Genomic DNA, 114,114 nt, shown 5'->3' with positions numbered 1-114,114 from the left:
CAGCTTGTGCAGGGCCGGGAACTCCGGCTCGCCCACATAGCGCTTGATGATGCGGCCCTGCTTGTCGATCACGAAGGTGGTGGGCGTCATGGCCACGTTGCCGTAGGCCTTGGCCGCGTCGCCCTTCACGTCCAATGCCACCTTGAACGGCAGCTGGCGCGTTTCGGCGAAGTTCAGCACGTAGTTGGGCGGATCTTCCTTCATCGCCACCGCCACGAACTCCAGGCCCTGCGCCTTGTACTTGTTGTACGTGTCCACCATCTGCGGCATTTCCTTCACGCAGGTGGCGCAGGACGTGGCCCAGAAGTTCACCATCACCACCTTGCCCTGCAGGCTGGCGGGCGTGATCTGCTCGCCCTTGATGCCCAGGAAGGTGACGTCCGGCGCGCTGCTGTGCTGGCTGAGCGAGAAATACGCGGTCACGCCCAGGCCCGCGATGACGGCGGCGGCCAGGGCGGGTTTGATCCAGGCGGTGGAGGAGGACATGATCAGTTCGCTGCAGGTTTAGGCTGGTACTGTTTCCATTCGTCTTCGCTAATATACTCGAAAACCTTGACCACCTTGTACACGCCGCTCACGCCGCGCGCCACGTCGGCGGCGATGGTGCCTTCGCGCTGCGTGACGCGGCCCATCAGGTAGACGTTGCCGCGCTCGGTCACCACCTTGAAGGAGTTGGCCGAGATGTCTTTCATGTCCACCAGGCTGGCTTTCACCTTGGTGGTGATCAGCGCGTCGTTCGAGCGCGAGGTGTAGCTGGCCGGGCCGGCGATTTCCAGTTCATTGGTCACCGACAGCACGCCTTCGACGGCGCGCACTTCGCGCTCCAGGTTGTCCTTCATGGCCTGGTCGCGCACTTCGCCGGTCAGCAGCACGCGGCGGTTGAAGCTGGCCACGTTCACATGGCCGGCGTCGCCCACCAGGTTGGGCAGCTTGGTTTCGACCTTGAAGGCGATGGCCTTGTCTTCGGTTTGCGCGCCGAAGGTGCGGCGGTCGGACGCGGCCAGCGTGCCGCCCACGGCGCCGCCCACCACCAGCGGAACGCAGGCGGACAGCGAGGACAGCAGAACAGCGCCAAATACTACGCGGCGTACCACGGTGCCGGCTTTACTCATTCACATCTCCTCCGAATAGTGCGACGTCGATGCCGTCGCACAAAGCATGTATGGTCACCAGATGCACTTCCTGGATGCGGGCGGTGCGCTCGGCCGGCACGCAGATATGCACGTCGGCGTCGGTCAGCATTTTGCCGATGGCGCCGCCGCCCTTGCCGGTCAGCGCGATCACGCGCATCTCGCGCTCCAGCGCCGCCTCGATGGCCGCCATCACATTGGCCGAGTTGCCCGAGGTGGAAATGGCCAGCAGGATATCGCCCGCCTGGCCGAAGGCCTGCACCTGCTTCGAGAAGATCTCGCGGTAGCTGTAGTCGTTCGCCACGGCGGTCAGGATGGAGGTGTCGGTCGCCAGCGAAATGGCCGGCAGCGGGAAGCGTTCGCGCTCGAAGCGTCCCACCAGCTCGGCGGCGAAGTGCTGCGCGTCGGCAGCCGAGCCGCCGTTGCCGCACGCCAGGATCTTGTTACCGTTGGACAAAGCCGAAAACATCAGTTCGATCGCCTGGCCTATCGGCTGCGCCAGTACGGTGGCGGACTGGATCTTGATTTCGGCACTTTCGTGGAAATGGGAGAGGATGCGTTGAGTATTCATGGTGTGGGATTATAGTGCAGTCGCCCGCCGGGCCGGACAAGCGCTGTTAAATATGCTTACATTTCAGGCATGGGCTTCCAGAACGTTCTTAAGCCAGCTCAATTTGCCTGCATCGATCGCCACCAGGTCGAAACGGCATGGCGGAAGGGGTTTCAGGCGCAGCAGGTAGAACTGGGCGGCGTGGATCAGGCGGCGCTGCTTGGCCGGTGTGACGCTGGCCAGCGCCCCGCCGAAGCCGCCGCCGCCGCGCTGGCGCACTTCGACAAACACCAGCGCCGCCCCGTCCCGCATGATCAGGTCGATTTCGCCGCCCTTGCAGCGGAAATTGCGCTCGACCAGCCGCAGGCCATGCCGCTGCAGATGCGCCAGCGCCTCGTCCTCGCCCGCGTTGCCCTGCATCTGCCGCGTGGTGAGGGGCATGGCGGCGCCTAGGGCTGGGCGGCGGCGGCCGGCAGGGGCACGCCGTTTTTGTAGACAGCAGGCAACATGCGGCGCTCGAACGCAGCCGGGCCGTTGCCGAAATGTACTTTCAACTGCCCGGTCACGCCGTCCAGCTGGAAATCGGCCTGCTGCTTGCGCTGGGCGTTGCGGGCGATTTCATGCGCCACGCGGAAGGCGTCGATGCCGAGCGCGTACAGGCGCTCCATGTCCGCGTCCTTGCCCAGCGGCTGTGGGTAAACCATCACGGCCGGATGGTCGCGCTGGATCTGCCAGGGCAGGTCCAGCAGGCGCACGCCGTCCAGCTCGGGGCCGGGCAGCTGCCTGGCCTTGCCGGGATTGAGCGAGGAGGTGCCGTAGACGGGAATGTCGCCCAGCGGCGGCGCTTGCAGGGCCACGCGCAGCTGGCGCGCCTGGTCAGTGTCCAGCGCGGCAAACACGACGGCCGAGGGTTCGGCCTGCAGCCGCGCGCGCAATTGCACCAGCTCGGCGTCGTTCAGGTAGCCGTTCAGCACGGTCAAGTCGGCCGTCTTGGCGGCGCGGCCCAGGCGCTGCCATTGGGCTGCGAAGGCGCTGGCGCTGCGGCGCTGGTACTGGGCGGGGTTGGACAGCACGTAGGCAATGGCGCCCGGCTGTTCGCGCGCGGCCCAGCTGGCGGCCTGGCGCGCCTCGTCCTCGATGGACAGGCCGATCACCATCATCTGCGCCGGCAGCGTGGTCTCGCCGCGTCCGTCCGGGTGGTTGAGGGCGATGGTGGGCTTCAGCACCAGCGGGCTGGCGGCCACGGCGGTGACAGCGGAACGGGCCAGCGGGCCCACCACCATGTCCTGCTGCTCCAGCGTGGCGGCGTAGACGGCCAGCACGTCCTGCGTGGCGTCGCCGGTTTCAATCACGGTGACGGCGATGCCGGCGCGGTCGCGCTCCCAGGCCGCCATGAAGCCGTCGCGCACCGCCTCGGCGGCCACCCGCAGCGGCTCGGAGCGCAGCGGCAGCATCAGGCCGATGCGGTAGCCGGGCGCGCCATCGGCGCCGGCAGCGGCTTGTGCGCCATTGTCCGGCAGGGCGGCGGGCGTGCCGTTCTCCGTGCCCGGCATGGGCACGGCAAAGGTTTCCACGGCCGGCGGCGGCGGTTCGGGCGGGCGTTCCGGCGCCGGCCGCGCCGCGGGCGGCGCAGCTTGCTGCGGCGGGCTTGTAATTGACGTCACAGGCGCGCACAATTTGCCGGGCGCGTCGCAAGGCGTGCTGCAAGCGCTGGTCAGACTGGCTGCCAGGCACAACAGCAGCAATTTCACTCTTATAGGCAGCATTCAACCTCCATGACAGTACAAGCAACCAGCATCGCCACCCTGCCCGTCCTGGGCGAGACAGCCAACCAGACCTATCCTATCGCAACATTGTATGTAGTGGCGACCCCGATCGGTAATGTCACTGATATAAGTCTGCGCGCATTGCACGTTTTGAGCCTGGTGGACGCCGTGGCTTGCGAAGACACCCGCAACACCGCCCAGCTGATGACCCGTTTCGGCCTGCACAAGCCCCTGATCGCCGCCCACCAGCACAACGAGCGCGAGGCGGCCGAGACGCTGATCGCGCGGCTGCAGGCGGGCGAGCGCATCGCCCTGGTATCGGACGCGGGCACGCCCGCCGTGTCCGACCCCGGCGCGCGCATCGTGGACGCGGTGCGCGCGGCCGGCCTGCGCGTGGTGCCGCTGCCGGGCGCCTCGGCGGCCGTGGCCGCCATTTCCGCCAGCGGCCTGCTGAACGACCAGTTCCACTTCATCGGCTTCCTGCCGTCCAAGGCCAAGCAGCGCGACACCATGCTGCAGCAGCTGCGCAACGTCACCGCCACCATGGTGTTCTACGAAGCGCCGCACCGCATCGTTGAATGCGCCGCAGCGCTGGCGGCGGCGTTCGAGCCCACGCGCCAGGTGGTGTTCGCGCGCGAGCTGACCAAGCTGTTCGAGGAAATCCACCGCTGCCCGCTGTCCGAGGCCGTGGCCTGGCTGAACGCGGACGCGCACCGCGAAAAAGGCGAATACGTGGTGCTGGTGGAAGGCGTGGCCGAAGCCGAGGACGCGCAGGACGCCGAAGCCGAACGCATCCTCGCCCTGCTGGTGGCCGAGCTGCCGTTGAAGCAGGCCGCCGCGCTCACCGCGCAAATCACCGGCCGCAAGAAAAACGCGCTGTACGAGCGCGCCCTGCTGATGAAGGCCGACGCTGGCGCATAGACGCTGGATTGATGTTGATTTGGCAATTGATTTGCGGCCGCTTTCGCAGCATACTGGGCTGTTTGATGCTTAATGTTGTCCATTAGGCCATGCAAGTAACCCATCGCTGTTCTTACAAGGGGCTCTTATGATCTCGTCGGAAGAATTGAGCAAGTTGACTGCCAAGGCTGCAAAAAAAGAGGCTTTTCAAATGGGGAAGGCCAACACGTCGTGGGAGGATTTTGAGACGTGGATGAAGGACAAGTGGGGGCAGCCGCATGCGGCCAAGCTGCAGGCGCTGTACTACGATGCGATCGCAAATACCCAGATACTGGCAGACTATAACGCGGTGTGTCAGCGGTTTCTGAACCTTAATCTGGGAAATTTTCAGAGTTGCAAATTGGGATTGAGCGAGCAGCGTAAAGTGCGTCTTTGTAGTTTGGTCGATGCACTGGACATTGCGCTGCCCGGCAAAGTCGACTTCCAGCCGACCATACTCATCAAGCTGCAGCCCAACTCCGAAGAGGCTGGCGGCAAGAACCGAAAAGAGCTGTTCAAGTCGCAGATCAAAGCCAGCGTTGCCCTGCTCAAGGCGGCTACCGCTTTGCTGAACTATCTATGCGATCTGTCGGATTTGGCGCGGCAAAATATGCGATCCGAGGAGGGAATGGATTTCCGCTTTCTGTTGACCACTGAGTTTTACAAGACGGCCAGCGGCCTGCCGGGAGGCATTTGCCACGTCCAGGTCCATAAGGCTTTGTCCGCCAAGTCCACGCAATTCTTCGTGCGCATGGGATGAAGGCGCCGGCAGGCAGGCGCTACCACTTGCAACCGTGGTCCTTTTTGTCCATGGCCAGCAGTAGCGGCGCCAGCAGGCCGCCCGGGATGCCGTCCTTGCAGTCGGCGCGCGCCGCCCGCGACATCTTGCGCGCCAGCGGCGTCTCACTGGCCAGCGGCTTCTCCGGGATCTGCCCCACCGCCGTGCCCGCCCTGGCCGGATCGCGCTCGTTCGCCACCTTGCGCGCCGAGCGCCGCGCCGCATCCATATCGAATTTTGGCGCCGCCTCGGCCTGCGCCGGCTCCGCGAACGGATCGGCCCGCGCCGCCGGTGCTTCCGACGCGGGCGCAGGCGCCACCCAGGTCATGCCCGGCGCTTCGGCCGCCGGCGCGGCCTCAGGGCTGGTTGCTGGCGCTGGTTTGCGCGCGGTGCGTTCCTTGCGGGTGTCCCTTTTTGGCGGCGGCGGTTCGGCTTGCACCGTCAGCGCTGCGCGCGGCGGCGGCAGTGGCTGCAGCATGGGCGGCGCGACAGGCGCCGGGCGCAGCCAGACCGTGATGGTTTCCCGCGGCGGCAGCACGGGCGCCGGCGGCGTCCAGCCGAAACGGGACTGATACAGCAGCATCACGTGCAGCACGATGGAAATCGACACGCCGACGGCAATGCCGCCCGGCGAGCCATACCGCTCCGCTGCGTAGGAAGTGTGCAGGCGCATGATGTTTTGCTTAATTCGTATGCAGCCAGTGTCCCATATTGAAGAAAAACCTGCATTTCTAAAGTTTTTTCGTCCCTGCCCTTGACCGAAGAAAACCCAGCTTGTATTATCTTGCTTCTTCGGAGTGTAGCGCAGCCCGGTAGCGCACCTGGTTTGGGACCAGGGGGTCCAAGGTTCGAATCCTTGTACTCCGACCAAAATTTAAAAACCCGCTTGATGGCAACATCAAGCGGGTTTTTTCTATTGGCAAACCAATTTAAAAACCTGGGGTCGGACCCATCGGGTCCGACCCCAAGGCTGTCAGCCTGCGCGCTTCGCCGCGATGGCGTTGCCGGCCCGGCTGGAGCCCTTGCGGCCCAGTATCTGCGAAATGTACGCCCCCGCGTCCACTACGATGTCGAGATCGATGCCGGTATGGATGCCCAGCCCGTTCATCATGTACAGCACATCCTCCGTCGCCACGTTGCCGGTGGCGCCCTTGGCGTAGGGGCAGCCGCCTAGACCCGATACCGACGAGTGGAAGATCGAGATGCCCAGCTCCAGGCTGGCGTAGATGTTGGCCAGCGCTTGGCCGTAGGTGTCGTGGAAATGGCCGGACAAGCCGTCGAGCCGGAACGCGCTGATCGCCGTTTGCATCACCGCCTGCGTCTTGCGCGGCGTGGCTACGCCGATGGTGTCGGCGATGTCGATCTCGTCGCAGCCCAGGTCGCGCATGCGGCCCACCACGTCGGCCACGGCGTCCAGCGGCACTTCGCCCTGGTAGGGGCAGCCGAAGGAGCAGCTGATGGAGCCGCGCAGGCGCAGGCCGTTGTCCTTGGCCGCCTTGGCCACGTCCACAAAGCGCGCGATGGACTCGGCGATGGAGCAGTTGATGTTCTTTTGCGAGAACGCCTCCGAGGCCGAGCCGAAGATCACCACCTCGTCCGTCCTGGCCGCCAGCGCCGCCTCAAAGCCCTGCATATTCGGCGTGAGCGCGGAGTAGATGGTGCCCGGCCTGCGCGCAATGGCTGCCATCACCTCTTTGCTGGTGGCCATCTGCGGCACCCACTTGGGCGACACGAAGGACGCCGCTTCGATATTGGCGAAGCCGGCGCTGGCCAGGCGGTTCACCAGTTCCGTCTTCACCTCGGCGGAGATGGTTTCCTTCTCGTTCTGCAGGCCGTCGCGCGGACCGACTTCAACGATTTTGACTTGTTTGGGCAGTGCGTTCATTTCGGTATCCTTGGGTCAGTATCCATGTTCTCGGTTGATGACATCGGCCACCGGCTCGCCGCGTTCCATCTGGCGGATTTTGCCGGCGATCTGCTGCACGCTTTCGCGCCGCAGCGTGAGTGCCGAGATATGCGGCGTGATGGTGATGCGCGGCTCCTGCCAGAACGGATGCTGCACCGGCAGCGGCTCGTTGCGGAACACGTCCAGCGTGGCGGCAGCGATGTGGCCGGACTTGACCAGCGTGAGCAAGTCCGGTTCGGCCACGTGCGCGCCGCGCGCCACGTTGATCAGGTAGGCGCCTTGCGGCAGCTTGCTCATATTGCTGCGGTTGAGAATATTGCTGGTGTCCGGCGTGAGCGGCAGCAGGCATACGGCCACGCGCGCGCCGCGCAGGAAGGTGTCCAGCCCCTCCTCGCCGTGGAAGCACTGCACGCCTTCCATGGTCTTGGCGCTGCGGCTCCAGGCGCGCAGCGGGAAGCCGAATTCCTTCAGCGCCTCCAGCACGCGCGTGCCCAGCACGCCCATGCCCAGCACGCCGACCGCGAAATCCTCACGGTTGTACTGCGGCAGCGGTGACCACTGCCCGGCGCGCGCCTGCGCCTCGTATTCGTCGAAACGGCGGTAGTAGCGCAGCACCGCGTGCGTGACGTATTCGGCCATCTGCACGCCCATGCCCGCGTCGCCGAGGCGCACGATGGGCACGTTGCGCGGCAGCGCCGCGTCGAACTTCAGTATGCCGTCCGCGCCGGCGCCGGTCAGGAACACGGCCTTCACTTCAGCCAGGTCGCGCAGCATGGCCTCCGGCGGCGCCCAGGTGATGGCGTAGTCGCAGGGCGGCGCGGTTTGCTCCGCCTGCCACACCACCACTTCCGCCTCCGGCAGGTGCCGCGCGAAGTCCTTGATCCAGGGATCCGTCTGGCCGTCCGCCCTGTGCAGCAGGATACGCATGCCGGGCCTCCTCAGGCGGCCTTGAAGGCCAGCAGCGGCGCGCCGTCCGTCACCTGGTCGCCCACTGCGTACAGCACTTCTTCCACCACGCCGTCGTGCGGCGCGGAGATGGTGTGCTCCATCTTCATCGCTTCCATGATGACCAGCGCGTCGCCCTTCTTCACGGCCTGGCCTTTTTCGGCCAGCACCGCCACCACCTTGCCCGGCATGGGCGCGGTCAGGCGGCCGCCTTCGGCTTCGGTTTCGCCGGCGTGCGCCATCGGGTCATTGTAGGTCAGCGCGTAGTGCGCGCCGCCGGTGAAGACGTGGACGGTATCGCCGTCGCGGCGCACGCTGCCGTGCCAGGCGGTGTCGCCCAGCTTGATGCTGAAGTCCGCGCCCTGCTGCGACATCAGGCTAAGGCGTTCGGGCTGCGCATCCGGGCAGGACGGCAGGTTGAACAGCCAGTCCGCGTCGCGATAGGTGACCTGCACGTTATAAGCCTTGGCCGGCAGCGCTGCCGCGTAGTCGTCCGTGAAGGACAGGCTGCGCGTGTAGGCGGTGTTCATGCGCCAGCCCAGCGCCGATCCCCACGGGTCGCCTGCGTTGGCGCCGGACTGCGCGGCAGATGCCTGCTTCTCCGCTTCGATCAGCGCCACAGCGGCCAGCGCCAGCGCGCCTTGCGCCGCGGGCTGCGCGGCCGGGAACAGTGTGTCGTGGTGGCGCTCGATCAGGCCGGTGTCCAGGTCCGCCGTGGCGAAGGCTTCGCCTTCCACCAGGCGTTTCAGGAAGGCGATGTTGGCCGCAAGGCCGACGATCTGGTACTGCGCCAGCGCCTGCGACATGCGGGCCAGCGCCTGCTTGCGGTCCGCGCCCCAGACGATCAGTTTGGCGATCATGGGGTCGTAGAACGGCGAGATGGCGTCGCCTTCACGCACGCCGGAGTCGATGCGCACGCCGGACGGATGGCCCGGAATGCCGCCCAGTTCGAAATTGACCGCGTCCGGCGTCGCCAGGTGGCGCAAGGTGCCGATCGACGGCAGGAAGCCCTTCTCCGGATTCTCCGCGTAGATGCGCGCTTCGATGGCGTGGCCGTGGATGCGCAGCTCATCCTGTTTCTTCGGCAGCGGCTCGCCGGCGGCAACGCGCAGCTGCCATTCCACCAGGTCGGTGCCGGTGATCATTTCGGTGACCGGATGCTCCACCTGCAGGCGGGTGTTCATCTCCATGAAGTAGAACGAGCCGTCCTGGTTGGCGATGAACTCCACCGTGCCGGCGCCCACGTAGCCCACCGCTTTGGCAGCGGCCACTGCCGCCTCGCCCATCGCGGCGCGGCGTTCGGCGCTCATGTTGGGCGCAGGCGCTTCTTCCAGGACTTTCTGGTGGCGGCGCTGCACCGAGCAGTCGCGCTCGAACAGGTAGATGCAGTTGCCCAGCGTGTCCGCGAACACCTGGATTTCGATATGGCGCGGGCGCTGCAGGTATTTCTCCGCCAGCACCTTGTCGTCGCCGAAGGAGCTGATGGCTTCGCGCTTGCACGAGGCCAGCGCGTCCTTGAATGCATCCGAATTTTCAACCACGCGCATGCCTTTGCCGCCGCCGCCGGCGGAAGCTTTCAGCAGCACGGGGTAGCCGATACGGTCGGCTTCCCGGTTCAGGAAATCGGCGTCCTGATTGTCGCCGTGGTAGCCGGGCACCAGGGGCACGGCGGCCTTCTCCATCAGCGACTTGGCGGCGGACTTGGAGCCCATCGCGCGCATCGCCGAAGCCGGCGGGCCAATGAACACCAGGCCCGCTTCGGCGCACGCGTCCGCGAACTCGGCGTTCTCGGACAGGAAGCCGTAGCCGGGGTGGATGGCTTGCGCGCCGGTGGCTTTCGCCACGGCGATGATCTTGTCGCCGCGCAGATAGCTTTCCTTGGCGGCGGCAGGGCCGATCAGCACCGCTTCGTCGCACACGGCGACGTGCTTGGCGTTGGCGTCCGCTTCCGAATATACGGCAACGGTCTTGATGCCCAGGCGGCGCGCGGTAGCGGCGACGCGGCAGGCAATTTCACCACGGTTGGCAATCAGGATTTTCTTGAACATGTGGTCTCTCTCTATCAGCTCGTGGCCTTAGATTTTTTTCTTGGCGGCGCTCGGCGGGTCAGCAGGCGCAGCTTTCCTTCTGCACTGACTCCAGCGTGTTGGCACGGGTGGTCAGGCCCAGCTTGGCCAGCAGCGCGCGGTCGTCGTTCGCTTCCGGGTTGTCGGTGGTGAGCAGCTTGTCGCCATAGAAGATGGAATTGGCGCCGGCCAGGAAGCACATGGCTTGCACCGCTTCGCCCATCTGGCGGCGGCCTGCGGACAGGCGCACGCGCGCTTTCGGCATGGTGATGCGGGCCACGGCGATGGTGCGCACGAATTCGAACGGGTCCAGCGGGTCCATGCCGTGCAGCGGCGTGCCTTCCACCTGCACCAGGTGGTTCACCGGCACCGATTCCGGATACGGATTCAGGTTGGCCAGCTGCGCGATCAGCCCCGCGCGCTGCAAACGCGTTTCGCCCATGCCCACGATGCCGCCGCAGCAAACCTTCAGGCCCGCGTTGCGCACGTGGCCCAGCGTGTCCAGGCGGTCCTGGTATTCGCGGGTGGAGATCACGTTGTTGTAGAACTCGGGCGCGGTGTCCAGGTTGTGGTTGTAATAGTCCAGGCCTGCGGCCTTCAGGCGCTCGGCCTGCTGCTCTTCCAGCATGCCCAGCGTGGCGCAGGTCTCCAGGCCCAGGGCCTTCACTTCGCGCACCATTTCTTCAACCTTGTCCATGTCGCGGTCCTTCGGGCTGCGCCATGCTGCGCCCATGCAGAAACGGGTGGCGCCGTTTTCCTTGGCCTGGCGCGCAGCTTCCAGCACGGTGTCGATGCCGAGGATCTTCTTGGCTTCCACGCCGGTGTCGTAGCGCGCGGCCTGCGGGCAGTAGCCGCAGTCTTCCTCGCAGCCGCCGGTCTTGATCGACAGCAGCGTGGCCAGTTCCACGTCGCCCGCCGGGAAGTTGGCGCGGTGGGTTTCCTGGGCGCGGAACATCAGTTCATTGAACGGCAGCTCGAACAGCGCCATCACGTCGTCCAGCGGCCAGGTCGCCGCTTCCGGCAGCTTGATGGCAGGGGTTGGGCGGTGCAGTTCTACGGTCTTTGGTTCTTGCAGGGACATCATGTTTCCTTCACGTTCAGGTATTGTTGCGGCGGGCCGGCCAGTTCGGCAGGCCCGTAAAGTCCAGATGCGCGGCTGCCGCTGCGGCAGTCGGCTGCGCCAGGCGCGGCACGCGGCCCAGCAGCGGTGCGGGTATGCGCTGCGCCAGTGCCGCCACGTTGTCGTCGGCGAAATTCATTTCGGTTTGCAGCTCGTTGGCCACCCAGCCCACCAGCTTCAGGCCGCGCGCGGCGATGGCCTCGGCGGTGAGCAGCGCGTGGCTGATGCAGCCCAGGCGCAGGCCCACCACCAGGATCACCGGCAGGTTGAGCTGCTGCGCCAGGTCGGCGGTGTCGAAGCTGTCGTTCAGCGGCACGCGGAAGCCGCCCACGCCTTCCACCACCACGGCGTCCGTGGCGGCGGCGATTTCCAGGTAGGCGGCCAGGATGGGCACCGCGTCTATGGTCACGCCTTCCATGGCGGCGGCGATGTGCGGCGCGGCCGGTTCCTTCAGCATGTAGGGCGTGGTCAGCGACTGCAGCATGGTGACGTTGCCGGCGGCGGTGAGCTGGTCGGCGTCGTCGTTATGCAGCACGCCGTTGCGCATCTCCGCGCCGGCGGCCACCGGCTTCATGCCGCAGGCGCGCACGCCCTGCTTCACCAGCGCGTGCAGCAGGGCTGACGAGGTGAGCGTCTTGCCGATTTCGGTATCCGTGCCGGTGACGAAGCAGGAGAAGCGTGGCGGCAGGCCCGCGCCGGCGGGCGCCGCCGAGGTGCCGCTTTCCGGCGCGGCAGCGGTATCCGCCGCAGGCGTTGCCAGGCCGACGGCAACGTCGGTATCCGGCGCGGCCACGGCCACGCCAGGCGCGTCGGCGGTGGGCGCGATGCCCGATTTTTCAGCGCTCATGGCTGGTCCTTTCGAGTGCGTTCAGTGCTGCGATGAGCTGGTCCACTTCGGCGGCGGTGTGGCCTGCTGCCAGCGTCACGCGCAGGCGCGACGTGCCTTGCGGGACCGTGGGCGGACGGATGCCGCCTACCCACAGGCCTTGCGCATACAGGGCTGCTGCGGCGCGCATGGTTTCCGGGTTCTCGCCGATGATAATGGGCTGCACCGCCGTATCGGACGGCATGTGCTGCCAGCGCTCCAGCTTCAGGCCGGTGCGCAGCTGTTTCACCAGGCTTTGCACGTTGGCGCGGCGCGCGCGGCCTTCTTCGCCGGCGATGATGTCCACGCTGGTCAGCAGTGCGTGCGCCAGCGCCGGCGGTGCGGCGGTGGTGAAGATGTAGGGACGGGCGGTCTGGATCAGGGTTTCGATCACGACTTCATGCGCGGCGACGAAGGCGCCGCCCACGCCGGCGGCCTTGCCCAGCGTGCCCATGTAGACCAGGTAGGGCGAGCGCAAATTGAAGTGCTCCAGCGCGCCGCGTCCGTTCTCGCCCAGCGTGCCGAAGCCGTGCGCGTCGTCCACCACCAGCCAGGCGCCGTGCTGTTCGCACAGCGCCAGCAGTTCCGGCAGCGGGGCCAGGTCGCCGTCCATGCTGAACACGGAGTCGGTGACGACGATCTTGTTGGCGGCGGTGCTGGCGGCCAGCAGGCCTGCCAGCGCTTCCACGTCCGCGTGGCCGTAGACCTTGATCGTGGTGCGCGACAGGCGCGCGCCGTCGATCAGCGAGGCGTGGTTCAGCGATTCGGAGAAGAACTCGGTGTCCTTGTCGCCCGCCGCCAGGCCGGTCAGCACGGCCAGGTTGGCCATATAGCCGGTGCAGAAGTACAGCGCGCGCGCCGACGCGATATGCGTGCCGACGAATTCGGCCAGGCGCTCTTCCAGCTGCGCGTGGGCGCGGCTATGGCCGCTGATCAGGTGCGAGGCGCCGCTGCCTGCGCCGTACAGCGCTACCCCTTCCTGCAGCGCCGCCATCACGCGCGGATGGCTGGCCAGGCTCAGGTAGTCGTTGCTGCTGAAGCACAGCACTTCGCGGCCGTCCACGGTCAGGCGCGGGCCGGTGGGCGAGTCCACCGTGCGGCGCTTGCGTATCAGGCTGCGTTCTTCGAGCACGTCGAGCCGGGACTGGAGTTTGGTCAGCAGCTCCATCATGCCCCCGCTCCGGCCAGCGTGGCTTCGAACACGGACAGCGTGCGCGCAGCCAGGCCGTCGATTTCCTCGTCGTCGAGGATATAGGGCGGCATCAGGTAAATCGTCGGGCCGATGGGGCGCAGCAGCAGTTCCTGGCGCGTGGCTTCGGCGAAGTAGCGGCGCGAGAACGTCGGTCCCGCGTCGATGGCGTCGAAGGCCCAGATCATCCCTTGCTGGCGGGCGTTCTTGATGCGCTCGTGGTTGGCCAGCGGCGCCAGCGCCTTGGTCAGGCGTTCGGCGCGGACCTTGTTCGCGGCCAGCACATTGTCCTGCTCGAAGATGTCCAGCGTGGCCAGGGCCGCGCGGCAAGCCAGCGGATTGCCGGTGTAGGAGTGCGAGTGCAGGAAGCCGCGCGTGACGTCGGCGCTGTAGAAGGCCTGGTAGATCTCGTCGCGCGACAGCACCAGCGACAAGGGCAGGTAGCCGCCGCTGATGCCTTTGGACAGGCACAGGAAGTCAGGCCATACGCCCGCCTGCTCGCAGGCGAAGAAGGTGCCGGTGCGGCCGCAGCCGACGGCGATTTCGTCCAGGATGAGGTGCACGGAATGCCGGTCGCACAGCGCGCGCACCAGTTGCAGGTAGAGCGGGTCGTGCATCGCCATGCCGGTGGCGCACTGCACCAGCGGCTCGATGATGATGGCGGCGATCTTGTCCCCGCGCTCGTTGAACAGGCGCTCCACGTCGGCGGCGGCGCGGCGTGCCGCATTTTCCGCGCGCTCCTGTGCCGTTTCGCCTTCGGCAGCCTGGCGCGCATCCGGCGACATCACCGTTTGCGTGGCGCGCAGCAGCGGGCCGTAGGCGTCCTTGAACAGCGCCACATCGGTCACGGCCAAAGCCCCTATGGTCTCGCCGTGGTAGCTGCCCTTGAGGCAAACGAATTCCTGCTTGTCCTGCTGGCCCTTGTTGCGCCAGGAGTGGAAGCTCATCTTCAAAGCGATTTCGACGGCGGATGCGCCGTCCGATGCGTAGAACGCGTGGCCCAGGTTGTGGCCCGTCAGCGCGGCCAGGCGCTCGGACAGTTCGATCACCGGCTCGTGCGTGAAGCCGGCCAGCATGGCGTGCTCCAGCGAGTCCAACTGGTCTTTCAGCGCGGCGTTGATGCGCGGGTTGGCGTGGCCGAACAGGTTCACCCACCAGGAGCTGATCGCGTCCAGGTAGCGGCGGCCTTCATGGTCGTACAGCCACGCGCCGCGGCCGTACTTCACCGGGATCAGCGGTACAGTCTCGTGGTGCTGCATCTGGGTGCACGGGTGCCATACACTGCGCAGGCTGCGTGCTACCCAATCACTTGTTTGAGTCGATTCCAAACATACTCCATTAGTTTAGCCATCCGGGCTTGCGCTTCTCCAGGAAGGACGCAACGCCTTCACGGCCCTGCTCCGACGCGCGGATATGCGCGATGCGCAGCGCCGTGTCGGCCAGCAGCGCGTCGGTGACCGGCTGTCCGGCCACGTCGCGCACCAGCGTCTTGGCTTCCTTCACTGCGTTCGGGCTATTTCCCAGCAGCGCCTTGACGATCTCCGCGACTTTCGCGTCGAGACCGTCCGCCGGTACCACCTCGTGGGCGAAACCGATGCGGTAGGCTTCCGCCGCGCCAAAGCGCTCGGCGGTCAGGAAGTAGCGGCGCGAAGCCTGCTCGCCCATGGCTTTGATTACATAAGGTGAAATGGTGGCCGGGATCAGTCCCAGCTTCACTTCGCTCAGGCAGAAATTGGCCACATTGGCCACCACCACCACGTCGCACGCGGCCACCAGGCCCATGCCGCCGGCGTAGCAGTCGCCGTGCACCCTGGCCACCACGGGCTTGGGGCACAGATAGATGGTGCGCAGCATTTGCGCCAGCTGCATGGCGTCTGCATTGTTCTCGGCGTGCGTATAGCCCGCCATTGCCTTCATCCAGTTCAAATCGCCGCCCGCGCAGAAGGCTGCGCCGTTCGCGGCCAGCACCACCGCGCGCACCAGTTCATTGCGGCCCAGCTCGTCGAAAGCCAGCGTCAGCTCGTTGATGCTCTTCTCGTTGAACGCGTTGCGCACGTCCGGGCGGTTCAGCGTAACGGTCGCCAGTGTACCCGCGATTGCCACTTCCAGGGTTTCGTATGCCATATATGCCCCCTTACATGCGGAATACGCCGAACTTCGTGTCCGGGATTTCCGCATTGAGCGCGGCGGACAGGCCCAGGCCCAGCACCATGCGGGTGTCGGCCGGATCGATCACGCCGTCGTCCCACAGGCGCGCGGTGGCGTAGTAGGGGTGGCCCTGGTGCTCGTACTGGTCCTTGATCGGCTGCTTGAAGGCCGCCTCCTCGTCGGCGCTCCACTGGCCGCCTTTCGATTCGATGCCGTCGCGCTTGACGGTGGCCAGCACGGATGCGGCCTGGTCCCCGCCCATCACCGAAATGCGCGCGTTCGGCCACATCCACATGAAGCGCGGCGAGTAGGCGCGGCCGCACATGCCGTAGTTGCCTGCGCCGAAGCTGCCGCCGATGATGACGGTGAACTTCGGTACGGCGGCGGTGGCGACTGCCGTCACCATCTTGGCGCCGTTGCGGGCGATGCCTTCGTTTTCGTATTTGCGGCCCACCATGAAGCCGGTGATATTTTGCAGGAACACCAGCGGGATCTTGCGCTGCGCGCACAGCTCGATGAAGTGCGCGCCCTTCAGCGCGGACTCGGAGAACAGGATGCCGTTGTTGGCGATAATGCCCACCTTCATGCCGTAGATATGGGCGAAGCCGCACACCAGCGTGGCGCCGTAGCGCGCCTTGAATTCGTCGAAGTCGCTGCCGTCCACAATGCGCGCGATCACCTCGCGGATGTCGAAAGGCTTGCGGGTATCGACCGGGATGACGCCGTACAGTTCCTGCGTCGGGTACTTCGGCTCCACGGACTCGCGCAAGGCCATCTGCTGCGGCTTGGTGCGGTTCAGATTCGAGACGATGGTGCGCGCCAGCGACAGCGCGTGCAAATCGTTCTGCGCCAGATGGTCGGCCACGCCGGATAAGCGCGTGTGCACGTCGCCGCCGCCCAGGTCTTCCGCCGTCACCACTTCGCCGGTGGCCGCCTTCACCAGCGGCGGGCCGCCCAGGAAGATGGTGCCCTGTTCCTTGACGATGATGGACTCGTCGCTCATGGCCGGCACGTAGGCGCCGCCGGCGGTGCAGGAACCCATCACCACCGCGATCTGCGGGATGCCCTTGGCCGACATATTGGCCTGGTTGTAGAAGATGCGGCCGAAATGGTCGCGGTCCGGGAACACGTCGTCCTGGTTGGGCAGGTTGGCGCCGCCGGAATCCACCAGGTAGATGCAGGGCAGGTTGTTCTGGTCTGCGATCTCCTGCGCGCGCAGGTGCTTCTTCACCGTGACCGGGTAGTAGGTGCCGCCCTTGACGGTGGCGTCGTTGCAGACGATGACGCATTCCTGGCCCGCCACGCGGCCGATGCCGGTGATGATGCCGGCCGCCGGCGCGGCGTCCACGCCCTTGGCGTCCTGGTACATGCCGTAGGCGGCCATTTGCGAGAATTCGAGGAAGGGCGTGCCCGGATCGAGCAGCATCTGCACGCGGTCGCGCGGCAGCAGCTTGCCGCGCGCAACGTGCTTGGCGCTGGCCGCCTCGCCGCCGCCCTGGGCAATCTTCGCCACCTTGTCGCGCAGGTCGTCGACCAGGGCTTGCATGGCCGACGCGTTGGACTTGAAGTCCTCGCTGCGCGGATTGAGTTTGCTTTCGATGTGCGGCATTCGGATTCCTCTTGTTCTGGTCGCGCTGTCTCCGGCGCGTGCTGTCTATTCGGGGAAAGTACCGTCTACGTAAAACCAGCGCAGGCCCTCGGGGGAGGGCTCGCGCAGAAAGCGGCTGACTTCGTGCAGGCGCTGGCCGCGCCCATTGACGCGGAAGCGTGCCACAAATTCAACAAAGTCTTCGTTCTCTGCTTTACGTTGACGTAAACGTAAAGCAGATTTTACCTCAAGTCCCAGCCATTGCAATTTTTCATCGCTGCGGATGATGGCTTCCTGCGGGCGGGTGCTGGGGTGCCAGGTGGCTTGCAGATAAGGTTCGATGCCGAGGCTGTAGGCGCTGTAGCGCGAGCGCATCAGCGCCTCGGCCGTCTGCGGCAGCGCCGCGCCGTCTATATATGGGCCGCAGCAGGCGGCAAGCGATGGCCCGCCGCATGGGCAGGCCGCTGGGGATTTGGACTTGGACATCCCGCAATTATCCGCCATAACGCGCGCCAAGGTACGTCTCGCGCCCATTCCCGCCCACACCTTACGTGGGGTCAGGGAACTGACCCCGGGGATGGAGATCAGGCAGCGAGGGTCAGGCCGTCCAGGGCGAAGGGGGTGGATTTGCCGCGCATCAGGTCGGCCAGCAGGGTGGCGGTGCCGCAGGCGAAGGTGAAGCCGAGCGGGCCGTGGCCTACGTTCAGCCACAAGTTCGGATAGCGCGTGGCGCCGATGATGGGGGCGCTGTTGGGCGTGGCGGGACGCAGGCCGGCCCAGGCTTCGGCGCGGCTGTAGTCGGCCGCCGTCGGCATGGCGGCGCGCGCCAGGCGTTTCAGGCCGGCCACGCGGTCCTGGTCCAGGCTGGTGTCTTCGCCCACCATGTCCACCATGGCGGCGATGCGCAGGCTGTCGCCGATGCGCGCATACAGCACTTTGCGCTCGAAGTCCGTCACGCTGATCTCCGGCGCGCAGTCCTGTTCGCGGATGGGCGCGGTCAGGCTGTAGCCTTTCAGCGGGTACAGCGGCAGGTAGATGCCGGCGCTGGCGGCCAAGTCGCGGCTCTGGATGCCGGCGGCCAGCACGAACTGGTCCGCCGAAATCCAGCCTTCGCTGGTGTCGATCGCGGAGATGCGGCCATTTTCGGCGAAGATGCCGCGCGCTTCGGCGTGGATCACGCCCTGGAAGCGCGGATGCGCGCGCAAACGCTGTTCCAGCGCCAGGCAGAAGGCGTGGCAGTCGGCCACCGCTTCGCCCTTGTTGTAGATGCCGCCGGCCAGCTGGGGGCTTAGCTCGGCCAGCGCCGGTTCCATGCGCGCGGTGTCGGCCGCCGTCAGCACCTGGCGGTTGCCTTCGGCGTCCGGACGCGCCACGGCGGCGTCGAAGATCTTTTTGGAGCGGTACACCACCAGCTTGCCGGCGTCGCGCCAGTTGAATTCGGACAGCGGCAGCACCAGCTCCAGCTGCGCCATGGCATTGCGGCTCAGTTCACCCAGTTCCAGCAGCTTGGCCGTGGTGCGGCGGTTGCTGGCGGCGTTGCAATTGGCCAGGAAGCTGGCCAGCCAGCGCCACTGGCGCATGTCCGCTTCGGGACGGAAGCGCAGCGGGCCGTCCTCCTGGAACAGCCATTGCACCGCTTTCAGCGGCACGCCGGCGTCGGCCAGCGGGGCGACGTAGCGGTAGCTGAGCTGACCGCCGTTGCGGTAGCTCGAGGCGCTGCCCATGGTGGGCGCGCGTTCCAGCAGCGTGACGCGGTAGCCGGCTTCCAGCAGCCACCAGGCGGATGCCAGCCCCACCACGCCGCCGCCGATGACCACTACCTGCTGTGCGTCTTGCTGTGTACCTTGCTGCATCTGGAGAACCGTTTAATTTAGATGTTTCAAAGTGTGGCGGCAGGCTCTGCTTCTAGCCAATGAATCGTCATGCGCAGGCCATAACCTTGGGTGATGCGCCTTAGTCCGTTTTGCCCAGTACCGCGCGCCGGTACAGCGCCGTCAGTATCAATTCCTCCGAGCGCACCAGGGCCGAATAGCGGCCCGGATACTGTTCCGGGTCGGTGCCGAAGCCGCCTATCAGCGACACCAGGCCGTTGCGTCCGTCCAGGTCGACCGCGAAGGTGGACACCAGGCCGTAGGCTTCGCCCAGGTGGCCCACGGCGCTGAAGCCGCCGCCCTGCACCAGGCGGTTGCCGGCGCCCGGCGTGTCGGCGAAGCGCTGCGCGCCCAGGCCCCAGCTGTGGTACAGGCCGCGCAGGGTGTCACCGTTCCCGCCGCCGCTTTCCTTGTAGGTCCACTGTTCGCTGAACATCAGTTTAATGGTCTCGGGCTTGAGTACCTGCTTGCCTTCGTGCTGGCCGCCGTTAATCAGCATCAGCATGATCTTGCCCATGTCCGGCGCCGAGATGCGCATGCCGCCGGTGGGGCTGAACAGTGTGGCGTTGCTGCCGATCACGTAGCTGGCGATGCCCGCCGGGGCGGCCGGCGGCACCACGCCGTAGTTGTCCACCTGGGCGATCCACGGCCCGGCCGGATTCCAGATTTCGGTGTCGGTGGTGCGCTTGCGGTATAGCGTGGCCGTGTCCGCCACTTCGGCGGGCGAGAATTCGGAGGTGTTGTAGCCGCCGCGCAAGCCCATCGGCGCCAGCAGCAGGCGCTTCATCAGGCGGTCGAAGCGCTCGCCGCTCACGCGTTCCATGATGGTACCGATGACGCCCCAGTTCAGGTTGCAGTAGGTGAAGTAGGCGCCGGGCGCCGCGTTCTTGCCTTGCGCCCACATGGCGCCGGCGCCGTATTTGCCGCCGCCGGGCTGCAGCACGTCGGCCAGTTTGGTGTCCGTACCCCAGGAATAGCCGGCGTCGTCGCGCAGCGTGGAGGTGTGGCTCAGCAGGTGGCGCAGCGTGATGGCGCTGCCGGGCGCGTTCGGATTGCGCAGAGGAAAACCGAGATAGGTGGATACGTCGGCGTCGAGGTCGAGCTTGCCTTCCTCCACCAGCTTCATCAGGCCGAAGGTGGTCATCATCTTGGAGATGGAGGCGATGCGGAACATGGTGGCGGCCGTGACGGGCGCGGTCACGCCGGTGCCCGCCGTGTCGATGCGGCGCAGGCCGAACTGCTGCTGGTAGGCCACCTTGCCGTCGCGGATGGCCAGCACCGACAGGCCGGACAGCGGATGCTGCGCGTCATTGACGACGGCGGCCAGCTCGCGGTCCAGCTGTACCGCAGCCGGGGCCGGAGCCGCCGGAGCCTCGGCCATGGCCTGCATTATCCCGCCTCCCATCAATGCCCATCCCAGCAGTGCGCGCATGCCCAGTTTCATTGCCTGTCCCCCGTTTCATAGTTGTTTGAATGAGCATACGGGCGGCGGATAGCCGCGCCTAATGAAATCGTTTCATTCGCGCATAACTTGGCGCTATGCGTTGCCGGTATATTTTCATGCAACCAAAAATGAGCGCAAATTGGCCCTGGCTATTACACTAGACGCCTTAGGAGATACCATATGAGCCAGACCAGCGTTGAATTTCAAGCGGATGCAAAGGACAATTCGCCGCTGTATATGCAGATTGCACGCAAATTGAGCGACGATGTGCGCAATGGGCGCTATCAGGTCGACCAGGCGCTGCCGTCCGAACGCACGCTGTCCGAATTGCTGAACGTGTCCCGCGTCACCGCCCGCAAGGCCATCGACCAGCTGGTCGACCAGGGCCTGGTGGTGCGCCGCCGTGGATCGGGCAACTACATTGCCCCGCGCATCGAACAGCCGCTGTCCAATCTCACCAGTTTTTCGGAGCAGCTGCAGCAGCGCGGCTACAAACCGGGCTCGCGCTGGCTGAAACGCGCCATCGTCAGCGCCAGCGCGGACGAGCAGATGAGTTTGGCCCTCTCGCCCAACAGCAAGGTGGCCCGCCTGGAGCGCCTGCGCCTGGCCGACGACGTGGTGATGGCCTACGAGGTCAGCGTGCTGCCGCAAAGCGTGGTGCCGCGCCCCGAAGCGATAGGCGACTCCCTGTATGAATTCCTGGACGCGTCCGGCAAGGCGCCGGCCCGCGCGCTGCAGCACATCCGCGCCATGAACGCCTCGGGCGAACTGGCGCGCCAGCTGGACGTGCCGGAAGGCCAGGCCGTGCTGTTCATTACCCGCATCGCCTACCTGGAGTCCGGCGAGGCGGTGGAGCTGACCCATTCCTATTGCCGCAGCGACCATTACGACTTCGTGGCGGAAATGCGGCGCTCGCCGGTTTAAGCGGCAAGCCGGGCGCATCATAACTTTTCGGCATGCCAGCGCATCGAGCTTTCATGGGCAGCGCGGCTAGTTTTGGTATTACACTGGTCTCATCGTATCACCCACAGACAGATGACGATGTTAAAAACCGAAACCCCTAGCCAGCAGCACGCGCAGCTGGACCAGTACCTGGACATCGACCTGGTGTCCGCCTTCGTTGAAGACCAGTTCAACGCCGTGCGCGCCGTGCAAGCGGCCGCGCCCCGCATCGCCGCCGCCGTCGCCGCCGCCGTGCCGCGCATGCAGGCCGGCGGACGCCTGATCTATGCAGGCGCCGGCACCTCGGGCCGCCTTGGCGTGCTCGACAGCGTGGAACTGCACCCGACCTTCTCCTGGCCCAATGAGCGCGCCCTGGCCCTGCTGGCCGGCGGCAACGGCGCCATGTTCAAGGCCGTGGAAGGCGCCGAGGACGACCGCGCGCAAGGCGCGGCCGACCTGCTGGCGCTGGCGCCCGGCCCGAACGACGTGGTCTTCCTGCTGGCCGCCTCGGGCGGCACGCCCTACGTGCTGGGCGCGCTGCACGCGGCGCGCGAAGCCGGCGCGCTGACGGTGGGCCTGGCCAACAATCCGGACGCGCCGGTGGCGCTGGAAGCCGAGATCGGCATCACCCTGGACACCGGCGAGGAAGTCATTTCCGGCAGTACGCGCCTGAAGGCGGGTACTTCGCAGAAGATCGCGCTCAATACCATCTCCAGCGCCTTGATGGTGCGCCTGCACAAGGTCTACGGCAACCTGATGGTAGACTTGAAGCCCACCAACGCCAAGCTGGTGCAGCGCTCCGTGCGCCTGACCATGCACGCCACCGGCGTGGATGAAGCCGCCGCCCGCGCCACGCTGGAGCAGTGCAACTTCCACGTCAAGGTCGCCATCGTGGCGCTGCTCAACCGGCAGACGGTGGACCAGGCGCGCGCCGCGCTGGATCTGGCCGAAGGCAGTGTGAGGGCGGCGCTAAAGCAATAACACGAGACATCAAAGGACGGAATGAAAGACGCGCTTCAACGTAGCCCCTGGTGGTGGATCCCCAGTTTGTACTTCGGCCAGGGCATTCCGTATGTCGTAGTGATGACGCTGTCGGTGGCGATGTACAAAAACACCGGCATTTCCAATACCGATATCGCGCTCTACACCGGCTGGCTGTACCTGCCCTGGGTGATCAAGCCGCTGTGGTCTCCCGTGGTGGAGCTGCTGGGCACCAAGCGCAAGTGGATCATCGCGCTGCAGCTGGTCATCGGCGCGGCGCTGGCCGGGGTGGCATTCACCACCAAGCTGCCCGATTTCTTCCGCGCCAGCCTGGCCGTGCTGTGGCTGATGGCCTTCAGTTCGGCCACGCACGACATCGCGGCCGACGGCTTCTACATGCTGGGCTTGCGCCAGCAGCAGCAGGCCGCCTTCGTCGGCGTGCGCTCCACCTTCTACCGCCTGGCCATGATCGCCGGACAGGGCGGCCTGCTGTGGCTGGCCGGCCAGCTGACCGACTCCCTGGGCGACCCGCACGTGGCCTGGTCCATCGTGATGTTCGTGCTGGCGGCCATGTTCGGCGTGCTGGGCGTGTACCATTTCTTCCTGCTGCCCAAGCCCGCCGCCGACGTGCGCGCGCCGGCCGGCGGCGACCTGTTCCGCGACTTCTTCGCCACCTTCGCCGCCTTCTTCCGCAAGGAGGGCATCGCCGTCACGCTGGGCTTCCTGTTGCTGTTCCGCCTGGGCGAAGCGCAGCTGCTCAAGCTGGCCGTGCCCTTCCTGCTGGACCCGCTGGACAAGGGCGGCCTGGGCCTGAGCAACCAGGAAGTGGGCCTGGTGTACGGCACCATCGGCATTGTCGCGCTCACGCTGGGCGGCCTGGCCGGCGGCGTGGTGATCTCGCGCTTCGGGCTCAAGCGCTGCCTGTGGCCGATGGCCTTTGCCGTCCACCTGCCGGACCTGGTGTTCGTCTACCTGTCCAGCGCGCTGCCGGAAAATATCTACCTGATCTCGGTGGCCATGGCGGTCGAGCAGTTCGGCTACGGCTTCGGCTTCACTTCCTACATGCTGTACATGATCATGGTGGCGGACGGCCCGCACAAGACCGCGCACTACGCCATCTGCACCGGCTTCATGGCGCTGGGCATGATGCTGCCGCAAATGGCCAGCGGCTGGATCCAGCAGCAGCTGGGCTACCAGCACTTCTTCATGTGGGTATGCCTGGCGACGATACCGGCATTTATCATGACCGCGTTGATCAAGGTGGATCCGTCCTTCGGCAAGGACTGACATTACAATACCGCGCACTAATTAAATCGAGGATACGGACTTGGCTTTTAACCCGAAAAAGCGGCAGACCCTGGCCGCCGGCGCAGCAGCGGCAGTGGCCGCATTCCTGGCCGCCTGCACCACCACGCCGCTCACGCCGGTTCCAGACAGCGGCCCGGTAGCGCCAGCCGCGCCCGGCGCCGTTCCTAGTTTGACCGGACCGGTGCCGCCGCCCGCGCCGCGCGAGTTCCGCGCCGCCTGGGTGTCCACCGTCGCCAATATCGACTGGCCCAGCCGCACCGGCCTGCCGGTGGCCAGGCAGCAGGCCGAAGCCATCGCCATACTGGACCGCGCCAGCGCGCTCAACCTGAACGCCATCGTGCTGCAGGTGCGCCCGAGCGCGGACGCGATCTATCCGTCCGAGCTGGAGCCGTGGAGCGAGTACCTGAGCGGCCAGCAGGGCAAGGCGCCCTCGCCCATGTACGATCCGCTCAAATTCTGGATCGACCAGGCGCATGCGCGCGGCCTGGAGCTGCACGCCTGGTTCAACCCCTACCGCGCGCGCCACGCCACGGCCAAGTCCGCCAATTCGCGCGACCACATTTCCATGACCAAGCCGCAGACGGTGAAAACCTACGGCCGCTACCAGTGGATGGACCCGGGCGAGGCCGAGGCGTCCAAACACACGTTGGACGTGATCCTGGACGTGGTGAAGCGCTATGACGTCGACGGCGTGCACATCGACGATTACTTCTATCCCTACCCGATCGAAGCGCCGGGCGCGGCGGGCGAAGCGGCCGCGCTGGAAGCCGGCGCGCCGGGATCTGCCCCGCGTCCCGAACTGGACTTCCCCGACCAGCCCGCCTGGCAGCGTTATCAGGCCGGCGGCGGCCAGCTGGACCGCGCTTCCTGGCGCCGCCAGAACGTCAACCAGCTGATCGAAGCGATCTACACCGGCATCCATCGCGAAAAATCGTGGGTGCGTTTCGGCATCAGCCCCTTCGGCATCGGCCGTCCGGACCGCCGTCCGCCCGGCATCGTCGGCTTCAGCCAGTACGACAAGCTGTACGCGGACGCCGAGCTGTGGCTGAAAAACGGCTGGCTGGACTATCTGGCGCCCCAGCTGTACTGGCCGATCGCGCCGCCGCCGCAGGCCTTCGACGTGCTGCTCGACTACTGGCTGCGTGAAAACACGCACGGCCGCCACGTCTGGGCCGGCCTGTACACCAGCCGCATCGACGGCAGCGTGAAGTCCTTCGAGCCGGAGGAAATCGTCAAGCAGATCGGCGTGACGCGCAGCCGCGCCGGCGCCAACGGCCACGTCCACTTCAGCATTGCCGCGCTGATGCAGAACCGCAAGGGCATCAGCGACCAGCTCAAGGCCGTGAGCTACCAGAGCGCCGCCCTGGCGCCCGCTTCGCCCTGGCTGGGCTCGGAAGCGCCGGGCGCGCCCAAGGCGGGCGCGCGGCGCGGCGCGGCCGGGCTGGATCTCAAGCTGAGCGCGGGCAAGAACGCCACCCTGTACGCCATCTGGGCGCGCTACGGCGAGGAGTGGCGCTTCACCGTGGCCCCGGCCGCGCGCGGCGAAGTCACGCTGGCCGACGAGGCGGGCGTGCAGGCCGGCGCGGTGGTGGTCAGCGCGGTCGACCGCCTGGGCAACGAGAGCGAACGCGTGAGCGTGAAGGTCAATGCGCAGCTATAACCTGCGGGTATGGTGTGCGGCCAAGGTTTCATTAAATCGCGGCGGCTTTTCACATAAACTGTCCTGATGGCTACAACCGACAATGACACCACGCTGGGCCTCGGCATAGACGCCGGGGGCACGCAGACGCGCTGGGCGCTGGCCGACCCGGCCGGCGCCATCGTCGCCGAAGGCAGCGTGGCCGGCTTGTCGGCTTTGCAAATGGCCAATGAAGCGGGCCGTAGCGCCGTGCGCGCCACCTTTGCCGCGCTGGCCGGCGACGTGCTTGCCAGTGGCCGCCCGCAGCGCGTGTGCGCCGGGCTGACCGGCTTTGGCGGCGACAGCGAACTGCTGGCCGCCTGGCTGGCCGAGCTGCTGGGCATCGCCCCGGCCGCCATCATTATTTCCAACGATATTGAAATCGCCTACCTGGACAGCTTCCAGCCCGGCGAAGGCTACCTGGTCTACGCCGGCACCGGCTCCATCGCCGCCTATATCGACCAGCGCGGCGAGTTCCACCGCGCCGGCGGCCGGGGCGTCACGCTGGATGACGGCGGCGGCGGCTTCTGGGTCGCGCGCGAAGCGCTGCGCCGCATCTGGCGCCGCGAAGACGAGGAGCCGGGCGCCTGGCAGGATTCCGCCATGGCGCGCGCCGTGTTCGACTACGTGGGCGGCAGCGACTGGTCCTTCTCGCGCCAGTTCATCTACGGCCGCGAGCGCGGCGAGGTGGGCAAGCTGGCGCTGGCGGTGGCCGCGAGCGCCGAACACGACCAGGCCGCCCGCCTGATCCTGCAGCAAGCGGGGCGAGAACTGGCGCGGCTGGCTGCGGCCCTGGTGTCGCGCTTCGGCGTGCGCCCGGTGGTGCTGGCGGGCCGCGCCGCCGAACTGCATCCTTTGATCGCGGAAACCATGCGCGCCACGCTGTCGCCCGAAGTGCCGCTGCGCCGCAAGACCGCCCAAGCCCATTTCGCCGCCGCCCGCATGGCGGCGCAACCCCAGCATTAAAATCTGCCACCCGGAGACTTCCTTGAATAAATTCCTGCTCATTATCCTGGCCGCCGTTCTGGCCGGTTGCGCGTCCGCCCCGCCGCGCCTGGACAACAGCCTGGCTGCGCGCAGCCAGAGCAGCCGCGTCAAGTTCATCGTGATCCACTACACCGTGTCCGACCTGCCGCGCTCGATCAAGATCCTCACCGAGCAGGAAGTGAGCAGTCACTATCTGCTGACCGACGAGGCTGAGCCGAAGTTCTACACCCTGGTGGACGAATCGCGCATGTCCAACCACGCCGGTGTGAGCAGCTGGAAGACGTATAGCAACCTCAACCCCATGTCGGTCGGCATCGAAATCGTCAACTGCGGTTTCAAGGAAACGCCGGAAGGCCGCGTCTGGTGTCCCTTCACCCAGGCCCAGATCGACCAGCTGATCCCGCTGCTCAAGCAGATCGTGGCCCGCCACAATATTCCGCCGCAAAACATCCTCGGCCACAGCGACATCGCGCCGCAGCGCAAGCAGGACCCGGGTCCGCTGTTCCCCTGGCACCAGCTGGCCGCTGCCGGCCTGATCACCTGGCCGGACGCCGCCCAGGTGGCGGCCCAGCGCGCCGTGTTTGAAACCCAGCTGCCGGACGTGGCCTGGTTCCAGAAGAAGCTGGCCCAGCATGGCTACGCCGTGCCGCAAACGGGCGTGCTGGACGAAGCCACCCGCAACGTGATGTTTGCCTTCCAGTCGAAATACCGTCCGGCCCGTTTCGACGGCAACCCGGACGCCGAATCGGCCGCCATCCTGGAAGTGCTGGCGCCCACGGCTGCGTCCAAGCCCGTAGCGCCTGCCGCCCCTGTTGCGCCGGCCGCGCCGGCTCCCGCCGCCCAGCCTGCCGAAGTGCGCTAAGCTGCAAGCTGCAATGCCATTGCGCCGCACCCTGCTTTCCCCTATCCTGCACGGATTCCGCAGGGAAGGCTCTGCGGCGCTGGATCGAGGATAGAGCAATGCGGCTGCGCCATATAGAAGTGTTCCACGCCATCATGCAGGTCGGCACCATCAGCGGCGCCGCCCAGGTGCTGCACATCTCGCAGCCCGCCGTGACCAAGGTCCTCCAGCACTGCGAATTGCAGCTGGGCATGCCCCTGTTCGAGCGCGTGCGCGGCAAGCTGTATCCCAAGCCGGAAGCGCACCGCCTGTTCGCCGAAACCGAAAAACTGAACCGCGACCTGCAAGGCATACGCCGCCTGGCGGCGAGCCTGAAGGGGCGCGCGCTGGAAACCATACGCCTGGTCTCCACGCCCACGGTGGCGCTCAGCGTGCTGCCGCTGGCCGTGAGCGCCTGGCGCCGGGAATTCCCCGGCGCGCGCTGCGAGCTGGCCACCCACCACACCAGTGAAATCGTCAACACGCTGCGCCTGGGCGAAGCGGACCTGGCCCTGTCGCTGCAGGACCCGCGCCATCCCGGCATCGTCGCCGAACCGCTGGCGCAGGGCGTGATGACGGTGATCGCCCCGGCCGGCACCTGGAGCGCGGCCGACTGCGCCACGCCGCTGGCCGCGCCCGGCCTGGTGGGCGAACTGATCGGCCACGCCGACAACGACCCGCTGGGCGAAATGGTGGTGGCCGCGTGCGAAGCGCAAGGCCTGCATCCGGTGTTCCACACGGTGGTGCAGACCTACCAGATCGCCCGATCGCTGGTGGAAGCGGGCGGCGGCATGGCCGTGGTCGACCCGTTCACGGCCGCGTCCGCGTCCAGCGCGCTGGTGCAGCGCCGCCCGTGGGCGCCGGCCATTCCCGTGCAACTGTATTTGTTGACGGCAGGCCATGCGCCGCTGTCGCACGGCGCGCGCCAGCTGGCCGGCTGCATCGCCACCGCCGCGCGCGCTTGCCTGGAAAAGAAAGCCTAGCAATGAAGACCATCCGCAACGAAGATGTGCCGTCCAGCCCGGACTACCGGCATCTGAGCAGCATCGCCGGCATCGCCATCGACTTGCGCTACGCCACGCCGGACAATTTTGTCGGCCGTGATTTGTATTCCCCGCACGACTGCGCCTGGCTGCACCGCGACGCAGCGGCCGCGCTGGAGCGGGCCGTGGCCTGGCTGGCCGAACGCCGTCCCGGCTGCAAGCTGCTGGTGCTCGACGCGCTGCGTCCGCAGCGGGTGCAGGAGGAATTGTGGGCCGCGCTGCAGGGCACGGAGCTGCTGATGTATTTGGCCGACCCGGCGCGCGGTTCCATCCATTCTTATGGCATGGCGGTGGACATCACCATCCTGGACGAACAGGGCCGCGAGCTGGACATGGGCACCGGCTTCGACGACCTGACCGAGCTGTCCCACCCCACGCTGGAGCCCGCCATGCTGGCGAGCGGCGCGCTCAACGCCGGGCAGGTCGCCAACCGCGAACTGCTGCGCGGCGCCATGTTCCAGGCCGGCTTCGTCGGCATCAACAGCGAATGGTGGCACTTCGACTGCGGCGACCGCGTCCAGGTTCGCGCCAGCTTCACCCGCGTGCTGTAACGCACGCATTCCTGGCTGCGTCACATACTTAACAGCAAGACTTCTTGAGACATCTCAAGCGAATGGATGTTAGGCGCGCGGCGACCTTGGTGGCGGTTGCAAAAGCCCGGAGCGAGTGATATTTTTTAAGCTCGAACAAGGAGCTATCGTGTCTATCCCCGACTTGCCGCTTCAGCCTGTGGCCCCAGACGCGCTGGATGCTTCTCACCCGCCGTGTATCGTCCAAGCAGCAGACGGCTGGTTGCCGCCCGGCGGCTACGATGGCTGCAGCCAATGGGCATTGGACAATCGCGAAGCACTGGAACAATATGCGCGCCAGATTGAGGAAGAGGGAACCGCTGCGGAGCAACTGCAGCGGTTTCTTGCAGAGCATCCGGAAATGCTGACCGACACGCATGGCCAGATTTGATATTTATATCAATCCCAACAAAGCCGCCAGCCATCCGCTGTTTGTGGATGTACAAAGCGATTTTGTCCGCCTCAGCACCAGATGGTGCATCCCGCTTTCCCTGCATTTGCCGTCCAGGCCCATCCTTCAAGGTGCGCAAGCCCTGATGGGCATTGCACACCAACAATACGTTCTGGATACGCCCAATTTACTGGCGGTGCCAAACGTCTTGCTGCGCAAGCGCGCCGGCCGGCTATCGTCGAGTCATCAACTGATCGTGGAATCTTGCATAGAATTTATGTTGCGTGGTTATTAGTGTATGGGCGGGGGCGAGTGGGAAATTCTTGATGACCGGATGGAATTAACCACCGACACAAGGACTTGCAATCTTGGTGTCCATGTCACAGCGAATCACCCCATTTAATCTATCTTCACGAGTCTCAGTATTTTTTCTACGAGATACGAGGGCTATAAACTTCTGACGCGCGTGTCCGCCGCATTACGCCGATCACAGTTTAAAAAATATAGGATCTCCAAAGTAGTTGCTTTTTTTGCACCCACAGAAGATTAAGTTTTATTCCAAGAATATAATCTCGAATTGCGTTATTTAATGAGATTACGGTTAATATATTTTGATTTGCCAGCCTATTTTACTCACATGAATGAAGGAAGATGAGATCTATTAGATCGTTGCCATACTTTTTCTTCATTCTATCGATAAATTTTGGTTCAATGTGGTGAGCGAAGGATAAGTGTCCCTTGAGTCTGGAGGTTTCCTTTTCGCTCAACTTTCCAAGGCTAAAGCGGTGAATGATTGATGAAAGTGTTCTTTTTTGTTCGCGGCCTAGCGAGAGCGAATTGTCATTGGCCAAGACAATTCCGGTCACATGACGATTAAATGCCTTGGAAGAAAATACTGTTTTCTTGGTATTGACTTTTATAAGTCCTAAGCAATCTTTCTTTAGATGCCCGGATACCAAAGATGGAATTTCAAAAAGGATATTTTTCGCATTGCTAGTGAATGTTAAGTCATCGGCATATCTTGTGTATGTGATTGCTTTACTTATGCAAAACTGGTTCATGCTTTTGTCGAATTCGTGCATAACAAAATTAGAAATGAACGGCGACGTTGGGGCCCCAATACTTAACTTTAGATAGCTGGAACGTGTTGATTTCCAAAATATAACGTTCTCTAAAAGTTCTTTATCTTTTTCGCCTAACTCCAATCCTATTTTTTTCGTAAAGAAAAAGAACAAGTCTGGCGTTATACTGGGGAAGAAGTCTTTGAAATCCATTTTCAATAAATAGTCACTATGGAGGTGGCGCATGGCATTCTTTCGTATTCCAACGCCTGGCTCATATGCCATTGCACATTCATGAACTGGTAAAAGTCGTCTTAATTCTTTAAGCAAAATTCGTTGTATGAACTTTGCTTCACTGGAAGGTTGGGCAATGATGCGATATCCGGACCCATTTCGTTTTCCAACACGGTATTTTTTATATCTATACGGCATGGTACGAGCAAAATTAATTAATTCATCTTGACTCATAAAAAGCTTGTCACACATGTGCTGAAGAAAGTTCATTTTTCTTTCTCCTTAATGGTTTGGATTTGTTTCAGCACATTCACTCTTTTTTTGGACTGCTCGTCATCTCCCAAGATAAAATGTTTCTTGAAAGCCAGCCGAAGCGTAGGGTTGTCTTTAACCTTTCCACTTTTAGTTGTGCCAAACTTAATTCTTCGCTCGCCGTCGGCGATGTCAAAAAAATACATAACACTACTATAAACCGTGTGAGATACGAGACCTATTTTTTCCAATAGAAATAGCAAACGTTGGACGACTGGTCTTTCGACGCTAATATCAACCGCCATCAATGCCATTTCTATTTCATGCAACATAATTGGGTTTGATATTAGAATTATGTCATATATAAGAAAGGCAACATGAGCCCAATTAGTACCTTTGAATGCTTCACTCTTTTTTACATTGGATAGTTTCCTAGACACGTCCTTGGCAATAAAGTCGATATGCTCGTAGACCATTTCATTTGGATTGGCCCAAGGGTATACAATCACAGATGTTGGGTCTTTTTTCTTAAGGCTCTCAAGCGGACCTAAATAAATAAAAGAATCCTCATCTTCAACGTGCTCTTGTGGGGCAATCACAAGTAGGCGCTTTGCCATGAGGGGATCTGTGCAGAATAATCCTAATTCGACTAAAGAGCCTGCGCTTTCAAGGCAAATTATTATCATTGTAGCGATTCCGGCAATTTCTGTTTCAAATTGCATTAAGTCGGAATACATCCCAGCTTGAAAGTAATCTTTAAAATTTTCGGCTCGAATCAGAGCCCGATATATTTCTTTATCGTGTTTTAGGAAATAATCAAGGATCCGCTGTCGAACACTTTGAGGTATGAGTTCGTTTCCACCGGAGGGGCCACCGCATAAAAATATTTTAGCGGGGACAAAATTGACGATAAATTTCGACTGATCGAATGTTTGAAATTCTTCTATTATTAAGTCTTCAAACGTCATAGTCTTCAATCGAAAAAAACGGCCTCAATTGAGGCCGTTCGAAAAAACTCTTTACCTAAAGGAGGCGTTAAAGGGTTTCCTAACGCTCCTGAGGCACGAAGGATCGTTAGGAAAGCATTTAACGCAACCTAAGTGTCCTCAATAAATTAGTGTCTGGCTAAGCGCCCGACAAGGATTACGTAAAGTATCTACTAACCCCGCGCGTAAAGAGGATTTTAGTCTAGCGGAGTTGTCTTGTAAGCGCAACTTACTTTTATCTTAATGTCATATTTCGATGCAATCAGCAGTGTCCTAACAACGTCCACGTACTCTCGCTGGGCGGATGCTCCGTTGGCCCATCTTGCGATAGCGCCCTGAGCACGAGGATTATTTCGTCATGCTGCCTGCCAGCTCTTACGTTTCCGTGAATGTAAGTCTTATCGTCTAACGTGTTCTTCCCGCCGAGCCTGATGAATCTTTGCTTAAAATCCTATGCAACCTTGCTCGGTGTGGGATGGCGTCAGAATATTTTCAAGCTAAGCAATCCGGCATTTTTCAGTATTAGGCCGGTATCGCCGATACAGTGGAGCCGCATCTAGGTGCGGATAATTTGTTCGGAGGTGGAAGCTTCGCCGCCGCCGGCGCTAATGGAGCTGCGGGCGGTTGCTGCTTAAGCGGCTAATGGCGAGCGAACGGGGCTGCGAGCTGGACATGGGCACCGGCTTCGACGACCTGACCGAGCTGTCCCACCCCGCGCTGGAGCCCGCCATGCTGGCAAGCGGCGCGCTCAACGCCGGGCAGATCGCCAACCGCGAGCTGCTGCGCGGCGCCATGTTCCAGGCCGGCTTCGTCGGCATCAACAGCGAATGGTGGCACTTCGACTGCGGCGACCGCGTCCAGGTGCGCGCCAGCTTTACCCGTATGCTCTAAGCGCGCCCTTCTGTCGGAAAATTTTACAGTTTGCTGCCCGCACGGGTGGGATATAGCTGTAAGTTATTGATTCACAATAAATGTTACTGCTATGGCATGCTTGTTGCTTTACGTAATTCTATTTTAATTACGAGCAACTTATGAAGCTGAAATCCTTTATCGCCGCGGCTGCCCTGCTGGCCGCCGGCAGCGCCAACGCCAACCTGATCACCAACGGCACTTTTGAAAACGGCAGCCTGGCAGGCTGGAGCAAGTCCGGCAACGTCACCGTTACCGGCTATCTGAGCAACGGCGTCTACTTCGGCGCAGGCAGCACGGCCAACGGCCACTACATGGCCTCCTTCAACGCTGGCGACAGCACGCCGAACGGCATTTTGTCGCAAACCTTCGCCACCGTGGCCGGAAAGCGCTATGTGTGGGAATTCGACTACGGCGTAACGGGCGGCGGCACGCAAAGCCTGAACGTGGGCATCCTGGGCAGCGACGGCACCCTGAAGGTGAGCAAGCAGGTGACCGACGATGCCGCCGGCGCGCTGGCGTACTACAGCTACGTCTTCTTCGGCGACGGCAACCAGGCTACGCTGCGCTTCTGGGATATCGGCACCAATGCCAGCGGCGGCGTGGACTCGATGGTGGACAACGTTTCCGTGAATGCTGTTCCCGAACCGGCCTCGCTGGCCCTGATGGGCCTGGGCATGGTGGGTGCCGTGGTGGCCCGCCGCCGCCGCAAGGCCTGAATTGCGCAGCGGCCTGTGTGCCGCTGCGCGCCAGCGCCACTCCCATTTGATCAGGATCAAACCATGGTCCGACGAAGCGCCAAGTCCCTGCGCGCCGATTAGACTTCTAGAATGGCAGCCGCCATGGACCGGCCTGCGCGGCTCGCTATCGAAATCTCGTGATGGGGGGCGTAAAGATGAAAAAACTATTCGGATTGGACCGTCGTTCCGGCTTGGCCGTTGCGTTCATCGCGGCGACGGCCTTGTCGGTGTCGGCGTCGGACAGGTACAGGGAGCACGACGACGAGGACGAAAGCCAGGTGAAGCGCGGCTTTGACATTGTCCCGCCGGGCGTGAAGCTGAATTTGATGGGCAAGAATCGCGCGCTGGTCGGGCTGGGCAGTTACATCGTCAATACCAGCGGCTGTATCGACTGCCACAGCCATCCGACCTACTCGCCGGGCAGCGACCCGTTCAAGGGCGAGCCGGAGAGGATTAATGCGGAGGAATACCTGTCAGGCGGGCGGACCTTCGGCCCCACCATTACGGCCGCAAACATCACCCCGGACCACGCCGGCAAACCGGCGGGACTGACGCGGAGCGAGTTTATCCAGATGATGCGGACGGGCCACAATCCGAAAGATCCGCCCGGCACCATCGTTCAAGTCATGCCCTGGCCCGTGTTCGGCAAGAAGACCGACCGCGACCTGGCCGCGATCTATGAATTCCTGCGAGCGATTCCATCCCTGCCCGACAATACCCACCCCGGGCCATGAGCCCGGGTTGTTGCTGGCGTTGTTAGCGCTTGGCGGCGCGGCGGCGTGCGAAGACCAAGCCGAGCAGGCCCAGTCCCATCAGTGCCAGATTGCCTGGCTCCGGAACCTTCGCGGCGCTGACGATGGCGACGTTGTCGATCGCAAAAGCGTCGCTAGCGACGTATTTCGTGCGCAGGGAGGTGATGGATTGTCCTGCGCCGGCGACGAAGCCATAGAATTGATCGATCTGGCCACTCACGATGGGGGGCGTCAACGTGGCGATCAAGGTGGCGCCATTGAACAACTCAAATTGCGTGCGCTGCATATCGTCGTTCATGGACGAAAACATCGCACCGAACGACGAGATGGCATCGGCGAAAGTGAATGTCAGCACACTGTTGTTATTGCCGCACAAGCTGGCAGTGGTGTCGACACTGCAAGGTGTCGTTGCCGCCTGGGTGCCGGTGATGTTCCAGCTTGTGGCTGATGCTTTCACGGACATACCGCCGCCGAGGTTGACGCCATTGAGGACATTGGCGCCCGTGAGGCCATTGAAATTCTGCGACGTGGTGGCCGTACCGGCGGCGGCCAGCCAAGCCGCTTGATTGGTGTAGGCGATAACGGCCGCTTCGGACGATGCGCTTGCGAAAAGGAGCGTGGCAGCCAGGGTGTTCAGAATGATTTTCATTATTGCCTAAAGTTGCTAAATTGTAATATAAGATTTCTTATGGAATCTTAAGCAAATTTAGTGCCAGAAATTTTTAAGACTGGCAGATCAAGGACTTATAGTTTTTATGTGGCAATTTTAGTTGCCAAAATACAGGCACTGTAAAATTTTCCGACACCTCCGTAAACAAAAACGCCAAGCCGCAGCCTGGCGTTTTGTGAGATCCAGCCCGGTCTATTTTCCGTTGCTGGCCACCCAGTCCAGCAGCGCGTCGATGGCCTTGCGGCCGTTGCCGTTGCCGGTGCGGTCGTCGTTGATCATGGCCACCACAATGCACAGTTCGCCATTTGCGTCCGGCACATAGCCGGCGATGGCGACCACGTTCTTCAACGTGCCGGTTTTCACGCGCGCGCGCGCGGCGGCGGGGCTGTCTTTCAGGCGGCGCTTCATGGTGCCGTCCACCGCCGCGATCGGCAGGCTGGTCAGGAACTCAGGCATCCATAAACTCTTTTGCGCCGCCTGCAGCAGGCCGGCCATTTGCGCCGGGCGCACGCGCTCGCTGCGCGACAGGCCGGAACCGTTTTCCAGCACCAGGCCGGTGTCGTCTATGCCGTGGCGCTGCATCCAGGCGCGGATGATCTGTTCGGCACGGGTTGCCGTCGGGTTGGCGGTTGCGGCAGAGGTGGCTGCATCGCCGCCGCCGGGGACCATGGCGCTGCGGACCGAAGCCGCATCGGCGGGCGGCGGCGCAACGGCGTCGCTGCTCAGCGATTCGCCCGGCAGCACGGCGGGGCTGGCGACAGGCGTGCTGGACAGGCGCAGCGCGGGAATAGGACGGCTGCCCAGCACCGGGTCCGGCTCCAGCGCGCCCAGGGTGAGGAACAGCGTGCGCGCCAGGCCGTTGTCGGACGGCTTGTTGATGTCGCGCAGCACTTCGGCCAGCGGACGCGAGACATGCTCGGCCAGCAGGCGGGTGGCGGCTTGCGGTGCGCTAGCCGATGCGCCGGCCGCAGCTTCGCGCGCGGTGCCGGTGAAGGTGCCGCCCAGGCGCGCCCAGGTGCTGCGGAACAGGCGCTCGGTGTAGTCGTTGCGCTCGAGCACGTTGATCACGGTGGTCTTGCTGCAATTTTTCGGGAAGGTGCCGTGCAGGCGCACAGTGAGCTTGCCGCCCTTGCGCGTGGTATCCGGCAGCTTCCAGCCGTCCTCCCACTTGGCGCAGTCGGCGTCGATCAGCGTCATGTCCGATTCAATCGTGACGCGTTCGAGCTGCGGCAGCATGCCCAGCTTGAGCTTGCCGCCGGTGGACGTCATGTCCACGCGCAGCAGATTCATGTTCAGCAGCAGCGCGTCCGGGATGATGTTGTAGTAGGCCTCGGGCGATTCGTCGAACGGCGCCACGCCCAGGTCCGTGCGGGCCGGCTGGAACAGCTGGCGGTCCAGCACCAGGTCACCCCGGATCTTGCGGATGCCCTGGGTGCGCAGCTTCTCCAGCATGTGCACCAGCACGTCCTCGTTGAAATCCGGGTCGGCGCCGCCGCGCAAATAGAGGTCGCCTTGCAGCACGCCGTTCACCACCTCCGCGCTGCTGCGCAGTTCGGTGCGCGCCTTGAACACCGGCCCCAGCTGGTCCAGGCCCACCATGGTGGTGACCAGCTTCATGGTGGAGGCCGGCTGCATGGGGCGGTCCGGGTTGTGCGACACCAGCGGCGTGCCGCCGCGCAGCACAATGGCGCCCATCGCGCTCTCGGGAATGCCGGCCGCCTGCAGCGCGCGCGCCACCGGCTCCGGCAGCTGGGCGTGGACAGCGCCGGCGGCGGCCAGCAGGGAAACCAGGATCAGGCGACGTAACATAATTATCCTTGATGGAAGAATACGTAAGACACGCCGATGGCGGTGAGCACACCGGCCAGGTCGGCAATCAGGCCGCAGGAAATAGCATAGCGCGTCTTGCGGATGCCAACCGAGCCGAAGTACAGCGCCACGATGTAGAAGGTGGTGTCGGCCGAGCCCTGGAACACGCAGGCCAGGCGGCCGACGAAGGAGTCCACGCCGTAGGTGTTCATGGCGTCTATCATCATGGCTTTCGAGCCGCTGCCGCTGAGCGGTTTCATCAGCGCGGTGGGCAGCGCCGGCACGAAGTCGGTGTTGACGCCGATGGCGCTGAAGATCCAGTTGAAGCCGCTCATGACAAAGCCGAACACGCCCGCGTTGCGGATCACGCTGATGGCCACCAGCATGCCCACCAGGTAGGGAATCACGGTGAGCGAGGTCTGGATGCCGCCCTTGGCGCCCTCGATAAAGGCTTCGTACACATTCACCTTCTTGCGCAGCGCGCCGACGATGAAGATGGTGATGACCCCGATCAGCACGGCGTTGCTCACCACCTTGGAGACGGTGGCGATCTCGGCCTTGCTCAGATACTGCGTGAAGTACCAGATCAGCGCGACGATGGCCGAGGTCATGCCGCCCAGCCAGGACAGCACCACGCTGTCGAACAGGTTGATGCGCTGGCGGATGGACACGGCGATAATGCCCGCCACCGTGGCCACATAGGTTGCGATCATGCAGGGAATAAAGATGTCGGCCGCGTCCGCCGCGCCGAGGATGGAGCGCTGCGCCATGATGGCCAGCGGGATCAGGGTCAGGCCGGAGGTGTGCAGCACCAGGAACATGATCTGCGCGTTGGTCGGCTCGTCCTTGCTGGGGTTGAGCGTCTGCAGGCTTTCCATGGCCTTCAGGCCGAAGGGCGTGGCGGCGTTGTCCAGGCCCAGCAGGTTGGCGGAAAAATTCATCACCATGTGGCCGTTGGCCGGGTGGTCTTTCGGCACTTCCGGGAAGATGCGCGAGAAGAAGGGCGCGATCACTTTCGCCAGCCAGCCCACCACGCCGGCTTTTTCGCCGATGTTCATAATGCCCAGCCACAGCGTCATCACGCCGGCCAGCGGCAAGGCGATGTCCATCACGCCCATCTTGGCCGAGTCGAAGGTGCCGTCGATGACTTTCTTGAAGATCTCGTTATCGCCCAGAAACAGCCACTGCGCCAGGGCGGCGGCAAAGCCCACCAAAAAGAAGCCGGACCAGATGTAATTAAGCGACATGGGCGATATTTCCGATAACAAGGTAACAGGATGATTTTGCAGGCAAAGTATAGAGCTACGGCATTATGCTGCGATGAAAGAATGCACGCCGCGCATGCAAAAAAGTTATAAGCGGCGGGTCCGATTTCATGGTCAGCCGGCCGTGCGATGCCGTATCCTGTGGCCGAACGGGGAATCACCCAGGGAATCACCAGGAACGAGGGAATACATGACGGGTAAATGGAAACTGGCGCTGGGCGCCGTGATGCTGGCGCTGGCTGGCGCCGCCGGTGCGGCAGCACCCGGCGCGGCCGGCGAACCCAAGGTGCTGCACGCCTTTTTGTCCACCGGCGAAACCGGCCTGGACCCGGCCGTCGCGTCCGACATCGCCACCCTGGCCCTGCTGGAAAACCTGTACGATCCCCTGCTGCGCTACGACTACCTGGCCCGCCCCGTCAAGCTGCAGCCCAACACCCTGCGCGCCATGCCGCAGGTGGACGCCGCCGGCCTGAGCTACACCTTCCAGCTCACCCCCGGCATCCACTTCACGCCCGACCCCGCCTTCAAGGGCAAGCAGCGCGAAGTCACCGCCGAGGACTACGTCTACAGCCTGAAGCGCCTGTACGACCCGGAACTGAAGTCGCCCTGGTTGTTCCTGCTGGAAGGCAAGCTGGCGGGCGACGAGGCCCTGAAAGCCAAATTCAGCTACGCCACCGCCATTCCCGGCCTGCAGGCGGTGGACAAATACACCCTGCGCATCCGCCTGAGCGCGCCCGACCCCAATTTCCTCTACTACCTCGCCATGCCCGCCACCGCCGTGGTGGCGCGCGAAGTGGCCGAAGCCTATGGCGCCCAGATGGGCAACCACCCGGTCGGCACCGGCCCCTTCGTGGTGGGCGAGTGGAAGCGCAGCGACAAGATCACGCTGCAGGCCAACCCGGACTTCCGCGCTACCGTTTTCCACGCCGGTCCCGAGGTGGCGCCCGAGTTCCGCGCCACCGCCGCCGCGCTGGAAGGCAAGCGCCTGCCGCTGGTGGACCGCATAGAAGTGAAGATCATGGAGGAGTACCAGTCGCGCGTGCTGGGCTTCCTGAACGGCGAATTCGACTATATCGAGCAAGTGCCGGAGTCGATGAAGGACATGGTGCTGCGCGCTGACTCCACCGCGCCCGCGCTCAAGCCCGAACTGGCGAAAAAAGGCATGCAGCTGTCGCCCTTCCCGGTGCTGCAGACCTACTACATGTGGATGAATATGGAAGACCCGGTCATCGGCGGCTACAGCAAGGACAAGGTGGCGCTGCGGCGCGCCATTGCGCTGAGCTACAACAGCCCGGAGGACGTGGCGCTGCTGAAGAAAGGGCTGGCGCTGCCGGCCCAGTCGCCGCTGCCGCCCAATGTGCTGGGCTATGACCCCAATTACCGCAGTCCCATCAGTTACAACCCGGCCCTGGCGCGCGCGCTGCTGGACCGCTACGGCTACCGCACCGGCAAGAACGGCTACCGCACCCTGCCCGGCGGCCAGCCGCTGCTGCTGACCATGCATTCCGAGCCGTCCATGGTGGGCCGGCTGCGCGACGAGCTGTGGCGCAAGAGCCTGAACGCCATCGGCCTGCAGGTGCAGTTCAAGAGCGACAAGAAGACCGAGATCATCAAGGCTTCGCGCCTGGGCAAGGTGATGATGTTCGAAACCAACTGGATCGCCGACTTCCCCGATGGCGACAACTACTTGCAATTGTTGTACGGCCCCAACAGTGGCCGCGCGAATTATGCCCGCTTCAACCTGCCGGACTACAACCGCCGCTACGAGCAGGCGCGCAAGCTGGGTGACACGCCGGAGCGCCGCGTGCTGTACCGCGAGATGAACCAGCTGATCCACGCCTATAACCCCTGGGTGCTGCTGACCCATCCGATTTCGGCCGATATCCAGCAACCGTGGCTAAAAAACTACAAGCGCCACCCGGTGGAGTTCACAAATTGGCGTTATGTGGATTTGGACATTGCAGAGCGGAATCAGCTCACTAAAATGGCGCCCTGATTGAAAATATCTTATTCATTCCTAAAAGTTATGGTTAAGTGAGGTATTTTCATTGGATAGCGTGGAGTGCAAAGCGCTACTCTGAATTTTCAATGCGGCGCGCAAGACGCCGTGCCCGGTGCGGGCGGTCAAGAGTTTGTTTAAATAGGGAGAGTACGGTGAAGGTTAAAAAACTCGCGCAGATGATTGCGCTGATAGGTGTAGTAGGCCCTGTGATGGCTCAGGAAGCTGCCCCGCAGCAAATCCAGCGGGTGGAAATCACCGGCTCCAGCATCAAGCGCGTGGCCAAGGAAGGCGCGCTGCCGGTGCAGGTGCTGACTTACGACGCGATTGAAAAAGCCGGCATCACCGATACCGAGCAGCTGCTGCGCACCATTTCGGCCAGCGGCACCGGCGCCGACAATATGACTTCCGGTAATAACGTGTTCGGCGCCGACGCCGACCGCGTCTCCGGCGGCGCTTCCTTCGCCTCGCTGCGCGGCCTCGGCCCGAACGCCACGCTGGTGCTGCTGAACGGCCGCCGCGTGGGCAACCACGGCGCCTCGGGCAAGGCGGTCGACCTGAACTCGATCCCGCTGGGCGCCATCCAGCGCGTGGAAATCCTGAAAGACGGCGCCTCGGCCATCTACGGCACCGACGCCATCGGCGGCGTGGTCAACTTCATCCTGCGCACCGACTACAAGGGCCTGGAACTGTCCACCACCCTGAACGGCACCGAGCACGGCGGCGGCATGAACCGCCGCGTCTCCGCGCTGGGCGGCCTGGGCGACCTGCAAAAAGACGGCTGGAACATCATGGTGTCCGCCACGCACGACAACAACGACAAGCTGAGCTCCAAGCAGCGCGACTTCGCCAACGGCTTCCAGCCATCGCGCGGCCTGTCTCCGGACACCACCGGCACCCCGTTCGCCAACATCCTGACCGGCGCCGGCACCGCGCTGGGCACCGGCTTCAAAATGCCGGGCGACGCCACCACCTATCTGCAGGCCGGCCTGCTGAGCCTGCAAGGCAAGTGCGATTCCATTCCCGGCATGTCGCAGTACCAGAGCGACCTGTGGAAGGACGTTACCGCCGTCACCCGTTCCAAGTATTCCTGCGCCTACGACTACGGCGCCGACTACGTGATCAGCTTCCCGGTCGAGCGCACCAACGCCGTGTCGCGCGGCACGCTGAAGATCAACGACGACCACAAGGTCTTCTTCGAAGTGCTGGGTTCGCGCACCGAAGCCACCGCCTCGCTGACCCCGGTGCAGATCTCCACCAGCCTGGCCAACGGCAACGCCTACCCGGTCAACGGCCCGTACTACCAGGACCTGTCGCAGTACATTCCGACCTACGACAAGACCAAGCCCATCATCTACAAATGGCGCAGCACCCCGTGGGGCGACCGCACCCAGAACAACGTGACGGAAAACTTCCGCGTGCTGCTGGCCGCCGAAGGCCAGATCATGGGCAAGTGGGACTACAAGCTGGGCCTGTCGCGCGCCGAGAGCACCACCAAGACCGCGCTGATCGACGGCTACGGCTACACCGACAAGATCTACGCAGCCCTGGGCACCGGCAAGATCAACCCATGGCTGGCGCCTGGCCAGAGCCAGACCGCCGAAGCCATGCAGCTGATCGAGTCGACCAAGTACATCGGCGCCTTCCAGCACGGCAAGACCACCATGACCCAGTTCGACGGCTCGGTCTCGGGTGAAATCTTCCAGCTGCCCACCGGCGCCGTGTCGATGGCGGCCGGCTTCGACCTGCGCAAGGAAACCTATGACTTCGGCCAGGACGTGGACGCCACCAAGATCCTGCTGTCGCCGGGCAATGCCGCGCTGAGCGGCGCCTCGCGCGACGTGCGCGCTTTCTACGCCGAGATGCTGGTGCCGGTGATGAAGGACCTGGAAGTGCAGCTGGCCGTGCGCCGCGACGATTACAGCGTGATCGGCGCCACCACCAACCCGAAAGTGTCGTTCCGCTACCAGCCGACCAGCAACCTGGTGCTGCGCGGTTCGGCCAACAAGGGCTTCCTGGCGCCGAGCTTCACCCAGCTGTACGCCGGCCGCCTGTCGCAGGAACTGCCGAACGGCATTATCGACCAGGAAGGCTGCGCCAAGAATCCGGGCAATCCGCTGTTCTGCGCGATTCCTCGCCTGAACTACAACACCGGCGGCAATCCGAACCTGAAACCGGAAACCTCCAAACAGGGTACCCTGGGTATCGTGGTGGAACCGGTGCGCGGCTTCTCGGCCTCGCTGGACTTCTGGGCCATCAACATCCAGGACCGTATCCTGAACCGTACGCCGCAAGTGGTGCTGGCCAACTGGCAATATCTGCCTGAGTACATCATCCGCAACTCGGCCGGCGTGATCGACCACGTGGAAGCGGGCTGGATCAACGCTGCCGGCCTGAAAACCCGCGGCGCCGACCTGGGCCTGCAGGCCGACGGCAAATACGACGGCTACAAATGGGTTGCCAAGCTGGACGGCACCTACATGAAGAGCTTCAAGTTCGCCGAGTTCGAAGGCCAGCCGTTCAAGGAGAACGTCGGCATCTTCAACAGCCGCGACATCTACCTGCGCTGGAAGCACAACGCCAGCATCAGCGTAGCGAAGGGCGACTGGAGCGCGCTGTTCACGCAGAACTTCTCCACCGGCTACAACGACCAGGTACCGAACGGCGGCAAGGGCACCCCGCCGGCCGGCTTCGTGCCGCGCGTGAAGCACTACGAGAAGTATGACCTGAGCGGCACCTACACCGGCTACAAGAACACCACCATCACGGTGGGCATCTTGAACCTGTTTGACAAGACTCCGCCGTTCACCGCGCACAACGTGGATGAAGTAGTGGGCGCAGGCTGGGATCCACGCGTGGCGGATGCACGCGGCCGTTCCCTGTCGGTCAACCTCAAGTACAAGTTCATGTAAGTGCATAGCGGTGCCGACTAATTCCTCCCTCAGCCGGCGCCGCTTTGGCGGCCTGGTGGCCTCGGCCGCCGGGGCCGCTTTTGCCGCCGTGTCGCTCCCCGCCACGGCGGCTACCCGCCGCCGCCCCCCCTCGCAAGGAAACAACGCCATGACCAAGCCGCAGCTGACCAAGCCGCCGCGCCTGGAGCCGGGCGACCTGGTCGGCATCATCGCGCCAGGCGGCCACACCAGTCCCAAGTCCATAGAAAAAGCCGTGCGCAACATCGAGTCGCTGGGCCTGCGCGTCAAGCTGGGCGAGCACATCAACGCGGTGCACGGCAACTACGGCGGCACGGTGGAGCAGCGCCTGGAAGACCTGCACGGCATGTTCGCCGACCCGCAAGTGAACGCCATCTGGGCCATCCGCGGCGGCTCGGGCTGCATTTCGCTGCTGCCCCATATCGACTACCAGCTGATACGCGCCAATCCCAAGGTGCTGATCGGCTATTCCGACATTACCGCCCTGCACCTGGCCATCAACAAGCATGCCGGGCTGGTGACTTTCCACGGGCCTGTGGCCTCGTCCACCTTCTCCGAATACGCGGTGACGCAGCTGAAAAACGTGCTGATGACGCCGCACCAGCGCTACACCATCTCCATGTCGCAGGACAACGCCCACAAGGCGGTGGCCGAGCCGCAGTACACGGTGCGCACGGTGCACGGCGGCCAGTGCACCGGCCATCTCACCGGCGGCAATATGTGCCTGGTGACGGCGCTGGAAGGCACGCCGTATGCGGCCGACATCAAGGGCAGCATCCTGTTCCTGGAAGAAGTGAACGAAGCGCCCTACCGCATCGACCGCATGCTGATGCAGTTGCAGCTGAGCCAGGGCCTGAAGAACACCGCCGGCGTGATGCTGGGCATCTTCGAGAACTGCGAAAACCAGGACGACGATATTTCGCTCACGCTCAACGAGACGGTGGACCAGCATTTGCTGCCGCTGGAGCAGACCGCCGTGGCCGGCTATTCCTTCGGCCACATCCGCCACCAGTTCACCATCCCCATGGGCGTGCGCGCCACGCTGGACGCGGAGCAGCAGACGCTGACCCTGCTGGAGCCGGCGGTCAGCTGAGATGGCGGGTTACGGTGCTCCGCGCCTAACCCGCCCTACGGCTGCCGCCTTGTTCGTAGGGCGGGTTAGGCGCATGGCGCCGTAACCCGCCGCCGCGCCGCCGCTGTTGCGCGCCAGCCATTGCAGCTCGTGCGTAGAATGGCCCCATGCGCATCCTCACAAGCAAGGCCGCCGCCTGGGTGGCCAGCCATCCCCTGGACTTCGCGCTGCAATGCATCCGTGGCTTCCGCGCCAACCAGGGGCTGCTGCTGGCGGGCGCCGTCGCCTATTACTCCCTGCTGTCCATCGTACCGCTGCTGATGCTGGTGGTGGTGGTGCTGTCGCACTGGCTGGACCCGGCCGAACTGCTCGACACCATAGGCCACTACCTCGAATGGCTGGTGCCCGGCCAGTCGCGCGCCATCGTGGCGGAAGTGGGCCAGTTCCTGGCGCAGCGCAGCGTGATCGGCTGGCTGCTGGCGCTTACCATGCTGTTCTTCAGCTCGCTGGCCTTCACGGTGCTGGAAAACGCCATGTGCGTGATCTTCCTGCACCGGGTGGCGGTGCGGCGCCGCCATTTCCTCATCTCCGCCATCCTGCCCTACTGCTACATCCTGTCGCTGGGCATCGGCATTTTGCTGGTCACGCTGGTGGCCGGCAGCCTGCAGGTGATAGGCGAGGAGGAGCTGCAGTTCCTCGGCTACCGCTGGTCGCTGCACGGCGTGTCCGGCGTGCTGCTCTATATGCTGGGCGTGATCGGCGAAGTGCTGATGCTCAGCTCGATCTACCTGGTGATGCCGGTGGGCCGCCTGTCCTATGCGCATGCGCTGATCGGCGGCGTGACGGCTGCGCTGCTGTGGGAAGCGGCGCGCCATGTGCTGGTCTGGTACTTCAGCACCCTGTCCCAGGTCAATATCGTGTACGGCTCGCTGACGACCGCCATCGTCGTCATGTTCAGCCTGGAGATTGCCGCCGCGCTGCTGCTGTTCGGCGCCCAGGTGATTTCGGAATTCGAGCGGGTCGGGCGCAACGAGCAGGACGAGGCGGAGCGGCCGCTGCGCACCTTCAGGCCGGCAGGCAAATAAGGAAGCGGGCGCCGCCCAGTTCGCTGTCCTCGACGCGCACCGCGCCGCCATGCAAAGCCACGGCCTTGCGCGCGATGGCCAGGCCCAGGCCGAAGCCGCCGCTGGCGCGGTCGCGGCTGCGGTCCAGCCGGTAGAAGGGCTCGAACACGCGCTCGCGTTCGGCCACGGGTATGCCGGGGCCGTCGTCCTCCACCGCAATGACGATGGCGCCGCCTTCGCGCGCGGCGCTGAGCCGCACCTGGCCGGCGCCGTATTTGGCCGCGTTGGCGAGCAGGTTCGCCACCGCGCGCAGCAGCAGGCGGCTGTCGCCGTCGAGCTGGCCCAGGCTGTCGTCGCTGATGCGCAGGGCAATGCGCGCGCTGTCCGGCTGGGCGGCCACGCAGCTGCGCAGTGCGGGCGCCAGTTCGAAGGGCTGGCGCTGCATGGCCTGGCCGCTGTCCAGCCTGGCCATGCCGAGCAGCTCGCCGATCAGCGCGTTCAGTTCCCGCAGATCCAGCTCCATGGCGGCGATGCGCGGCTCCAGCGCCGGATCATCCGCCGCCGCGCGCAGCAGCTCCAGGCCGAATTCCAGCCGCGCGATGGGCGTGCGCACCTCGTGCGACACCGAATGCAGCAGCGCGCGCTGCGCCTCCATCAGCTGCTCGATGCGGTCCGCCATCAAATCCATGCGTTCGGCCAGCGGATAGATGCTGGCGCTGGCCGGCATGCGCGCCCGCGCCGACAGCTGGCCGGCGCCGAAGTCGTCCGCCACGCGCGCCAGCGCCTGCATGCCGCGCCAGTGCGCGCGCGACCACAGCGCAATCGGCACCAGCAAGGCCAGCGCCACGATGGCGTAGCGCAGCGCCTCCTGCTGCAAGGCCTGCGCGATATTGATCGGCAGGCCCTCGGCGCGCAGCACGTCCGCCTCGCTGCCGATGTAGCGCGCGCCGGCCAGGTCCACGCGGCGCAGGAAGGCCTTGTCCGCCACCCGGAACACCATGCCGCCACGCTGCAGCAGGGCCGCCTCTGCGGACGACAGCGCCGCGCTCGCGTCGTCCAGCGGCAGCAGTTCGTAGCGCACCGTGGACACCTCGCGCACCTTGTTCAGCCTCACCAGCCATTCGTCGGCCGGGGCCTGGTCGATATAGTGCTCCAGCAGGAATACCTCGGCCGCCGCCTGGCGCCGGGCGATGTCCTCCAGCGGATCGCCGTACAGGCGGCTGATCGCGAAATAGATGGCAAAGGTCGCCGCCGTGATGGCCAGCATGACCAGCACGAAGAAGCGGAAGAACAGGTGGTTCATGGTCTTAGTTTATAGGCAATGCCGCGACGCAGTCCGCGTGCTTACAAATTGATGACAATTGACCGACATGGCAAGGAGGAAGCAAACCGGCGGCTTGCCTAAGATGGCATTATTACCAATCAAGGAGCCACCATGAACAAATTGTTGAGCACAGCCGTCGTTGCCCTGGGCGCAGTCCTGCTGGCCGCGTGCGGCAGCGGCAGCGGCGGCGCGGAAGGCGCCCCGGCCGCCGGCCAGACCGCCCCCATCGCCGTGGGCGAACCGGCGCCCTCCGCCAGCCTCGGTTTTGAAATCCTGTGGCAGAACGCCTTTACCGCCATCGACGACGAACGCACCGTGGTGCTCTCCGACACGGCCTCCTTCGAAGCGCTGTGGAACGAAGGGCACAGGAACCTGAGCAGCCTGCACCCGCCGCCGAAGATCGATTTCAGCCGCAAGGTGGTGGTCGGCGTGTTCACCGGCAAGCAGCAGAACGGCTGCCGCTCCGTCACCATCAGCCGTACCGCGCTGGCGGACGGCAAACTGGCGGTGGAATACGACCTGGGTCGCCTGGTGACCATCGCGCTGTGCAAGCCGGAGTTCACCAGCCCAGGCGTGCTCGCCGTGCTGGACCGCAGCGACGCGCCCGCCAGCGCCAAGGTGCAGTTCACCCGCATCGAGCCGCAGCCGCTGGTCAACAGCCGCATCGCGCTCAGCCTGAACCCGGCCGTGACGGACCGCCAGCCGACCACCGTGGTGGTGAAGGACGCCGCAGCCTGGACCCAGCTGTGGACGCGCTACAGCGTACCCGGCACGCCGCTGCCGCCGGTGGACTTCGGCAAGTCCATGGTGCTGTTCGCCTTCTACGGCGTGGAGAGCGGCTGCGACGGCAACCAGCTGGAGGACGTCTCGCGCGTGAACGGCAAGCTGTACGTCACCAGCACCTACACGCCGCCCGGCCCCGCCGTGCTGTGCATCGCCGCTTTCACCGCGCGCGGCGCCGCAGTCACGGTGGACCGCAGCGACGAGCCGGTGGTGTTCATCAGCAAGCGCCTGCCCGCACCGACCATATAGAATGGCGGCATGCACGCGTCCATTTCCCCCACCCTGATCTCGGCAGCCATGCTGGCCGCCTGTGTTTGCAGCGGCGCGGCCGCGCAAACGCCCGTCGCCAATCCCATGCCGGACGGCAGCCGGGACATGTACGTGGGCCTGGGCCTGCAAAGCGCCAGCCGCTACGAGGGCGGCACGAGCCGCCACCTGATGCTGATGCCGGTGCTGCAGGCGGAATGGAGCAACGGCGTGTTCATTTCCGGCGCCACCGCCGGCATGCACTGGTCGGACCGCGCCGGCCTGGAATACGGGCCGCTGCTGTCGCTGCATCCGGGCCGCAGCGAGCGGGGACGCGCGCTCACCGGGGGCGGCTTGAGCGGCTCCGGCAGCAACACCGCCCTGCCGCCGCTGGCCATGGGGCCGGACGGCCGCCTCACGCGCCTGAGCGGCATGCCGGACGTGCCGAGGCGGCTGGAGGCGGGCGCTTTCCTCACCTGGTATCTGTCGCCCGAGTGGCGCCTGGCCAACAGCGTGCTGTACGGCGCCGGCCAGGAGCGCGACGGCCTGCGCGCCACGCTGGACGTGCAGCGCATCGCCACCACCGTCGCGCCCTACCACACGCTGTCCTTCACCGCCGGCGTCACGCTGGCGGACGCCAACTACAACCGCGCGTTGTTCGGCGTCAGCCCGGCGCAAGCGCTGGCCACCACGGCGCTGACGCGGCCGGCCTATGCGCCGGGTGGCGGCGTCAAGGACGTCCATGCCGGCGTGCGCTGGAACTGGGCGCTGGCGCCATCCTGGATGCTCACCAGCGGCGCGCATGCCGTGCGGCTGACGGGCGACGCCAAAGCCAGCCCCGTGGTTGAGCGTCCCGCCACCGTCACGGTGTGGTCGGCGCTGGCCTACCGCTTCTGAATATGAACCCCAGGCGACTCCTGTGCGTGTGCGCGCTGCTGCTGCCGGCCTGGCTGGCGGCGCAAGTGCCGGACGGCGAATGGTTCAGCTACCGCGACGCCTACCGCAGCATGGTGGTGTTCGAGAAGTACGGCAAGCCCAAGCACTTCCTGCAAAACCACTTCCAGATTAGTCCCAGGGACGGCGCCGGCACGCTGGACGGCCTGCGCCTGACGCTGAACGCCAGGGGCAGCCAGCTCAATCTGCCGCTGGACCCGCTCGGGCGCACCGTGTTTCCGCTGCTGAAGGCGGCCTATGACGACAACGCGGTGCTGGTGCTGAACCGCAAGCTGTCCGGCTATGTGCTGCGGCCGCGCGTCTCCATCGTGGTGCGTGCGGACGGCGTCTACGAAGCGGCCGACCTGCGCGCCGCCTGCGAGCAGGCGCAGGCCTACCAGCGCGCCACCGACGCGGCGTTCCGCGGCGGGCAGTGCGTGGGAGTGAGATTGGTTTTTGCGCGCAAGGGCGAGGCGCAAGTGCGGCTGCGGCATGGCGCGCAGGACGGTGCGCCGCTGCCGGTGAGCGACGGCCCGGCATTCCCCGACGAAGCCGGCGCCGGCTTCAGCGTCGTCAACTACCGCTTCGATGCGGCGCCGGCCCAGGGCCAGGTGGTCAGCGCCAGCGCGCCGCTGGCGATCGCGCCGCTGTACCAGTAGCTAGATCCAGGCGGACGGCGAGAACAGATAGCCCTCGCCGCGCACCGTCTTGATTCTTTCCGCGTCGTGGTCGTCGAAGCGGCGGCGCAGCTTGGAGATGCTGTTGTCTATGCTGCGGTCCATGCCGTCGAACTCCAGGCCGCGCAGTTTTTTCAGCAGCGCGTCGCGCGACAGCACCGTGCCCGCCGCCTCGGCCAGCACCAGCAGCAGCTTGTACTCGCTCCCGCTCAGCAGCACCGGCGTACCGCGCCAGCGCACCTCGCGGTCGCTGGTGGCGATGCACAGCGCGCCGAATTGCAGCGTGCCCGGCGCGGCGGCTGGCAGCGCCGCGCCAACGCCGTTGGCCGCAGGCCCGGCGCGCCGCAGCAGCGCGCGCAGGCGTGCCAGCAGCACGCGCGGCTGCACCGGCTTGTTGATGAAATCGTCGGCGCCGTGTTCCAGCAGCGCCACCTGGTCGTAGTCATCCTCGCGCGCCGTCAGCACCAGGATGGGCGTGGCGCCCAAGGCGCGCAGCTGGCGGCACACGTCGGCGCCGTCCATGCCGGGCAACATCAGGTCCAGCACCACGATGTCGGGCGCGAAGGCGTGGAAGCGCGGCAGCGCCTGGTCGCCGCGCGCCACCACCTCCACCTCGAACTCATACGCGGCCAGGTACTCCGCCACGAGGGACGACAGGCGCGCGTCGTCCTCCACCAGCAGCAGCCGCGTCGCCATTACAGCGCCCGCGCGATCAGCAGCTTCTGGATGTCGCTGGTGCCTTCGTAGATCTGGCACACGCGCACATCGCGGTAGATGCGCTCGACCGGGAAGTCGGACACATAGCCGTAGCCGCCGTGCACCTGGATCGCATCCGAGCACACGCGCTCCGCCATTTCGGAAGCGAACAGCTTGGCCATGGCGGCCTCTTTCAGGCAGGGTTGGCCGGCGTCCTTGAGCGAGGCCGCGTGCAGGATCAGCTGGCGCGCCGCTTCGATCCGGGTCGCCATGTCGGCCAGCTTGAACTGCACCGACTGGTGCTCGAAGATGGTCTTGCCGAAGGTCTCGCGTTCGCGCGCATACTTCAGCGCCGCCTCGTAGGCCGCTCGCGCCATGCCCACCGACTGCGAAGCGATGCCGATGCGGCCGCCCTCCAGGCCGGACAGGGCGATCTTGTAGCCCATGCCCTCCTCGCCGATCAGGTTCGCGGCAGGTATGCGGCAATTCTCGAACAGGATCTGCGCCGTGTCCGACGAGTGCTGGCCCATCTTCTGTTCCAGGCCCGCGACGATGTAGCCGGGTGCGCTGGTCGGCACCCAGAAGGCGCTGATGCCCTTTTTGCCGGCCGCCTTGTCGGTGACGGCCATGACGATGGCCACGTCGGCGTATTTGCCGCTGGTGATGAACTGCTTCACGCCGTTGATCACGTATTCGTCGCCGTCGCGCGTGGCCGTGGTGCGCAGCGCCGCCGCGTCCGAACCGGTGTGCGGTTCGGTCAGGCAGAACGCGCCCAGCATGTCGCCTTGCGCCAGGGGGCGCAGCCACTGCTGCTTCTGCTGCTCGTTGGCGTACATCATGGCGATGCTGCACACCGGGCAGTTGTTGACCGAGATGACGGTGGACGTGCCGCCGTCGCCGGCCGCGATTTCCTCCAGCACCAGGGCCAGGGACACGTAGTCCAGTCCCGCGCCGCCCAGTTCTTCGGGCACCGCCACGCCGAAGGCGCCCAGCGCCGCCAGCTCCTTCAGTTCCTCTTTCGGAAAGTGGTGCTCCTTGTCCCAGCGCGCCGCATTGGGCGCCAGGCGTTCCTGCGAAAAGCTGCGCAGGGCGTCTCGTATCATTTGGTGTTCTTCGCTCAGTATCATTCTGTGCTTTCGTTGTTGGCGGGTTACGCGCTGCGCGCTAACCCGCCCTACATATTGGTTGTTGAATGTGGAGAAAGCGTAGGGCGGGTTAGGCGGCACGCCGTAACCCGCCATGCGTGCTACCAGGCGATAGGCGTGCCATCGTAATTGCGGAACACGGCTTGCGTGGAGCCCTGCAGCGTATCGAGCGTGTGGCGGATGCCGCTGGCGCTTTCTTCAACGGCGATGTCCGCGCCGCCGCCGCCCATCTCGGTGCGCACCCAGCCCGGATGCAGGGCCACGCAGGTGCAGCCCTTGTTGCCGAAGGTGAGCGCGGTGTCGATCAGCACGGAGTTCAGCGCCGCCTTGCTGGCGCGGTACAGCGAGCCGCCCGCGCTGCCGCGCTCCGCCAGGGAGCCCATGCGCGAGGACAGCACCGCCAGCTTGCCGCCGGCCGGCTTGCCCGCAGTTCGCTTCCCTGCGGCGCACACCAGCGGCGCCAGGATGGGCAGCAGCCGCATCGCCGCCAGCACATTGGTGTGCATCACCATGTCGAAGTCGGTCTGCACCGGAAAGCCGTCATGGCGCGGGCCGTACACGCCCGCGTTCAGGATGGCCACGTCCAGCTGCTCGCCGTCCAGCTTCCAGCCCAGGCCTGCCACCGCTTCCACATCGGTCACGTCCAGCGTGTGCGTTTCCGCACCCATGCCGGCCAGCTCCGCGACGTCGTCCGGCTTGCGGGCGGTGGCGATCACGCGCCAGCCGTCCGCCAGGTACTGGCGCGCCAGCTCGTGGCCTATGCCGCGCGAAGCGCCGATAATGAGTACGGCCGGCATGCTTACACCAGCTCGATGGCCATGGCGGTGGCTTCGCCGCCGCCTATGCACAGCGCCGCCACGCCGCGCTTGCCGCCGGTGCGCTTGAGCGCGCCGATCAGCGTGACCACGATGCGCGCGCCCGAAGCGCCGATAGGGTGGCCCAGCGCGCAGGCGCCGCCGTGCACGTTCACCTTGCTGTGCGGGATGTCCAGGTCGCGCATGGCGGCCATGGGCACGGCCGCGAAGGCTTCGTTGATCTCGAACAGGTCCACGTCCCTGGCGCTCCAGCCGGTCTTCTTGAACAGCTTCTCGATGGCGCCGATCGGGGCCACCGTGAACTGGTCCGGCGCCAGCGCGTTGGTGGCGTGGCCCAGCACCTTGGCGATCGGGGTCAGGCCCTGCGCCTTGGCGGTCGATTCGCGCATCATCACCAGCGCGGCGGCGCCGTCGTTGATGGACGAGGACGAGGCGGCGGTGATGGTGCCGTCCTTCTTGAAGGCGGTGCGCAGCGTCGGGATCTTGTCGATCTTGGCTTTCAGCGGGCCTTCGTCTTTTTCAATCACGGTGTCGCCTGCGCGGCTGGTCACGGTGACCGGCGCCATTTCCCACTTGAACCAGCCTTCATTGGTGGCGGCCTGGGCACGCTTGACGGATTCGATGGCGAAGGCGTCCTGGTCTTCGCGCGAGAACTGGTATTTGGCCGAGCACTCTTCGGCGAAGGTGCCCATGGAACGGCCTTCGCCGGTCTTGTCGTTGCGCGAGTAGGCGTCTTCCAGGCCGTCGTACATCATGTGGTCGAACATCATGCCGTGGCCGATGCGGTAGCCGCCGCGCGCCTTGGGAATGAGGTAGGGCGCGTTGGTCATGGACTCCATGCCGCCCGCCACGATCACGTCGGCGCTGCCGGCCGCCAGCGCGTCGTAGGCGAAGATGGCGGCCTGCATGGCCGAACCGCACATTTTCGACAGCGTGACCGCGCCGGTGGACGTCGGCAGGCCGGCTTTCAGCAGCGCCTGGCGCGCAGGCGCCTGGCCCTGGCCCGCCATCAGGCAGTTGCCGAAGTAGACGTGTTCGACGGCGGCAGGCGCCACGCCCGAACGCTCGACAGCGGCCTGGATGGCGACCGCGCCCAGGTCGTGCGCGCTTTTGGCCGAGAAGTCGCCCTGGAAGGCGCCCATGGGGGTGCGGGCTGCGCCCACGATAACGATAGGATCATTCATTTTCACTGGTCTCCAGTAAGGTCGGCGCAACATGCGCCGCGGATGGGATGGCAGGGGTGCCCTGATAAGAAAAACGGATGTGCTGCGGATAGGGGAATACGTCTTCCACGATGCCAGCCTGGATGCGCTCCTTGCGCCGCTGCCAGAACTCGCGCGTGAAGAGGTCTGCGTGGTGCAGCATGAAATACTTGCGGATCTTCGCGTTGCCCAGCAAGAAGCGGCCGAACTGCTCGGGGAACACGTCGTGCGGGCCGACGTGGTACCACGGCTCGGCCGCCATCTCTTCCTCCTCGGTGCGGGCCTCGGGAATGTCGCGGAAATTGCAGTCGGTGATGTACTCGATTTCGTCGTAGTCGTAGAACACCACGCGCTTGTGGCGGGTCACGCCGAAGTTCTTGTACAGCATGTCGCCGGGGAAGATATTGGCCGCCACCAGCTCCTTGATGGCGTTGCCGTATTCCAGCACGCCGTGCTCGATGCGGGCGTCGTCGCCCTGCTGCTCGGCGTGCGTCAGCCAGATATTGAGCGGCACCATGCGGCGCTCGATGTACAGGTGCTTGATGACGATGTTGCCGCCGTCCTCCTCCAGCAGCGACGGCGCGTGCTGGCGGATCTCGGCGATCAGCTCCTCCTTCATGCGGTGGCGCGGGAAGGCCACGTTGGAATACTCCAGCGTGTCGGCCATGCGGCCCACGCGGTCGTGGTGCTTCACCAGCAGGTATTTTTCCTTCACCAGCGCGCGCGTGGTGTCCTTGGGCGCCGGGAAGAAATCCTTGATCAGCTTGAACACATAGGGGAAGGACGGCAGCGCGAACACCAGCATCACCAGGCCGCGTATGCCGGGCGCCGCGCCGAACTGGTCGGACGAATGCTTGAGGTGCTGCAGGTAGTCGCGGTAGAACAGCGTCTTGCCCTGCTTCTGCAGGCCGAGGATGGTGTAGATCTCGCTGCGCGGCTTGCGCGGCAGCAGGGTGCGGATGAACTGCACATAGGCCGACGGCACTTCCATGTCCACCATGAAGTAGGCGCGCGTGAACGAGAACAGGATGATGATCTGTTCCTGGTCGAACAGCACGGTGTCCAGTATCAGCTCGCCGTGGCGGTTGTGCAGGATGGGCACCACGAAGGGATATTCGCGCGCCCCGTTGATGCCCTTGCCGACGATGTAGGCGCCCTTGTTGCGGAAGAACAGCTTGGACAGCACCTGGATCTGGTGGTTGGGCTCCAGCGCCTCGGCGCCGAACAGCTGGCGCAGGCGGGCCTCGACCTGTTCCACGTCGCGGTCCAGGTTGGCGAAGCGCGCGTCCAGGCTGAAGTCGGTGACGATGCGCCGCAGCGTGCCGCTCAGACCGTCCGTGCCGGGGTAGTACATGCGGTAGGTGGGCGCCGCTTCCTCGGTTTCGATGTACTCGGTGGACACCACCGGCCGCACAAAGATGAACTCGTTGTGGAAATAGCTGCGGTGCAGGATGTTGCAGCACACAGAGTTGAAGAAGGTCTCGGCCAGTTCCGGCTGCTTGTGGCCGGACAGCAGGCCGATAAAGTGCAGCTTGCATTCGCGCCACACCTCGTCGCTCAGGTCTTCCGGCGCGTACTCGTCCTCCAGCATGTGCACGCACTCCTGCACCCGCTTGTCGTAGAAGCCGATGCGCTCGCGCGCCGCCTGCTGCGCCACCTTCCATTCGCCGCGCTCGAAATGCAGCTTGGCCTGCTGGCTGGTGGCGCGGAACAGGCGGTAATGCTTGTCGAAGCCGTCGCGGATGGTGAGCGCGATGTCGAACGCTATCTGGGAAGACAGCAGTTTCGGGAATGCAGCCTGGTTCATCATGGACGGGCCGGCAACATCGCGCTCTGGCAGCTTACTTGGTTTCCGCGAACAGTTCGCGGCCGATCAGCATGCGGCGGATTTCGCTGGTGCCCGCGCCGATCTCGTACAGCTTGGCGTCGCGCCACAAACGGCCGACCGGATACTCGTTGATGTAGCCGTTGCCGCCCAGGGTCTGGATCGCCTCGCCGGCCATCCAGGTGGCTTTCTCGGCGCTGTACAGGATGGCGCCGGCGGCGTCCTTGCGCAGCTGGCGCACCGCTTCCGGCGACTTGGCGCGGTCGCAGGCCTGGCCCACGGCGTAGACATAGGCCTTGCAGGCCATCATGGTCGAGTACATATCGGCGAGCTTGCCCTGCATCAGCTGGAATTCGCCGATAGGCTGGCCGAACTGCTTGCGGTCGTGGATGTAGGGCACGACGGCGTCCATGCAGGCCTGCATGATGCCCAGCGGGCCGCCGGACAGCACGGTGCGCTCGAAGTCCAGGCCGGACATCAGCACGTTCACGCCCTTGCCCAGGCCGCCCAGCACGTTCTCGGCCGGCACTTCGCAGTCCTCGAACACCAGCTCGCCGGTGTGCGAACCGCGCATGCCCAGCTTGTCCAGTTTCTGCGCCACCGAGAAGCCCTTGAAGCCTTTTTCAATCAGGAAGGCCGTCATGCCGCGCGGGCCGGCTTCCAGGTCGTTCTTGGCGTACACCACCAGCACGTCCGCGTCGGGGCCGTTGGTGATCCACATCTTGGTGCCGTTCAGCACCCAGCGGTCGCCCTTCCAGTCGGCGCGCAGTTTCATGCTCACCACGTCGGAACCGGCGTTCGGCTCGGACATGGCCAGCGCGCCCACGTGCTCGCCCGAGATCAGCCTGGGCAGGTATTTCTGCTTCTGCTCTTCGGTGCCGTTGCGCTTGATCTGGTTCACGCACAGATTGGAATGCGCGCCGTAGGACAGGCCCACCGAGGCGGACGCGCGCGAAATCTCCTCCATCGCCACGATATGGGCCAGGTAGCCCATATTGGCGCCGCCGTATTCCTCGCCCACGGTGATGCCCAGCAGGCCCAGGTCGCCCATCTTGCGCCACAGGTCCATGGGGAACTGGTCGCTGCGGTCGATCTCGGCGGCGCGCGGCGCGATTTCGGCGGCGGCGAACTCCTGCACGGCGGAGCGCAGGGCGGCGATGTCTTCGCCGTGGTCAAAGGTCAGGCCTGGGAGATGGAGCATGTCGTCCTCATTCTTCTGGTTGGAGTGGTGAAGCGCCCATGATACGCCGATGTGACGTTAACGTAAACGTCAAGTGGCCTGGGGTTCCGTGATGGCGGCCAGCAGGCGCCGGCATTCGTCCTCGTGGGCGGTCAGCTCGGACAGCGCCATTTCGATGTCCTCGCGCTGCTGTTCCAGCGTCACGCGGTGCTGGTTCAGCACGCCCAGGAAACGGTGCATCTGGGCGCTGGTGTCCTTGGGCGACTCATACATGTCGACCAGGCTCTTGATTTCGGACAGCGACAGGCCGAGGCGCTTGCCGCGCAGCGTCAGCTTGAGGCGGGTGCGGTCGCGCGGCGTGTAGACGCGGTTGCGGCCGCCGGCGCCTTCGCGCGAGGGGCTCAGCAGGCCCTGGTCTTCGTAAAAGCGGATGGCGCGCGCCGTGATGTCGAATTCGCGGGCCAGTTCGGTGATGGTGTAGGTTGGCATTTTAATAAAATCGGCTTCAACTTCCGTTTACGTAACGTCAAATACATTGTAGCCCATCGCGGCACGTACAGTCGGTGGCAATTGACGACTGCTTATGGCGTATCGTGCGACGGCCTAAATCGCGTGTCGTCATGATATGTTACAAAGCAAGCGCCAAGACCGGGTAAGATCCCTGTCGAACGAACGTTCAATCTATAAATTCAACGTCTAAATTAAATTTGCCGTATAATTCGTTATCACAAATTAAATTTGGACAATATGCGGGCGCCCCTGGCGCCAATGAATGAGCAATGTTAAATTTCAAGTTCTCTGTTGACACAGTTCGTCTGACATGTCGAGAGACTGACTTTCATTGCATGATATGAAATAGTGCAACTATGAATTCTTCTAACGAACGCGAAAGTTTTAGCCAGCGCTTGCAGCAGGCTCTGAAAAACGCCCACTACTCTCCCGACAGCCCAACCCGTCTGGCCCGCGAATTTAACATTCGTTTTGACGGACGCCCCATAACGGTGCACGCAGCGCGCAAATGGCTGGTTGGCGAAGCCATCCCCACTCAGGAAAAGCTGCGCATGATCGCCCAATGGCTGGGTGTGCCGGCCGACTGGCTGCGTTTCGGCGGCCCGGAAGCGGCGGCCCCCGCCAGCGACAGCGGCAGCGGCCTGTCCCGTTTCGAGTCGGCCGACGTGAAACTGATCGCCGATTTGCAGCGCCTGGACGAGCATCACCGCCAGATCGCGCGTGAATTTATTCGCATGCTGGTGCGGGTGAACTACCAAAAGTAACAAAACGGCGCGCCGTTCTTGATAGATTCATAAATTAAAGAACGAGTGTGCCACAATCAAGCGTATCCGTGCGTTTCCACCGAATGTTCGGGCTCCGATAGCGAATTGTCACAGTTTCGAAACGGAATTGGTGCACAATAGGGCTGCGCAATGCACGCGCTATTTCAGGAGTCCGGATTGAGCCGCTTGATGAGAAACAACTACAGCAATGTAGCGCAGCTGAAAGACCTGATGACCGCCCCGCCGATGACGGCCGCCCGCCATGCCGAACTGATGCGTAAGCGCATCGCGCAGCGGCGCATGCTGGAAGAAGCGAGGGAATTGAAGCGTGCCAGCGGCAGCTTCGAGAAGAGTTAAAGCAGGCTAGCTCAAGCCGCCCCAGCGCGGCGCCAGCTGGTGTTCCAGGCCGAACAGGTCGAGCACGCGGGCCACCGTGTGGTCCACCATGTCGGCGATGCTCTGCGGCTGGTGATAGAAACTGGGCAGGGGCGGGAAGATAATGCCGCCCATTTCAGTGACGGCCGTCATATTGCGCAGGTGCGCCAGGTTGAACGGCGTTTCGCGCACCATCAGCACCAGGCGGCGGCGCTCCTTGAGCACCACGTCCGCCGCGCGCGCGATCAGATTGTCCGACAGGCCGTGCGCCACCGACGCCAGCGTCTTCATCGAGCACGGCGCGACTATCATCCCATCCGACTGGAAAGACCCGCTGGCGATGGACGCGCCGATATTGTGCTGCTTGTGCACCACGTCGGCCAGCGCCTCCACTTCCTTGCGCTGCAAGCCGGTTTCCTGGTGCAGGGTCAGCACGGCCGCGTCCGATACCACCAGGTGGGACTCCACCTGGGGCAATTCTTTCAACACTTGCAGCAGCCGCACCCCATACACGGCGCCCGTGGCGCCGGTGATGGCGATGACCAGCCGCTGCCGGCGGTCAGGCATCCAGCAGGGCCTTCAGTTCGCCCGACTCAAACATCTCGTTCATGATGTCCGAACCGCCGATAAACTCGCCCTTCACGTAGAGCTGCGGAATGGTAGGCCAGTTCGAGTATTCCTTGATGCCCTGGCGGACTTCAGGATCGTCCAGCACGTTCACGGTGGCGATATTCTCCACGCCGCAAGCTTTCAGGATCTGGATGGCGCGGCCGGAAAAGCCGCACTGCGGGAACTGGGCGGTGCCCTTCATGAACAGGACCACAGGCGTGTTGGTCACGGTTTCTTTGATCCAGGTTTGTACGTCGCTCATTGCTGCCTCGGGGGAAATTGAATAGATGCCGACATTTTATAAGAAATGCGGCCCCCGCGTGCTTGACACGGCGAAATTCCGCGCTATTATGTCGTTAATCGCTATATCGATAGTCGATATAGCGAAATACGATACAGGACTGGCGATGCCGGACATTCATTATTCGAAGTATCTGCCCCTGTCGGAAGCGACTTTCTACGTGATGCTGGCGCTCAACGAACCTTTGCACGGCTACGCCATCATGCAGAAGGTGGAAGCGATGAGCGGCGGCAGCGTCACGCTGGGGCCGGGCACGCTGTACGGCGTGTTCGGCACCCTGGAAAAGCAGGCGCTGATCGTCAAGGTGGCGGAGGAGGAGCGGCGCAAGGTGTACGCGCTGACGGAACTGGGCAGGGCCGTGCTGGCGGAGCAGGTGCGGCGCCTGGAAATCATGGTGGGCAATGCACGCGCATTGCTGGACGCGGCTGGGGAGACGAAATGAGCGCAAGCATCGTACGGAAGTACAAACTGTGGTTCGTGTGGCAGGACGAGGAGCACCAGCAGTGGCTGGAGCAGATGGCGCGCGAGGGCCTGCACCTGCGCGATACCAACGCCATCGGCATGCACACCTTTGTGCGCGGCGCGCCGGCCGACATGGTCTACCGCTGGGACGTGCGGAAGGGCACGCCGGACTACCTGCAGCTGTTCCGAGACGCGGGCTGGGAGCACGTGGCCAGCACGGTGGGCTGGCACTGCTGGCGCAAGGCGCGCCAGCCGGGCGCGACGCCCGAAATCTTCACCGACACGGCCGGCAAGCTGGCCAGGAACGGCCGCATCCTGCTGCCGCTGGGCCTGGCGCTGATTGCGCAAGTGCCGATGATCGCTTCCCACCGCAACTACCTGGCGGCGCTGGCCGGCCAGGACGCCGCCTTCCAGGGCACCGCGCTGGCGGCGCTGTGGCTGGGCGCCGCCGTCTCGCTGCTATGCCTGTTCGGCTGCATCAAGCTCGGCCTGCGCATGGCCGCGCTCAAGCGCCTGTAAAGCGCCTAGCCGCGCAGCTTGGCGAAGGCGGCGGCCATGGAGCCGGCGATGGCCGGTTCGCGGCTTTGGCTTTTTTGCTGCTGCCCCATGGCGCGGCGGTCGCCGCGGTCGGCGCGCTGCTCGGGCTTGCTGCCGGCGGCCGGCGCGCTGTCGCTCAGGCGCATGGTCAGCGCGATGCGCTTGCGCTTGGGGTCGACTTCCAGCACTTTCACCTTCACCACCTGGCCGGCTTTCACCACCGTGTGCGGGTCTTTCACGAAGGTGTTGGACAGCGCGGAGATGTGCACCAGGCCGTCCTGGTGCACGCCGATGTCGACGAAGGCGCCGAAGGCGGCCACGTTGGTGACCACGCCTTCCAAAATCATGTCCGGACGCAGATCGCTGATTTCCTCCACGCCGTCCTTAAAGGTGGCGGTGGTGAACTCGGGGCGCGGGTCGCGGCCGGGCTTTTCCAGTTCCTTCAGGATGTCGGTCACGGTCGGCACGCCGAATTTGTCGTCCGCGTACTTGGCCGGGTTCAGCGACTTGATCAGGCCGCTGTCGCCGATCACGCCCTTGATGTCTTTCTTGATATCGCCCAGGATTTTTTCCACCAGCGGGTAGGATTCCGGGTGCACCGCCGAGGCGTCCAGCGGGTTGTCGCCGCCCACCACGCGCAGGAAGCCGGCCGCCTGTTCAAAGGTCTTGTCGCCCAGGCGCGGCACGTTCTTCAGGCCGGCGCGCGAGGTGAAAGCGCCCTTGCTGTCGCGGTAGGTGACGATGCTTTGCGCCACGCTGGCCGACAGGCCGGACACGCGCGCCAGCAGCGGCGCCGAGGCGGTGTTGACGTCCACGCCCACCGCGTTCACGCAATCCTCCACCACGGCGTCCAGCGAGCGCGCCAGCTGGGACTGGCTCACGTCGTGCTGGTACTGGCCCACGCCGATGGATTTCGGGTCGATCTTCACCAGCTCGGCCAGCGGGTCCTGCAGTCGGCGCGCAATCGACACGGCGCCGCGGATGGACACGTCCAGGTCCGGCAGCTCGCGCGAGGCGAATTCGGAGGCCGAGTACACCGACGCGCCCGCTTCGGACACGACGATCTTGGTCAGCTTCTGTTCCGGCAGCATCTTGATCAGATCCTGCGCCAATTTGTCGGTTTCGCGCGAGGCGGTGCCGTTGCCGATGGAGATCAGCGACACATTGTGCTTGGCGGCCAGCTTGCTCAGCGTATGCAAGGCGCCATCCCAGTCGTTGCGCGGCTGATGCGGGTAGATGGTGGCATGTTCGACGACTCTGCCGGTGGAATCGACCACGGCCACCTTCACGCCGGTGCGCAGGCCGGGGTCCAGGCCCATGGTGGCGCGCTGGCCGGCCGGGGCCGCCAGCAGCAGGGCTTTCAGGTTGGTGGCGAAGACATTGATGGCGTCGGTCTCGGCACGTTCGCGCAGCGCGCCCATCAGTTCGCTTTCCAGGTGCATAAAGCTCTTCACGCGCCAGGTCCAGCGCGCCGTGTCGGCCAGCCATTTGTCGGCCGGGCGGCCGGCGTTCTTGATGCCGAAACGGGCCGAGATGCGGCTTTCGCAGGGATTGTGCGGCGCGTCCCACTTCGGTTTCTCGGCTTCCGTGTCCAGGCGCAGGGTCACATCCAGAATGCCTTCGCGGCGGCCGCGCAGCAGCGCCAGGGCGCGGTGCGAGGGCACGGTGCCTATGGTTTCCGAGTAGTCGAAGTAATCGGCGAATTTTTCGCCTTCCTCCTGCTTGCCTTCCACGACTTTGGACTCAACTATACCGTGATCGGTCACATATTCGCGCAGCGACTGCAGCAGCGTGGCGTCCTCGGCGAAGCGCTCCATCAGCACCTGGCGCGCGCCGTCCAGCGCCGCCTTGGTGTCGGCCACGCCCGGATTGTTGCCGTCCGGCGTGGTGAACGGCTCGCGCAGATAGGCGGCGGCTTCCGTTTCAGGCGTCAGTTCCGGGTTGGCCAGCAGGGCGTCGGCCAGCGGCATCAGGCCCGCTTCGATGGCGATCTGGGCCTTGGTGCGGCGTTTTTGCTTGTAGGGAAGATACAAGTCTTCCAGGCGGGTCTTGTCCTCGGCGTGCATGACGGCGTCCAGCAGGGCCGGCGTCATTTTGTTCTGCTCGGTGATCGAGGCCACGATGGCGGCGCGGCGGTCCTCCAGCTCGCGCAGATAGCGCAGGCGCTCCTCCAGCAGGCGCAGCTGGATATCGTCCAGGCCGCCGGTGGCTTCCTTGCGGTAGCGCGCGATAAAGGGCACGGTGGCGCCTTCGTCCAGCAGGGCGACGGCGGCGGCAACCTGGGCCGGCTTGGCGGCCAGTTCGATGGCAAGGCGTTGTTCGATGGTAGGCAGCATGAGCGGATTCCTGTGGTGACCAGGCCGGAATCATACTCAAACCCGGCCCATGCGCCAAATGCTACGCCCTATGTTGGAAGAAACACAAACAAGAGTTCGGCTAAACCGGATAATATTGCATGTTGCAGTTTTTGAACCGCCTTCAAACCGTCATCGATCAGTAATATTTGTACAGATAATGCGCACTATGGATTTGACCCGCGACGAAACCCGCGAAACCCCCACCGCTCCCGCCCCGGCCCCCGCTCCGGCATCGGCGCCTGCTCCGCAGCTGCCCTATGCCGTGGCCACCTGGCTGCAGCGGGTGGACGCTGCTGCGCATCCGAAAGCCAAGCTGCTGGCCGCCGAACCCGATCCCAAGCAGGCGCAGCCCCAGTACAAACTGATTTACGTGCTGGCGCCCACCAGCGGCGGCCGCCACGTGGCGCTGTGCCTGTACAAGGCGCGCCTGCGGCCTAACGGCGACGTGGCCGCCGCCACCCCGGTGAGCGAAGTGTTCTCGCTGCTGTCGGCCCCGCCCAGCTTCCTGGCGGCCGGCGATGACGATTTGATACGTTTCTTCGTTGCCATGCGCAGCGGCCCGAATTCCCAGACCGGCACCGCCACCGAGCCGCGCGGCAAGATAGGCGCGGCCCTGCTGACCATGCTGGCCGAGCAGGACAAGCTGCTGTGGGCCAATTCCTGGGCCGACGTGGGCAACGGCCTGGTCTATCCGATGAAGTTCGGCCCCCTGCGCCAGGCCAACCTGGCGTGGCGCGAGGAGGGCAAGGGCCTGCGCCTGGGCTGGGCGGTGGAGCCGCCCGAGGGCGCGCGCCACCACGGCGCCGACCAGATCGACTACATGCTGCCGACCGAACCGCCGTGGTATATCGACAACCTGTCGTGCGGCGAGCTGTTCCTGAACCAGGGCGGCGCCGAGATTCCGCTGGCCGAGCTGCAGGCGCTGGTGGCGCAGGCGCCATTGCTCACCAGTAACGACAAACTGCGCGTGTCCCAGCTGCTGCTGGCCCACGGCCTGCAGCAGCTGATGCCGCTGCCGCAGCCGCTGCCGCAGCGCATCCGCCAGGACGTCAAGCCGCGCCCCATCCTGGTGCTGGACGCGGCCATGCTGTCGGACGGCAGCACCCAGCGCTGGCACGACTACGCGGTGCTGTCCTATGACTACGACGGCGAGCGCGTCTCCTTCGACCCCTCGCAGCGCGTGGTGCGCCAGCGCGGCGAGGTCACCGAGGTGATACAGCGCGACGAGCAGGCCGAGGCGGACGCCCTGGCCACCTTGAACGCGCTCGGCTTCCGCAAGCCCGGCGCGCTGCCGCTGTCGAGCGTGCGCGGCGGCCTGTTGCTGGCCGGCCAGGCCGACTGGCTGCGCTTCGCCGCCGACGGCGTGGACGAGTTGCTGGCCCAGGGCTGGCAGGTGGAAAAATCGGCCAAGTACCGCTATGACGTGAGCGCGGTGGACGGCTGGTACGCCGAGGTGGAGCCGGACGAGGCCGACGGCGGCAACGCCTGGTTCGACCTGGAACTGGGCATCACGGTCGACGGCGAGCGCATTCCGCTGCTGCCGGTGCTGGTGCACATGATACGCAACGCCCCGCTGGACTTCAGCCTGAAGACGCTGGCCGGCCATGCCGAGGAAGACCAGATGCTGGCCACGCTGCCCGACGGCACCCGCGTGGCGCTGCCGTGGAACCGGGTCAAGCCCATCCTGGCAACGCTGGGCGAGCTGTACTTCAACGACAAGATCAAGCATGCCGTCCACATGGCCACGCTGGACGCGGCCCGCCTGGACGAGCTGGCCCGCAGCGTCGACTTCGAGTGGACCGGCGGCGAGGAATTGCGCGACATGGGCCGCAAGCTGAACCAGTTCACCACGGTGAAGCGAGTGCCCACTCCGGCTGGACTGCGCGCCACGCTGCGCGATTACCAGGCCGACGGCCTGGCATGGATGCAGTTCCTGCGCGAATACAACCTGGCCGGCATCCTGGCCGACGACATGGGCCTGGGCAAGACGGTGCAGACCCTGGCCCACATCCTGGTGGAAAAAGAGGCCGGCCGGCTGACGCATCCGGTGCTGGTCATCGCGCCGACCAGCCTGATGGGCAACTGGCAGGACGAGGCCGCGCGCTTCGCGCCGGACCTGCGCGTGCTGCTGCTGCAAGGCAAGGACCGCATGCAGCAGTTCGAGCAGATCCAGCAGTCCGACCTGGTGCTGACCACCTACGCGCTGCTGCCGCGCGACGAGGAAAAGCTGCGCGAGCAGGAATTCCACATGGTGATCCTGGACGAGTCGCACTACATCAAGAACACCCGCTCCAAGGCGGCCCAGAGCGCCGGCCTGCTGAAGGCCAGGCACCGGCTGTGCCTGTCCGGCACGCCGCTGGAGAACCACCTGGGCGAGCTGTGGTCGCAATTCCATTTCCTGCTGCCAGGCCTGCTGGGCGACGAGAAATCGTTCAACGCCCAGTTCCGCCACCCCATCGAGCGCCAGGACGATCCGCAGCGCCGCGCGCTGCTGAACCGCCGCATCAAGCCTTTCCTGCTGCGCCGTACCAAGGACAATGTGGCCAAGGAACTGCCGGCCAAGACCGAGATGGTGCGCAAGGTGGAGCTGACCGGCGCCCAGCGCGACCTGTACGAGACCGTGCGCCTGGCCATGGACCAGAAAGTGCGCGAGGAAATCGACCGCAAGGGCGTGGCGCGCAGCCAGATCGTCATTTTGGAAGCGCTGCTCAAGCTGCGCCAGGTGTGCTGCGACCCGCGCCTGGTGAAGTCGCTGCCGTCGAAAAAGCAGACCGCCGGTTCGGCCAAGCTGACCGATTTGATGCAGATGGTGGAGGATTTGCTGGAAGAAGACCGCAAGATCCTGGTGTTTTCGCAGTTCACCTCGATGCTGGAGCTGATCGAGGAGGAGCTCGAGCTGCGCGACATCCCGTATGCGCTGCTGACCGGCGAGACCAAGGACCGCAGCGCCCAGGTGGCCGCCTTCCAGCAGGGCGCGGTGCCGATCTTCCTGATCAGCCTGAAAGCCGGCGGCGTGGGCCTGAACCTGACGGCGGCCGACACCGTTATCCACTACGACCCGTGGTGGAACCCGGCGGCCGAGAACCAGGCCACCGACCGCGCCTGGCGCATCGGGCAGGACAAGCCGGTGTTCGTGTACAAGCTGATCGCCAAAGGCACGCTGGAGGAGAAGATCCAGGTGCTGCAGCAGAAAAAGTCCGACCTGGCGCAATCCATCCTGGCCGAGGGCGAATCGCAGAAGATGGCGCTGACGCAGGAAGACCTGCAGCAGATCTTCGCACCGCTGGCGGACTAGGCCATGGACAGCGCCGGCGAACTGCACAAACTCATACTCGACCACAGCAGCGAAGTCCACTTCCTGCTGGACCTGCGGGACGGCAGCCACGGCCGCATCCAGTACCTGAGTCCGGCGGCCGGGCGCCGCTTCGGCTACACGCTCGAGCAGGTACAGGCGCTGTCGGACCAGCTGGTGCACGACCTGCCGCTGCGCCTGGAGCGCTTTGCCGCCGGCGAGCGCAGCCGCGTGCGCGTCACGCGCGAGCTGGACCTGCCGCACGCGGACGGCCATCTGATCCCGGTGGAAATCGAGTCCGCGCTGGTGCTGGACCCGGTCGGCAGCCCCATCGCGCTGGCCGGCTCGGTGCGCGACGTGAGCGAGCGCCGGGACTGGCAGGCGCAGCAGAAGAAGTTCGCCTCCATGCTGTCGCACGAGTTCCGCACCCCGCTGTCCACCATAGACGGCGCCATCCAGCGCCTGGAGATGACGGGCGCGCACCACGACGAGGCCACCCGCAAGCGCTACACCAAGATCCAGTCGGCGGTCGACCGCCTGCTGGGCATGCTGGACGAATACCTGTCGCCCGAGCGCATGGCCAGCATAGGCCGCAAACGCCAGCCGAACGAGGTGTCGCCGCTGGCGCTGCTGGAGAATGCCGCCGAGCAGGCCAGTCCGCGCCGCGCCACCGTCCGCGTGGTGGACCAGGGCCTGCCGCAGTGGATGCGCTGCGATCCCGCCGGCATGCGCCTGGTGCTCGATATCTTGCTCGACAATGCTATTAAATACACGGAAGATGGCTGCGAGATAACGCTTGTCGGCAAAAAAGCAACAGAAGGCGGCATAGAGTTGTCGGTATCGGACCTGGGGGCTGGCATACCGGAGGACGAAGTCGGTAAGCTGTTCGAGAAGGGCTTCCGTGGCCGTGACGCCGCCGGCACGCCGGGCTCCGGCCTGGGCTTGTACATGGCGCGCGCGGTGGTGGAAGTCCATGGCGGCACGCTGACAGTGGAAAATTTTGCTGAAAGCGGCAAGAAATTTCGGATTTGGCTGCCTGTACCGGCGTGAGCCGGGAAAAACCTTGCGCCGCGCGATTGCAACCGTGATAATTCTCGCACGCAAGCTTCGGCTTGCAACCATTTTGAGATTGGCGCATCAATGACGCAAATACTGATCGTGGAAGACAATCTGGACTACGCCGAAGAAATGGCGGAGTTCCTGACTGAGCTTGAACACGAAGTCCACATCACCAACAACGCCGGCGACATGTGGTCGGCCCTCAGCCAAGGCAACGTTGGCGTGGTGGTGCTCGACCTGGGCCTGCCCGACGAGGACGGCTTCAACGTCATTCCGCGCATGCGCCAGCTATACCCGCACATCGGCCTGCTGGTGCTGACCGGCCGCGTGGCCTTCGACAACCGCATCCTGGGCCTGCGCCTGGGCGCCGACCATTATCTGACCAAGCCCATCAAGTTCCCGGAACTGGCCGCCCATATCGAGGCGCTGGACCGCCGCGTCGGCCCGCAAGAGCCCGCGCCCGTGATCAACAAGTGGACGCTGAAAGTCAGCGCCCGCCTGCTGGAGCTGCAGGGCCAGGCCATCACGCTGACTGAAAAAGAGTGCAACTTCCTGCACCTGCTGACGATTAACACCCGTCCGGTGCCGCGCCAGGTCATCGTGGCCGGCATAGGCGGCGACGATCCGGACGCCGGCCGCCGCGTGGACATGCTGGTGTACCGCCTGCGCAAGAAGGCGCGCAGCGGCCTGGGCGAGGACCTGCCCCTGCGCAGCGCCTACGGCGAAGGCTACAGCTTGTCCGCCAGCTTCAATCTCTCCTGAGTATGTGACGCCGCCGGTGCGCGGCGTGACATTTCGATAGTTTCCAGTAGTCACTTTTCATCTACTATGGGTTTCCAGGCGCCGCCTGTGGTCCGGGTGTGGTTGCGGCGCGTCCTCACGGGAGACGGGTGTGATGAAACTACGGAATCTGAAAATCGGTACGCGCCTCGGCGGCGGCTTTGGCGTCGTCATGCTGATGATGCTGTTGATGGCGGCGGCGGGCATCTGGCGCCTGCAGACGGTGGGGCAGCTGAGCGAGGAGATGGTCGGCAGCGCCATGCTCAAGGAGCGCCTGACCGCCGAGTGGCACAACCTGATCAGCGTCAGCGGCGTGCGCGTCATCGCCTTTGCGCGCAATACCGAGCAGGTGGAATCGAAGGCCGAAGCCGATAAGGCCGCCGCCACCCGCGCGCGCGTCAACGCCATCCAGAAGCAATTGGAGCCCCTGCTGTCCAGCGGCGAGGAATTGCGCCTGCTCGAGGCCGTGGCGGTGGTGCGCAAGCGCTACGCCGCCACCCGCGACGCGGTGTTCGCCCTTAAAAAGGGCGGCGACGCCGACGGCGCCCGCAGCATGGTCGAGAGCCAGCTGGAGCCGCAGTTCGCGGCTTACCAGGAGGCCGTCGAGCGCATCGGCCAGCACGAGGCCGGGGTCGGCCGCGTGCTGGCGGCCCAGGTGCAGCAGCAGTTCCGCGACGGCCGCCTGTTCCTGCTGGTCACGGCCGGCGGCGTGCTGCTGCTGGGCAGCTGGTTCGCCGTCATGCTGACGCGTTCGATCACGGCGCCGCTGGGGCAGGCGGTGCGCGTGGCGCAAACCGTGGCGGCCGGCGACCTGAGCAGCGATATCGCGGTCGCCAGCCGCGACGAAACCGGCCAGTTGCTGCAGGCGCTGAAGGACATGAACGCCAGCCTGGTGCGCATCGTCGGCCAGGTGCGCGGCGGCACCGAGACCATCGCCACCGCGTCCGGCGAGATCGCCAGCGGCAACCTGGACCTGTCGGCGCGCACCGAGCAGCAAGCCAGTTCGCTGCAGCAGACCGCTTCCTCCATGGAGGAGCTGACCGCCACCGTCAAGCAGAACGGCGACAATTCGCGCCAGGCCCACACGCTGGCGCTGTCCGCCTCGGACGTGGCGCAGCGCGGCGGCGCAGTGGTCAGCCAGGTGGTCGACACCATGGGCTTGATCAACGCGTCCGCGCACAAAATCGTCGACATCATCGCCGTCATCGACGGCATCGCTTTCCAGACCAATATCCTGGCCTTGAACGCGGCGGTGGAAGCGGCCCGCGCCGGCGAGCAGGGCCGCGGCTTCGCCGTGGTGGCCTCCGAGGTGCGCAACCTGGCCCAGCGCAGCGCGGCGGCGGCGCGCGAAATCAAGGTGCTGATAGGCGATTCGGTGGAAAAAGTGTCCACCGGGGCGCGGCTGGTGAACCAAGCCGGCAGCACCATGGAGGAAATCGTGGTCAACGTGCAGCGCGTGAGCGACATCATCGGCGAGATCACGGCCGCCAGTGTGGAGCAGACCAGCGGCATCGAGCAGATCAACCGCGCCATTTCGCAAATGGACCAGGTGACGCAGCAGAACGCCGCCCTGGTCGAGGAAGCCGCCGCCGCCGCCGCCGCCCTGCAGGACCAGAGCCAGGCGCTGGCCTATGCCGTGAGCGTGTTCCGGCTGGCCGGGCAGCCGTCCCGTCAGCGCGCCCTGGCCGTGCCTTCATAAAAAGGGACAGAGTCGGGCCGATTTTTCCGCGTGGCGGAATAAATGGGGACATAGTGGAGGGAATGCGGTAGTATCGTGCTTCCAATACTACCTTCCTGCTTGTTATGGCCCGCTTACCCCGCCTTATCGTCCCTTTCCAGCCCCACCACGTGGTCCAGCGCGGCCTGAACGGCCAGGCCATGTTCCAGGACGCCGACGACTACACGGCCTTCCTCGGCTGGCTGCGCAGCGCCGCCAAAAACTGGAAAGTGGCCGTGCACGCCTATGTATTGACGCCGAACGAGCTGCATTTCCTGCTCACGCCCTGCGACGAGGACGGGCTGGGCCTGATGATGCAGTGGATAGGCCGCTACTACGTGCCCTACTTCAACCAGAAATACGGCCGCTCCGGCACGCTGTGGCAGGGCCGCTACAAAACCTCTGTCATCGACGCCGAGACCTATCTGATGAGCAATAGCCGCTATATCGAGTTCCTGCCGGTGCGCTGCGGGCTGGCGGGGCGGCCGGAGGACTACGCCTGGTCCAGCTACGCCCACCACACCGGCGTGCGCTCCGATCCGGTGGTGACCGACCATGCCCTGTACTGGGCGCTGGGAAATACCCCTTTCCAGCGCGAAGCCGCCTACCAGGAGCTGGCGGGCGCAGACCTGTCGGCCGAGCAGATCGCCATTGTGGAGGGGGCCGTGCTCAAAGGCTGGCCGCTGGGTTCGGAGCGCTTCAAGACCGAGCTGCAAAACCGCGTCAAACGCCAGGTATTGCCCGCCAAGCGCGGCCGCCCGTTCAAGAAAACCGTGCCTGCCGAGAGCGAGGACTGACTATGTCCCTAATTAATTTTTAAAAGAAGGCGTGGTGATTTAATTCGACTCCGACCCTAATTGTTCTTGTTGAGTTTTTTTGTGCATTGCACTACTCTGAGCTTTCGATAGTTATCAGCAGTGGAGAAACGCATGATTTCGCAAGGTTTGTACGACCCAGCCAATGAACATGATGCCTGCGGCGTCGGTTTTGTCGCCCACATCAAGGGCAATAAGAGCCACTCGATCGTGGAACAGGGTCTGCTGATCCTGAAGAACCTGGATCACCGGGGTGCGGTCGGCGCGGACGCGCTGATGGGCGACGGCGCCGGCATCCTGATCCAGATCCCGGACCAGTACTACCGCGACGAAATGGCCAAGCAGGGCGTGGAACTGCCGCCGCCAGGCGAATACGGCGTGGGCATGGTCTTCCTGCCCAAGGAAAACGCGTCCCGCATCGCTTGCGAACAGGAAATCGAGCGCGCCGTGCGCATCGAAGGCCAGGTCGTGCTGGGCTGGCGCAATGTGCCGGTGGACTACGACATGCCCATGTCGCCCACCGTGCGCGCCAAAGAACCCATCATCCGCCAGATCTTCATCGGCCGCGGCCCGGACATCATGGTCACCGACGCGCTGGAGCGCAAACTGTATGTGATCCGCAAATCGTCCGGCCACGCCATCCAGGCGCTGAAACTGATCCACGGCAAGGAATTCTTCGTGCCGTCGATGTCGGCCCGCACCGTGGTCTACAAAGGCCTGCTGCTGGCCGACCAGGTGGGCGTCTACTATAAAGACCTGCAGGATCCGCGCTGCATCTCGGCGCTGGCGCTGGTGCACCAGCGTTTCTCCACCAACACCTTCCCGGAATGGCCGCTGGCCCACCCTTACCGCCTGATCGCCCACAACGGCGAGATCAACACCGTCAAGGGCAACTTCAACTGGATGCGCGCCCGCGAAGGCGTGATGAAGTCGGCCGTGCTGGGCGAAGACCTGCAGAAGCTGTTCCCGCTGATCTATGAAGGCCAGTCGGACACCGCCTGCTTCGACAACGCGCTGGAACTGCTGCTGATGGCGGGCTACCCGCTGGCGCAAGCGATGATGATGATGATCCCCGAGGCGTGGGAAAACCACACCCTGATGGACGACAACCGCAAGGCATTCTACGAATACCATGCGGCCATGATGGAACCATGGGACGGCCCGGCCGCCATGGCCTTCACCGACGGCCGCTACATCGGCGGCACGCTGGACCGGAATGGCCTGCGTCCTGCGCGCTACATCATCACCGACGACGACCTGGTGGTGATGGCGTCGGAATCCGGCGTGCTGCCGATTCCCGAGTCGAAAATCATCCAGAAATGGCGTTTGCAGCCGGGCAAGATGTTCCTGATCGACCTGGAAGCCGGCCGCATCATCGACGACAAAGAGCTGAAAGACACCTACGCCAACGCCAAGCCTTATAAAGCCTGGATCAACGCGGTGCGCATCAAGCTCAACGAAATCAAGCTGAGCGAAAGCCAGCAGGCGCACAACCGCATCAAGTACAGCGCCGCGCCGGGCGAAAAAGCCGTCGCGTCCGTGCTGGACCGCCAGCAAGCCTTCGGCTACACCCAGGAAGACCTGCGCTTCCTGATGGCGCCCATGGCCGCCGCCGGCGAGGAAGCCACCGGCTCCATGGGCAATGACTCGCCGCTGGCCGTCATGTCCAACAAGCTGAAACCGCTGTACAACTACTTCAAGCAGCTGTTCGCCCAGGTGACCAACCCGCCGATCGACCCGATCCGCGAAGCCATGGTGATGTCGCTGGTGTCCTTCATCGGCCCGAAACCGAACCTGCTGGACACCAACAACGTCAACCCGCCCATGCGCCTGGAAGTGTCGCAGCCCATCCTGGGCTTCGACGACATGGCCCGCCTGCGCGGCATCTCCCTGCATACCGGCGGCAAGTTCAAGTCCTATGAGCTGAACATCTGCTACCCGCTGGCCTGGGGCAAGGAAGGCGTGGAAGCCTGCCTGGCCTCGCTGTGCGCGGAAGCCGTGGACGCGGTGAAATCCGGCCACAACATCCTGATCGTGTCGGACCGCTCCGTCGGCCCGGACCGCGTGGCGATCCCGGCGCTGCTGGCCACCTCCACCATCCACCAGCACCTGGTGTCGAAAGGCCTGCGCGCCTCGACCGGCCTGGTGGTGGAAACCGGCTCGGCCCGCGAGACCCACCACTTCGCGCTGCTGGCAGGCTACGGCGCGGAAGCCGTCCATCCCTACCTGGCGATGGAAACGCTGATGGAACTGGCGCACGAAATGTCGGGCGACCTGTCCGGCGAGCAAGCCATCTACAACTACACCAAGGCCATCGGCAAGGGCCTGATGAAGGTCATGTCCAAGATGGGCATCTCGACCTATATGTCCTACTGCGGCGCGCAGATCTTCGAGGCTATCGGCCTGAACAAGTCGCTGGTGGACAAATACTTCAAGGGCACCGCCTCCAACGTGGAAGGCATCGGCGTGTTCGAAGTGGCGGAAGAAGCGCTGCGCCTGCACAACCTGGCTTTCGGCAACGATCCGCTGCTGAAGGAAGCGCTGGACGCGGGCGGCGAATACGCCTTCCGCATCCGCGGCGAAGACCACCTGTGGACCCCGGACGCGATCGCCAAGCTGCAGCACTCGACCCGCTCGAACAGCTACTCGACCTATAAAGAGTACGCGCAAATCATCAACGACCAGACCAAGCGCCACCTGACGCTGCGCGGCCTGTTCGAGTTCAAGCTGGACCCGACCAAAGCCATCCCGCTGGACGAGGTGGAACCGGCCAAGGAAATCGTCAAGCGCTTCGCCACCGGCGCCATGTCGCTGGGCTCGATCTCGACCGAAGCGCACGCCACGCTGGCCGTGGCGATGAACCGCATCGGCGGCAAGTCGAACACCGGCGAAGGCGGCGAGGATCCGGCGCGCTACACCCGCGAACTGAAGGGCATCCCGATCAAGCAGGGCGAAACCATGGCGTCCGTGGTGGGCAAAGAGCAGATCGTGGTCGACATTCCGCTGCAGGAAGGCGACTCCATGCGTTCGCGCATCAAGCAGGTGGCGTCGGGCCGCTTCGGCGTCACCGCCGAGTACCTGAACTCGGCCGACCAGATCCAGATCAAGATGGCGCAGGGCGCCAAGCCGGGCGAGGGCGGCCAGCTGCCGGGCCATAAAGTGTCCGAATACATCGCCCAGCTGCGCTTCTCAGTGCCGGGCGTGGGCCTGATTTCGCCGCCGCCGCACCACGACATCTACTCGATCGAAGATCTGGCACAGCTGATCCACGACCTGAAGAACGTCAATCCGCGCGCGTCGATCTCGGTCAAGCTGGTGTCGGAAGTCGGTATCGGCACCGTGGCCGCGGGCGTGACCAAGGCCAAGGCCGACCACGTGGTCGTCGCTGGCCATGACGGCGGCACCGGCGCTTCGCCGCTGTCCTCGGTCAAGCACGCCGGCACCCCATGGGAGCTGGGCCTGGCTGAAACCCAGCAGACGCTGGTGCTGAACGGCCTGCGCAGCCGCATCCGCGTCCAGGCCGACGGCCAGATGCGTACCGGCCGCGACGTGGTCATCGCCGCCATGCTGGGCGCCGACGAGATCGGCTTCGCCACCGCGCCGCTGGTGGTGGAAGGCTGCATCATGATGCGCAAATGCCACCTGAACACCTGCCCGGTGGGCGTGGCCACGCAGGATCCCGTGCTGCGCGCCAAGTTCCAGGGCAAGCCCGAGTACGTGGTGAACTACTTCTTCTTCGTTGCCGAAGAAGCGCGCCAGCTGATGGCCCAGCTGGGCATCCGCAGCTACGACGAGCTGATCGGCCGCGTCGACCTGCTGGACAAGTCCAAAGCCATCACGCACTGGAAGGCGCAGGGCCTGGACTTCAGCAACATCTTCTACCAGCCGCAAGTGCAGAACAACCAGGCCATCCGCCACGTGGAAGACCAGGACCACGGCCTGGACAAGGCGCTGGACCACAAGCTGATCGCGCAAGCCAAGGCCGCGCTGGAGAAGGGCGAACGCGTGTCCTTCATCTCGCCGGTGAAGAACCTGAACCGCACCGTGGGCACCATGCTGTCGGGCGAAGTGGCCAAGCGCTACGGCCACGCCGGCCTGCCGGACGACACCATCCACATCCAGCTGCAAGGCACGGCCGGCCAGTCCGCCGCCGCCTTCCTGGCGCACGGCATTACGCTGGACCTGGTGGGCGAGGGCAACGACTACGTGGGCAAGGGCTTGTCGGGCGGCCGCATCATCGTGCGTCCAAACACCGAGTTCCGCGGCTGGGCCGTGAACAACATCATCATTGGCAACACCGTGCTGTACGGCGCGATTGCCGGCGAAGCCTTCTTCAACGGCGTGGCCGGTGAACGCTTCGCGGTGCGCAACTCCGGCGCCACCACGGTGGTCGAAGGCGTGGGCGACCACGGCTGCGAATACATGACCGGCGGCACCGTGGTGGTGCTGGGCGCCACCGGCCGCAACTTCGCGGCGGGCATGTCGGGCGGCATCGCCTATGTGTACGATCCGGACGGCGATTTCGCGCAGAAGTGCAACCCGTCCATGGTCAGCCTGGAAGCCGTGCTGCCTGCCTCCGAGCAGAAGCTGGACCAGAAGACCTGGCACGCGCAGCACCGCGACGGCGAGGCCGAGGCGGACGAGGTCATCCTCAAGCGCCTGATCGAGCGCCACTTCAAGCACACCGGCAGCACCCGTGCCCGCCTGTTGCTCGACAACTGGGCCGAAGGCCGCGCCAAGTTCGTGAAAGTGTTCCCGAACGAGTACAAGCGCGCGCTGATCGAGATGGCTGAGAACGCAGCCCTGGAAATGGAAACCCAGGCCATCGCTGCCTGATCTGGACAAGAATAAGGAAACATCGTGGGTAAAATCACCGGCTTCATGGAATTCAAGCGTCAGGAAGAGAGCTATCTGGCTCCCGAGGCGCGCCTGAAAAACTACAAGGAATTCGTGCTCCACCTGAGCAACGACCAGGCCAAAGTGCAGGGCGCGCGCTGCATGGACTGCGGCATCCCGTTCTGCAACAACGGCTGCCCGGTCAACAACATCATTCCGGACTGGAATGACCTGGTTTATCGCGGCAACTACCGCGACGCGCTGGACGTGCTGCACTCGACCAACAACTTCCCCGAGTTCACCGGCCGCATCTGCCCGGCGCCGTGCGAATCGGCCTGTACCCTGGGCATCAGCGACGATCCGGTCGGCATCAAGTCGATCGAGCACAAGATCATCGACGAAGGCTGGGCGCACGGCTGGGTTGTTCCCCAGCCGGCCGGCTTCAAGACCGGCAAGAAGGTGGCCGTGGTCGGTTCCGGTCCTGCCGGCCTGGCCGCTGCCCAGCAGCTGGCGCGCGTGGGCCATGCCGTGACGGTGTTCGAAAAGAGCGACCGCATCGGCGGCCTGCTGCGCTACGGCATTCCCGACTTCAAGATGGAAAAGTCGCATATCGACCGCCGCGTCGAGCAGATGCAGGCCGAAGGCGTGACCTTCCGCACCAGCGTGCTGATCGGCAAGGACTTCCCGGCCAACGTCAACAACTGGGCCAAGGAAACCATCTTCCCTGAAGACCTGGAAAAAGAATTCGACGCCGTCATCCTGGCCGGCGGCGCGGAGCAGCCGCGCGACCTGCCGGTGCCTGGCCGCGAGCTCAAGGGCGTGCACTTCGCCATGGACTTCCTGCCGCAGCAGAACAAGGTCAACGCAGGCGACAAGGTGAAAGACCAGATCAAGGCCACCGGCAAGCACGTGGTGGTGATCGGCGGCGGCGACACCGGTTCCGACTGCGTGGGCACCTCCAACCGCCAGGGCGCCGCCTCGGTGAACCAGTTCGAGCTGATGCCCATGCCGCCCGAGCAGGAAAACAAGCCCCTGGTCTGGCCGTACTGGCCGACCAAGCTGCGCACCTCGTCCTCGCACGACGAAGGCTGCGAGCGCGACTGGGCGGTGGCCACCAAGCGCCTGGAAGGCAAGGGCGGCAAGGTCGAGAAGCTGATCGCTTGCCGCGTGGAGTGGAAGGACGGCAAGATGACCGAAGTGCCGAATTCCGAATTTGAAATGAAGGCCGACCTGGTGTTCCTGGCCATGGGTTTCGTGTCGCCGGTGCAGAACATCCTGGACGCCTTCAGCGTCGACAAGGATGCGCGCGGCAACGCCAAGGCCGCCACCGAGGGCGACAACAGCTACAAGACCTCGGTCCCGAAAGTGTTTGCAGCGGGCGACATGCGCCGTGGCCAGTCCCTGGTGGTCTGGGCCATCCGCGAAGGCCGCCAGTGCGCCCGCGCAGTCGACGAATTCCTGATGGGCTCGTCCGACCTGCCGCGCTGATTCCCAAGTAGTGGTTTTCACTCCCACCGGAGCACGACGGGCGATCCTCGTTGGCTCCGGTTTTTTTTATAGCCGCAGCAGGGTTTTGATTTTGGCGCGGATCTGGCCCATCTCGGCGGCGCTGGCCTTGCCTTTATGTTCCGCCTTGCGGGTCTGCCAGTCCACGTTTTTTACCTGGTCCGCCAGTGCGGCGCCGGTTGCGCCCATGCCGGTCAGGGCGACTTCAAATGGATAGCCTTTGATTTGACTGACCGGCACGCAGACCAGCAAGCCGGCGCGCAGATTGTAGGATTTTGGCGACAGGACGACGGCAGGGCGGCGGCCGGCCTGTTCGTGGCCGCTTTGCGGGGTGAAGTTCATCCAGACGATGTCGCCTTCGTCCGGGACGTAGGCGGTGCCGGTCACAGCAGCTCTTTGCCTTGCGGCGCGCCGGTATCGACCTCGCCGTGGCGGTTTTCCGGCGTGATGCCTTCAAGCAGGTCATCAAGCAGATAGATGGGCGCCGCCGCTTCGATAATGACGCGCCCATGCTCAGCGCGCACGTCAACGGCTTGGTCGACTGCCAGATTGGCGGCTTCCATCACCGCTGCGGGCAACCGGACCGCCGTGCTGTTGCCCCACTTCTTGAGTACTTGCCTTGCCATGGCATCGCTCCTGTAGAAACAGATGTAGATACTTCAGTGTAGGCCATGGCTGCAGCGAGATCAAACAGCGCTCGCTGTTGCTGCGTTGCAGCAATTCACATACCTTTCCAGATGTGTTGCTGACTTTCTGGTTATTAATGTTGTATTATTTGCCTCTTGTCTCCCTCTCCCGGAGGAGCTCTCAGCAGAGGTTGGCGTTTCTGCACTACAATACGGGATTCAAAAAAGTGAGCGTGGTCGTGCCGAATCTAGTCGAAATCCGTGATTTACACTTCTCCTATGGAAAAAGGTCCATCCTGTCGGGCCTCCAGATGGACTTCCCGCGCGGGAAGGTGGTGGCGGTGATGGGCGGCTCCGGCAGCGGCAAAACCACGGTGCTGCGCCTGATCGGCGGCCAGATCCGCCCGTCCAAGGGCCACGTGTCGGTGGACGGCCAGATTGTTCACAAATTGAAGACCGACGACCTGTATCTGCTGCGCCGCAAAATGGGCATGCTGTTCCAGCACGGCGCGCTGTTTACCGACCTTTCCGTGTACGAAAACGTGGCCTTCCCGCTGCGCGAGCACACCGACCTGCCGGAAGAACTGATACGCGACCTGGTGCTGATGAAGCTGCACGCCGTGGGCCTGCGCAACGCCGCCAAGCTCAAGCCGGGCGAGATCTCCGGCGGCATGGCGCGCCGCGTGGCCCTGGCGCGCTCCATCGCGCTGGACCCGCAACTGATTATGTACGATGAGCCGTTCGCCGGCCTGGACCCGATATCGATGGGCGTGACCGCCAACCTGATCCGCAACCTGAACGACGCGCTCGGCTCGACCACCATCCTGGTCTCGCACGACGTGAAGGAATCTTTCCACATCGCCGACCACGTGTATTTCCTGTCGCAAGGCAAAATCGTCGCGCACGGCACGCCGGACGAGATGATGGCCTCCTCCGACCCCTACGTGAAGCAGTTCGTGCACGCCGAGGCCGACGGCCCCGTGCCCTTCCACTACCCGGGCAAGTCCCTGGCGGCCGATCTCGGCCTGAAGGAGCGCGCATGATCGCCGGTCTGCTGGAGCGCCTGGGCATCTGGGTACGCGAACACATCGAAGGCGTCGGCTACGCGACACGCACCTTCTTCTACATGCTGGGCGTGTCGCCCGGCCTGCTGCGCCGTCCGCGCCTCATCATCGAGCAATTGCACTTCATCGGCAATTATTCCATGCTCATCATCACGCTGTCCGGCCTCTTCGTCGGCATGGTGCTGGGCCTGCAGGGCTATTACACGCTGAACAAATACGGCGCCGAGCAGTCGCTCGGCCTGCTGGTGGCGCTGGGCCTGACGCGCGAACTGGGGCCGGTCATCACCGCGCTGCTGTTCGCCGGCCGCGCCGGCACCTCGCTGACGGCGGAGATCGGCCTGATGAAGGCCGGCGAGCAGCTGTCGGCCATGGAAATGATGGCGGTCAACCCCGTGCAGCGCGTGCTGGCGCCCCGTTTCTGGGCCGGCGTGATCGCCGTGCCGGTGCTGGCGTCCATTTTCAGCGCCGTGGGCATCTTCGGCGGCTACCTGGTCGGCGTGCAGCTGATCGGCGTGGACGAGGGCGCGTTCTGGTCGCAAATGCAGGGCGGCGTGGATATCTGGAAAGACGTGTTCAACGGATTCGCCAAGAGCATCGTGTTTGGCGTGGCCATCACCTTCATTTCGCTGTACCAGGGCTATGAGGCCCGCCCCACGCCGGAAGACGTGGCCGGCGCCACCACCCGCACCGTGGTGATTTCGTCCCTGATGATCTGGTGGCTGGACTTCATGCTGACGGCTTTGATGTTTAGCAAATAACGGCACCGTGCGCCGAAGAAATAAAAACAAGTTAGGATAGTGTTATGCAACGTAAATCTCTGGATCTGTGGGTGGGTTTGTTTGTCGTGCTGGGCGTGGCCGCACTGGCCTTCCTGGCGCTCAAGGCCGGCAATGCGAGTTCGCTGTCGTTCGCCCCGACATATGAAGTGACCGCCAAGTTCGACAATATCGGCAGCCTGCGCGAGCAGGCCGCAGTCAAGGCGTCCGGCGTGGTGGTGGGCCGCGTGGCCCGCATCCGCTTCGACGACAAGTCCTATAAAGCGCTGGTGACCCTGAATATGGAAACCGGCTACGCCTTCCCGAAAGACAGCTCGGCCAAGATCCTGACGGCCGGCCTGCTGGGCGAGCAATATATCGGCATCGAAGCCGGCGGCGACACCAACAACCTGGTGGCGGGCGACAAGATCGCGCGCACCCAGTCGGCCGCCGTGCTGGAAGACCTGATCAACCAATTCATCTACAGCAAAGCAGCTGAAGGAAAGGATGGCAAATAATATGAGCGCATCGACCAAGTTCCGTCACCTGGCATTGACTGTAGCGGCTGCCGCCGTGCTGACCGGCTGCGCCGGCCCCAACCCGCGCGACCCCTACGAGGGCTTCAACCGCAGCATGTTCAAGTTCAACGACACGGTGGACCAGGCCGCGCTGAAACCGGCCGCCACCGCCTACAAGAACGTGCTGCCGTCCTTCGTGCAGACCGGCGTGAGCAACTTCTTCGGCAATCTGTCGGACGTGTGGACCGCCGCCAACGGCTTTATGCAAGGCAAGGGCGAGCAGGGCATGTCGGACGTGATGCGCGTGGCGCTGAACTCCACCTTCGGCCTGCTGGGCGTGCTCGACATCGCTTCCGAAGCGGGCCTGAAGAAGCATAACGAAGATTTCGGCCAGACCCTGGGCTACTGGGGCGTGCAATCCGGTCCCTACCTGATGCTGCCGCTGCTGGGTCCGTCCACCGTGCGCGACACCGTGGCGCTGCCGCTGGACATCAAGGCCGACCCATGGGGCTACAAAGATCCTGTCAACGTGCGCAACATCGGCAGCGTTACCCGCGTGATCGACAAGCGCGCCAGCCTGCTGGATGCCACCAGCCTGATGGAAGAAGCCGCGCTGGACCGCTATGAGTTCGTGCGTGATAGTTTCCTGCAGGCACGTGAAAGCAAGGTCAACGACGGCGACGGTCCGCGCGGCGGCAAGGATAAGGACAAGGCCAAGCCGGCCGCCGCCGATGCCGAAAACGGCAACGAGGCGGCGCCTGCCACTGGCGAGGCTATAATGGCGGCACCGGCTGCGGATAAGAACGCCAGCCTGTGAGCCCGAAGCAAACACTATAAGGTTAAACAGAGATGAAATTGATAAAACAACTTTTCGCCTTCGCCACGGTCGCTTTCGCGTCCGCGGCCTTCGCCGCCGCTGCGCCCGCGGCCGCCCCGGCCGGCAATGAAGCGCCGGACGTGCTGGTCAAGCGCATCAGCCAGGACGTGCTGGACACCGCCAAGGCCGACAAGGAAATCCAGGCCGGCAACCAGAAGCGCGTGATGGACCTGGTGGAAACCAAGATCCTGCCTTACGTCGACTTCCAGCGCATGACTTCGCTGGCCGCCGGCCGCTACTGGCGCGAAGCGAGCCCGGAACAGCAGAAGCAGCTGTCCACCGAGTTCCGTTCGCTGCTGATCTTCACCTACTCGGGCGCCCTGTCCCAGGTGAAAAACGAAACCATCGAATTCAAGCCCCTGCGCGCCGATCCTAGCGACACCGAAGTGGAAGTGCGTTCCCAGGTCAACGTGGCCCGCGGCGAGCCGATTCCGCTGAACTACCGCGTGGCCAAGTCGCCTACCGGCTGGAAGATCTACGACATCAACGTGCTGGGCGCGTGGCTGGTCGAGACCTACAAGAGCACCTTCGCCTCGGAAATCACCAAGGGCGGCATCGACGGCCTGATCAAGACCTTGTCCGAAAAGAACAAGAAGCTGGCCAGCCGCCCGATCAAGGCTGCTTCCGCTAAATAATCGACCGAAAAACCATGTCCGCATCCACCGACACCATGCAATCCCTCACGTCCCTGACCGTGTCCAACGCCACCGTGGCGCTGGAGCAGGGCGTGGCGGCGATCCGCGCCGGCCAGGCCGTGTTCGACCTGAGCAAGGTGGAGGCGGTCGATTCGGCCGCCGTGTCGGTGCTGCTGGCGTGGCAGCGCGCCGCGCAGGAAGCGGGCCTGGCGCTCGAGCTGAAAAACCTGCCGGCCAACCTGAAAAGCCTCACCAAGCTGTACGGCGTGTGCGCGCTGGTATCGCCCTCGCTGGCCGAATGCGGCCCAAGCAGCAGCCCGGCGGCCGACGTGCCGCAGCATCACCACCATCATTGACCCCCGCCATACCCCCGCGCAGTACCGCAGCACCCGTATCAGCAGTTTCCCGGTCCGTCGTGGCCGAGTCCATTTTCCAATATAATTGACCGTTGCCGTTGCCTGAGTGCCACGGCATATCGCACCTCCGGGTCTCGTGCCCTTCCCGCGACGGTCACCGTGCCGTAGCCAAAACATAAAGCCAAGCATGACAGCAATCCAAATCAGCAATGTCGAAAAGCGCTACAAGTCGCTGCAGGCACTGGGCGGCGTCTCCCTCACCATCGAGGAGGGCGAATTCTTCGGCCTGCTCGGCCCCAATGGTGCCGGAAAAACCACACTTATCTCCATCATCGCGGGCCTGATCCGTCCCGACGCGGGCAAGGTCAGCATCCACGGCCACGACGTCACGGGCGACTTCCGCGCCGCGCGCAAGAAGCTCGGCGTGGTGCCGCAGGAACTGGTGTTCGACCCCTTCTTCACCGTGCGCGAAACGCTGCGCCTGCAGTCCGGCTACTTCGGCCTGCCGAACAACGACAAGTGGATCGACGAGGTGATGGAAAACCTCGACCTGACCGGCAAGGCCGACGTGAATATGCGCGCCCTGTCCGGCGGCATGAAGCGCCGCGTGCTGGTGGCGCAGGCGCTGGTGCACAAGCCGCCCGTCATCGTGCTCGACGAGCCGACCGCCGGCGTGGACGTGGAACTGCGCCAGACGCTGTGGAAATTCATCTCGCGCCTGAACCGCGAAGGCCACACCGTGGTGCTCACCACCCACTACCTGGAAGAAGCGCAGGCCATGTGCAAGCGCGTCGCCATGCTGAAGACCGGCAAGGTGGTGGCGCTGGACACCATGTCCGCGCTGATACGCCGCATTTCCGGCTCCTCGCTGATCCTGCACCTGAAAAACGGCACGCTGCCGGAAGACTTGCGCCACCTGGTCACGCATCCTGAAGAAGCGGCGCAGGGCAAGTACAGCCTGCGCATCAACGAAGTGAGCGAAGTGGAGCCCATCCTGGCGCGCGTGCGCGAGAGCGGCGCCGCCATCGACGAGATGCAGCTGCAGAACGCCGACCTGGAAGACATCTTCCTGCAAATTATGGACAAGGGCGCATTATGATTTCGACCGGCTTCCGCACCCTCGTTTACAAAGAGACGCTGCGCTTCTACAAAGTCGCTACGCAAACCGTGGCCGCGCCCATCCTCACCGCCATGCTTTACCTGCTGATCTTCGGCCATGTGCTCGAAGGCCGCGTGCAGGTGTATCCGGGCGTGAGCTACACGGCCTTCCTGATTCCCGGCTTGGTGATGATGAGCGTGCTGCAGAACGCCTTCGCCAATTCCTCGTCCTCGCTGATCCAGTCCAAGATCACCGGCAACCTGGTGTTCGTGCTGCTCACGCCCCTGTCGCACTGGGAGATCTTCTCGGCTTATGTGATCGCGGCCATGGTGCGCGGCATCGTGGTGGGCGCGGGCGTGTTCATCGTCACCGCCTGGTTCGCCAATATGAGCTTCGTGGCGCCGCTGTGGATACTGGTGTTCGCGCTGCTGGGCGCCGCCATCCTGGGCACCATGGGCCTGATCGCCGGCATCTGGGCCGAGAAATTCGACCAGCTGGCCGCGTTCCAGAACTTCCTGATCATGCCGCTGACCTTCCTGTCCGGCGTGTTCTACTCGATCCACTCGCTGCCGCCGTTCTGGCTCACCGTGTCGCACCTGAACCCGTTCTTCTACATGATAGACGGCTTCCGCCACGGCTTCTTCGGCCAGAGCGACGTCAACCCCTTCATCAGCCTCGGCATCGTCGGCGCCTTCCTGGCCGTGCTGTCGATGCTGGCTATACGTTTATTGAGCAGCGGATACCGCCTGCGCCACTGATAGGACCAACACCATGACCACGACTCCAGAAGCAATCCACGGCTACATCAAGGCCGGCCTCGAATGCACCCACCTCGAAGTGGAGGGCGACGGCCAGCACTTCCAGGCCGTGATCGTCTCGCCGGCGTTTGCCGGCAAGCGCCCCATCCAGCGCCACCAGCTGGTGTACGCGGCGCTGGGCGACCGCATGCGCGAAGAAATCCACGCGCTGTCGATGAAAACGCTGACCCCGGAAGAATACAAAGGCTAAGGACACACACCATGGACAAACTCCTCATCACGGGCGGCAAGCGCCTGGTCGGCGACGTCACCATCTCCGGCGCCAAGAACGCGGCGCTGCCCATCCTGTGCGCCGGCCTGCTCACTTCGGGCGACGTGGTGCTGGACAATGTGCCGCATCTGCACGACGTGGCCACCATGCTCAAGCTGCTGGGCCAGACCGGCCTGAAAGTGCAGCAGGACGGCGAAAATGTCACGCTGAACGGCAGCGCCATCGACAAGCTGGAAGCGCCGTATGAGCTGGTGAAAACCATGCGCGCCTCCATCCTGGTACTGGGTCCGCTGCTGGCGCGTTTCGGCGAAGCGAAGGTGTCGCTGCCGGGCGGCTGCGCCATCGGCTCGCGTCCGGTGGACCAGCACATCAAGGGCCTGCAGGCGCTGGGCGCCGAGATCACCATCGACGCCGGCTACATCTACGCCAAGTGCAAAAAACTGAAGGGCGCCCGCATCGTCACCGACATGATCACGGTGACCGGCACCGAGAACCTGCTGATGGCCGCCACCCTGGCCGAAGGCGAGACCATCCTGGAAAACGCCGCGCGCGAGCCGGAAGTGACCGACCTGGCCAACCTGCTGGTGGCCATGGGCGCCAGGATCGAAGGCATCGGCACCGACCGCCTGGTGATCCAGGGCGTGCCGGAACTGCACGGCGCATCGCACTCCGTGATCTCGGACCGCATCGAAGCGGCCACCTTCCTGTGCGCCGTCGCGGCCACCGGCGGCGACATCACGCTGCGCAACACCCGCACCGACATCATGGACGCGGCGCTCGACAAGCTGCGCGAAGTCGGCCTGCAAATGACCATAGGCAAAGACACCATCCGCGCGCAAATGGATGCGCGCCCGAACCCGGTGACTTTCCGTACCACCGAATACCCTGGCTTCCCGACCGATATGCAGGCCCAATTCATGGCGGTGAACACCATCGCCAATGGCCCCAGCCGCGTGACCGAAACCATTTTCGAGAACCGCTTCATGCACGTCCAGGAGATGAACCGCCTGGGCGCGGCAATTGAAACCGACGGCAACACGGCCTTTATCAAAGGCGTGGATCAGCTGGTGGGCGCGCCCGTGATGGCGACCGACCTGCGCGCTTCGGCTTCGCTGGTGATCGCAGGCCTGGCCGCCAAGGGCGAAACGCTGATCGACCGCATCTACCACCTCGACCGCGGCTACGACCGCATGGAAGTGAAGCTGCAGGCGATCGGCGCCAACATCAGCCGAATCAAGTAAAGAGACCATCATGAGCGGATTTAACAGCGACGCCAATTCCCAGCTGATCCTTGCGCTGTCGAAGGGCCGTATTTTCGAAGACACCTTGCCGCTGCTGGAGGCAGCCGGCATCACCGTCACCGAGAATCCGGAAACTTCGCGCAAGCTGATCCTGGCCACCAACGACCCCAATGTGCGCGTGCTGATCGTGCGCGCCACCGACGTGCCGACCTATGTGCAGCATGGCGCGGCGGACTTCGGCGTGGCCGGCAAGGACGTGCTGATCGAGCACGGCGGCGAGGGCTTGTACCAGCCCGTGGATTTGAACATCGCGCAGTGCCGCATGTCGGTCGCTGTGAAATCCGGTTTCGACTACGAAGCGGCCGTGCGCCAGGGCGCGCGCCTGCGCGTGGCCACCAAGTTCACCACCACCGCGCGCGAGCACTTCGCCGCCAAGGGCGTGCACGTGGACCTGATCAAGCTGTACGGCTCGATGGAGCTGGCGCCGCTGGTGGGCCTGTCGGACGCCATCGTCGACCTGGTGTCGACCGGCAGCACGCTGCGCGCCAACAACCTGGTGGAAGTCGAAGAGATCATGGACATCTCCTCGCGCCTGGTGGTGAACCAGGCGGCGCTCAAGCTCAAGCGCCAGCGTCTGCAACCGATTATCGAAGCCTTTGAGCGTGCTTCGAAAAAGGTGAAGTAATGACGATACAGATCCGCAAACTCGATTCGTCCGCTGTTGGTTTTAAATCGACCCTGGACGCGCTGCTGGCCTTCGAAGCGTCCACCGACGACGCCATCGAAACCGCTGTCGCCAAGATCCTGGCCGACGTAAAAGCGCGCGGCAACGCCGCCGTGCTGGAATACACCAACCGCTTCGACCGCCTGCCCAATGGCGGCGCCGCCTCGGTGGACACGCTGGACCTGCCGCAGGCCGAACTGCAAGCCGCGCTGGACGCGCTGCCCGCAAGCCAGCGCGCCGCGCTGCAAGTGGCGGCCGACCGCATCCGCGTATTCCACGAGCGCCAGAAGCAGGAGCTGCAAGGCTTCACCTACACCGAGCCTGACGGCACCGTGCTGGGCCAGCGCATCACGCCGCTGGACCGCGTGGGCATCTACGTCCCGGGCGGCAAGGCTGCCTACCCATCGTCCGTGCTGATGAACGCGATTCCCGCGCAGGTGGCGGGCGTGGGCGAAATCATCATGGTGGTGCCCACGCCGGACGGCGTGAAGAACCAGATGGTGCTGGCCGCCGCCGCGCTGGCAGGCGTTACCCGCGTCATCACCATCGGCGGCGCGCAGGCAGTCGGCGCGCTGGCCTACGGCACCGAGACCATCACCGCCGTGGACAAGATCGTCGGCCCCGGCAACGCCTACGTGGCCGCCGCCAAGCGCCGCGTGTTCGGCACCGTCGGCATCGACATGATCGCCGGTCCGTCCGAGATCCTGATCGTGTGCGACGGCACCACGGACCCGGACTGGGTGGCCATGGACCTGTTCTCGCAGGCCGAGCACGACGAGCTGGCGCAAGCCATCCTCCTCTGCCCGGACGCGGACTACATCGCGCAAGTGGAGGCCAGCATAGCAAAGTTACTGCCCCAGATGCCGCGCCAGGAAGTGATACGCACCTCGCTGAACGACCGCGGCGCGCTGGTGAAAGTGCGCGACATGGACGAAGCCTGCGCCATCGCCAACAGCATCGCCGCCGAGCACCTCGAGATCTCCGCCGCCGAGCCGCAGCAATGGGCCGACAAGATCCGCCACGCGGGCGCCATGTTCCTGGGCCGCTACTCGTCCGAATCGCTGGGCGACTACTGCTGCGGCCCGAACCACGTGCTGCCGACTTCGCGCACCGCGCGCTTCTCGTCGCCGCTGGGCGTGTACGACTTCCAGAAGCGCTCGTCCATCATCTACGTGTCCGAAGCCGGCGCGCAAACGCTGGGCAAGGTCGCGGCCGAACTGGCCTACGGCGAAGGCCTGCAGGCGCACGCCCGCAGCGCGGAGCTGAGGATCAAAGACTGATGAGCGACTGGCTCAACCAGGTCTTCTGCGAGGATGCGCTGGCCGGACTGGCGCGCATCCCGGACGGTTCCGTCGATCTGATCCTGACCGATCCGCCCTACAACCTGGGCAAGGACTACGGCAATGCATCGGACCAGCAAACGGTGGAGGAATACCTGCGCTGGACCGAGCAGTGGATAGACGCGGCGCTGCCCAAGCTCAAGCCCAACGGCAGCCTGTACATCTTTCTGACCTGGCGCTTTTCGCCGGAGATCTTCGTCATGCTGAAGCAGCGCATGACGATGATGAATGAAATCATCTGGGACCGCCGCGTGCCGTCCATGGGCGGCAGCGTGCGCAGCTACTCGTCTGTGCACGACACGGTGGGCTTCTTCGTCGGCCGCAAGGACTACTACTTCGACCTGGACGCAGTGCGCATTCCCTACGACGCCGAAACCAAGAAGGCGCGCTCGCGCTCCATCTTCATCGGCGCCAAGTGGCTGGAAGTGGGCTACAACCCGAAGGACGTGTGGAGCGTGTCGCGCCTGCACCGCGAGCATCCGGAGCGCGCCAACCACCCGACGCAGAAGCCGCTCGAGATTATCGAGCGCATGGTCAAGGCCTCGTGCCCGCCGGGCGGCGTGGTGCTGGACCTGTTCATGGGCAGCGGCACCACCGCGCTGGCCGCGCGCCGCTGCGGGCGCCAGTTCGTCGGCTTCGAGCTGAACCCGGAATACTGCGCCATCATCAACGAGCGCCTGGCCGCGCTGGAAACCATCGAGGCGCTGGCGCTGGCCGCCGCGCCGGACGCCCCGGCCAAGGCGAAAGCCAAACCCAAGGCCAAGCCGAAAGCGAAGGCCGCAGTGAAGGCCAAGGCCAAGGCCGAGCCCAAGGCCGCCGCGCCGAAAAAGAAACCCGCAACCAAGAAGGCCGCCGCGCCCAAGCCGGCGGCGCCGAAACGATCACGCGCCATAAAAAAGGCGCCCCCCGAAGAAGTTACCATTTAACTTAAGGAGTGCAGCAAGATGTCCATCGACAGTCTCATCCGCAACACCATCCGTTCCGACGTACTGGCCATTCCCGGCTACCACGTGGCAGATGCAAGCGGTTTTATCAAACTGGACGCGATGGAAAATCCTTACCCGCTGCCCGAGCATCTGGCCACCGAGCTGGCCACCCGCCTGGCCAACGTGGCGCTGAACCGCTACCCCGTGGCCTCCTACGCCAGCGTGAAAGAGCGCATCTGCAAGCAGCTCGGCGTGCCGGCCGGCTACGACGTCCTGCTGGGCAATGGCTCCGATGAGCTGATCTCCATCCTGGACATGGCCTGCGCCCGCCAGGACCGCCGCGCCGTGGTGCTGGCGCCGCTGCCCACCTTCGTCATGTACGCCCGCTCGGCGCAATTCGCCGGCATGGACTTCGTCGGCGTGCCGCTGAAGGACGACCTGACGCTGGACCTGCCCGCCATGCTGGCCGCCATCGCCCAGCACAAGCCGGCGCTGGTCTACCTGTCGTATCCGAACAACCCCACCGGCAACCTGTTCAGCGAGCAAGACGTGGTCGCCATCATCGAGGCGCTGGGCGACACCGGCCTTGCCGTGGTGGACGAGGCCTACGAGCCCTTCGCCCAGCAGAGCTTCATGGGCCGCCTGCCCGAGTTCGACAACCTGGTGGTGATGCGCACCGTGTCCAAGCTGGGCCTGGCCGGCATCCGCCTCGGCTATATGTCGGCCGCGCCGAACCTGCTGGAGCAGTTCGACAAGGTCCGTCCGCCGTATAATGTGAACGTGCTGACGCAAGTCGCCGCCGAATTTGCACTCGACAACATCGACGTGCTCAACCAGCAAGCCGCCATCCTGCGCGAACAACGCGCCCTGCTGGCCGAGGCCTTGGCCGCCGTACCCGGCGTGCAAGTGTTCCCCTCCGCCGCCAACTTCATCCTCGTCCGGGTGCCCGACGCCGACGCGGCCAATGCCTATCTGCTGTCACGCAAGGTGCTGGTCAAAAATGTGGGTAAAATGCACAGTGTGCTGGCCAATTGCCTGCGCATCACGGTCAGTACCCCGGACGAGAACGCCGCTTTCCTCGAAGCATTTAAAGCCTCGCAGGCAGCCTAAGACCAACGTAGAGCTTTCCATGAACCGCACCGCAGAAATCACCCGCAACACCAACGAGACCCAGATCCGTGTCGCCATCAACCTGGATGGCACCGGCGTGCAGAAGCTGAACACGGGCGTTCCTTTCCTGGACCATATGCTGGACCAGATCGCCCGCCACGGCCTGTTCGACCTGGAAGTGGAAGCCACCGGCGACATCCATATCGACAACCACCACACGGTGGAAGACGTGGGCATCACGCTGGGCATGGCCTTCGCCAAGGCCATCGGCGACAAGAAGGGCATCGTTCGCTACGGCCACTCCTATGTGCCGCTGGACGAGGCGCTGTCGCGCGTGGTGATCGATTTTTCCGGCCGCCCAGGCATCGAATACCACATCCCGTTCACGCGCGCCATGATAGGCGGCTTCGACGTGGACCTGACGCTGGAATTCTTCCGCGGCTTCGTCAACCACGCGCTGGTGACCTTGCATATCGACAACTTGCGCGGCACCAATGCGCACCATCAATGCGAAACCGTGTTCAAGGCTTTCGGCCGCGCGCTGCGCATGGCCACCACGCTGGACGAACGCGCCGCCGGCACCATACCGTCGACCAAAGGTAGCTTGTAATCAATCGCAGCGCGGATTGCCCTTGCGCGGGCCGCGCTGTCTCTGCTTGAATGGCATTATGAAGAAAATTGTTGTTGTGGATTACGGCATGGGCAATCTGCGCTCGGTGGCGCAAGCCCTGCGCGCCGTGGCGCCGGAAGCCGACATCGTCATCTCCGGGCAAGTGGCCGACATCGAGAATGCCGACCGCATCGTGCTGCCCGGCCAGGGCGCCATGCCGGACTGCATGCGCAGCCTGCGCGAATCCGGCGTCCAGGACGCGCTGCTGCGCGCGGCCGAGACCAAGCCGCTGATGGGCGTGTGCATCGGCGAGCAGATGCTGTTCGACTCGTCCGAAGAGGGCGACGCGCAAGGCCTGGGCTTGCTACCGGGCAAAGTCGTGCGCTTCCAGCTGGACGGCCAGCTGCAGGAAGACGGCTCGCGCTTCAAAGTGCCGCAAATGGGCTGGAACCAAGTGCGCCAGCGCGCGTCTCATGCCATGTGGGCCGGCATTCCGGACAACAGCTACTTTTATTTTGTACACAGCTATTACGTGCAGCCGGGCGACGCCGCGCACAGCGTGGGCGAAACCGTGTACGGCACGCCGTTCTGCTGCGCCGTGGCGCGCGAGAACGTGTTCGCCACCCAGTTCCACCCGGAGAAGAGCGCCGCCGTGGGCCTGCAGCTGTATAAGAATTTCGTGCATTGGCAACCTTAAGCCTATCCCAACCTTAAACTCACCTCACCTACACTGACTATGCTGCTCATTCCTGCCATCGACCTCAAAGACGGTCACTGCGTGCGCCTGAAACAAGGCGATATGGAACTTGCCACCGTATTTTCCGACAACCCGGCCGACATGGCGCTGCACTGGCTGAAGCAGGGCGCGCGCCGCCTGCACCTGGTGGACCTGAACGGCGCCTTCGCCGGCAAGCCGAAAAACGAAGGCGCGATCAAGGCCATCCTGAAAGTGGTGCAGGAATTCGCCGAAGAGAACGACATCGACGAGATCCCCGTGCAGCTGGGCGGCGGCATCCGCGACCTCGACACCATCGAGCGCTACCTGGACGCCGGCATCAGCTACGTCATCATCGGCACCGCCGCCGTGAAAGAGCCGGGCTTCCTGCATGACGCCTGCGGCGCCTTCCCCGGCCACATCATCGTCGGCCTGGACGCCAAGGACGGCAAGGTCGCCACCGACGGCTGGAGCAAGATGTCCGGCCACGAGGTGATCGACTTGGCGCAGAAATTCGAAGCCTACGGCGTGGAATCCATTATCTACACCGACATCGGCCGCGACGGCATGATGGGCGGCGTGAACATCGAAGCGACGGTGAAACTGGCGCAGGCGGTGAAGATACCCGTGATCGCCTCCGGCGGCCTGCACAACCTGGCCGACGTGGAAGCGCTGTGCGCGGTGCAGGACGAAGGCATCGAGGGCGTGATCTGCGGCCGCTCGATCTACGAAGGCACGCTGGACCTGAACTCGGCCCAGCTGCGCGCCGACGAACTGACGGAAGGCAGTCTGGAAGACTGATCCCACCATGCTTGCAAAACGCATCATTCCTTGCCTGGACGTGACCGATGGCCGCGTCGTCAAAGGCGTCAACTTCACCGAGCTGCGCGACGCCGGCGACCCGGTGGAAATCGCCCGCCGCTACGACGAGCAGGGGGCCGACGAGCTGACCTTCCTCGACATTACGGCCTCGTCCGACAACCGCGGCCTGATCCTCGACATCATCGAGGCGGTGGCGTCCCAGGTCTTCATTCCGCTGACGGTGGGCGGCGGCGTGCGCGAGGTGGCCGATGTGCGCCGCCTGCTCAACGCCGGCGCCGACAAGGTCAGCATGAACACCTCGGCCGTGACCAATCCGCAGCTGGTGTTCGACGCTTCGCAGAAGCACGGTTCGCAGTGCATCGTGGTGGCGATCGACGCCAAGCAGGTGCAGCCGGGCCGCTGGGAAGTGTTCACGCACGGCGGCCGCAAGGCCACCGGCCTGGACGCGGTCGAGTGGGCCAGGAAAATGGAATCGCTGGGCGCGGGCGAGCTGCTGCTCACCAGCATGGACCGCGACGGCACCAAGTCCGGCTTCGACCTGGGCCTGACCCGCGCCGTGTCGGACGCGGTGGGCATTCCGGTGATCGCCTCGGGCGGCGTGGGCGGCCTGCAGGACCTGGCCGACGGCGTCAAGCTGGGCCGCGCGGACGCGGTGCTGGCGGCCAGCATCTTCCACTACGGCCAGCACACCGTGCAGGAAGCCAAGCGCTTCATGGCGCAGCAGGGCATTCCGATGCGCCTGGCCTGAGCCTGGTGCTTACACATAAGGAAAATCTCATCATGATGCCGACCCAGACGCCCAGCGTGGCGAAAGCCAAATGGCTGAACAAGATCAAGTGGGACGAACACGGCCTGGTGCCGGTGATCGCCCAGGAGGCGGGCAGCAACGACGTGCTGATGTTCGCCTGGATGAACCGCGACGCGCTGTATAAAACCGTGGAGCTGGGCGAAGCGGTGTACTGGAGCCGTTCGCGCAAGAAGCTGTGGCACAAGGGCGAGGAGTCCGGCCATGTGCAGAAGGTGCTGGAAATGCGCCTGGACTGCGACGAGGACGTGGTGCTGCTGAAGATCGAGCAGGCCGGCGGCATCGCCTGCCACACCGGCCGCCATTCCTGCTTCTTCAACAAGTTCGACGGCGACGCCAAGGACGGCGACTGGCAGGCCAGCGAGCCGGTGCTGAAAGACCCGGACACGATTTACACGGAAGCGAAAAGCAAATGAGCACCATCCTGGACCGCGTGGCGGCCACCATCGAATCGCGCAAGCCGGCCAACGGCGGCGACCCGGCCACTTCCTATGTGGCCAAGCTGTTCGCCAAGGGCGACGACGCCATCCTGAAAAAGGTCGGCGAGGAGGCCACCGAGTTCGTGATGGCGTCGAAAGACGCGCGCCACGGCGGCGATGCCTCCAAAGTGCTGTACGAATGCGCCGACTTGTGGTTCCATTCGATGGTGATGCTGGCCCAGTTCGGTTTGACGCCGCAACAGGTGCTCGACGAGCTGGCGCGCCGCGAAGGCGTGTCCGGCATCGAGGAAAAAGCGTCCCGCAAAGAATAAATCTACTGGAGTTGTTGTGGAAAACTGCCTGTTCTGCAAAATTGCTAAGAAACAAATTCCATCGACCATCGTGTATGAAGACGAGGAATTGCTCGCCTTCAAGGATATTCATCCGCACGCGCCGGTGCACCTGCTGGTGATACCGAAAACCCACATCAGCACCTTGTCCGACTGCAACGCCGGCCACGCGCCGCTGCTGGGCAAGATGCTGGCGCTGGCGCCCCGCCTGGCCGAAGAGCACGGCGTGGCCGTGGGCTACGACGAGGACGGCGCGCCGCAGCGCGGCTACAAGACGCTGATCAACAGCGGCCCGGACGGCGGCCAGGAGATCTACCACCTGCACCTGCACATCATCGGCGGCCCGCACCCGTGGCGCACCGAGCGCTGAGAGCGCTATACTGGTAGCAAGAAATATTGCTACTTCTTCATGACAAGCACATGACAGGCGCGCTTCGCGTATACTGTCCGCACTAACCGCAATTTTTTGGGGCGCGTTGCGTTCCGCAAGGGGAATATGATGGGTTCGATGAGCATCTGGCACTGGCTGGTGGTACTGGTAATTATCATGCTGGTCTTCGGCACCAAAAAACTGGGCAATATCGGCTCGGACGTGGGCAAGGCTGTCAAAGGCTTCAAGGACGGCGTGAAGGGCAGCGAAGAAGAGAACAAGGCTCCCGGCGCGACCGGCTCGACCCAGCAGGTTGCCGACAAGTCCACCATCGACGTGGAAGCCAAAGAGAAAAACAAGCTGTAATGCGTGGTTAAGCGCTTATGATCGATCTCGGTCTTTCCAAACTAGCCATCATCGGCGTGGTCGCGCTGATCGTCATCGGTCCTGAGAAGCTGCCCAAGGTGGCGCGCATGGCCGGTACGCTGTACGGCCGCGCGCAGCGCTATCTGCACGAAGTCAAATCCGAAGTCAGCCGCGAAATCGAGCTGGAGGAACTGCGCAACCTGCAAAAGGAAGTGCAGGACACCGCGCAGTCGATCAAGCAGGGCGTGGAGCAGTCCATTTCCGAAAGCGTGGCCGAGGTGCAGAACGCCTGGCAGGACAGTTCCGGCCACGATTATGGGCAAGTGCCGCCCAGCGCCGAACACCTGGCGCGCAAGGCCAAGGAATTCCGCCGCAAGCGCCTGGTGCGCACCTCGGCGCTGCCGGCCTGGTACAAGCAGCAGCACGGCACGCGCATGCATGTCACGTCCGGCGCCGCGCGGGTTGCGCGCTTCCGCCCCAGCAGCAAACCTCCAGCATCGTTCTACTAAATGAGTGAAGAAACCCCGGTTGAGGAGACCTTCATCTCCCACCTGATCGAGCTGCGCGACCGCCTGGTCAAAGCCTCGATCGGTATTGCCATCGTGTGCGCCGCGCTGATGTTCTGGCCGGGGCCGGCGGCCATCTACGACATCATCGCCGCCCCCATGCTCGCTTCGCTGCCCGCCGGCTCGAAGATGATCGCCACCGGCGTGATCTCGCCCTTCCTGGTGCCGATGAAGGTGACCCTGCTGATCGCCTTCATCCTGGCCTTGCCGTGGGTGCTGTACCAGCTGTGGGCCTTTATCGCGCCCGGCTTGTACGCGCACGAGAAGCGCCTGATCGCGCCGCTGGTGATCTCGTCCTCGGTGCTGTTCGCGGCCGGCGTGGCGTTTTGCTACTTCTTCGTGTTCGGCCGCGTGTTCCACTTCATTTCGGACTTTTCGCCGTCGTCGATCGCGGTGACGCCGGACATTGAGAACTATCTCGATTTCGTCATGTCCATGTGCCTGGCCTTCGGCGCCACCTTCGAGGTGCCGGTGGTGGTGGTGGTGCTGGTGCGCATGGGGATCGTGTCGGTGGCCAAGCTGAAGGAAGTGCGGGCCTATGTGATCGTGGGCGCCTTCGTGATCGCCGCCATCGTCACGCCGCCGGACGTGGTCAGCCAGTTCTCGCTGGCGATTCCGATGTGGCTGCTGTATGAGCTGGGCCTGCTGGTGGCGCCGGTGTTCGTCAAGGCCACGCAGGCGCCTGAAGAGCCTGTTTAAGCGTAGAGCTTGAACAGGATCACGGCATCCACGACAAACTGGATGCCGAACAGCAGGTAGAACCTGGTTTCCATCCCGGCCATCCGCCGCTGCAGGGCATCTATCCGAATCGATAGGGCCAGCTCGACCTCATGAATTTTGCTGAGCATTTCCTGCCTGATCAGGTTCATCTGGTTGAGCATGTCCTGCTTGAGCAGGTCCATCTGGCCGAATATTTCCTGCTTCAGCAGGTCCATCCGCGCCAGCAGCTCGCTGCGCTGTATCACCAGATCGGACTCGACGGCGACGTCGCATTCGTCCAGTATCGCGCTGAGCGATTCTGCGTGCAGCTCAGCCTGCTCTGCGGGCAGACCTCCCTCCTTCAATAACTGGGCGTATTTCAGCTTGTCAATCCGGATGGGCATGGTCATGATCGCTCCCAGGTTCATAGTAGCAGAAGCGGGGGCACTGCCCCCGTCTCCATGGTACCTGGTCGCGTGCGCGGCGCCTTGAGGCCGCGCAAAGCTTTTACTGCGCCATCAGCTCGCGGATCACGCGCACCGGCGCGCTGCCGTAGCTGAGGAATTTCTCGTTGAAGTCCTTCAGCACGAACTTGCTGCCCAGCGCCTGCTTGCGCTCCTCGCGCAGCTCCATGATCTCGCTGTAGCCGCTGAAGTAGCTGGCCAGCTGCACCGACGACAGCTGCGCGCGGCGCCATTTCTCGGCCGCTTCGCGCTGCGTCTGGAAGGCCTGGCGCGTCAGCAGGTCCATCGCCTCGGCCTGCTGCATGCCCAGCACATGGATGCTGTAGTCGAGGATGGTGTTGGTCACGCTGCGCAGATTCCATTTCGAATACATCAGCCACATCTCGGGCGCGTTGTCGCCATAGCCGGACTCCAGCATCATGCGTTCGCCGTACACCGCCCAGCCTTCCACCATGGCGCCGTTGCCGAAGATGGACTTGACGATGGACGGCGATTTGTTGGCGTACACCAGCTGCGCGTAGTGCCCGGGTATCGCCTCGTGGATGTTGAGGATCTGCAGTATCCAGTGGTTGTATTCGCGCAGGCTGCTTTCGGCCTGTTCGGCGGATTCGCCGTCGAGCGGCGTCACGTTGTAATAGGTGCGGTCCTGCGGGCGGTATGGGCCGGGCGCCTCGATGCTGGCGCCGGCAACGCCGCGCTGGTAGGCCGGCGTTTCGCGCACTTCCAGCGGCTTGTTCGGGTCCAGCGTCAGCAGGTTCTTCTGGATCACCCAGTCCTGCAGGACAGGAATCTGGCGGCGGATCTCGGGGAAGAAGTCCTCGCGCTTCACGTGGTTGGCCGAGAGCGTGTCTATCATCATGCCGATCTTGGCGGTACGGTCGGCCGGCTTGGCGGCGCCGTTCATATACTTGGGCCACAGTTCGTCCGACAGGCGCTCCATATTCGCCAGCAGCTGCTCGCGCGCGGCCAGCGCCTTGTTGTAGGTCTGCTCGCCGGTGCTGCCAGCCTGGATGTCGAAGCTGAACTTGGCCTCGTACAGCTCCTTGCCGATGCGGAAGGAGCGGCCGCCGCCGTTCTGCGCCATGGTCTTGTCCAGCTCAGCCAGCCAGGCCGCATAGCCGTCCACCGCCGCTTTCGCCAGGCTCACGCGCTGCGCAAACAGCTGCTTCTCGATGGGCGAGAGGATGGAGGCCTGCGCCTGCTTGTCCAGGTCCGCCAGCAGCGCGGTCACGCCCGGCGCCTGCGCGATGGCAAGCTGGGTGTGCTCGCGGGTAGGGTTGCTGATGCTGGCGCGCGCCGCGTCGTAATAGGCCGGCACGCTGGCGATGCGCTTGAGCAGGGTGCGCAGGCGCTGCGGCTTGGCCGCGTATTCGGTGTTGAGGATGAAGTCGATCGGGCTGGCGATGTTGTACAGCGCCGGGTTCCATTCGAATTCGCGGAAGGTGGCCAGGTACCAGCGGTCCGAATTGAGCTTGTTGAGCAGCAGCGCCAGGTCGGTGCGCTGCTTGGCGGACAGCTGGCGCGCGTCGATCTTGCCCAGGCGGCCCAGCCAGTCGTCGATAAAGGCCAGCTGGCTGGCGCGGGTGGCGGCGTCCGGGATGGTCATGGTGGCGGCGGTGTCGTACTTGCCCACCGAGATCGCGGTCTCGGGATCGATCTTCCACAGCGCGCCCAGGAACTGGGTGGACTGCGCATCCATGCGCTTGTCCTGGCTGCGTTCGGACGGCGCCTGCTTGATCATCGGCGTGGCCGCCGCCGCCGCCGCTGCTACGGCGCCTTTCTTGGCAGCGCCCTTGCTGCTCTTGGAACCCTTGCCCTGCTTGGAAGAGGACTTCGAGGACGACTTCGTGGTCTTGCTGGACTTGGCTTTTTGCGGCGCCTTGGCGGCCATGGCGGGCGTCAGGGCCAGGCAGGCCAGCACTGCGGCCAGCGCGATTTTGGTTTTCATCATGAGGGGTATGCCTTTGCTAGTGTATTCAGTTGATCGCATTGCTGCGTATCAGTGACTGGTGGTGCGCGTTCAGCGCCGCCACGGCGTCTTTGCCGCGCGCCATGCGCGTCAGCATGATCTCGCTGCCCTTGGTGTAGCGGTGGCCGATGCGGATCGAATAGGAGCGGAACAGCCAGCTCCAGAACGACTGCACGAAAGTGGCTTCGTCCATGTCGCGCCACTTCACGCCCTGCACGCCCTTGGACCACGGCAGGATGCCGGAATACAGCCACACGCCCACATCGTCGTAATACAGCTGCACGCTGCGTATCACCAGGATGCGGTAGCCTACCACCACCACGGCGAATACCATCACACCGGCGGCAATCAGTTCGCTGTAGCGGAACGCGAGAGGCAGCGCGAAGCCGAACAGCAGCAGCGCGAGCAGCAGCGTGTTCAGGTAGGCGGTCCAGGATTTCACGCACAGCAGCGTGCCATGGCCGGCGGGGCGGGATGCGTTGTCTTCTTCCATGTGTTCTCCTTTAAATCTTCAGGCCTTCCTGCAGCATCGCCAGCATCTCGCTGGCCGACATGCGCGCGGCCATGTCGCTGCCGTCGAGCAGGCTGTCGGCCAGGTCGCGTTTGTGCTGGTGCAGGTCGACGATGCCTTCTTCGATAGTATGCCGTGCAACCAGGCGGTAGATGGTGACGGGGCGCAGCTGGCCCATGCGGTGCGCGCGGTCCGAGGCCTGGTCTTCCACTGCAGGGTTCCACCACGGGTCCATGTGGATCACGTAGTCCGCCGCCGTCAGGTTGATGCCCATGCCGCCCGCCTTCAGGCTGATGAGGAAGACATCGCCCTCGCCGGCCTGGAAGGCGTCCACGCGCTGCTTGCGCGCCGCCATGGGGGTGGAGCCGTCCAGGTACTGGTAAGCCACGCCCTGGCGCTCCAGGTGCTCGCGTATCAGCGTCAGGTGGTCCACGAATTGGCTGAACACCAGCACCTTGTGGCGGTTCTCCAGCAGGCCGGAAAGCAGGTGCGCAAAGGCCGCCAGCTTGCTGCTCGGGAGCTTCAAGCCCGGCGCCACCAGGTTGGGATTGCAGCAGGCGCGGCGCAGCTTCATGATCTCGGCCAGGATCTGGATCGACTTCTTCTCGGCCGGGCCTTCCACCGCCGCCAGGTTCTCCAGCGCCTCGCGCCGCAGCGACTCGTACAGCGCCGTTTCCTCTTTCGACAAATCGACTTCCAGCACGATCTCGGTGCGGGACGGCAGTTCCGTCAGCACCTGCGTCTTGGTGCGGCGCAGGATGAAGGGGCCGATCAGGCGCCGCAGGCAGTTGCGCGCGCCCACTTCGGCGCGGTGGTCCTGCTGCTTCTCTATCGGTCCCGCGAAGCGCAGGTTGAACTGCTCTATGCTGCCCAGCAGGCCCGGATTGATAAAGCGGAACAGGTTCCACAGCTCGCCGAGGTGGTTCTCCAGCGGCGTGCCGGTGGCCACCATGCGGAAGTCGCCCTTCAGCGCCATCACGGCCTGCGAGCGCTTGGTGGCGCCGTTCTTGATGGCTTGCGCCTCGTCCAGCACGATGGTGTGCCACTGCCTGGCGGCGAAGCGCTCGGCCTCCTGCTGCAGCAGGCCGTAGCTGCACACCACCAGGTCGAAGGCGCCGGCACTGGACACCATCTCCGCGCGGTCGCCGCTGCCGAACACCTTCACGTTCAGCGTGGGCGCGAAGCGCGCAGCCTCGCTCACCCAGTTCAGGCACACCGAGGTTGGCGCGATCACCAGCGTTGGCCCTTGCGGCGCGCGCGACAGGATCAGCGCCAGCGCCTGCAGCGTCTTGCCCAGGCCCATATCGTCCGCCAGGCAGGCGCCCACGCCCCAGTGCGCAAGGCGCGCCAGCCAGTCGTAGCCGTCGCGCTGGTAGTCGCGCAGCTCCGCCTGCAAGGTGCTGGGCAGCTGCGGCGCAAAGGCGGTGCTGGCCTCCATGCGCTGCAGGTGCGCGCGCCAGGCCGGATCGGCGCTGACCTCGCCCGCTTCCGCCGCCAGGTCCTCCAGCGCGAAGGCCGCGAGCGGGTGGATGTGGATGCCGTCCGCGCTGATGTCGCCGTAGGCCTGCAGCTCGTGCAGGCGGCGGTGCAGCTCCTCGGTCAGCGCCAGGTAGTGGTTGTCGCCCAGCTCCACGAAGCGACTTTTGTTCGCCTGCATCAGCTCCAGCAGCGCGCGCAGATCCATCACCTTGTCTTCGTCGATCTGCAGCTGGCCGCTGGCGGCGAACCAGTCCTTCTCGGTCTTGATATTCAGGCGGAACTGCTTGCCGCTCACGCGCTGGCTGACGCGGAACTTCTCGCCCTCCGGCCACGCCACCACCACGAATTCCGGCGCCAGCTCCTGCAGCTCGGACAGCAGCTGCAAGCACAGCGCCGGCTGGCCGAGCAGCCATTCGCCGTGCTCCTGCTCCGCCTGTTCCAGCACCAGGCATTTGCCTATCAGGCGGCGTTCCGCATCGCGCTCGCCGCTCAGGCTGCGGCGCGTCTGTACCGGCTTGCCCTCGGCTTCCGCGTTCATGCTCTCGGCGCCGCTGCCCGGCGTGTAGTAGGCGCCGCCCGCCAGAGGGCGCACCATGATCTGCATCTTCAGGCCGTGCTGGTAGGGCAGCAGCAGCACGTGCAAACGCGTGTCGGCCTCCACCTGCTCCGCATTGCCCGTGCCGCCGCCGATGTCCGACTGCACGGTGACGATGGCCGACACCGCGCCTATGGCCTGCAGCACCTGTTCCTCCGCGCTGGCCGGCACTTCCAGTCCGTCGGCCACGATGGCGGCAATGCGGCGGTGCTCGTCTTCTATGCTCACCACGCGCAGGCGGGTTGGCGTTTCCTGCACCACCATCACGCTGGCGTTGATATTGGTCAGCGCGGGCTGCAAGGTCAGGCGCAGATTGCCGCGCTGCTTGCGTATCAGCAGTTCCGGCGTGCCGGCCAGCAGCTCCACGCGCGTGTCCGGCGCTTCGAGCCAGTAGGCGTGCGGGTGGCCCACCAGCGCGAGCGCCGCCTGCTCATGGTCGATGTCGTAGCGCAGGCCGGACGAATAAGCCTGGCGCGAAGGGGCAATGGTGCTGCTGATGCGGATGTCCTGCGGCGTCAGGAACTCCATCTGCGCCGCGTCCTCGCGCAGGCGCTTCAATGCCAGGGGACGGCCCTTGCCCCAGGCGCCTTTCGCGTCGCGCTTCTGTTCGCGCGGCTCGATCTCGGTAATGCCGTGGCGCGGATCGAAGGTAATCATCCAGACCAGGCGCGCCTCGCCGCTGGCGGTATCCGGTGCGCCCTGCTGCAGGTTGATCAGCGCGGAGAGCTGGCGCTGCCAGGCTTCCTGCCGCTCGAACCAGCCGCTCATGTCGGTGAAGCCGCCGCGCTCGCGCAGCGCGGCCGCGTGCGTGGCCATGTCCGCGTCGCCGTGGTGGCCCAGCAGGCTGGCCGTTTGCGCGGCGATGAATTTGTAGCCCAGCGTTTCCGCCTGCTGTGCCAATGCGTGCAGCTGTTCGCGCTTGCCTTCCAGCTGCGGCAGCGCCAGCCAGAACCACAGCAGCGCCTGGAACATCTGCGGCTGCATCGCGCTTTCCCAGCTGCGCGACAGCACCACGTCGGTCTGCATGGTGCCGGCGCGGATCTGGCGCAGCATGCTCAGTTGCGTGTACACCGCGCTGTCCGGATTGGCCTGCGCGTGGATGGCCAGCTCCAGGTAGCTTTCGGCGGCCTTCTGCATTTTCGGGTCGGCGCTGCGCAGCATGGCCAGCACGTACAGGTGGCCGCCCATGCCTTGGAACAGCAGCTTGCGCTTGCCCGATTCGCGCCGCAGCGACTTCAGCGCCGCCTCGAAGCCCTGCAGCGATTTATCCAGGTCGCCGCGCAGCAGCAGGATTACGCTGAGCAGGAACTGCGGCAGCGCGCCGTCCAGGCCTTCCAGGTAAATGGCGGCCTGCTTCATTTCGCCGCACAGGATGGCGTCCTCCGCCAGCGCCATGCGGAAGGTCTCGGTGATGTACTCGTTCTTGGCCAGGCGGCGCTGCACGTGGCGCCCGGTCAGGCCGCGCACGGTGGGCGCCAGCGACGGGTCGCGCTGGCAGTGTTGCAGCAGCAGGGTGAACACGTCGTCCACCAGCAGCGGATGGACCAGGATCAGCATGCCCGCTTCCAGCGGCTTGGTGAAGATGTCCACCACCGGATGCAGCTGGGCCGCCTCGTAGCACACCATGCAGGCCTGCAGCAGCGGCAGCACCTGCTGCGGCGCCTGGCCGCGCAGTAGCGCCATGCGCAGGCGCGCCACTGCCTGGCGATAGCTGCGCGCCTCCAGCGCGCCGTTCCAGCCCTGGCGCATGGGGTTCAGCGTTTCGTAGGCGGTGCACAGGTCGGCCAGCGTGTGCGCGCCAATGGCGGCGCGGATGGCGGGCCAGCGCAGCTTGGCGTTGCAGATGTAGCCGCGCGCGGTGACCACGGTGGTGAAGGCCAGGCGCTCCAGCTTGCGCAGCGGCTCGTCCAGCGTGTCCACGTTGAACATGAAGCCGCGCGCGTCGCGCACGCCGGCCTTGTTCAGCAGGTCCAGGATGGCCGTGCGGCCGGTGGCGTCGCCGATCAGGGCAAGCAGCGCCAATATCATTTTTTCGTCGAGGCTGAGCGCCTCGAATTCCGCGAGCAGTTGCTGGTCCGTCATGGTGCTTTACAGGTTGTGGATCTCGACCGCGGCTTGCGCCCCGGCCGTCGGCAGGCCGAACATGCGCTGATAGAAGTACAGCTCCGCCTCCAGCGTGCGGACGATGTTCTCGGCCTTGCGGAAGCCGTGGCCTTCGCCCTCCAGCGGCACGTAGGCCACCGGCACGCCGCGCTGCCTGAGCGCCTGCACCATGGCTACGGACTGCTGCGGCGGCACCACCTTGTCGTCCAGGCCCTGGAAGAAGATCATGGGGCGCGCCAGGCGGTCCGTGTGGTTGATGGGCGAACGCGCCTGGTACAAGGCTTCCGCCTGCGGCGCGGCGGCGATCAGATATTCGTTGTAGTGCGATTCGAACTTGTGCGAGTCCTGGTCCAGGCCCTTCAGGTCGGACACGCCGTAGTAGCTGGCGCCAAGCTTGAAAACGTCGTGGAAGGTGAGGGCGCACAAGGTCGTCAGGCCGCCGGCGCTGCCGCCCCGGATGATGAGGCGCTCGCCGTCCGCCATGCCATGTTCGACCAGATACTGCGCGCCGGCGATGCAGTCCTCCACATCGACCACGCCCCACTGGCCCTTGAGCGCGTCGCGGTAGGCGCGGCCGAAGCCGGTGCTGCCGCCGTAGTTCACGTCCAGCACGCCGAAGCCTCGGCTGGTCCAGTACTGCGTGGCCAGCTTGAGGGTGTTGACCGTCATGCCGGTGGGGCCGCCGTGGCTGATGACGATGACGGGCGGCTTGCTGCCCGCCGGTGCCTGCATGTCCTTGTTGGCGGGCGGGTAGGAGAAGGCGTGCGAGGTGCGGCCGCCCGCGCCGGCGTAGCTGATGCTCAGCGGGACAGACAGATAGCCGAGGTCCGGCGTGTCCGCAATCGAATGCGCCAGCACTTCCAGCTCGCCGCTGGACAGGTCGATGCGCGCCAGCTCCAGCGGGATGGTGGGGCCGCCGCCCAGCAGCGCAATAAAGCCGCCGCCGACTTTCAGCTCGCGGATTTCTTCGTAAGGATTGGCGATGGCCGCCAGTTCGCCGCTGGCAATATCGAGCCGCGCCAGCCGGCTCACGCCCTTGTCTATATAGGTGCAGACGATTTCGCCGGCGCCGGCAAAGCCATACATCGCATTGCCGAAGGTCCAGTGCGGCGTGGCGAATTCCGCCTCCATGGGACAGATGGCCGCCGCGCCGGCGTCGCCATTGTGGCGGTACAGGTTCCAGTAGCCGCTGCGGTCGGACACGAAATACAGGCGGCCGTCCGGCGCCCACTCAGGCTGGCACACCGATTCGTCCGCGCCGCCGGCCACCAGCAAGGGCGTGCCCAGCGTGCCGTCGGCCAGCACGGCGGCCAGCCACAGTTCCGTGCCCTGCCACGGCATGCGCGGATGGTCCCAGGTCAGCCAGGCCAGCAGGCTGCCGTCCGGCGACAGGCGCGGCGAGGAGTAGAAATCGTGGCCCGAGGCCAGCACGGTCTCCGCGCCCGCTGCGGCGCTGCCCGGCAGCCCCACGGCGCACAAAGTGTTGACAGGCTGCGCGCGCGGCAAGCCCGGGGCGCCGGAATCGTCCGGATGCTGTTCACGCACCGCGATCAGGCGCGCGCGCGCCGCATCCACCACGAAATCGGCGAAACGCTGGCGGCCCGGCGCCGTGAATGGCGCCGCCTCAGCCTCGCCGCTGCGGCAATACAGCCGGTTGTCCGCAAAATGCGAAAAATAGATGGTATCGCCACGCACCGCATAGGCGCCGCCGCCATATTCGTGCACGCGGCTGCGCACATTCAGCGGCAGCGGCGTGATTTCATCGGTGCGCCCGCCGTGGCGGCGCTGCAAGGTCTGGCGTCCCGCCTCGCTGGCGCGGCCCGCCAGCCAATGAATATCGCCGTCCGCGCCCAGGGCCAGGGAAGACAGCGGCGTGGCGCCGGCCGCCACCAGGGCGGCGCTGATCGGGGAGGCCCAGGCGCCGAATGGCGCCAGGCTGGCAGGGGACTGCGGCGTGGTGGACATAGCTTTGCTCCGTAAATATCTGCCGAATGATACAGACAGCCGTAAGGGCATGCGCAAAAAAGGCGGCAGGGGATGCGATAATAGCCCCTTTCCTCCGCCTTTTGATTGCATTCCATGCCACAATTCGCCCCCCTGAAGAACGACACCTTCCTGCGCGCGCTGCTGCGCCAGCCGACCGAGTACACGCCCGTGTGGCTGATGCGCCAGGCCGGGCGATATCTGCCGGAATACCGCGCCACGCGCGCCAAGGGCGGCTCCTTCATGGGCCTGGCCACCAATCCCGACCTGGCCACCGAGGTCACGCTGCAGCCTATCGACCGCTACCCGCTGGACGCGGCCATCCTGTTCTCGGACATCCTGACCGTGCCGGACGCCATGGGCCTGGGCCTGCACTTCGTGGAAAACGAAGGCCCGAAATTCGAGCGCCCGCTGAAAACGGAAGCCGACGTGCTGGCCCTGCGCGCCCCGGAGCCCGGTTCGCTGGACTATGTGTTCAAGGCCGTGACCCAGATCCGCACCGAGCTGAACGGCCGCGTGCCGCTGATCGGCTTCTCCGGCAGCCCGTGGACGCTGGCCTGCTACATGGTGGAAGGCCAGGGCTCGCGCGAGTTCCACACCATTAAAAAGATGCTGTACGGCCGTCCCGACCTGATGCACCGCATCCTGGACATCAACGCCGTGTCGGTGGCCGACTACTTGAACGCCCAGATCGACGCAGGCGCGCAGGCCGTGATGGTGTTCGACTCCTGGGGCGGCGCGCTGGCCGACGGCGCCTTCCAGGAATTCTCGCTGCACTACATGCGCAAAGTGGTGTCCCTGCTGAAACGCGAAAAAGACGGCGTGAAGATCCCCGCCATCGTCTTCACCAAGGGCGGCGGCCACTGGGCCGAGGAAATCGCCGCCATCGGCGCCGACGCCATCGGCCTGGACTGGACCGCCAACCTGAGCAAGATACGCGCCCTGGTGGGCGATAAAGTGGCTCTGCAGGGCAATCTGGACCCCGCCATCCTGTTCGCCAGCCCGGACCAGATCCGCGCCGAGGTGGTCAAGGTGCTCGACGCCTACGGCAAGCACGACACCGGCCACGTCTTCAACCTGGGCCACGGCATCTCCCAGTTCACCCCGCCGGAATCGGTCGCGGCCATGGTCGATGCTGTACACGCGCATAGCCGCACGCTGCGCGCAGCCTGATGTAGTCTGGGGACAAAGGGCGCGTTTCCTCGGAAGCGCGCCCTTTTTTCTTGCCTGCACGCATTCCAGCAGACCGACTTATGCACAATTTTTTTTGCTGCGGAAATAACAGGCAGCGATTTTTTCCTGGCCCGGGACAAGCTTCCAAGTGACTGATTAGAAAGACTTTATTTTCCACCGCACAGAGAGGGCGTGAGGCATAAGTAAACTTTATCCCAAGGTGAAAGTGGTCTTATTGCTGCATTCTCCACAAAGTTATCCACAAAAACTGTGGATAAAAACGAAAAGTACTTAGTAAACCGTGACTTAGTCACATTGCTAAGATTTCTGTTGAAGAAATGTTGCGGCGCACGATATTGAATGGGCTTTTTCTTGCAACAAAGTCATTGTGTTTTGACAAAATGAGGCATGGCAGAATGTGTAGAATGCGCCGGTCGCTATCCCCGGCTTGCATGCTGTACCGCAGCAGGCGCCGGGTGGCCTGACCGATCCGCAAAAATCACTTGATTTCAACAGAAAACCCGGCCCTAAATACTTCACTTATGCACAGCAAGGGGAAAAGTGGTATGGTTTTTCGTCCCTCTGGGAGTGTTTTTGTAAGTCATTGATTTTAAAGAGTAAAAAAACCGCTCTTTGAGATGCCGCAAGAGGATTTCCGGCAGGGGTTATCGGTTTCCTGAAATTAAGTATCCGTTGTTCACAAAGTTATCCACAAACAAGTGGATAATTATTTTGGTCTGAAAACTGAAGCAGTTTCGGGCCATTTTTGACCTAAATAGGACCAGATGGCGCAGTGCATACTGAAAATCGCGCTCGACACCCCCTTGAACGCAGTCTTCGACTACCGCTGGCAGTACCAGGATGGCGAGGACAGCGGCGGGCAAGGCGCGCGCCCGCAAGTTGGCCAGCTGGCGCTGGTGCCGTTTGCGCGCCGTGAAGTGATGGGGCTGATCGTCGGCCTGGCCGAGCACAGCGACGTGCCGGCGGAAAAACTGAAGGACGCGCTGGCCGTGCGCCACCAGCTGGCGCCCCTGTCCGCCCAATGGCTGGCGCTGGCCGGCTTCGCGGCCGACTACTACCAGCGTCCGCTGGGCGAAGTGGCGTTGCCCGGGCTGCCGAAGAACCTGCGCGTGCTGACCACGGTGGCGCTGGACCGCGCCATCAAGAAACTGGGCAAGCTGGAAGACAGCCACGACCATACCCCGCTCAACATGCCGCAGCTCAACCCCGAGCAGCAGACGGCGGCCGACTTCATCGGCGGTGCGCAGGGCTACCAGCCGGCGCTGCTGTACGGCGTGACCGGCAGCGGCAAGACCGAGGTCTACCTGCAGGCCTGCGCCCAGGTGCTGGCGCGCGAACCGCAGGGCCAGATCCTGATCATGGTGCCGGAGATCAACCTCACTCCCCAGCTGGAAGGCAATATCCGCGCGCGCTTCCCGGGCGTCATGCTGGCCACGCTGCACAGCAGCCTGTCCGAAGGCGAGCGCATGCTGCACTGGCTGGCCGCGCACCAGGGCCAGGCCCGCATCGTGCTGGGCACGCGGCTGGCCATCCTGTCCTCGCTGCCGAAGCTGAAGCTGATCGTCATCGACGAGGAGCACGACCCCTCCTACAAGCAGCAGGAAGGCCTGCGCTACTCCGCGCGCGACCTGGCCGTGTGGCGCGCCTGGCAGCTGAAGATCCCCATCGTGCTCGGCTCGGCCACGCCCTCGCTGGAAAGCTGGCACCACGCCCAGGGCGGGCGCTACAAGCTGCTGGAGCTGCGCGAGCGGGCCGTGAAGGCCGCCGTGCTGCCGGCGGTCAAGCTGGTCGACATGGAGCGCGACAAGCCGCGCGACGGCCTCACCAGCGCCCTGGTGGCCGCGCTCAAGCTGCGCATGGAGCGCGGCGAGCAGTCGCTGCTGTTCCTGAACCGGCGCGGCTATGCGCCCGTGATCTGCTGCGAGTCGTGCGGCTGGATCAGCGACTGCACCCGTTGCACCTCCTTCATGGTGCTGCACAAGCCCGAGCACCGGCTGCGCTGCCACCATTGCAGCCTGGAGATGCGCATCCCGCACCACTGCCCCACGTGCGGCAACGTCGACCTGCAGCCGGTCGGGCGCGGCACGCAGCGGGTGGAAGAGGGACTGCAGGCGCTGTTCCCCGAGGCGCGCATCCTGCGCATCGACGCCGACAGCACGCGCAAGAAGGGCAGCGCGCAGGAAGCGTTCGATACCGTGCACCGGGGCGAGGTCGATATTTTGATCGGCACCCAGATGGTGGCCAAGGGGCACGACTTCAAAAAGCTCACCCTGGTCGGCATCATGAACCCGGACACGGCGCTGTTCTCGCAGGACTACCGCGCCAGCGAGCGCCTGTTCGCGCAGCTGATGCAGGTGGCGGGGCGGGCCGGACGCGCCGCGCAGACCGAAGGCGGCAGCGCGGCCGAGGTGCTGATACAGACCCGCTACACCCAGCACCCGCTGTACTCGGCGGTGGTCAACCACGACTACGACCATTTCGCCACGGCATTGCTGGAGGAGCGCAAGCAGGCCGGGCTGCCGCCCTATCTGTTCCAGGCCCTGCTGCGGGCCGAAGCGGCCGAGCTGGCGACGGCCATCGAGTTCCTCGACATCGCGCGCGGCTGCGTGCTACACCCCGGCATCACCATCAACGACCCGATACCGATGACGATGACGCGGATCCACAACGTCGACCGCGCCCAGTTGCTGGTCGAATCGCCCTCGCGGCCCAACCTGCAGCTGTTCCTGAAAGAATGGATGGACGCCCTGCGCAGCCTCAAAACCCGCGTCAAATGGTCGCTCGAAGTCGACCCCCTCGACATCTAGTCAAGCAGCCTGAGCCGCATTTTCTCCAATTTGGGGTCAGACCCCGGATGGGGGGAATGCGGCTCAGGCTGCTTGTAGGGGGAGGACTAGGGTTGTAGGAGGTAGCGCCGGGCGCTGGAGGTGATTTGCTCGGACAGGGCGCGCGTGAACGGGGTGTCGAGGTTCCAGGCGTGCCAGTCGAGCGGGACGTCGAGCACGTGGCCGGGGGCGACGTCGACCAGGCGCTCGCTGTCGATGGCGCCGGCCGCGTGCAGCTGCGGCAGCAGGCCGTAGGCCAGGCCGCCGTAGATGCATTCGTAGAGCGCCGGCGAGACCGGCAGCGTGTGGTGCGGGAAGCTGCCCTGCTCGCCCACCGCGCCGGCCAGGAAGCGCGCCATGGCGGCCCGCTCGCTGACCACCGCCGGCGCCAGCTGCACCGCCTCGGCCGAGAAGCCGTCGCCGAACCAGTGCCCGGCGAACGCCGGCGTGGCCACGCACAGGTAGCGCATCACGCCCAGCGGCACCGTGGCCGGGCCGTTCAGGCCGGCCGTGCCTTCGCCCTTGCCGGCGCCGTCCCAGCGCGCGGCCACGGCGCCGAACACGCTGCCTTCCTGCACCATGTGCAGCGCCCGCTCGCGCCCGGCCTGGCGCACGTCGAGCTGGCAGCGCGGCGGCGTCAGCAGCGGCGGCAGGGCCAGCGGGAACCAGGTGGCCAGGCTGGCCGCGTCCACCGCGAGCGAAATTTCCGGCATGCTGACCCGGTTCCCCAGGTCGATGTCCAGCGATGCTTCCATCAGCCGCACGTTGCGGTGGTGGGAAATCAGGCGCTGGCCCAGGCCGGTGGGCACGCAGGGCACGCCGCGCACCACCAGCAGGCGGCCGCTGCTGTCCTCCAGCGCCTTGATGCGCTGCGACACGGCGGACTGGCTGATGCCCAGCGCGCTGGCGGCTTTTTCAAAACTGCCGTGGCTGGCCACGGCGTCCAGCACGGCCAGCGCCTTGTAATCCAGATTTCCCATAAGTGTGGCTTATAAAAATCTAAAACGATAAGTAATACTAATGCGTTTCCGGCATTCATGCTTAAAATTTCGCAACAGAGTAGTATTTCTGGATGTGAATATTGGAGAAGTGTATGAAGACCATACGGACGGATGTGGCCGTGATCGGCGCCGGCAGCGCCGGGCTGAGCGCCTACCGCGCCGCGCGCGCCGGCGGCAAGCGGGCGGTGCTGATCGAGAGCGGGCCTTACGGCACCACCTGCGCGCGGGTCGGCTGCATGCCCAGCAAGCTGCTGATCGCGGCGGCCGAGGCGGCCCACGCGCTGGCCGCCGCGCCCGCTTTCGGCGTGCATCCGGGCCAGGTCCGCATCGATGGCGAGGCCGTGATGGCGCGCGTGCGCAGTGAACGCGACCGTTTTGTCGGCTTTGTGCTGGAGGGCATGGAGCATATCCCCGAGGAGGACAAGCTGCGCGGCCACGCCCGCTTCACCGGCCCGCGCGAGCTGCAGGTGGACGAGCACACCGTGGTGCAGGCCGAGCGCATCGTCATCGCCACCGGCTCCAGCCCCATGGTGCCGCAGGAGTGGCAGCTGGCCGGCCCGCGCGTCATCACCAGCGACGCGGTGTTCGACTGGACGGATCTGCCGCGCTCGGTGGCCGTGGTGGGCACCGGCGTGATCGGCCTGGAGCTGGGCCAGGCGCTGCACCGGCTGGGCGTGCGCGTGGCCATTTACGCGCGCGGCGGCAGCGTGGCGCAGCTGGGCGATCCGCAGGTGCTGGCCGAGGCCGCCCGCGTGCTGGGCGCCGAGCTGGACATCCGCTTCCAGACCCAGGTGGCGCATATCCAGCCGGACGGCGAGGAACTGCTGCTCACCAGCCGCGACGCCGCCGGCCAGGAGCGCCGGGAGCGCTACGACTATGTGCTGTCGGCCATCGGCCGCAAGCCGAATGTGCATGCGCTGAACCTGGAGCTGGCGCAGATCGCGCTGGACCGGCGCGGCATTCCGCTGTACGACCGCCACACCATGCAGTGCGGCAGCAGCGCCATCTTTATCGCCGGCGACGCGGACGACGAGCTGCCGCTGCTGGCGGAGGCGGCCGACCAGGGCAAGATCGCCGGCGCCAACGCGGCGCGCTTCCCGGCCGTGCAGCCCGGCCTGCGCCGCACGCCGCTGACGGTGGCTTTCTGCGAGCCGCAGATCGCCACCCTGGGCGCGGGCTACCAGGCCTTGTGCGCCAGCCACAGCGGCCGCTTCGCGGTCGGCATGGTGTCCTTCAGCAACCAGGGACGCAGCCGCGTGATGCGGCAGAACCACGGCATGCTGCGCGTGTACGGCGAGTTCGGCAGCGGCCGCTTCCTGGGCGCCGAGATGATAGGCCCGCGCGCCGAGCACCTCGGCCATCTGCTGTCCTGGGCCTGCCAGGCGGGGCTGACCGTGGACGCCATGCTGGACATGCCCTTCTACCATCCGGTGGTGGAGGAGGGCGTGCGCACCGCGCTGCGCGACCTGGCCGTGCAGCTGGCCAAGGAGCCGCCCTCGCCCCAGCCCTGCCCGGACTGCACGCCGGGCACTTGATCGAGCCTGGTCGTACTTGACGTACGGCAACAATGTAGAATGCGCGCATGAAGATACGGAAGATCGGCCGCGGCGAACTGTACGTTGGCCAACTGCTGCCCTGGGATGTGTACGGGGACGGCGGCGGCTTGCTGGCGCGCAAAGGGCACCTGATCGCCGACAGCGGCCAGCTCGACAGCCTGGCCGAGCGCGGCGTGGTCGAGGACTGGAGCGAGGCGCTGCCGCAGTCGCGCGCGCCGCAGTCGGTGGCGCGCCTGCTGAGCGGGGCGCAGCTGGAGCTGCAGTCGGTGCTGCGGCAGATCGCCACCGGCGTGCCTTTCGGCAATGCGCAGCGCATGCTGGAGGATATCGCAGCCCTGGTCACGGCGGCGGTGCAGCTGAACGCGGACGTGGCCGTGGCCTGCATCCTGCACGGCCAGTCCGGCGTGTCCTATGCGGTGCGCCACAGCGTGGATACGGCGGTGGTGGCGCAGCTGCTGGCGCTGGCGCTGAAGAAGCCGGACCAGGACATCCAGACCATCACCCTGGCGGCGCTGACCATGAACGTGGGCATGCTGGCCGCGCACGACCGGCTGCAGATGTTCAGCGGCCCCCTGAACGAGGACGACTACCGTCTCGTGCAAGCCCATCCGCAAGCGGGCGTGGTGCTGCTGCGCCAGGCCGGCATCATCCACGCGGGCTGGCTGGCCTGCGTGCTGGCCCACCACGAGAACGAGGACGGCACCGGCTATCCCGGCGGCAAGGCCGGCCCCTATGTGCCGGAGTCGGCCAAGCTGCTGGCGCTGGCCGACCGCTATTGCGCCCGCCTGGCGCGGCGCCGCTACCGGCCCGGCATGACGCCCAACGCGGCCCTGCGCGACCTGCTGCTGGAGGCGCGCAACACCCTGGACGGCCTGCTGCCGGCGGTGCTGATACGCGAACTGGGGATTTATCCTATCGGCACCTGCGTGCGCCTGCTGAACGGGGAGATGGGCGTGGTCATGCGCAAGGGCTTGAATTCCACGTCGCCGTGGGTGGCGTCGCTGCTGGGGCCAGGCCCGGCTTGCGCGCCGCTGTCCCCGCCCGTGCAGCGCGACACGCGCAACGAACTCCACGCCATCCGCGAAGTGCTGCAGCTTGACGAGCTGGACCGCGCGGGACTGGCGTTCCGCATGGAACAGGTGTGGGGCCGCGCGGCGGCCCTGTGATCAATTGAGCAGCGAGTCGAGCCGGCCCTGCTCGGCCAGATTGCGCAGCACGCTGATGGTGTCGATGTCCGAGGCCTGGTAGGCCGACTTGCGGAACTCGTCATACATGGCGTTGGCCTGGTCGGTGGCCGCGTCGTGGCCGTCGTCGTATTCGAAGCGCACCCACAGCGTGCCCGGTTCCGGCGTCTCGATGGTCATGGTCAGGCTGGAGGCGCTGATGTCCTGCTGCGGCGCCACTTCGTAGCGCACGCGGTGCATGGGCTCGAGCAGCACGCGGTCGGCGATCACCAGGTCGCCGTAGCGCAGCGTGCGCTTGAAGCTGAGCTCGCGGCGGTCTTCGATCTGGCAGTCATCCAGGTGCGGCACGAAGAGCTTGGGCGATTCGGCGCGCAGCACCAGGCCGCGCCACAGCTGTTCGTGGCTGAGTTCGTCGATCAGCGGGTTCAGCGGATCGTTGATTTCGATCAGATGTTCAAATTTCATGATGCTGCCTAAAAAGGTAAGGGATCAATGACACTATATTCTGCCGCAGCCTGAATTATCAATGCTTGCGCTGCTACAATGAGCGGCTTGTTTTGCCCCTCCCGCCTGGAAATCATGTCTAACGCACCACAGTTCGGTCTCAATGCTCCGCAAAGCGAAGCCGTGCTCTACCTGGACGGCCCCTGCCTGGTGCTGGCCGGCGCGGGCTCGGGGAAAACGCGCGTCATCACGCAGAAAATCACCCATCTGATCGAGGACCGGGGCTACGATCCGCGCACCATCGCCGCGCTGACCTTCACCAACAAGGCCGCGCTGGAGATGCAGGAGCGGGTCGGCAAGCTGCTCAAGCAGCCGCGCCAGGCCAAGCTGCTGACGGTGTCCACCTTCCACTCGCTGGGCGTGAAAATCCTGCGCCAGGAGGCCAACCACCTGGGTCTGAAGGACCGCTTCTCCATCATGGACAGCGACGACTGCTACGCCCTGGTGCAGGACCTGGCCATCACCACCGACAAGCACATTATCCGCGGCATCCAGAACGATATTTCGTTGTGGAAAAACGGCCTGGTCGAGCCCGCGCACGCGCTGCGCGACGCCAAGGACGAGGACGAGGCGCAGTCGGCGCGCATCTACGCCAGCTATGTGTCCACGCTGGCGGCCTACCAGGCGGTGGACTTCGACGATCTGATCCGCCTGCCGGTGGAGCTGTTCCGCGACAACGGCGCCGTGCGCGACAAATGGCAGCGCCGCCTGCGCTACCTGCTGGTGGACGAATACCAGGACACCAACACCTGCCAGTACGAGCTGGTCAAGCTGATGGTGACGGGCATCGGCAAGAAGCCCATGTTCACCGCCGTGGGCGACGACGACCAGGCCATTTACGCCTGGCGCGGCGCCACGGTGGAAAACCTGGCCAACCTGAAGGTGGACTTCCCGGACCTCAAGCTGATCAAGCTGGAGCAGAACTACCGCTCCACCACCCGCATCCTGCAGGCGGCCAACGCGGTGATCGGCAACAATCCCAAGCTGTTCGAGAAGTCGCTGTGGTCCGAGCACGGCCTGGGCGAGCCCATCAAGGTGCACGCCATGCCGAACGACGAGCAGGAGGCCGAGCAGGTGGCCATCATGATCTCGGCCGACCATTTCGAGCGCAAGAACCAGTGGACCGATTACGCCATCCTGTACCGGGGCAACCACCAGGCGCGCATCATCGAGCAGGCGCTGCGCAACCAGCGCATCCCGTACACGATTTCGGGCGGGCAGAGCTTCTTCGACAAGGCCGAGATCAAGGACATCATCGCCTACCTGCGCCTGCTGGCCAACCAGGACGACGACCCGGCCTTTATCCGCGCCGTCACCACGCCGCGCCGGGGCATAGGCCAGTCCACGCTGGAAGTGCTGGGCGCCTTCTCGGGCCAGTGGCAGTGCTCGCTGTTCGAGGCCGTGTTCAAGGGCGGCATCGAGGCCAAGCTGCCGGACCGCCAGCTGCTGCCGCTGCGCGAGTTCTGCAACTTCATCAACAACCTGGAGGCGCGCGCCAGCCGTCCCGGCGCGGCCGGCTCGGGCGACAACGCCGCCCAGGTGCTGGACGACTTGATGGAAGCCATCCACTACGAATCCTATCTGTACGACAGCTTCGAGGAGCGCGCCGCGCAGGGCAAGTTCCAGAACGTGATGGAATTCGTCAACTGGCTGAAGGACCGGGGCCGGGGCGGCAAGGACCGCGACGGCGAGGAAAAGAACGTGCTGGAGCTGACGCAGATGGTGGCGCTGATGTCCATGCTCGAAGGCAAGGACGAGGAGCCGGATGCGATCCGCATGTCCACCTTGCACGCGTCGAAAGGGCTGGAATATCCGCACGTGTTCCTGGTCGGCTGCGAGGAGGGCATCCTGCCGCACAAGGGCGATCCGGACGCGCCGGTGGAAACGCTGGCGCAGCGCATCGAGGAAGAGCGCCGCCTCATGTACGTGGGCATCACGCGCGCCAAGCGCACCCTGCAGATCACCTGGTGCAAGAAGCGCAAGCGCGCAGGCGAGCAGGTGCATTGCGACCAGTCGCGTTTCATCAAGGAGATGGAACTGGACGTGGGCGACGCCGTGCCCAAGGAATCCGAAATCATCAGCCCGCGCGAACGCCTGGCGCGCATGAAGGAACTGCTGGCCGCGCCGAGGCCGAATCCGAATGGCGGTTCATAGCGCCTAATAGCGGCCAAGGGCCGGCGGCGCGCCGCGCAGCAAAAAGTTTGTTGTTCCCTCATCGAAAGGAGATACAGATGAAGACTTTGCTTTCCGCCGCATTCGCCGTCCTGCTCAGCACCTCCGCCGTGCACGCCGCCGAACCCATCTGGGACGGCAACACCGTCCGCATGGTCAGCGAAAAACTCGCCGACGGCGTCTACGCCTACTATCCCGAGAATGCGCGCGAACTCAACGCCAAGGGCGGCGCAGCCGCCACCAGCGGCGGCCTCATCGTCGGCAGCAAGGGCGCGCTGCTGATCGACACCATGCTCAACCAGCGCCTCAACCGCCAGGTGCAGGACCTGAGCCGCAAGCTGGGCGGCGGCAAGCCGCTGCTGTACGCGGTCAACACCAGCTCGCACGGCGACCATTCCTACGGCAATATGTATTTGCCCGTGTCGGTGAAGGTGGTGCAGCACGCCGCCACGCGCAGCTATATCGAACAGCACCTGGAGGACGACAAGGCCTTTATGCTGCAGCACTTCGGCAGCGGGCGCGGCATCGAACCCATCAAGGCGCGCACGGGCGACATCCTGGTCGGGCCGGGCGCCACCGTCAGCCTGGACCTGGGTGGCAAGCGCGTCGACATCATCGACTTCGGCTTCGCCCAGACCGGCGGCGACCTGTGGGTGTGGGATCCGCAGGCCAAGGTGATCTGGGCCGGCAACCCCGTCATCGCCGCCAAGCCCGCGCTGCCGTGGCTGCTGGACGGCCACCTGGTGGCCACGCTGGAAACGCTCAAGCGCGTGTACGCCTTCCTGCCGCCGGACGCGCGCATCGTGCCCGGCCACGGCGTGGCCATCGGCCGCGAAGACCTGCAATGGCATATCCGCTACCTCGACACCGTGCGCAAGCAGGTGCAGGCGGCGGTCGATGAGGGCCTGACGCTGGAGCAGACCGTGCAGCGCACCGCCATGCCGGAGTTCAGCGGCTACGCGCTGTTCGGCTGGGTGCA

At 64.7% G+C, this 114,114-nt stretch carries 106 protein-coding genes and 1 tRNA gene (2 of these 107 only partly in view); 64 read left to right on the top strand and 43 right to left on the bottom strand.

Features of this window, described 5'->3' with window-relative positions:
• The 5 genes from KT882_RS01185 to KT882_RS01165 all read right to left on the bottom strand — a co-directional run.
• On the bottom strand, positions 1-486 hold the 5' portion of the coding sequence (locus KT882_RS01185; RefSeq protein WP_161070333.1) for a TlpA disulfide reductase family protein. It extends 24 nt beyond the left edge of the window; the window shows 486 of its 510 coding nt (coding positions 1-486); the start codon lies at positions 484-486; its stop codon lies beyond the left edge, outside the window.
• A 2-nt stretch (positions 487-488) separates the two neighbouring features.
• Positions 489-1,112: a BON domain-containing protein gene (locus KT882_RS01180; protein WP_161070334.1), complete on the bottom strand. Its 624-nt coding sequence runs from the start codon at positions 1,110-1,112 to the stop codon at positions 489-491.
• Entirely contained in the window at positions 1,105-1,701 is a 597-nt protein-coding gene (locus KT882_RS01175; RefSeq protein ID WP_093553779.1) for a phosphoheptose isomerase, read from the bottom strand. The genes KT882_RS01180 and KT882_RS01175 overlap by 8 nt, the downstream gene beginning before the upstream one ends.
• 63 nt (positions 1,702-1,764) lie before the next feature.
• Complete coding sequence (locus KT882_RS01170) at positions 1,765-2,121, bottom strand: YraN family protein (RefSeq protein ID WP_161070335.1); 357 nt, start codon at positions 2,119-2,121, stop codon at positions 1,765-1,767.
• Between the two features lie 8 nt (positions 2,122-2,129).
• Positions 2,130-3,344, bottom strand: a complete 1,215-nt coding sequence (locus KT882_RS01165) for a penicillin-binding protein activator (protein ID WP_267478634.1) — start codon at positions 3,342-3,344, stop codon at positions 2,130-2,132.
• A 111-nt stretch (positions 3,345-3,455) separates the two neighbouring features.
• Between KT882_RS01165 and rsmI the strand changes: the two genes are divergently transcribed.
• Both rsmI and KT882_RS01150 read left to right on the top strand, forming a co-directional pair.
• Positions 3,456-4,367 (top strand): 16S rRNA (cytidine(1402)-2'-O)-methyltransferase, encoded by a 912-nt coding sequence (rsmI, locus tag KT882_RS01155; RefSeq protein ID WP_161070337.1) that lies wholly within the window; start codon positions 3,456-3,458, stop codon positions 4,365-4,367.
• 127 nt (positions 4,368-4,494) lie between these two features.
• A complete protein-coding gene (locus tag KT882_RS01150; RefSeq protein WP_161070338.1) occupies positions 4,495-5,145 on the top strand; it encodes a hypothetical protein in 651 nt (216 codons plus the stop codon).
• Positions 5,146-5,164: 19 nt separating this feature from the next.
• Here KT882_RS01150 and KT882_RS01145 read toward each other — a convergent pair whose 3' ends face one another.
• Positions 5,165-5,836 carry a hypothetical protein gene (locus KT882_RS01145; RefSeq protein ID WP_161070339.1) on the bottom strand — a complete coding sequence of 224 codons (672 nt, stop codon included), beginning with the start codon at positions 5,834-5,836 and terminating at the stop codon, positions 5,165-5,167.
• Between the two features lie 120 nt (positions 5,837-5,956).
• On the opposite strand from KT882_RS01145, the gene KT882_RS01140 reads away from it, so the two are divergent.
• Positions 5,957-6,033, top strand: a tRNA-Pro gene (locus KT882_RS01140).
• A gap of 103 nt (positions 6,034-6,136) precedes the next feature.
• Here KT882_RS01140 and KT882_RS01135 read toward each other — a convergent pair.
• The 12 genes from KT882_RS01135 to KT882_RS01080 form a co-directional block, all read right to left on the bottom strand.
• Positions 6,137-7,048 carry a hydroxymethylglutaryl-CoA lyase gene (locus KT882_RS01135; protein ID WP_228894160.1) on the bottom strand — a complete coding sequence of 304 codons (912 nt, stop codon included), beginning with the start codon at positions 7,046-7,048 and terminating at the stop codon, positions 6,137-6,139.
• Positions 7,049-7,063: 15 nt separating this feature from the next.
• On the bottom strand, positions 7,064-7,996 hold the full coding sequence (locus KT882_RS01130; RefSeq protein ID WP_228894159.1) for a 2-hydroxyacid dehydrogenase: 933 nt from the start codon (positions 7,994-7,996) through the stop codon (positions 7,064-7,066).
• 11 nt (positions 7,997-8,007) lie between these two features.
• Complete coding sequence (locus tag KT882_RS01125; RefSeq protein WP_228894158.1) at positions 8,008-10,062, bottom strand: acetyl-CoA carboxylase biotin carboxylase subunit; 2,055 nt, start codon at positions 10,060-10,062, stop codon at positions 8,008-8,010.
• A 58-nt stretch (positions 10,063-10,120) separates the two neighbouring features.
• On the bottom strand, positions 10,121-11,164 hold the full coding sequence (bioB, locus tag KT882_RS01120; RefSeq protein ID WP_228894157.1) for a biotin synthase BioB: 1,044 nt from the start codon (positions 11,162-11,164) through the stop codon (positions 10,121-10,123).
• A gap of 13 nt (positions 11,165-11,177) precedes the next feature.
• Positions 11,178-12,047, bottom strand: coding sequence for a dethiobiotin synthase (gene bioD, locus KT882_RS01115; RefSeq protein WP_228894156.1), 870 nt, complete (start codon positions 12,045-12,047; stop codon positions 11,178-11,180).
• On the bottom strand, positions 12,037-13,233 hold the full coding sequence (gene bioF / locus KT882_RS01110; RefSeq protein WP_228896819.1) for an 8-amino-7-oxononanoate synthase: 1,197 nt from the start codon (positions 13,231-13,233) through the stop codon (positions 12,037-12,039). Before bioF ends, bioD begins: the two co-directional genes overlap by 11 nt.
• A complete protein-coding gene (bioA, locus tag KT882_RS01105; protein WP_228894155.1) occupies positions 13,233-14,582 on the bottom strand; it encodes an adenosylmethionine--8-amino-7-oxononanoate transaminase in 1,350 nt (449 codons plus the stop codon). Before bioA ends, bioF begins: the two co-directional genes overlap by 1 nt.
• Positions 14,583-14,592: 10 nt before the next feature.
• On the bottom strand, positions 14,593-15,378 hold the full coding sequence (locus KT882_RS01100) for an enoyl-CoA hydratase/isomerase family protein (protein ID WP_228894154.1): 786 nt from the start codon (positions 15,376-15,378) through the stop codon (positions 14,593-14,595).
• 10 nt (positions 15,379-15,388) lie between these two features.
• Positions 15,389-17,011: a carboxyl transferase domain-containing protein gene (locus KT882_RS01095; protein ID WP_228894153.1), complete on the bottom strand. Its 1,623-nt coding sequence runs from the start codon at positions 17,009-17,011 to the stop codon at positions 15,389-15,391.
• A 45-nt stretch (positions 17,012-17,056) separates the two neighbouring features.
• A complete protein-coding gene (locus KT882_RS01090) occupies positions 17,057-17,476 on the bottom strand; it encodes a YchJ family protein (protein WP_228894152.1) in 420 nt (139 codons plus the stop codon).
• A 98-nt stretch (positions 17,477-17,574) separates the two neighbouring features.
• Positions 17,575-18,843, bottom strand: a complete 1,269-nt coding sequence (locus KT882_RS01085) for a D-amino acid dehydrogenase (protein ID WP_161070349.1) — start codon at positions 18,841-18,843, stop codon at positions 17,575-17,577.
• A 100-nt stretch (positions 18,844-18,943) separates the two neighbouring features.
• Positions 18,944-20,305, bottom strand: coding sequence for a serine hydrolase domain-containing protein (locus KT882_RS01080; RefSeq protein WP_228894151.1), 1,362 nt, complete (start codon positions 20,303-20,305; stop codon positions 18,944-18,946).
• A gap of 180 nt (positions 20,306-20,485) precedes the next feature.
• On the opposite strand from KT882_RS01080, the gene KT882_RS01075 reads away from it, so the two are divergent.
• From KT882_RS01075 to KT882_RS01030, 10 genes are all read left to right on the top strand, one after another.
• Complete coding sequence (locus tag KT882_RS01075; RefSeq protein ID WP_161070351.1) at positions 20,486-21,229, top strand: GntR family transcriptional regulator; 744 nt, start codon at positions 20,486-20,488, stop codon at positions 21,227-21,229.
• A 117-nt stretch (positions 21,230-21,346) separates the two neighbouring features.
• Complete coding sequence (locus KT882_RS01070) at positions 21,347-22,228, top strand: N-acetylmuramic acid 6-phosphate etherase (RefSeq protein WP_228894150.1); 882 nt, start codon at positions 21,347-21,349, stop codon at positions 22,226-22,228.
• A gap of 21 nt (positions 22,229-22,249) precedes the next feature.
• Positions 22,250-23,515, top strand: coding sequence for an MFS transporter (locus KT882_RS01065; RefSeq protein WP_161070352.1), 1,266 nt, complete (start codon positions 22,250-22,252; stop codon positions 23,513-23,515).
• A 40-nt stretch (positions 23,516-23,555) separates the two neighbouring features.
• Positions 23,556-25,196 (top strand): glycoside hydrolase family 10 protein, encoded by a 1,641-nt coding sequence (locus KT882_RS01060; RefSeq protein ID WP_228894149.1) that lies wholly within the window; start codon positions 23,556-23,558, stop codon positions 25,194-25,196.
• Between the two features lie 66 nt (positions 25,197-25,262).
• The gene (locus tag KT882_RS01055; RefSeq protein WP_228894148.1) at positions 25,263-26,180 is read left to right on the top strand and encodes an N-acetylglucosamine kinase; all 918 of its coding nucleotides are present in this window, start codon (positions 25,263-25,265) and stop codon (positions 26,178-26,180) included.
• A 22-nt stretch (positions 26,181-26,202) separates the two neighbouring features.
• Positions 26,203-27,063, top strand: coding sequence for an N-acetylmuramoyl-L-alanine amidase (locus tag KT882_RS01050; protein WP_228894147.1), 861 nt, complete (start codon positions 26,203-26,205; stop codon positions 27,061-27,063).
• Between the two features lie 98 nt (positions 27,064-27,161).
• Positions 27,162-28,064, top strand: a complete 903-nt coding sequence (locus KT882_RS01045) for a LysR family transcriptional regulator (protein ID WP_161070355.1) — start codon at positions 27,162-27,164, stop codon at positions 28,062-28,064.
• Positions 28,065-28,066: 2 nt separating this feature from the next.
• Positions 28,067-28,675, top strand: coding sequence for a M15 family metallopeptidase (locus KT882_RS01040; protein WP_228894146.1), 609 nt, complete (start codon positions 28,067-28,069; stop codon positions 28,673-28,675).
• Positions 28,676-28,823: 148 nt separating this feature from the next.
• Complete coding sequence (locus tag KT882_RS01035) at positions 28,824-29,084, top strand: type II toxin-antitoxin system CcdA family antitoxin (RefSeq protein ID WP_228894145.1); 261 nt, start codon at positions 28,824-28,826, stop codon at positions 29,082-29,084.
• The gene (locus tag KT882_RS01030; protein WP_228894144.1) at positions 29,071-29,379 is read left to right on the top strand and encodes a CcdB family protein; all 309 of its coding nucleotides are present in this window, start codon (positions 29,071-29,073) and stop codon (positions 29,377-29,379) included. The genes KT882_RS01035 and KT882_RS01030 overlap by 14 nt, the downstream gene beginning before the upstream one ends.
• Positions 29,380-29,713: 334 nt before the next feature.
• Here the strand turns inward: KT882_RS01030 and KT882_RS01025 are convergent, their stop codons facing one another.
• Positions 29,714-30,649, bottom strand: coding sequence for a retron St85 family RNA-directed DNA polymerase (locus tag KT882_RS01025; protein ID WP_228894143.1), 936 nt, complete (start codon positions 30,647-30,649; stop codon positions 29,714-29,716).
• Positions 30,646-31,599 carry a retron St85 family effector protein gene (locus KT882_RS01020; protein ID WP_228894142.1) on the bottom strand — a complete coding sequence of 318 codons (954 nt, stop codon included), beginning with the start codon at positions 31,597-31,599 and terminating at the stop codon, positions 30,646-30,648. Before KT882_RS01020 ends, KT882_RS01025 begins: the two co-directional genes overlap by 4 nt.
• Before the next feature lie 660 nt (positions 31,600-32,259).
• On the opposite strand from KT882_RS01020, the gene KT882_RS01015 reads away from it, so the two are divergent.
• From KT882_RS01015 to KT882_RS01005, 3 genes are all read left to right on the top strand, one after another.
• The gene (locus KT882_RS01015) at positions 32,260-32,508 is read left to right on the top strand and encodes a M15 family metallopeptidase (RefSeq protein WP_228894141.1); all 249 of its coding nucleotides are present in this window, start codon (positions 32,260-32,262) and stop codon (positions 32,506-32,508) included.
• A 140-nt stretch (positions 32,509-32,648) separates the two neighbouring features.
• Positions 32,649-33,245 (top strand): PEP-CTERM sorting domain-containing protein, encoded by a 597-nt coding sequence (locus KT882_RS01010; RefSeq protein WP_228894140.1) that lies wholly within the window; start codon positions 32,649-32,651, stop codon positions 33,243-33,245.
• A gap of 176 nt (positions 33,246-33,421) precedes the next feature.
• Positions 33,422-34,000, top strand: a complete 579-nt coding sequence (locus tag KT882_RS01005) for a hypothetical protein (RefSeq protein WP_228894139.1) — start codon at positions 33,422-33,424, stop codon at positions 33,998-34,000.
• A gap of 22 nt (positions 34,001-34,022) precedes the next feature.
• Here the strand turns inward: KT882_RS01005 and KT882_RS01000 are convergent, their stop codons facing one another.
• The 3 genes from KT882_RS01000 to KT882_RS00990 form a co-directional block, all read right to left on the bottom strand.
• On the bottom strand, positions 34,023-34,667 hold the full coding sequence (locus KT882_RS01000; protein WP_228894138.1) for a PEP-CTERM sorting domain-containing protein: 645 nt from the start codon (positions 34,665-34,667) through the stop codon (positions 34,023-34,025).
• Between the two features lie 213 nt (positions 34,668-34,880).
• Complete coding sequence (gene dacB / locus KT882_RS00995) at positions 34,881-36,497, bottom strand: D-alanyl-D-alanine carboxypeptidase/D-alanyl-D-alanine endopeptidase (protein ID WP_228894137.1); 1,617 nt, start codon at positions 36,495-36,497, stop codon at positions 34,881-34,883.
• 2 nt (positions 36,498-36,499) lie between these two features.
• Positions 36,500-37,744 carry a nucleoside recognition domain-containing protein gene (locus KT882_RS00990; RefSeq protein WP_161070360.1) on the bottom strand — a complete coding sequence of 415 codons (1,245 nt, stop codon included), beginning with the start codon at positions 37,742-37,744 and terminating at the stop codon, positions 36,500-36,502.
• 208 nt (positions 37,745-37,952) lie between these two features.
• On the opposite strand from KT882_RS00990, the gene KT882_RS00985 reads away from it, so the two are divergent.
• From KT882_RS00985 to KT882_RS00970, 4 genes are all read left to right on the top strand, one after another.
• Positions 37,953-39,758 (top strand): ABC transporter substrate-binding protein, encoded by a 1,806-nt coding sequence (locus KT882_RS00985; RefSeq protein ID WP_228894136.1) that lies wholly within the window; start codon positions 37,953-37,955, stop codon positions 39,756-39,758.
• Between the two features lie 215 nt (positions 39,759-39,973).
• Positions 39,974-42,673 carry a TonB-dependent receptor gene (locus tag KT882_RS00980; RefSeq protein WP_228894135.1) on the top strand — a complete coding sequence of 900 codons (2,700 nt, stop codon included), beginning with the start codon at positions 39,974-39,976 and terminating at the stop codon, positions 42,671-42,673.
• Between the two features lie 10 nt (positions 42,674-42,683).
• Positions 42,684-43,784, top strand: coding sequence for a S66 peptidase family protein (locus KT882_RS00975; protein ID WP_228894134.1), 1,101 nt, complete (start codon positions 42,684-42,686; stop codon positions 43,782-43,784).
• Positions 43,785-43,930: 146 nt separating this feature from the next.
• A complete protein-coding gene (locus KT882_RS00970; protein ID WP_161070364.1) occupies positions 43,931-44,848 on the top strand; it encodes a YihY/virulence factor BrkB family protein in 918 nt (305 codons plus the stop codon).
• Here the strand turns inward: KT882_RS00970 and KT882_RS00965 are convergent.
• Complete coding sequence (locus tag KT882_RS00965; RefSeq protein WP_228894133.1) at positions 44,829-46,130, bottom strand: ATP-binding protein; 1,302 nt, start codon at positions 46,128-46,130, stop codon at positions 44,829-44,831. The genes KT882_RS00970 and KT882_RS00965 overlap by 20 nt on opposite strands.
• Positions 46,131-46,262: 132 nt before the next feature.
• Between KT882_RS00965 and KT882_RS00960 the strand changes: the two genes are divergently transcribed.
• From KT882_RS00960 to KT882_RS00950, 3 genes are read left to right on the top strand one after another with little or no spacing between them, the layout of a single operon-like run.
• The gene (locus KT882_RS00960) at positions 46,263-47,183 is read left to right on the top strand and encodes a hypothetical protein (protein ID WP_161070366.1); all 921 of its coding nucleotides are present in this window, start codon (positions 46,263-46,265) and stop codon (positions 47,181-47,183) included.
• A 9-nt stretch (positions 47,184-47,192) separates the two neighbouring features.
• Positions 47,193-48,077, top strand: a complete 885-nt coding sequence (locus KT882_RS00955) for a MipA/OmpV family protein (RefSeq protein ID WP_228894132.1) — start codon at positions 47,193-47,195, stop codon at positions 48,075-48,077.
• A gap of 2 nt (positions 48,078-48,079) precedes the next feature.
• On the top strand, positions 48,080-48,772 hold the full coding sequence (locus KT882_RS00950) for a hypothetical protein (protein ID WP_228894131.1): 693 nt from the start codon (positions 48,080-48,082) through the stop codon (positions 48,770-48,772).
• Here KT882_RS00950 and KT882_RS00945 read toward each other — a convergent pair whose 3' ends face one another.
• The 7 genes from KT882_RS00945 to KT882_RS00915 all read right to left on the bottom strand — a co-directional run bounded on the left by KT882_RS00945 (position 48,773) and on the right by KT882_RS00915 (position 56,142).
• Positions 48,773-49,486: a response regulator gene (locus tag KT882_RS00945; protein WP_228894130.1), complete on the bottom strand. Its 714-nt coding sequence runs from the start codon at positions 49,484-49,486 to the stop codon at positions 48,773-48,775.
• On the bottom strand, positions 49,486-50,613 hold the full coding sequence (locus tag KT882_RS00940; RefSeq protein WP_161070369.1) for an acyl-CoA dehydrogenase family protein: 1,128 nt from the start codon (positions 50,611-50,613) through the stop codon (positions 49,486-49,488). Before KT882_RS00940 ends, KT882_RS00945 begins: the two co-directional genes overlap by 1 nt.
• A 119-nt stretch (positions 50,614-50,732) precedes the next feature.
• Entirely contained in the window at positions 50,733-51,428 is a 696-nt protein-coding gene (locus tag KT882_RS00935; RefSeq protein ID WP_228894129.1) for an SDR family oxidoreductase, read from the bottom strand.
• 2 nt (positions 51,429-51,430) lie between these two features.
• Positions 51,431-52,630 carry an acetyl-CoA C-acyltransferase gene (locus KT882_RS00930; RefSeq protein ID WP_228894128.1) on the bottom strand — a complete coding sequence of 400 codons (1,200 nt, stop codon included), beginning with the start codon at positions 52,628-52,630 and terminating at the stop codon, positions 51,431-51,433.
• Complete coding sequence (gene aceK / locus KT882_RS00925; RefSeq protein WP_228896817.1) at positions 52,623-54,455, bottom strand: bifunctional isocitrate dehydrogenase kinase/phosphatase; 1,833 nt, start codon at positions 54,453-54,455, stop codon at positions 52,623-52,625. Before aceK ends, KT882_RS00930 begins: the two co-directional genes overlap by 8 nt.
• Positions 54,456-54,489: 34 nt before the next feature.
• Positions 54,490-55,674: an isovaleryl-CoA dehydrogenase gene (locus KT882_RS00920; RefSeq protein ID WP_161070372.1), complete on the bottom strand. Its 1,185-nt coding sequence runs from the start codon at positions 55,672-55,674 to the stop codon at positions 54,490-54,492.
• Between the two features lie 69 nt (positions 55,675-55,743).
• Positions 55,744-56,142, bottom strand: coding sequence for a MerR family transcriptional regulator (locus KT882_RS00915; protein ID WP_161070373.1), 399 nt, complete (start codon positions 56,140-56,142; stop codon positions 55,744-55,746).
• Between the two features lie 377 nt (positions 56,143-56,519).
• Here KT882_RS00915 and KT882_RS00910 point away from each other — a divergent pair, with 377 nt between their 5' ends.
• Both KT882_RS00910 and KT882_RS00905 read left to right on the top strand, forming a co-directional pair.
• Entirely contained in the window at positions 56,520-56,927 is a 408-nt protein-coding gene (locus tag KT882_RS00910) for a hypothetical protein (protein WP_187358568.1), read from the top strand.
• A gap of 189 nt (positions 56,928-57,116) precedes the next feature.
• Positions 57,117-57,284 carry a hypothetical protein gene (locus KT882_RS00905; protein ID WP_187358569.1) on the top strand — a complete coding sequence of 56 codons (168 nt, stop codon included), beginning with the start codon at positions 57,117-57,119 and terminating at the stop codon, positions 57,282-57,284.
• A 6-nt stretch (positions 57,285-57,290) separates the two neighbouring features.
• Here KT882_RS00905 and KT882_RS00900 read toward each other — a convergent pair whose 3' ends face one another.
• Positions 57,291-57,869: a UbiX family flavin prenyltransferase gene (locus KT882_RS00900; protein ID WP_228894126.1), complete on the bottom strand. Its 579-nt coding sequence runs from the start codon at positions 57,867-57,869 to the stop codon at positions 57,291-57,293.
• Positions 57,862-58,173: a Grx4 family monothiol glutaredoxin gene (gene grxD, locus KT882_RS00895; RefSeq protein WP_132134412.1), complete on the bottom strand. Its 312-nt coding sequence runs from the start codon at positions 58,171-58,173 to the stop codon at positions 57,862-57,864. The genes KT882_RS00900 and grxD overlap by 8 nt, the downstream gene beginning before the upstream one ends.
• Positions 58,174-58,318: 145 nt before the next feature.
• Between grxD and KT882_RS00890 the strand changes: the two genes are divergently transcribed.
• Together KT882_RS00890 and KT882_RS00885 are read left to right on the top strand one after the other, a co-directional pair.
• The gene (locus KT882_RS00890) at positions 58,319-58,654 is read left to right on the top strand and encodes a PadR family transcriptional regulator (RefSeq protein ID WP_161070375.1); all 336 of its coding nucleotides are present in this window, start codon (positions 58,319-58,321) and stop codon (positions 58,652-58,654) included.
• Positions 58,651-59,193 carry a DUF2812 domain-containing protein gene (locus tag KT882_RS00885; protein ID WP_228894125.1) on the top strand — a complete coding sequence of 181 codons (543 nt, stop codon included), beginning with the start codon at positions 58,651-58,653 and terminating at the stop codon, positions 59,191-59,193. Before KT882_RS00890 ends, KT882_RS00885 begins: the two co-directional genes overlap by 4 nt.
• Positions 59,194-59,198: 5 nt before the next feature.
• Here KT882_RS00885 and KT882_RS00880 read toward each other — a convergent pair whose 3' ends face one another.
• Positions 59,199-61,547: a Tex family protein gene (locus tag KT882_RS00880; protein WP_228894124.1), complete on the bottom strand. Its 2,349-nt coding sequence runs from the start codon at positions 61,545-61,547 to the stop codon at positions 59,199-59,201.
• Positions 61,548-61,734: 187 nt separating this feature from the next.
• Between KT882_RS00880 and KT882_RS00875 the strand changes: the two genes are divergently transcribed.
• The 7 genes from KT882_RS00875 to KT882_RS00845 all read left to right on the top strand — a co-directional run bounded on the left by KT882_RS00875 (position 61,735) and on the right by KT882_RS00845 (position 75,555).
• On the top strand, positions 61,735-64,863 hold the full coding sequence (locus KT882_RS00875) for a DEAD/DEAH box helicase (protein ID WP_161070378.1): 3,129 nt from the start codon (positions 61,735-61,737) through the stop codon (positions 64,861-64,863).
• Between the two features lie 3 nt (positions 64,864-64,866).
• Positions 64,867-65,910 carry a PAS domain-containing sensor histidine kinase gene (locus KT882_RS00870; RefSeq protein ID WP_161070379.1) on the top strand — a complete coding sequence of 348 codons (1,044 nt, stop codon included), beginning with the start codon at positions 64,867-64,869 and terminating at the stop codon, positions 65,908-65,910.
• A 90-nt stretch (positions 65,911-66,000) separates the two neighbouring features.
• Positions 66,001-66,681, top strand: coding sequence for a response regulator transcription factor (locus KT882_RS00865; protein ID WP_161070380.1), 681 nt, complete (start codon positions 66,001-66,003; stop codon positions 66,679-66,681).
• 133 nt (positions 66,682-66,814) lie between these two features.
• Positions 66,815-68,398 carry a methyl-accepting chemotaxis protein gene (locus KT882_RS00860; RefSeq protein ID WP_161070381.1) on the top strand — a complete coding sequence of 528 codons (1,584 nt, stop codon included), beginning with the start codon at positions 66,815-66,817 and terminating at the stop codon, positions 68,396-68,398.
• Between the two features lie 104 nt (positions 68,399-68,502).
• Entirely contained in the window at positions 68,503-69,213 is a 711-nt protein-coding gene (locus KT882_RS00855; RefSeq protein ID WP_228894123.1) for a transposase, read from the top strand.
• 132 nt (positions 69,214-69,345) lie between these two features.
• On the top strand, positions 69,346-74,067 hold the full coding sequence (locus KT882_RS00850) for a glutamate synthase-related protein (RefSeq protein WP_161070383.1): 4,722 nt from the start codon (positions 69,346-69,348) through the stop codon (positions 74,065-74,067).
• 24 nt (positions 74,068-74,091) lie between these two features.
• Complete coding sequence (locus tag KT882_RS00845; RefSeq protein WP_161070384.1) at positions 74,092-75,555, top strand: glutamate synthase subunit beta; 1,464 nt, start codon at positions 74,092-74,094, stop codon at positions 75,553-75,555.
• Positions 75,556-75,621: 66 nt separating this feature from the next.
• Here the strand turns inward: KT882_RS00845 and mazF are convergent, their stop codons facing one another.
• Together mazF and KT882_RS00835 are read right to left on the bottom strand one after the other, a co-directional pair.
• Entirely contained in the window at positions 75,622-75,960 is a 339-nt protein-coding gene (gene mazF / locus KT882_RS00840) for an endoribonuclease MazF (protein WP_228894122.1), read from the bottom strand.
• Positions 75,957-76,199: an AbrB/MazE/SpoVT family DNA-binding domain-containing protein gene (locus KT882_RS00835; protein ID WP_161070385.1), complete on the bottom strand. Its 243-nt coding sequence runs from the start codon at positions 76,197-76,199 to the stop codon at positions 75,957-75,959. The genes mazF and KT882_RS00835 overlap by 4 nt, the downstream gene beginning before the upstream one ends.
• Before the next feature lie 239 nt (positions 76,200-76,438).
• Between KT882_RS00835 and KT882_RS00830 the strand changes: the two genes are divergently transcribed.
• The 24 genes from KT882_RS00830 (at position 76,439) to tatC (ending at position 93,595) form a co-directional block, all read left to right on the top strand.
• Positions 76,439-77,242 (top strand): ABC transporter ATP-binding protein, encoded by an 804-nt coding sequence (locus KT882_RS00830; RefSeq protein WP_161070386.1) that lies wholly within the window; start codon positions 76,439-76,441, stop codon positions 77,240-77,242.
• On the top strand, positions 77,239-78,021 hold the full coding sequence (gene mlaE, locus KT882_RS00825) for a lipid asymmetry maintenance ABC transporter permease subunit MlaE (RefSeq protein WP_161070387.1): 783 nt from the start codon (positions 77,239-77,241) through the stop codon (positions 78,019-78,021). Before KT882_RS00830 ends, mlaE begins: the two co-directional genes overlap by 4 nt.
• Before the next feature lie 44 nt (positions 78,022-78,065).
• Positions 78,066-78,536, top strand: a complete 471-nt coding sequence (mlaD, locus tag KT882_RS00820; RefSeq protein ID WP_161070388.1) for an outer membrane lipid asymmetry maintenance protein MlaD — start codon at positions 78,066-78,068, stop codon at positions 78,534-78,536.
• Between the two features lies 1 nt (position 78,537).
• Entirely contained in the window at positions 78,538-79,353 is an 816-nt protein-coding gene (locus KT882_RS00815; RefSeq protein WP_161070389.1) for an MlaA family lipoprotein, read from the top strand.
• A 32-nt stretch (positions 79,354-79,385) separates the two neighbouring features.
• Entirely contained in the window at positions 79,386-80,048 is a 663-nt protein-coding gene (locus tag KT882_RS00810) for an MlaC/ttg2D family ABC transporter substrate-binding protein (RefSeq protein ID WP_161070390.1), read from the top strand.
• 14 nt (positions 80,049-80,062) lie between these two features.
• On the top strand, positions 80,063-80,404 hold the full coding sequence (locus tag KT882_RS00805) for an STAS domain-containing protein (RefSeq protein WP_161070391.1): 342 nt from the start codon (positions 80,063-80,065) through the stop codon (positions 80,402-80,404).
• Positions 80,405-80,591: 187 nt separating this feature from the next.
• Positions 80,592-81,503 carry an ABC transporter ATP-binding protein gene (locus tag KT882_RS00800; RefSeq protein ID WP_228894121.1) on the top strand — a complete coding sequence of 304 codons (912 nt, stop codon included), beginning with the start codon at positions 80,592-80,594 and terminating at the stop codon, positions 81,501-81,503.
• Positions 81,500-82,261, top strand: coding sequence for an ABC transporter permease (locus KT882_RS00795; protein ID WP_161070393.1), 762 nt, complete (start codon positions 81,500-81,502; stop codon positions 82,259-82,261). Before KT882_RS00800 ends, KT882_RS00795 begins: the two co-directional genes overlap by 4 nt.
• A 13-nt stretch (positions 82,262-82,274) precedes the next feature.
• Positions 82,275-82,511, top strand: a complete 237-nt coding sequence (locus KT882_RS00790) for a BolA family protein (protein WP_056400003.1) — start codon at positions 82,275-82,277, stop codon at positions 82,509-82,511.
• An 11-nt stretch (positions 82,512-82,522) separates the two neighbouring features.
• Positions 82,523-83,773, top strand: coding sequence for a UDP-N-acetylglucosamine 1-carboxyvinyltransferase (gene murA, locus KT882_RS00785; RefSeq protein ID WP_228894120.1), 1,251 nt, complete (start codon positions 82,523-82,525; stop codon positions 83,771-83,773).
• Positions 83,774-83,783: 10 nt separating this feature from the next.
• A complete protein-coding gene (hisG, locus tag KT882_RS00780; RefSeq protein ID WP_057154125.1) occupies positions 83,784-84,458 on the top strand; it encodes an ATP phosphoribosyltransferase in 675 nt (224 codons plus the stop codon).
• Positions 84,458-85,777, top strand: a complete 1,320-nt coding sequence (gene hisD / locus KT882_RS00775; protein WP_228894119.1) for a histidinol dehydrogenase — start codon at positions 84,458-84,460, stop codon at positions 85,775-85,777. Before hisG ends, hisD begins: the two co-directional genes overlap by 1 nt.
• Entirely contained in the window at positions 85,777-86,763 is a 987-nt protein-coding gene (locus KT882_RS00770) for a DNA-methyltransferase (protein ID WP_228894118.1), read from the top strand. The genes hisD and KT882_RS00770 overlap by 1 nt, the downstream gene beginning before the upstream one ends.
• 18 nt (positions 86,764-86,781) lie before the next feature.
• On the top strand, positions 86,782-87,873 hold the full coding sequence (gene hisC / locus KT882_RS00765; protein WP_228894117.1) for a histidinol-phosphate transaminase: 1,092 nt from the start codon (positions 86,782-86,784) through the stop codon (positions 87,871-87,873).
• Positions 87,874-87,892: 19 nt separating this feature from the next.
• Positions 87,893-88,483, top strand: a complete 591-nt coding sequence (gene hisB, locus KT882_RS00760) for an imidazoleglycerol-phosphate dehydratase HisB (RefSeq protein WP_056399982.1) — start codon at positions 87,893-87,895, stop codon at positions 88,481-88,483.
• Between the two features lie 58 nt (positions 88,484-88,541).
• Positions 88,542-89,180: an imidazole glycerol phosphate synthase subunit HisH gene (hisH, locus tag KT882_RS00755; protein ID WP_161070399.1), complete on the top strand. Its 639-nt coding sequence runs from the start codon at positions 88,542-88,544 to the stop codon at positions 89,178-89,180.
• A 39-nt stretch (positions 89,181-89,219) separates the two neighbouring features.
• A complete protein-coding gene (hisA, locus tag KT882_RS00750) occupies positions 89,220-89,999 on the top strand; it encodes a 1-(5-phosphoribosyl)-5-[(5-phosphoribosylamino)methylideneamino]imidazole-4-carboxamide isomerase (protein ID WP_161070400.1) in 780 nt (259 codons plus the stop codon).
• Between the two features lie 7 nt (positions 90,000-90,006).
• On the top strand, positions 90,007-90,768 hold the full coding sequence (gene hisF / locus KT882_RS00745) for an imidazole glycerol phosphate synthase subunit HisF (RefSeq protein WP_161070401.1): 762 nt from the start codon (positions 90,007-90,009) through the stop codon (positions 90,766-90,768).
• Positions 90,769-90,803: 35 nt separating this feature from the next.
• Positions 90,804-91,241: a phosphoribosyl-AMP cyclohydrolase gene (gene hisI, locus KT882_RS00740; RefSeq protein ID WP_161070486.1), complete on the top strand. Its 438-nt coding sequence runs from the start codon at positions 90,804-90,806 to the stop codon at positions 91,239-91,241.
• Positions 91,238-91,576, top strand: coding sequence for a phosphoribosyl-ATP diphosphatase (locus KT882_RS00735; RefSeq protein WP_228894116.1), 339 nt, complete (start codon positions 91,238-91,240; stop codon positions 91,574-91,576). Before hisI ends, KT882_RS00735 begins: the two co-directional genes overlap by 4 nt.
• 16 nt (positions 91,577-91,592) lie before the next feature.
• Complete coding sequence (locus KT882_RS00730; protein ID WP_161070403.1) at positions 91,593-91,964, top strand: histidine triad nucleotide-binding protein; 372 nt, start codon at positions 91,593-91,595, stop codon at positions 91,962-91,964.
• A gap of 129 nt (positions 91,965-92,093) precedes the next feature.
• Positions 92,094-92,330: a Sec-independent protein translocase subunit TatA gene (tatA, locus tag KT882_RS00725; protein ID WP_161070487.1), complete on the top strand. Its 237-nt coding sequence runs from the start codon at positions 92,094-92,096 to the stop codon at positions 92,328-92,330.
• Positions 92,331-92,347: 17 nt separating this feature from the next.
• A complete protein-coding gene (gene tatB, locus KT882_RS00720; RefSeq protein WP_161070404.1) occupies positions 92,348-92,839 on the top strand; it encodes a Sec-independent protein translocase protein TatB in 492 nt (163 codons plus the stop codon).
• Positions 92,840-93,595, top strand: a complete 756-nt coding sequence (gene tatC, locus KT882_RS00715; protein ID WP_161070405.1) for a twin-arginine translocase subunit TatC — start codon at positions 92,840-92,842, stop codon at positions 93,593-93,595. It begins immediately after the preceding gene.
• Here tatC and KT882_RS00710 read toward each other — a convergent pair.
• From KT882_RS00710 to KT882_RS00690, 5 genes are all read right to left on the bottom strand, one after another.
• A complete protein-coding gene (locus KT882_RS00710) occupies positions 93,592-94,005 on the bottom strand; it encodes a hypothetical protein (RefSeq protein WP_228894115.1) in 414 nt (137 codons plus the stop codon). The two genes, tatC and KT882_RS00710, sit on opposite strands and share 4 nt — an antisense overlap.
• Before the next feature lie 97 nt (positions 94,006-94,102).
• On the bottom strand, positions 94,103-96,010 hold the full coding sequence (locus tag KT882_RS00705) for a DUF885 domain-containing protein (protein ID WP_228894114.1): 1,908 nt from the start codon (positions 96,008-96,010) through the stop codon (positions 94,103-94,105).
• Between the two features lie 25 nt (positions 96,011-96,035).
• Positions 96,036-96,521 carry a hypothetical protein gene (locus KT882_RS00700; RefSeq protein ID WP_161070408.1) on the bottom strand — a complete coding sequence of 162 codons (486 nt, stop codon included), beginning with the start codon at positions 96,519-96,521 and terminating at the stop codon, positions 96,036-96,038.
• Positions 96,522-96,531: 10 nt separating this feature from the next.
• Entirely contained in the window at positions 96,532-100,695 is a 4,164-nt protein-coding gene (locus KT882_RS00695; protein WP_228894113.1) for an SNF2-related protein, read from the bottom strand.
• Between the two features lie 6 nt (positions 100,696-100,701).
• Positions 100,702-102,681 carry a dipeptidyl-peptidase 5 gene (locus tag KT882_RS00690; protein ID WP_228894112.1) on the bottom strand — a complete coding sequence of 660 codons (1,980 nt, stop codon included), beginning with the start codon at positions 102,679-102,681 and terminating at the stop codon, positions 100,702-100,704.
• Positions 102,682-102,795: 114 nt separating this feature from the next.
• Here KT882_RS00690 and hemE point away from each other — a divergent pair, with 114 nt between their 5' ends.
• Together hemE and KT882_RS00680 are read left to right on the top strand one after the other, a co-directional pair.
• Positions 102,796-103,872 carry a uroporphyrinogen decarboxylase gene (hemE, locus tag KT882_RS00685; RefSeq protein WP_161070411.1) on the top strand — a complete coding sequence of 359 codons (1,077 nt, stop codon included), beginning with the start codon at positions 102,796-102,798 and terminating at the stop codon, positions 103,870-103,872.
• 785 nt (positions 103,873-104,657) lie between these two features.
• The gene (locus KT882_RS00680) at positions 104,658-106,700 is read left to right on the top strand and encodes a primosomal protein N' (RefSeq protein ID WP_161070412.1); all 2,043 of its coding nucleotides are present in this window, start codon (positions 104,658-104,660) and stop codon (positions 106,698-106,700) included.
• A gap of 86 nt (positions 106,701-106,786) precedes the next feature.
• Here KT882_RS00680 and KT882_RS00675 read toward each other — a convergent pair whose 3' ends face one another.
• Positions 106,787-107,698, bottom strand: coding sequence for an ArgP/LysG family DNA-binding transcriptional regulator (locus KT882_RS00675; RefSeq protein ID WP_161070413.1), 912 nt, complete (start codon positions 107,696-107,698; stop codon positions 106,787-106,789).
• A gap of 113 nt (positions 107,699-107,811) precedes the next feature.
• On the opposite strand from KT882_RS00675, the gene KT882_RS00670 reads away from it, so the two are divergent.
• Positions 107,812-109,254 (top strand): dihydrolipoyl dehydrogenase, encoded by a 1,443-nt coding sequence (locus KT882_RS00670; protein ID WP_228894111.1) that lies wholly within the window; start codon positions 107,812-107,814, stop codon positions 109,252-109,254.
• Between the two features lie 47 nt (positions 109,255-109,301).
• Positions 109,302-110,441, top strand: coding sequence for an HD-GYP domain-containing protein (locus tag KT882_RS00665; protein WP_161070415.1), 1,140 nt, complete (start codon positions 109,302-109,304; stop codon positions 110,439-110,441).
• On the opposite strand, the gene KT882_RS00660 is transcribed toward KT882_RS00665, so the two are convergent.
• A complete protein-coding gene (locus KT882_RS00660) occupies positions 110,442-110,924 on the bottom strand; it encodes an SRPBCC family protein (protein WP_228894110.1) in 483 nt (160 codons plus the stop codon).
• A 114-nt stretch (positions 110,925-111,038) separates the two neighbouring features.
• Between KT882_RS00660 and KT882_RS00655 the strand changes: the two genes are divergently transcribed.
• The gene (locus KT882_RS00655; protein WP_161070417.1) at positions 111,039-113,117 is read left to right on the top strand and encodes a UvrD-helicase domain-containing protein; all 2,079 of its coding nucleotides are present in this window, start codon (positions 111,039-111,041) and stop codon (positions 113,115-113,117) included.
• A gap of 77 nt (positions 113,118-113,194) precedes the next feature.
• Positions 113,195-114,114: the 5' portion of an MBL fold metallo-hydrolase gene (locus KT882_RS00650; RefSeq protein ID WP_228894109.1), read on the top strand. It continues 49 nt past the right edge of the window; 920 of the gene's 969 nt are visible here — the first part of the coding sequence; it begins with the start codon at positions 113,195-113,197; the stop codon falls past the right edge of the window.

It is taken from the genome of Pseudoduganella aquatica, assembly GCF_020865585.1.
In the GTDB taxonomy this organism is placed as follows: domain Bacteria; phylum Pseudomonadota; class Gammaproteobacteria; order Burkholderiales; family Burkholderiaceae_D; genus Rugamonas; species Rugamonas aquatica_A.
The sequence above is the reverse complement of the archived record's forward strand: the minus strand, read 5'-3'. Positions and strand labels throughout refer to the sequence as shown.

Bases quoted from the DNA above. Each gene is read 5' to 3' on its own strand.
- KT882_RS01065 (WP_161070352.1), top strand. From the start codon at position 22,250: ATGAAAGACGCGCTTCAACGTAGCCCCTGGTGGTGGATCCCCAGTTTG.
- KT882_RS01075 (WP_161070351.1), top strand. From the start codon at position 20,486: ATGAGCCAGACCAGCGTTGAATTTCAAGCGGATGCAAAGGACAATTCG.
- KT882_RS00955 (WP_228894132.1), top strand. From the start codon at position 47,193: ATGCACGCGTCCATTTCCCCCACCCTGATCTCGGCAGCCATGCTGGCC.
- mlaD (WP_161070388.1), top strand. From the start codon at position 78,066: ATGCAACGTAAATCTCTGGATCTGTGGGTGGGTTTGTTTGTCGTGCTG.
- KT882_RS01150 (WP_161070338.1), top strand. From the start codon at position 4,495: ATGATCTCGTCGGAAGAATTGAGCAAGTTGACTGCCAAGGCTGCAAAA.
- bioB (WP_228894157.1), bottom strand. From the start codon at position 11,164: ATGATGTCCCTGCAAGAACCAAAGACCGTAGAACTGCACCGCCCAACC.
- hisI (WP_161070486.1), top strand. From the start codon at position 90,804: ATGCCGACCCAGACGCCCAGCGTGGCGAAAGCCAAATGGCTGAACAAG.
- KT882_RS00930 (WP_228894128.1), bottom strand. From the start codon at position 52,630: ATGAATGATCCTATCGTTATCGTGGGCGCAGCCCGCACCCCCATGGGC.
- KT882_RS00950 (WP_228894131.1), top strand. From the start codon at position 48,080: ATGAACCCCAGGCGACTCCTGTGCGTGTGCGCGCTGCTGCTGCCGGCC.
- KT882_RS00770 (WP_228894118.1), top strand. From the start codon at position 85,777: ATGAGCGACTGGCTCAACCAGGTCTTCTGCGAGGATGCGCTGGCCGGA.
- KT882_RS00795 (WP_161070393.1), top strand. From the start codon at position 81,500: ATGATTTCGACCGGCTTCCGCACCCTCGTTTACAAAGAGACGCTGCGC.
- KT882_RS00735 (WP_228894116.1), top strand. From the start codon at position 91,238: ATGAGCACCATCCTGGACCGCGTGGCGGCCACCATCGAATCGCGCAAG.
- KT882_RS01100 (WP_228894154.1), bottom strand. From the start codon at position 15,378: ATGGCATACGAAACCCTGGAAGTGGCAATCGCGGGTACACTGGCGACC.
- KT882_RS00900 (WP_228894126.1), bottom strand. From the start codon at position 57,869: ATGCCTGACCGCCGGCAGCGGCTGGTCATCGCCATCACCGGCGCCACG.
- KT882_RS00990 (WP_161070360.1), bottom strand. From the start codon at position 37,744: ATGTCGCTTAATTACATCTGGTCCGGCTTCTTTTTGGTGGGCTTTGCC.
- KT882_RS00885 (WP_228894125.1), top strand. From the start codon at position 58,651: ATGAGCGCAAGCATCGTACGGAAGTACAAACTGTGGTTCGTGTGGCAG.
- KT882_RS00945 (WP_228894130.1), bottom strand. From the start codon at position 49,486: ATGGCGACGCGGCTGCTGCTGGTGGAGGACGACGCGCGCCTGTCGTCC.
- KT882_RS00890 (WP_161070375.1), top strand. From the start codon at position 58,319: ATGCCGGACATTCATTATTCGAAGTATCTGCCCCTGTCGGAAGCGACT.
- murA (WP_228894120.1), top strand. From the start codon at position 82,523: ATGGACAAACTCCTCATCACGGGCGGCAAGCGCCTGGTCGGCGACGTC.
- hisF (WP_161070401.1), top strand. From the start codon at position 90,007: ATGCTTGCAAAACGCATCATTCCTTGCCTGGACGTGACCGATGGCCGC.
- KT882_RS00905 (WP_187358569.1), top strand. From the start codon at position 57,117: ATGAGAAACAACTACAGCAATGTAGCGCAGCTGAAAGACCTGATGACC.
- KT882_RS01015 (WP_228894141.1), top strand. From the start codon at position 32,260: ATGGCGAGCGAACGGGGCTGCGAGCTGGACATGGGCACCGGCTTCGAC.
- bioD (WP_228894156.1), bottom strand. From the start codon at position 12,047: ATGAGCGCTGAAAAATCGGGCATCGCGCCCACCGCCGACGCGCCTGGC.
- KT882_RS00970 (WP_161070364.1), top strand. From the start codon at position 43,931: ATGCGCATCCTCACAAGCAAGGCCGCCGCCTGGGTGGCCAGCCATCCC.
- KT882_RS01005 (WP_228894139.1), top strand. From the start codon at position 33,422: ATGAAAAAACTATTCGGATTGGACCGTCGTTCCGGCTTGGCCGTTGCG.
- KT882_RS00790 (WP_056400003.1), top strand. From the start codon at position 82,275: ATGACCACGACTCCAGAAGCAATCCACGGCTACATCAAGGCCGGCCTC.
- KT882_RS00915 (WP_161070373.1), bottom strand. From the start codon at position 56,142: ATGCCAACCTACACCATCACCGAACTGGCCCGCGAATTCGACATCACG.
- KT882_RS00835 (WP_161070385.1), bottom strand. From the start codon at position 76,199: ATGGCAAGGCAAGTACTCAAGAAGTGGGGCAACAGCACGGCGGTCCGG.
- KT882_RS01145 (WP_161070339.1), bottom strand. From the start codon at position 5,836: ATGCGCCTGCACACTTCCTACGCAGCGGAGCGGTATGGCTCGCCGGGC.
- hisD (WP_228894119.1), top strand. From the start codon at position 84,458: ATGACGATACAGATCCGCAAACTCGATTCGTCCGCTGTTGGTTTTAAA.
- KT882_RS00705 (WP_228894114.1), bottom strand. From the start codon at position 96,010: ATGATGAAAACCAAAATCGCGCTGGCCGCAGTGCTGGCCTGCCTGGCC.
- KT882_RS00920 (WP_161070372.1), bottom strand. From the start codon at position 55,674: ATGCTCCATCTCCCAGGCCTGACCTTTGACCACGGCGAAGACATCGCC.
- KT882_RS00870 (WP_161070379.1), top strand. From the start codon at position 64,867: ATGGACAGCGCCGGCGAACTGCACAAACTCATACTCGACCACAGCAGC.
- KT882_RS00710 (WP_228894115.1), bottom strand. From the start codon at position 94,005: ATGACCATGCCCATCCGGATTGACAAGCTGAAATACGCCCAGTTATTG.
- KT882_RS00985 (WP_228894136.1), top strand. From the start codon at position 37,953: ATGACGGGTAAATGGAAACTGGCGCTGGGCGCCGTGATGCTGGCGCTG.
- KT882_RS00665 (WP_161070415.1), top strand. From the start codon at position 109,302: ATGAAGATACGGAAGATCGGCCGCGGCGAACTGTACGTTGGCCAACTG.
- tatB (WP_161070404.1), top strand. From the start codon at position 92,348: ATGATCGATCTCGGTCTTTCCAAACTAGCCATCATCGGCGTGGTCGCG.
- KT882_RS00815 (WP_161070389.1), top strand. From the start codon at position 78,538: ATGAGCGCATCGACCAAGTTCCGTCACCTGGCATTGACTGTAGCGGCT.
- KT882_RS00680 (WP_161070412.1), top strand. From the start codon at position 104,658: ATGGCGCAGTGCATACTGAAAATCGCGCTCGACACCCCCTTGAACGCA.
- aceK (WP_228896817.1), bottom strand. From the start codon at position 54,455: ATGAACCAGGCTGCATTCCCGAAACTGCTGTCTTCCCAGATAGCGTTC.
- KT882_RS00655 (WP_161070417.1), top strand. From the start codon at position 111,039: ATGTCTAACGCACCACAGTTCGGTCTCAATGCTCCGCAAAGCGAAGCC.
- hisB (WP_056399982.1), top strand. From the start codon at position 87,893: ATGAACCGCACCGCAGAAATCACCCGCAACACCAACGAGACCCAGATC.
- KT882_RS01085 (WP_161070349.1), bottom strand. From the start codon at position 18,843: ATGCAGCAAGGTACACAGCAAGACGCACAGCAGGTAGTGGTCATCGGC.
- KT882_RS00700 (WP_161070408.1), bottom strand. From the start codon at position 96,521: ATGGAAGAAGACAACGCATCCCGCCCCGCCGGCCATGGCACGCTGCTG.
- mlaE (WP_161070387.1), top strand. From the start codon at position 77,239: ATGATCGCCGGTCTGCTGGAGCGCCTGGGCATCTGGGTACGCGAACAC.
- KT882_RS01010 (WP_228894140.1), top strand. From the start codon at position 32,649: ATGAAGCTGAAATCCTTTATCGCCGCGGCTGCCCTGCTGGCCGCCGGC.
- hisH (WP_161070399.1), top strand. From the start codon at position 88,542: ATGAAGAAAATTGTTGTTGTGGATTACGGCATGGGCAATCTGCGCTCG.
- KT882_RS01070 (WP_228894150.1), top strand. From the start codon at position 21,347: ATGTTAAAAACCGAAACCCCTAGCCAGCAGCACGCGCAGCTGGACCAG.
- tatA (WP_161070487.1), top strand. From the start codon at position 92,094: ATGGGTTCGATGAGCATCTGGCACTGGCTGGTGGTACTGGTAATTATC.
- hemE (WP_161070411.1), top strand. From the start codon at position 102,796: ATGCCACAATTCGCCCCCCTGAAGAACGACACCTTCCTGCGCGCGCTG.
- hisG (WP_057154125.1), top strand. From the start codon at position 83,784: ATGAGCGGATTTAACAGCGACGCCAATTCCCAGCTGATCCTTGCGCTG.
- KT882_RS00865 (WP_161070380.1), top strand. From the start codon at position 66,001: ATGACGCAAATACTGATCGTGGAAGACAATCTGGACTACGCCGAAGAA.
- KT882_RS01040 (WP_228894146.1), top strand. From the start codon at position 28,067: ATGAAGACCATCCGCAACGAAGATGTGCCGTCCAGCCCGGACTACCGG.
- KT882_RS01080 (WP_228894151.1), bottom strand. From the start codon at position 20,305: ATGAAACTGGGCATGCGCGCACTGCTGGGATGGGCATTGATGGGAGGC.
- KT882_RS01055 (WP_228894148.1), top strand. From the start codon at position 25,263: ATGGCTACAACCGACAATGACACCACGCTGGGCCTCGGCATAGACGCC.
- KT882_RS00875 (WP_161070378.1), top strand. From the start codon at position 61,735: ATGGATTTGACCCGCGACGAAACCCGCGAAACCCCCACCGCTCCCGCC.
- KT882_RS00965 (WP_228894133.1), bottom strand. From the start codon at position 46,130: ATGAACCACCTGTTCTTCCGCTTCTTCGTGCTGGTCATGCTGGCCATC.
- dacB (WP_228894137.1), bottom strand. From the start codon at position 36,497: ATGTTACGTCGCCTGATCCTGGTTTCCCTGCTGGCCGCCGCCGGCGCT.
- KT882_RS01090 (WP_228894152.1), bottom strand. From the start codon at position 17,476: ATGTCCAAGTCCAAATCCCCAGCGGCCTGCCCATGCGGCGGGCCATCG.
- KT882_RS00980 (WP_228894135.1), top strand. From the start codon at position 39,974: ATGGCTCAGGAAGCTGCCCCGCAGCAAATCCAGCGGGTGGAAATCACC.
- KT882_RS01180 (WP_161070334.1), bottom strand. From the start codon at position 1,112: ATGAGTAAAGCCGGCACCGTGGTACGCCGCGTAGTATTTGGCGCTGTT.
- KT882_RS01175 (WP_093553779.1), bottom strand. From the start codon at position 1,701: ATGAATACTCAACGCATCCTCTCCCATTTCCACGAAAGTGCCGAAATC.
- KT882_RS01135 (WP_228894160.1), bottom strand. From the start codon at position 7,048: ATGAACGCACTGCCCAAACAAGTCAAAATCGTTGAAGTCGGTCCGCGC.
- KT882_RS00910 (WP_187358568.1), top strand. From the start codon at position 56,520: ATGAATTCTTCTAACGAACGCGAAAGTTTTAGCCAGCGCTTGCAGCAG.
- KT882_RS00940 (WP_161070369.1), bottom strand. From the start codon at position 50,613: ATGATACTGAGCGAAGAACACCAAATGATACGAGACGCCCTGCGCAGC.
- KT882_RS00800 (WP_228894121.1), top strand. From the start codon at position 80,592: ATGACAGCAATCCAAATCAGCAATGTCGAAAAGCGCTACAAGTCGCTG.
- KT882_RS01025 (WP_228894143.1), bottom strand. From the start codon at position 30,649: ATGAACTTTCTTCAGCACATGTGTGACAAGCTTTTTATGAGTCAAGAT.
- bioF (WP_228896819.1), bottom strand. From the start codon at position 13,233: ATGGAGCTGCTGACCAAACTCCAGTCCCGGCTCGACGTGCTCGAAGAA.
- KT882_RS01000 (WP_228894138.1), bottom strand. From the start codon at position 34,667: ATGAAAATCATTCTGAACACCCTGGCTGCCACGCTCCTTTTCGCAAGC.
- KT882_RS00935 (WP_228894129.1), bottom strand. From the start codon at position 51,428: ATGCCGGCCGTACTCATTATCGGCGCTTCGCGCGGCATAGGCCACGAG.
- hisA (WP_161070400.1), top strand. From the start codon at position 89,220: ATGCTGCTCATTCCTGCCATCGACCTCAAAGACGGTCACTGCGTGCGC.
- hisC (WP_228894117.1), top strand. From the start codon at position 86,782: ATGTCCATCGACAGTCTCATCCGCAACACCATCCGTTCCGACGTACTG.
- KT882_RS01125 (WP_228894158.1), bottom strand. From the start codon at position 10,062: ATGTTCAAGAAAATCCTGATTGCCAACCGTGGTGAAATTGCCTGCCGC.
- KT882_RS01170 (WP_161070335.1), bottom strand. From the start codon at position 2,121: ATGCCCCTCACCACGCGGCAGATGCAGGGCAACGCGGGCGAGGACGAG.
- KT882_RS00810 (WP_161070390.1), top strand. From the start codon at position 79,386: ATGAAATTGATAAAACAACTTTTCGCCTTCGCCACGGTCGCTTTCGCG.
- KT882_RS00960 (WP_161070366.1), top strand. From the start codon at position 46,263: ATGAACAAATTGTTGAGCACAGCCGTCGTTGCCCTGGGCGCAGTCCTG.
- KT882_RS00855 (WP_228894123.1), top strand. From the start codon at position 68,503: ATGGCCCGCTTACCCCGCCTTATCGTCCCTTTCCAGCCCCACCACGTG.
- KT882_RS00695 (WP_228894113.1), bottom strand. From the start codon at position 100,695: ATGACGGACCAGCAACTGCTCGCGGAATTCGAGGCGCTCAGCCTCGAC.
- KT882_RS00860 (WP_161070381.1), top strand. From the start codon at position 66,815: ATGAAACTACGGAATCTGAAAATCGGTACGCGCCTCGGCGGCGGCTTT.
- KT882_RS00670 (WP_228894111.1), top strand. From the start codon at position 107,812: ATGAAGACCATACGGACGGATGTGGCCGTGATCGGCGCCGGCAGCGCC.
- KT882_RS01030 (WP_228894144.1), top strand. From the start codon at position 29,071: ATGGCCAGATTTGATATTTATATCAATCCCAACAAAGCCGCCAGCCAT.
- KT882_RS00850 (WP_161070383.1), top strand. From the start codon at position 69,346: ATGATTTCGCAAGGTTTGTACGACCCAGCCAATGAACATGATGCCTGC.
- KT882_RS01045 (WP_161070355.1), top strand. From the start codon at position 27,162: ATGCGGCTGCGCCATATAGAAGTGTTCCACGCCATCATGCAGGTCGGC.
- KT882_RS01130 (WP_228894159.1), bottom strand. From the start codon at position 7,996: ATGCGTATCCTGCTGCACAGGGCGGACGGCCAGACGGATCCCTGGATC.
- KT882_RS01020 (WP_228894142.1), bottom strand. From the start codon at position 31,599: ATGACGTTTGAAGACTTAATAATAGAAGAATTTCAAACATTCGATCAG.
- KT882_RS00660 (WP_228894110.1), bottom strand. From the start codon at position 110,924: ATGAAATTTGAACATCTGATCGAAATCAACGATCCGCTGAACCCGCTG.
- grxD (WP_132134412.1), bottom strand. From the start codon at position 58,173: ATGAGCGACGTACAAACCTGGATCAAAGAAACCGTGACCAACACGCCT.
- tatC (WP_161070405.1), top strand. From the start codon at position 92,840: ATGAGTGAAGAAACCCCGGTTGAGGAGACCTTCATCTCCCACCTGATC.
- KT882_RS01095 (WP_228894153.1), bottom strand. From the start codon at position 17,011: ATGCCGCACATCGAAAGCAAACTCAATCCGCGCAGCGAGGACTTCAAG.
- rsmI (WP_161070337.1), top strand. From the start codon at position 3,456: ATGACAGTACAAGCAACCAGCATCGCCACCCTGCCCGTCCTGGGCGAG.
- KT882_RS00880 (WP_228894124.1), bottom strand. From the start codon at position 61,547: ATGCTGCCTACCATCGAACAACGCCTTGCCATCGAACTGGCCGCCAAG.
- KT882_RS00805 (WP_161070391.1), top strand. From the start codon at position 80,063: ATGTCCGCATCCACCGACACCATGCAATCCCTCACGTCCCTGACCGTG.
- KT882_RS00690 (WP_228894112.1), bottom strand. From the start codon at position 102,681: ATGTCCACCACGCCGCAGTCCCCTGCCAGCCTGGCGCCATTCGGCGCC.
- KT882_RS00675 (WP_161070413.1), bottom strand. From the start codon at position 107,698: ATGGGAAATCTGGATTACAAGGCGCTGGCCGTGCTGGACGCCGTGGCC.